Here is a 112552-nt window from a genome sequence, read left to right on the forward strand (position 1 = left end):
GGACAAAGCCAAGGGTGCCGCAGGTGCGGTGTCTGATGCTGGTCATTCCGTCGCATCGGGGGCCCGCGACTTTGCATCCTCCGCTTCCGAACGCGCAGCGCAGTTGCGCCGCCGTCTGGCCGAGGGCACCGAAGACCTGTCAGAGCAAGCCCGCGAGCGCGTCATCGCCGCCCGTGAAAGCGCCGTTCGCGCCCGTGCGAGAGCCGCCTCCTATGGCCGCGAGGGTCGGGATCGTGCCGTCGATATGTACGAAGAACAGCCCCTGATCGCCGGTGCGCTTGCGCTCGCCGTTGGGGCCGCCATCGGCGCCGCACTGCCCCGCAGCCGGACAGAGGACCGCTACATGGGTCAGCATAGCGACCAGTTGATGGCCGACGCTGAACGTATCTTCGCCGAAGAAAAGGCAAAGCTCGGCAAGGTTGCTCAGGCGGCCTCTGACGAGGCGAAGAAGGTGTTGCGCGAAACCAAAGAGGACGCGGACGCCGCGGCCCCGGGTGATACAGCGGCAGACGCGATTGTCGAGAAGGCCAAAGCCTCCGGCCAACGTGTTGTCGACGCTGCCGAAGCCGAGGCTGATAAACAGGGTGTCGGAGACGTCAAGAAGTCCTGAGTATCTGCAGATGACTGACAAAAGCCCGCGCTTCATCGCGCGGGCTTTTTTTGTGCCTTGTTGCTGGCGAACGGGGCGGAGGTTACCACGACCGCCCCACGGATCGGGATTGGTCGATGCGCTACCTGCGTGCCGGATATCTTGCCGAGAAATGGCCAAACACAGACAAAAGCCCACAAAAAAAACCGGCGCAAGCTTTCGCCGCGCCGGATGCTTTGTTTGCGGATGCAGCCGGTTACATCTCTGGCAGGCCCGACAGGATCTTGTCCATCGTCGCGGGCAGGTCACGCACCCGCACACCGCAGGCGTCGTAGATCGCATTGATGATGGATGCGCCTGCGCCGCAGATGCCCAGCTCTCCGATGCCTTTGGCCTGCATGGGGTTCGCCCAAGGGTCACGTTCCTGCACGAAGTTCACGGTCAGCTGTGGCACATCAAGGTTTACCGGCACGTGGTATTCAGCCAGATCGTTGTTCACCAGATGGCCGTCGCGTTTGTCGAACATCAGTTCTTCGGTCAGCGCCATGCCGATGCCAAAGGTCATGCCGCCCAGACATTGCGAGCGCGCTGTCTTGGCGTTCAGGATGCGACCGGCGGCGAAGCTGCCGTGCATCCGGCGCACGCGCGTCTCGCCGGTCACGCTGTTCACGCCAACCTCGGCAAAGAAAGCACCGAAAGTGGCTTGGCGACGGTCGGTCTGGGTGTCACCCTTCTTGATCGTGCCCTTGACCGTGAGCGGGCCATCTTTGGTGAATTCCGGCAGATCGGCGCGACGATTGTTGGCGGTGGCGACACCATCTTGCAGGGTCAGGTCGCGTTCCTCTACGCCCATAGCTTCGGCGATCTTTTTGCGCAGGGCTTCGCAGGCGACAAAGACCGACCCGCCCGAGGATGCGGCCCCCCAGCTGCCACCGGATCCGGCGGCTTTGGGCAGGCTGCTGTCGCCCAAACGCACTGTCACACGGTCCGAAGGCACGCCGAGCATTTCGCCCGCAATCTGGGTGAGGATCGCATAGGTGCCCGTGCCGATGTCGGTCATATCGGTCTCAACGAGCAGGCTACCGTCCTGGTTCAGGGTCACGCGGGCGTGGCTTTCGCCCAGCATATTGACGCGGGTGGCAGAAGCCATGCCGTAGCCGATCAGCCATTCACCGTCTGTCTTGCCAACCTCGCGGCTGTCCCAGCCAAAGGTCTTGGCCCCATCATCCAAGGCCTCGGCCAGTTTGTGGGACGAGAATGCGCGCCCGTCTGACGGGTCGACATCCGGAATGTTGCGTTTGCGCAATTCGACAGGGTCGATGCCACTTGCGACCGCCAGTTCGTCCATCGCGATTTCAAGCGCGGTGATCCCGACCGCTTCCCCCGGCGCGCGGACGGAGCCTGCACACATGCGGTTGATCCGCTTGATGTGCATCCCGATCTCGCGGTTCTCTCCGCGGTACAGGAATGGCGTGGCCTGGGCTACCGGCTCTGCAAAGCTTTCGTCCATCAGTTGCGACACGGTGGAATCGTGGCCGATACCGGTCATGCGCCCGTCGGCATCCGCGGCGAGCTTGATGTGCTGCACGGTCTCGGACCGACGCATTGTCGCCTCTAGCACCTGCTGGCGCGTCAATACGACAGCCACCGGTGCCCCCAGCTCGCGCGCGGCAAGCGCCGCGGCCACGGCCTCGTGGCTGATCCCCAGTTTGGAACCGAAGCCACCCCCCACGAACGGGGCCAGAAGATGCACATTCTCTGGGTCGATCCCAAGAGCGTCGGCCAGTTCGTTCACATTGTATTTGAGCATCTGGTACGACCCGCGCAGGGTCAGCTTGTCGCCGTCCCATTGCGCGATCGCGGCGTGGGGTTCCATTGCCGACGAGCTATGCCCGCCGGTGCTATAGGTTTCGTCCACGGTGTAGGCGGCTTGCGATAGGGCGGCGTCCAGATCACCTTGGGAGGATTGTTTTTCCTTCGGTGTCTCGATCTCTGCCGTTTCCAGGTCGGTGACCGCATCGTCGGGCGTGATCTGAAGCTCGACCATATGGGCCGCATGGCGGGCCTGCTCGAACGTATCGGCGACGACCAAACCCACGGGCTGACCGACATAGGAGATCTTGCCGTCCGGCTGCACCGGTGCTTCGTTCGCGGTGCCTTGTGCGGGATTACGCAGGAAGGTCTTACCGTGGAACACACCGCGCACCCCATCCAGCTTGCGGATCGCCTCGGCGTTCAGGCCGGTGACCTGACCGCCCGCGACAGTGGCACGCACCAAGACGCCGGTCATCATGCCCGCGGGCTGATCCTCATGCGCATAGGTGGCGCGGCCTGATACTTTCAGCGGGCCGTCAGGGCGGTCCATGCCAGTGTGGATCAACCCCTGAACCGTGGCATCCAGCCGGTTGCGGTCATCGGGTTCATCCATCGTCAGTTCGGCGGTCGAAATATTGCTACCGTCGGTCATTGCTGTACCCCCGTGAGTTCCTTGAGTGTGGCGATGAGCGTGCGCCGTGCCAGCGGCACCTTGAATGCGTTGCCTTCTTTCGGTGCGGCCTCCGCGACCAGAATATCGGCAGCTTTGCCAAACACCTCACGCGCGGGTTCTTGCCCGATCAACGCGTCCTCGACCGCCGGATCGCGCCAAGGCATTGAACCGATACCGCCGCAGGCAATCGCGGCTTGGGTGATCTTGCCATCCGTCACCTTGATCCGCGCCGCGACCGATACCATCGCAAAGGCGTAGGACGCGCGGTCGCGTACCTTGCGGTAGGTCTGGCGACCCTCGGCGGGGGCGGGGAGGATCACGGCGGTGATCAACTCGCCGGGTTGCAAGACGGTTTCGACGGCGGGGTCGGTGGGGATCAGATAGAAGTCGGACAGCGGCACAGTGCGGGTCACACCATCGGTGGTCTCGATCTCGACCTCGGCCCCTAACATCTGCATGGCCACCGCCATATCGCTGGGGTGGCTGGCGATACATTCGTCGGTCACACCAAGGATCGCGTGCAGACGGTTCGCCCCCTCCATCGCACTACAGCCGGAGCCGGGGTCGCGTTTGTTACAGGGCTGATCGGTGTCGTAGAAATAGTAGCAGCGGGTACGTTGCAGCAGGTTGCCACCCGTGGTCGCCTTGTTGCGCAACTGGCCGGACGCGCCCGCCAGCAGGGCGGAGGAGAGTGCGGCATAATCCGACCGTACCGTCATATCCGCCGCCAGATCAGAATTGGTGACCAAAGCACCGATGCGCAGCCCGCCGTCGCGGGTTGGGGTGATTTGTTTGAGGTCCAATCGCGAGATGTCGACCAGCCGGTCCGGGGTCATCACCTCCAGCTTCATAAGGTCCAGTAGATTGGTGCCCCCGGCGATGATCGTGGCATCTGGGGTGCCGGTGACATCGCTATTGGCACCGGCGCGGATGTAATCGAACTGTTTCATGACTGCCCCTTCGCCGTTTCGCGGATCGCATCGACAATGTTGGGATAGGCGGCGCAGCGACAGATATTGCCGGACATCCGCTCTGATATCTCGTCGTCGGTCAGCTCGGGCGAGGCTGTCAGACTGCCGGATACGTTAGAGGGCCAGCCGGCTTTGAACTCTTCGAGCATGGCGGTGGCTGAGCAGATCTGACCCGGTGTGCAATAGCCGCACTGGAAACCGTCGTGTTTGACAAAGTTCTGCTGCATGTCGGACAGGTTGCGTTCGTCGCCCAGACCCTCGATCGTGGTGATCTCGTCGCCGTCGTGCATACAGGCGAGCGTCAGGCAGGAATTGATGCGGCGGCCGTTGACCATGACGGTGCAGGCGCCGCATTGGCCGTGGTCGCAGCCCTTTTTGGTGCCGGTGAGGTTCAGGTGATTGCGCAGCGCATCCAGCAGCGACGTGCGGGTGTCGGCGTCAAGACTATGGTCTTCGCCGTTAACGGTCAGTGTCGTCTTCATGAGGAGGGGGCCCTTTGTCTTGTGACATCTATGAAGAAGAACCCCCGCCAGCGGGTCAGGGTTCCGCTATGGGAAGGTTGCTTTCGTCGTTTGGCGTTAGGGCGGCCTCTGCCACGTCGTCGCGGGCGCGGCCCAGTAGCCAGTCGCGGACATGGGCGGCACCGCTTGGGGAGCCTTGCCGTGGGGACAAAAGGTAAAACCCGCTACCACCGCTCAATGCGCCTTCGATCGGTTGCACCAGCCGTTTCGCACGCAGATCACGCTGGACAAGAAACCGGTTGGCAAGGGCGATCCCCTGGCCAGCAAGCGCCGCATCAAGGCTAAGCGTCGTCTGGTTGAACCGCAGACCGCGCGCCGTCGGGACATCGCGCCCAAAGACCGTTTTGATGAACTGCGGCCAAAGATCGTGCGTGTCATGCAGCAGTGTCGCCTCTGCGATACCTGCCGCGTCCATCGGCGTGTTCAGCGCTTCTGCCAAATGGGGGGCGCAGACGGCGACGATCTGCTGCTCGAACAACAGATCAGCGCGCAGGCTCGCCCCGAACGGCGGATTGCCCTGCCGCACGGCAAGGTCGATTCCATCCGCGTGAAAGCTGGACACTCTTTCGGTCGCGGTGATGCGCAGATCGATGCCGGGGTGAGCTTGGGTAAAGGCTGCCAGTCGCGGGATCAGCCATTTCGACGCAAAGGTGGGGGTGACACTGATCGTGACGTGGGACGGCGCGGTGCGCAGCGCATCTGTTGCATCGGCCATTTGGTCGAAGGCGCGGGCAATCGCGATGTGATAGGCGCGACCTTCTTCGGTAAAGGCCAACCCGCGCGGCTCTCTGAGGAAGAGACGCAGGTTCAGATGGTCTTCTAGCCCGCGCACCTGTTGGGCCACGGCACCTTGGGTCACGCCCAATTCATCAGCTGCGGCGCGAAAGGTAAGATGGTGGCCCGCAGCTGCAAAGGCGCGCAGCCCGTTCAGAGGGGGGAGGTCGTTCGAGGTCGGCACAGTAGAAATCCTATCGTCATGCAGCAGTATGTCTGGCTGGTCGAAGCGTTGCAAAGGGCTTACCTGCGTTGAAGCAGACGCGATAGCGCTGTTTAACACATAAAGGAGGCAAACGTCATGAGTGTAGAAAAAGTAGCGTTAATCACAGCGGGCGGTAGCGGCATGGGGGCAGGGGCTGCCAAAAAGCTTGCCGCCGATGGGTTCAAGGTCGCGATCCTGTCGTCCTCTGGCAAAGGCGAAGCACTGGCCAAAGAGCTTGGCGGCTTCGGTGTCACCGGCACCAACCAGTCGGTTGATGATCTGGCGCAATTGGTCGATGGCGCTATGGAACGATGGGGGCGCGTGGATGTGCTGGTGAACTCGGCCGGTCACGGACCCAAGGGCGACATCTTGGAGATGACGGATGACGACTGGCATCAGGGCATGGACGTGTACCTGATGAACGTGATCCGCCCCACGCGACTGGTGACCCCGATCATGGCAGCACAGGGCGGCGGCGCGATCATCAACATCTCTACCTTCGCGGCGTTCGAGCCCGACCCTCTGTTCCCCACATCGGGCATTTTCCGCGCGGGGCTTGCAGGGTTCGCCAAGCTTTACGCCGATCAATACGCAGGCAAGAACATCCGCATGAACAACGTCTTGCCGGGGTTCATCGACAGCCTGCCCGAAACAGACGACCGCCGCGCGCGCATCCCCATGGGCCGGTATGGCACCGAGGCAGAGGTCTCCTCCCTCATCGGGTGGTTGGCGTCCGACCAAGGCGGCTATGTCACCGGTCAGAACTGGCGCATCGACGGAGGGCTGACCCGTGCCGTCTGATCTGATTGCCTTGCGCAGCAGCACCCGACTTGCGTTCTGGATCAAATGGGCCGCATCGATCGTGCAGATCCTCGGCTACGCCGCAACGGGATTCGGCTGGACGCCGTGGAACCTCTATCTGTTCATCGTCGGCGTCATCGGTTGGTTCATCGTAGGCACCCTGTGGAATGACAGGGCGATCATGCTGATCCACCTTGTCGCACTGGGGTCGATGATGGTTGGCATGGCCAGCCAATAGCGCGTTTGGCATCGCCCCTGCTGGCCGCATCGCCACCTGAGTATGTGAAGCCGTTTGGGACATGCCTGCTACACAGACTTCAGAACCCACCCCAAGGGTTCTTTATGCTGCCGCTCGGCCACCTTGGGTGGCTGGGCACGGCAGGGACCTCGAGGGGGGCGGGTGCCCCTGATCTCTCTCGCGTGCCTTATCGCGACCAATGCCTATCCCCGGCAGCTCTCATCATCTCTGTCTCCGGTCGAGAACCAAGATTAACCTGCTTGAGTATCGATCACGCTGGGGCGGAAACGGGGGCAATAATACCGCCACCGGATGGGCCGGGTGCTTATGCTATTCATCTAAAGTGAAGTGGCTGGGATGGTAGGATTTTCTGCCATAATATCAGTATCTTGATAACATTTTGCGGTTTGTCTGGATTGTTGTTGTGAGAATAGGTTTGAGTCGAATGTGTGTCACAGTCAAGCATGTTGGCCGTCATCCGCTATCACTCTCGTTGTAGACGGGGTGTTAGATATGCGGTGACGGCTGAACGCTCGAGGTCAGCGTTAGCGAAACCAATCCTCTCAGGGGGAAAAAGTTTAACAATCTCGGGTAGCGGTTCTCATGGGAAACGCAATTCTGCCAAACACGATACGCTAAAGTGGGCTTGCCGTATCGCTCAGGGAACCAAGTCAGATATCGCATCATAACAGTAGTCTGAAATAGCACCGCTTGTCGTCAGCCATATCTGGTCTTGGTACGAAGCGATATGAGACAGTGCCCGGCGTAAGTGTCTAAGCCTATAGGGCTGTCCGACCAAATAGGGATGCAAAGCGATGCCCATGACAAGTGGTTGCCGCGAAGACTGTTCAAGCATTTCGTCGAAGTTATCGATGATCATATTCGCGAATTCGGCCGCACTATCCTTGCGTGCGACTATAGAGGGAATGTCGTTGACCTCTTGCGGATAGGGGATCGACAAGAGACGACCGTGGCGTGTTTCCATCCAAACAGGTTGATCGTCCATGCACCAGTTTAGCGTGTATTTGTACCCGGTCTCTGAAAGTAGATCTGGCGTATTCAAGCTTTCCGAGATCCATGGAGATAGCCAGCCCATTGGCTGTTTACCTTCGGCATCGTGGAGGACTTTCGTAGCTTCGGAGATCAGCTCGGCTTCCCTCTCCGTCGTCAGGTCGCTTTGACGTTCGGAATTCGTTCGCCCGTGTCCAACGATCTCGTCACCGCGCGCGCTGAAAGAGGCCATGAGGTCTGGTGCGTATTCATACATTTCACTGTTGGCGAGCACACTGGCAGGCAGCCCTAATGCATCAAACAACTCTAACAGCCGCCATGCACCAACGCGGTTGCCATAGTCGCGCCAAGCGTAGTTTAGGACATCTGGTTGCGGGCCCCCAGGTGCCAGTTCGGCACCAAGTCCAGAGCCAAAGGAAAAATGTTCGAGATTGAGTCCTATGTAGACTGCAAGCCGTTTGCCTTCAGGCCAGCTGTAGTCGGCGCGTTTAGAGATTGGAGAGTAGTCGTATCTACCATGATGAGGGAGCATAATTCAGAGTTCCGCTTCCGCTAAGCCAGCCTTGTGCAATATTATTTCGGCACTGTCGTTCCAGACGTCGGTGCTGACAACCTTGCCGTGGCGAACAACGAACTTATCCAAATACCGGTTCGTTTCGAATGTGGTCCCGTCCTTCCACGCCCCGTAAAGATAGCCGGTGTTGTAGACATGAACGTCCCCTGTCGCCTCGTCGAGCGCGGCATCGGTGCGTAAGAATTTCTTCTTGACCCAGTCATATCGTTTTGCGTTGAAGGCGGCGCTCTCTGCGGGGCTGGCGAAGATGCGTCCCCCGGTAAACACCAATTTGAAATCGTCACTGACATAGGCTGCGGCCCCTTCAGGATCTGGCACCATCGACCGTTCAAGATAGCTTTCTACAATTGCTTTTGCTACGGCTACAGGGTCTGTTTGCTGGGTCATGGCGGTAACTTTCATCTTAATTGGGGTAGGGGTGCGCGCAGGTCGCGCGGCAGAAGCTTTGCACGACAGCGGATGCTGCTGCGTTCATTAAACGTGTTTGAGCGTTTGTCTCATTCAGCCGTGTAGCGGCATCCGCGGCGCGTTTAGCAAGGCTTGGCTCGTCGAGGGTCAGCACGCGGTCATTGGCGAATACATACTCACCCGCAATCATCACTTCGCGCAAGCCAGCACCGTTTTCTGCAAACACAATCTGGTCGAGCGGGGTACGCAGTGGCGTATAGTGGCAATAGCCCGCATCCAAGAACAGCATGTCCGCGGCCCATCCTTCGGCGATCATACCAACATTCTTGAGCCCCATAATCCGCGCGCTGCCTGTCGTTGCCATGGCAAAAGCATCACGGGTGGATATCCATTCTTCGCTGTTGCTTGTCTGTGACCGACTTAGCGTCGCCGCAAGACGCATGGCTTCGAACATACATTGGCCGTCACTGGTATTTGAAGCATCCGTTCCGACCCCCAGAGACACACCGCTGTCCATAAGTATTCTTACGGGTGCAATACCAGAACCAAGCCGAAGGTTACTAAGGGGGTTGTGGCAGATACAGGCGTCGTGGGCCGCAAGGAGGTCGGCCTCTGATTGCGATAGCCACACACCATGCGCGCCGCTGAATCGCGGGCTTAGCACCTGTAGATGATCCAGACGTGCGGTAAGGCTGGTGCCATATTTCTGATGTGCGATGACCTGTTGCAGTCGCGTTTCAGCCAAATGGGTTTGCAGCGGTATTTCATGCTGTGCGGCAACGTCTGCGCACGAGGTAAGAAAAGCATCTGAACAGTGCAGCGGGATCGTTGGTCCTATCCCGGGTCGGACACGTCCATCTGGTATGGGCCAAGTCGCGAAAGCCTCACTGCATACTGCGATAATGTCTTGCCAGTCCGGCATCGACAAGGCGACAACGATGTCACGCAGGGGCTGGTCAAATTGCTCCAGCAGCCCGGGCAAGGCCTGATAGATGGTCTTGTCTGCGATCATAGGGGCAACGACTGCGCGTAAGCCTGCACCTTGATACGCCTCGGCAACCGCATGGATACCTTCAACTGTCGGGCCTGGTAGTTCTATGAACAGGTCAAAGCAACTTGTGCAGCCTTTGCGGATCAACTCAGCTGCCGAAAGTTCTGCTGCGAGGCGCAGATCATCGGTACTTCGTGACGCATTCAGCCAAGCTGATCCCGCAAGGAACGGTTCAAGCGTCATGTCACCAGCGACGCCACCACGCCCAAGCGCACCGTGTGAGTGGGTGTGGCCGTTCACGAGACCGGGAATAATAAGGCGGTCGCTGACATCAATGCGCTTCGCATCTTCCGGGCCGTCGCCGTCTGCGAGTAGGGCCGTAATTATGCCATCCGTCACAAGGATCGAAACGCGCTCGAAGGTTTCATTCTTAACAAGAACGAGCCCACCACTGAGCAATAACCGATGCTTGGACATATAGAGTTCCGCGAACAAGTTGGTGGGAGAAATTTTCAGGATACCTCACTGCGGCAGGCGATCACCTGCCGCAGTGAGGCGAAGCGTTAGTTAATCGTTGTCTCAAAGCGGCGCTCATCAACCGAAGGAAGGAAGGACCGGTCAAAAATCTCTGAAGCTTCAGGCAGACGCTCCAGATCATAGCCCTTCGCGACGATCTCGATCGAGCGGGTCAGACGCTCGTCTACAAGATCACCCATGCCGATGTCCGTGACTTCAGGGGCGTTCATCAGATTAGTCAGCGCAAATTCCAACCGCGCGCGTTCCAGGTCGGCATCCACCAGATTGTCATATGCCATGATCGCCTCGACCGAACTGTCTTGATTGGCGGACACCTCCATCGTAGCTTTGTTCACCGCGCGCACCAGCCCTGCAACGGCTTCGGGGTTTTCGGCCAGAAGTTCACGCGACACCATCATGCCGTTGGAATACAGATCCATGCCGTAGTCTTCGAAGTTGAACCAGTTGTAGTCATTTGCCGGGTCTTGGCGGTTTGCAATCAGGTTGAACCAGCTTGTCGAAGTGAACACGAACGCGCCATCGATATCCCCGCGGATCATCATCGGTTCCTGCAGGTTAGGTGCCATGTTTTCTTGGGCGACTTTATCAAGGTCAATGCCGTTGATTTCGGCGAAAACAGGGAAGAGCCGTGTCGTCGGCGTGCCCTGAGCGCCCCCAAGTGTCTTGCCTTCGAAATCTTCAGGATTTTCGATGCCTGCCGTCTTAGGTGTCACAATCGCGAAAGGGGGACGATTCCACAGTTGATAGACCATGACAGGTGCCTCACCCGGGCGTGCCGCAGCATTCTGAATGATTGCGTTGATGTCGCCAAAACCTGCGTCATAGGCACCACCCATGATCCGCGTCACGGTCGCAGCCGAGCCTTCGCCCTGGTCAATGGACACATTCAGCCCTTCGTCTTCAAAGTAACCCTTGTCCAGCGCCAGAAGGAAAGGCGCATCAGAGCCCTGCGTTTTCCAGCCCAGGGTGAACCGGATGTCGGTCATTTCGGCAAACACTGGGGCTGCGCCAGCCATTAGCGCGAAGGTGGCACCCACGAGAACATTCTTCATTTTCAGCTTTCCTTATTTCGATGAGGGGAGGGTTGATTAGGGCATTGCGATGTCATTGCCGCGGGTTGCCCATCCTGTGACGCGCCTTTCGAGAAGCGAAAACAGGGAGTAGAGGGCCACACCAAGCAGAGCGAGAATGATCAGCCCTGCGAAAACAAGCGACACTTGGAAGTTCGATGAGGCGGTCATCATCACGTTCCCGATCCCGCGGTTGGAGGCCACGGTTTCGGACAGTACGGCACCAACAAAGGACAGCGTGATCGCAACCTTCAGCGCCGCAAAGAAGTAGGGCATGGTGCGCGGCAGCCCGACATTCCACAGAATTTCTCGCTTTGACGCGCCAAGCGTTTTCAGCACGTCTTCAAGGTCGGGTTCTGTTGTCGCAAGTCCAGTGGCGATATTGACCACAATCGGGAAGACGCAAATGACCATTGCGGTTAGTACCGCTGGTGTCGTGCCCGATCCGAACCAGAGCACAAAAATCGGGACTACTGCGACCTTAGGAATGGATGAAAAACCAACCAGCAGTGGCGAAGCGACGGCGTAGGCGACTTTGGATGTACCCACCATGACACCTAAGGCTGTTCCAATCGCGACACCAAGAACAAAACCGGTGAGCGTTGAATACAACGTCTGGAGGATGTGGGGCACCAAAATCGGGAACTTGATCCACAGCGTCACGAGGATCTCGGACGGGCGCGGCAGAACAAGGTCAGAGACATCCAGCAATACGCAAAGAACCTCCCATATCAGAAAGAAGCCGAAGATCAGGGAAAAGGACAGCATTCTGATGCGATTTTTCTCGGTCATAGCACTTATCCTATTTACGGACCTGTGCGATCAGCTCGCGCAGGCCTTGGGTCATTTCGACAAATTCGGGGCTGTAAATCATGCCAATGTCCCGGGGCTGCGGGATGTTGACGGGTTCGTCTGATATGACCCTGCCGGGTCGTGCACTCATCACGCAGATACGTTTTGCCAGAAAGCCGGCTTCGCGAAGATCATGTGTGACCAGTAACACCGTCGGTTTGCGGTCCAGATACAAGTCTTGAAGGATTTGCCAAAGTTCTTCGCGCGTGAACTGGTCCAGCGCTCCGAAGGGTTCATCAAGCAGCAACAGATCGGGTTCGTGGATGAGGGCGCGACAGAGGTTTGATCGTTGCAACATTCCGCCGGACAACTGCCATGGATAGTGATTAGCAAAATCCTGAAGGCCGACCTGTTTTAGCAAACGATGTACGCGGTCTCGGTAAGCCCCTTTACGATCCTTGTGGAATGTCGCCTTGAATGGAGCCACGATCTTGAGCGGCAGCATCACGTTCTGCTCGATCGTTAGCCACGGCAGCATAGTGGGGTTCTGGAACGCCATACCGATGCGCAGTTGTTTGGCTGAAGCTTCTCGCCCGCCAACAAGGACTACACCAGACGACGGCTGTATCAGATCGCTGACCAAGCGTAGGATAGTAGACTTGCCGCAACCAGACGGGCCGACAAGCGCCACGAAATCACCTGCATCCATTTTCAGAGAGGTCGGTGACAGTGCTGTAACAGCAGCATCTCCCTTGCCGAAAACAACAGACGCCGTCTGTAGTTCCACTGCGTAGCGATATGGCACCGACCCTGCTTGAAGGGGGGTGCCGGTGCTTTGTTCATGATGATTTAATATGTTCATGCAGTCATCAAACTGCAGAGCCATGAGCCTATAAATAAAATTAAGTAAAAAATTTTAGAATTAAATTACTCCGCTCAAGAAAGAGGCGCGGTTTTGGTCGCTGGCGCGAAAAGACAGCACTCAATGTTCCCTTAATGGGGGAATTTAGGTTTCACTCTCGTTTGATTAACGCCACGCGCCGTTTTTACAGGACAACAGCGCTAATGATTCTGGATGCCAAGGTAGCTCAGAATGACGTCCTTTGCGTGTTGCCGACGCTCTTCTTGCCACGCATCGTCGTGCAGGTTCTGACCAACAACAATGCCAAGCGTGGCAGCGTTGTTCAGGTGGTGGGCTGAAAGGGCGACAATACTAAGATAAAGCTGGGCGGGATCAGGCTTTCGACTGAACACTCCGCTTGAATATCCACGCTCTACGAGATTCCGAATTGCTACGATGAGAGGCTCCGACATGTCACGCATCACCGCTGAACGCGCGATGTACATCCCGTTCAAGGCGTTTTCATTGCGCGTCATTTTGCGGAAATCGGCGTTATTTTTAAAGTAGTCGAAGGTGAATTCTACCAATTCTTTCAACTTCGTCACAGGATCCCCTACGCTAAAATTTAGCTGCGCTTCTTGGTCTCGGATCTGTTGAAAAATGTCTTCAAGAGCCGCGATATAAAGCTGCTCTTTCCCACCGAAATAATGGTAGATCATACGCGAGTTGCACTTGGCAGCCTTTGTGATGCGATCAATCCGTGCGCCGTGGAAACCGTGTTCGGCAAATTCGTCTATAGCGACAGCCAATATTTCGGCTTGTGTCCGCGTCGCATCGCGACTTCTGAATTTAGGGGATTTTGTTGGGGCGTTAGGACTACCACCACATTTTGCCGCCATAATTTCCCCGTATCGACCGTTGTTCTTATCTACCACATCTTCTCAGGCCATCTAATCGGTTCGAAACCGGATGGTAAAGCTGGCGTGAAAGTCCCTTAAGCTGACGGTGAGCCCAATGAGAGGCGGTAAATTGAAGAGATAATTTGGGGTTCAGATACCGCAAGCTGCCGATATTTTTGCATGCTGAACCCCCGTAGATCGCAAGAAATTATTAAAATCCCAAAGCCATTCCGTCTTTTCTTGAGTCACTACCACCTGTCAGCAAGCCTGTATCTGGGTCGATATAGATTGCCTGGCTCCCACCTATCGGGGATTCTTGCAAGGCCAGCACGTGCCCGCGCGCCGTCAAATCTTCGCGCACCTCCAAGGCAACACTCGGTTCAATATCCAGCACACCATCATGGGCAAAGCTGCGCGGTGCATCCATTGCTTCTTGTATGTCCATTCCCAAGTCCAGCACGCCAGACAGAAAGGCAGCGTGGCCAGCCGCTTGATAGTGCCCGCCCATGACGCCGAAGGGCATCACGGCGACACCATCTTTGCAAAGCATGCCAGGGATGATCGTGTGCATGGGGCGTTTGCGTGGCGCAATGGCATTGGGATGGCCTTCATTAAGCCGGAACGACGCACCCCGAGAGTGAAAAAGAACACCTGTGGTTGGATCTAAGCGCGTCGAGCCAAAACCGTGGAAGATTGAATTGATGAAAGACAGCGCATTTCCCTGTGCGTCAACGACGCTGAGATAGATCGTATCTTTATGCTCTGGCTCATTCCAAAGCGTAGGGGGCATAGCGCGACGCATGTCGATCCGCGCGGCCAGTGCGTCTACGATCTCGTCAGACAAGAGTGTTTCGACAACATCTGGGCAGTCTGCAGGATCTGCGATCAAAGCATCGCGGTGATGGTATCCCAGCTTAGTTGCCTCAGCGTGAAGATGGATGCGGTCAGCGTCGGAAAGTCCCTTACCCATGTCAAAGCGCGACAGGATGCGTAAAATGAGAAGGGCCGCCAAGCCTTGGCCGTTCGGTGGACATTCAAAGACGTCATGATCTCCGTAACGCGATGAAATCGGTTCAACCCAGTGCGCTTGATCCCGACCTTCGTGGAAATCCGCTTCGGTGTGCAGCCCACCAAGAGATTGCAGATGTGCCGCCATTTTCGCTGCAACGTCACCTTCATAGAAACCTGCAGCGCCTTTTTTTGCTATGATCCGCAGACTTTGGGCGAGCAAGGGTTGTGCGTGCATGTCGCCCGCTTTCGGCGCTTTACCGTCGGGCAGAAACAGCTTTGCTGCGTGTTCGTCGCCTGCAACTAAATCTGCGTTCGCAGCCCAATCCATCGCGACGCGCGGTGTTACAGGGTAGCCGTTTTCGGCGTATTTTATCGCGCGTGCGAATAACTGGTCCATTGGCAAAGAGCCATGATCCTTGTGTAATAGGCACCACCCCGAAATGGCACCTGGGATCGTGACCGAATGTGGACTTGTTTGGGGGATCTCATCCGTGAGACCTGCATTTCTTAGAGCTTCGACCGTTGCAGCAGCTGGCGCGCGTCCCGACCCATTCAGGGCCTTCACCTTACCGCCTATTGGCGCATAAAGCGCAAAGCAGTCTCCACCTATACCCGTCATCAAAGGGTCGACGACACACTGCACAGCCACTGCCGCAATCGCCGCATCTACTGCATTGCCCCCTTTGGTCAGGATCTCATGGCCGGCTGAGGTTGATAACGGATGAGAGGTTGCGATCATCGCTGAAGACGCGAGCGTACTGGGGCGGCGAGCAGAGAAGAAGTCAAACATTTCGGGTTTCCTGTAGTTAGCACCACTTGCCATGGGCTCGCGATGATCTTGTGTTAGCTGAAGAGGAACGACTATTTTGAGACCAGTGGATGCAGACACGCGACTGCGCGTTGAGTGCTGAGCTTTCCCAACTGCGGATCCTTCAGTCGGCAATCGTTCTGCGCGCTTGGGCAACGTGTCGAAAAACGGCACCCTTCTGGCAAGTTGAGAGGGCTTGGGATCTCCCCGGGCAATGGTTCTGAAAGCGGCTCAAAAAATTTGGGTGCAGCGGCACGAAGAGCCGCAGAGTAGGGATGAGATGGCGCATTAAGAACAGCGTCGGTCGGGCCAGTTTCGACGATACGGCCAAGATACATGATCGCGATTTCTTCGCAAAGGAAGCTCGCGACTCCAAGGTCGTGCGTAATGAAGATGAGCGTCAGGCCCATGTCTCGCTGTAACGACTGCAGTAGAATTAATAGCTGTGCTTGCGTCGACACGTCGAGCCCTGAAACAGCTTCGTCTGCAACCAGCACTGTAGGCTCCGATGCCAATGCGCGTGCGATAGCCACGCGTCGCACCTGTCCTCCTGACAACCCCGATGGATAGCGCTCAGCAGCGTCTGCAGGCAATCCGACCCTATCAAGCAGTTGCGCAACACGTGAGGCTTCGTCTTCGCGCGATACGATATTGAAGTGCCGAAGCGGTTCTGCAATCAGCGCGCCAATCGTCATACGAGGGTCGAGTGACCCACGCGCATCTTGATAGACCATCGCAACATCGCGTGCAAAGTCGATACCAGTCGCGCGTCCTTCCAGAATGGGTTTGCTGTTATAAAGCGCACGCCCCCCGCTTGGTCGGTCCAGCCCCAGCAGGACCCGAAGCAGGGTAGACTTACCCGAACCGCTTTCTCCGACGACTGCAAGGGACGTGCCTTTGCGAATATTAAGCCTAACCCCATCCAAAGCACGAAGACCTACCGTTTCGCGGCTAAAGATGGAGCGCCCTGGTTTGGGGACTTCGAACACCTGCTCAACTTCGATCAGCTCGAAGATGGGTTGCTCGGGGACAGTCGTATTGGTTTCGGCTAAGGTTTGCACAGTCATTCGGGGTTCCAACACGCAATATGGTGATCAAGCGAGCCTGTCGCGGTCTGCTGGGCTGGCACAAGAGGGGGTGCTTCGTCCGCGCATCGCGTCACTGCGCGTGGACAGCGCGTGCAAAACCGGCAGCCGTTAGGCATTTGCCCGTGAGACGGCACAGTTCCTTCGGGAACAGGTAAGTCTCTGGTACCGATTTCGAGCACACAGGATTTTAGTTGCTTAGTGTAGGGATGGCGATGTCGTTCAAGTACATCGCGTGCTGGGCCGCTTTCGACGACTTGTCCCGCATAGAGCACCGCGATCCTATCACAAGCCTGACTGGCAAGGGCCAGATCGTGCAGCACAAACACACAACTTGCGCCACGTTCACGGGTCAGTTGCAGGATCAGTCGGACAATTTGTGCTTGAATCGTGACATCCAGAGCCGAAGTCGGCTCGTCAGCCAAAAGCAAATCCGGACTACCTGCCAATGCGATAGCAACCATGACCCGTTGCTGCATGCCTCCAGATAATTGGTGCGGGAAGGCAGACATTCTACCTTCGGGATCATTGATGCCAACAGAGGCAAATAGCGCAACCGCTTGTTCTCGGGCGTCAGCCTTCGACAGCCCGTGGATGCGTTGCAAGGTCGTGCTCAGCTGACGTCCGACTGTGTATGACGGGTTCAACGCAGTACCTGCATCTTGGAAGATCATAGACAAACGTCGGCCGCGAAGCTTCACCATCTTTCGCTCAGATAGCGTGAGAAGGTCACCTTCGCCAATCAAGGTAGCGCTTCCGCTGACCCTCGCATTTTCAAGCAAGCGCATGATCGCAGTGGCGATAGTCGATTTTCCAGCACCGCTTTCGCCGACCAAAGCCATTGTCTCTCCCTGTCCAAGGGCAAGCGTGACACGATCCAAGATTTTAGCGGCACCTCGAAAGACGGTGAGGTCCTTGATCGACAAGACATGATTCACGGTCATATCGCTCATGACTCTCTCCGTAGTTTTGGATCGAATTCTTCGCGCACTCCGTCGCCGACTATCGACAGGGCGATCAGCAAAAGAGCCAGAGCAAAACCTGGCATCGCAGACATCCAAGGTGCAAAGCTGACAAAATCGCGTCCTTCAGCGATCATGAGGCCCCAATCAGGTGTCGGGGGCGTGACGCCGATGCCCAAAAACGAAAGGGATGAAGAAACCAGAATGGCCTCTGAGACGCGTATTGTGACCTGAACGGCGAGCGGGAAAATTACATTTGGTAAAACATGACGTAAAATCACACGCAGGTATGAAATGGACATCAGTTGCGCAGCTTCGATGAAAAGCTGGACGCGTACCTGCATCACATCACTGCGCACCGTTCGCGCAAAGGGCCCTATCATGGAAAGGCCAACTGCGATGACGACCTTGTCTACACCTTGCCCCAGGATCGCGATGAATGCGACGGCGAGGATCAGCGACGGCAATGCAAGGATGGCGTCGATCAACCGCATTAGGCCCCATTCTGCCCATCCACCCGAAAGACCTGCGGCGAGCCCAATGATCAGCCCGCCAACGGCACCAATCATGACAGAGAAAATGCCGATAATAAGCGCATATCGTGCGCCGTATATGACCCGCGAAAAGATATCTTGGCCGTAGCTATCTGTGCCCATCCAATGCACCACAGTGGGTGCTTTCATCATGACGTTAAAGTCCTGCTTAACGGGATCGAACGGGGCGACATAGGGCGCGAAAATCGCGGCCAGCACATAAGCCGCTGCAACAAGCAAAGCTGCGGTGAAGAAAGGCCGCCGTATGAAAACAGATCGACGGGATTTCGCAGCGGGTGAAGGGGTGTCCACAATCGGAACCGCGGCGACGCCCTTGGTCATTTGAACGCTCATTTGCTGGTCCTCAGTCGTGGATCAAGGAAGGGGTAAGACAGATCGACCAGCAGGTTCACGCCGATGAACAAAACTGCCGTCATCATAACGCCGGCCTGAACGACGAGGTACTCACGCCCCAAAACAGCAGAGGTTAGCATTTGGCCAACGCCAGGTAGGTTGAAAACTGTTTCTGTAAGGACAGTCCCTTGCAGCAGCACACCCAGTTGCAAACCAAGAATTGTAACAAGCGGCATGGCGATGTTGCGTACACCATGCACCCAGACGACGCGCCAATTGGGTTCACCGCGTGCGCGAGCAGCTGCAATATAAGGTTGCTCCAGCACTTCAATCAGTGTCGCGCGGGTAAGGCGGGTAATCATCGCAATGAAATAGGTCGAAAGCGTAAGACCAGGCAGGATCATGTGGTAAATGCCCTGCCAGAAGTTCTCCCACGGGGAGACGTAGCCCATGACGGGAAAAAGTTGGAGCTTCACCGCGAAGAACCAGATCAGCAAGATGCCCAGAAGAAACGAAGGAAACGCCGTGCCTGTCAGGGCCAGTACAGCCGACCCGGCGTCAAATATCGTGTCCTTCTTTATGGCTGACAATACGCCTAAAGGAACACCAACAAGAATTGCGAAAAGAAGAGAGAAGGAGGCGAGGGTCAGCGTGACAGGCAACGCCTCCTTAAAGGTATAGGTGAAAATCTCTGCGCGCGCGACATAGGATGTTCCCCAATCGCCCTGCACAAACTGGATCGCCCAATTCGCGTATTGGACAAGGAATGGTTGATCCAACCCCAGTTCGGCTCTTAGTGAATCGTAGCTCGCTTGAGAGAACTCTGACCCGAGCATGATCTGAATTGGATCGCCCGGTGCCAGCTTCAAAAGTCCGAAGCTGGCGACCGACACGACGAATAGGACAACGAATGTCTGCGCGATTTTCCCCAGTGCCTTAACGAGCATTAGCCAATACTCACAGTGTGTAGGTTCACAAGGTCAGCTGGGATATATTGGAACCCCTTAACTTTGGTAGAGAAGACTTTGTAAATCGGCATGTGGGCCATGACAGCGATGCCGGCTTCGTCCATCAGCAAGTCTTCTGCCTTGTTGTACAAAGCGCGTCGTGCTGCTGGATCCAACTCGACCTGAGCTTGTGCGCAAAGGTCGTCAAAGTCGGTGTTCACCCAACCGCCAAAGTTCCATGCCCCGTCCGATTTAAATTCGGGATAAAGCGTTTCATCGGGGTCAAGATCAGCAACCCATTCAAAGTCATAGAGGTCAAAATCGGAGGCGTTGCGGCGCTTCACCCAAGTTGCAAACTCCACAAGTTCCAGCTTTGCTTTAATGCCGATTTCGGCCAGCATCGGGGCGACAGTTTGAGCCACTCGTGTCCCAACAGGACCGCGTTCTGCCATCATATAGACGGCTTCCACCTCACCTTGGTTAGCCGCCTTGGCGCGGAAGGACTTGGCCTTTTCCAGATCATACCACTGACCGCGGCCGCTGGACGCAATGTCAGGATCAAAGAAGTCGGTCATCGGAGGCGAAATAGGGGTATACGCTTTCTGCGCACGACCAAAGTACGCCTGTTTCACGAGGGTATCTCGATCCAGAGCCCAAGCAACAGCGCGACGCAGGTTAACGTCGTCAAATGGACCGCGTTTGCAGTTCATCCCGACAAAGGTGTAGTTACCCTCGATCTCTCCGTACAGGTTCGCATTCGGAAAAGCTTCGACCTGATCGACAAGCTGCATCGGGCAATCGGTCATGCCGTCGATTTGGCCGGACATTAACGCCGCAAGCGCAGTCGAGGCCTCGTTCATCAGAACAAATGTCGCACGCTCAAGCTTTGGCAATCCCGGTTCGAAATAATCGGGGTTTGCTTCCAGTTCGATTGCGTCGTTTTCTTTCCAGGAAACAAACTTGAACGGGCCTGTTCCAACAGGATTCCGCCCATAGTCGGCACCATACTTCTGCACTGCGGCAGGGCTAACGATCGTGCCCGCACGTCCGGTCGAACCGTTCAGCGCTACGGGCAAAAAAGCGTATGGTTGCGAGAATGTTAGCTTCACGGTCAGCGGGTCGACGACCTCAATATTGTCCAGCAGAGCTAATTTCCACGCGTGTGGAGACTTGGGTTCCCCTTCTTTGACACGCAGTAGCGAGAATTTGACGGCTTCGGCATCACAGGGTGTCCCATCGTGGAACTTGACGCCGTCACGCAGCTTGAAGACGTGAACTTTGTCATCCTCGATGTCCCAGCTCTCTGCCAAGTCGGGTTCGAACGTGACGTTCTTGCCATCATAGGCGATTTTGAGAAGACCGTTGTGGATATTATTGATGATCTGAATGGACGACAGAAACCCAGTGAAGTGGGGATCCAAGGTATCAATGACCTTGATGGACGCGATTTTGATGTGACCGCTTTGTTGTGCACGTACAAGAGACGGTGCGCCGGCGGTTGCAGCTGTTAGCATGCCTGCGCCAAGGCCCTTAAGTACTGTTCTACGTCCGAAACGTGCGGACAGACGTTCGGCAAGAACTTTTTTGTGATCGATCGGTTTCATATTTTGTTTTCCCTGTTGGCATTGTCTCCTCCCTTGATCGTTTTGACCGACAAGTATTTGCGCTGGGTTTGTCCCAGTTCGCCGGCCTCGCGTCGGTTTTGAGGCATTCTGCTACCGAACTCTCCGGGTTGTTCGGCATCATGTAATTAAAGCTTGCAAGCACATGTATACAAATGGAAGCTAAAAGAGCACAAAACGACGGGATTGGATGGCTGATGATTATTCGTGCAGCAGATTGCATCTTTGAAAGCCTGATAGAGACTATCATGGTCGGCGAATTGGCCGCGGGCGAACCACTTGTCGAAAAGTCACTGGCCGAAAAATTCGGTGTATCGCGTACTCCGGTAAGGGAAGCCTTGCATCGGCTGGCCCAAGCAGGCCTCGCCGAGCGTGGGTCCCGGCGCGCCTACTTTGTACGCGAGATGGCACCCGAAGACCTTTCTGAACTATTCGAAGCCACTGGAGAGATAGAGAGCGCTCTTGCCGCTCTCGCAGCCAAACGTATGAGTGAAATCGAGCGCCGTCATCTTATGTTGATTGTTGACAGTGGCGATGCCTGCGACGACCCGACCGCATACAGCGATATCAACAGGCAATTTCACGAGGCTATAAAGTCGGGTGCTCGGAACTCAACACTCGCCTCTACCTTGGACGAGCTCAGCATGCGAACCTTTGCATGGCGAGCTGCCAATTTCCGAGAAGACAGTACGCGACTGGCGTCTTCTCGAAGCGAGCATCGTCAGATCGCTGACGCGATACTTAACTTAGATGTAGAAATGACGCGCAGACTGGTTTGCAGTCACGTCGCGTCATCATATCTTGTGTCGTCCGACATCCTTGCGCGCCGCAAGATGGAGTTACCGGTTAAACCGAACGCGTAGAGCCAAGTTTGTCCGGCGCGCAATTCTTTATAGTTGAGTAGCTTTGCGCTTCGTTGAATAACATCAGTCAGCCGTCACCTGCTAAGATAGTGAATAAGCTGATGACGGCAGTTTTATGTGTCTTAGGAGCGGTAATCCCCCCTAAAATTAGCGGTGTTCAAAAGTAGAATTTTCTCGGCAAGATATCTGAGGAGATTTACGATGAAGAACGGGCGATTTAGCGACGCGCAAATTATGGCAGTGTTGAAGCAGGCGGAGGGCGGTGTGCCGGTTTCTGAGCTGTGCCGCGAACACGGAATGAGCAGCGCCAGTTTCTACAAGTGGCGCGCTAAGTTTGGGGGCATGGATGCGTCTTTGATGTCTGAGATGAAGGATATGGCCGAGGAAAACCGTCGTCTGAAGCGCATGTATGCCGAGATGAGCATGCAAAACGACCTGCTGAAGGAAGCGCTTGGAAAAAAGCGCTAAGGCCGTCTCAACGACGAGAGATGGCCATGAAGGTGGTCGCGGTGCATGGGGTCAGCGTGGCGCTGGCTTGCCGCACGTTCCAGATCAGCGAGACCTGCTATCAATACAGCCCCACGCTGAACGACGAGAATGAGGAGATCGCCGATTGACTGGAGCGTCTTACCACGAACAAGCGCACCTGGGGCTTTGGTCTGTGCTTTCTGTATCTGCGCAATGTGCAGGGCTATAGCTGGAACCACAAACGCGTCTACCGGATTTACTGCGAGCTTGCGCTGAACCTGCGGATCAAACCCAAGAAACGGCTGAAGCGCGATAAGCCTGAACCGTTGGCGGTGCCTGATAGGCCCGATGAGACCTGGTCGATGGATTTCATGGCGGACCAACTCGCGGATGGCAGGTCGACCCGGACATTGAACGTGCTGGACGACTTCAATCGCGAGGGGTTGTGCATAGAAGTGGACTTCTCGCTGCCTGCAGAGCGGGTCGTGCGCAGTTTGAACCAGATCATTGAATGGCGCGGTCAACCTCAGGCAATTCGCGTCGACAACGGACCCGAATATGTCAGTGGAAAGCTAATGGAGTGGGCCGAGAAACGCAACGTTCGGCTGGAATACATCCAACCCGGCAAGCCACAGCAGAACGCTTACATCGAGCGCTACAACCGCACCGTTCGTCGCGAATGGCTGGGGCAATACATCTTTGAAACCATCGAGGAGGCACAGGACCAGGCAACCGAATGGCTCTGGGCTTACAACAACGAGCGACCCAACATGGGCATCGGCGGCATGACACCCGCCATGAAACTGAAAACGGCTGCGTAAATCCTACGGCTGGACCCCATTAAAAATGGGGGGATTACCTGATGTAGCGCGAAGAAAATGTTGGCAGAAAAACGAAGCTTATTTGTCAGCAACTTTCCTCTAATACTATTTGACGCTGGGCAACTTCTAGCTTGTAGCAGTCCGACGCTCCCGGAACGACGGCATGACTGGCGGGGTTCCTGAAAGTTCATCATCTTAGCCCTAGATCCGATTTCCACGGATCGGCAGCATCTTCTGACAGGGTGTGATCTCAGCTAATTTCCGACAGACACATGACGCAGAAGATCAAGGCTGCACAACCGTTCGGTCCAGTGAACACTCCAAATCATCGTTCTATACCGCCCACTTGAAGAATAGAAGAGAAGTAGAGTGGCGGATAACTTCGATGACACAGCGGGTTAAGCTTCGTCAATCACTCCATCTTGATCGATTTCACTGATAAATTCGGACCGCCAGACTCTGCCAATAAGAGTATCTTCATTTTTTTCGTTACGTAGGCGACCAGAATACACACCCAGAAATCTAGTCGCTATGTTAGATCGCCCACTATTAAAGTTTATCTGTCGACCGGGTACTCCGCTTATCGGGATCACTTCAGAGCATCGGGCGATCACCGGAGAGCCTGACATACCGGTCTGGGTGCTCGCATCTAAGAGATAGTAGTCGAGCAAACCCTCCTCTGTAACTCTTGGCTCCGCAGCAAGTGTCCCACGTTTCCATATCGTAACAGGCAAAATCTGTAATTTAAGAGGGAATCCCAATATAAATGCTTCGTCGGTCACTCCCAACTGAAAATCTGTGAGCGGCAGATGGTTCGCAGCGTTAATCACCACATCAGATGGCATACGAACAGGAAATAGCGCCACATCGATCCGCCTATCCTTGTCTCGATGAACCCACCACGTTGGTCGATCATCACTAGTCCAGATATCAAATAACAAAGTAAAAACTGTTTTGTCGGCTCTCCCACATAAAACGGCCACCTTATTTGGTATTCCTAGATTAGTATGCAGAGCTTTGCCTGTCTCGTTGTCGCGACCCGTAAAGTTGTGCCTGTTAGTTACCAAGAATGTGCCCGTAGTTCCCTCCCAAAAAAATCCAGTACCTCTACTGAGCAAGGTCTCATTGAAAAAGAACTCTAGATAAACTGGCACTTGCGTCCAAGGGTTCAAAATACTCTCCTGCAAAATGAAGCGGCTCAGGTTCCCATACAGCAAATAATAGATGAAAACTTAACGAGAAAGACCAGCAGCGCTACCGGATATCCCTAGATATCAGAGATCTGAACCAATCCTATCTGATCCGTCACTGTCACTTCAATCTTCATTTGATCTTCAAAAGCAGCACCGAGGCTAGTCTGGTGGGAGATCAATCGGCAAGGGTTCGTCCCCCGATGTCGGTTTTACTCTATTGGCAGTAAGTGTGGATCAAGTAATAGAACACGGCGTCCGCTATATAGGCATAGCCAACAGCTGCTGGATGGACGTAATCCGAAACACCCGTCAGCGTATTTGCCGATCGCGCCGAAACTGCCCTAGAGGTAGTCGAATAAGCCGTCTCGGCATCGAAAACATGGCTGATCTGTAAAAACTCAGTGTTCGTTTTTGACGCACACACATCCTTATATGCCTGACCAAACTGCTTCACGACGGTCTCGAACACTTGCCGTTCCGACACAAACCGATCCCCGGTGAAGGATTTGAAGTTGGTCTGCGGCGCAGGGTTCAGACCCAAAACGATAATATCTGTATCCGGATGTGTCGCATGGATTGCGTCGATCAGATCGGACAAGTCGATTGCTGATTGCTCCGCACCGTCGCCATAGACATCGTTCCAGCCAAGCAAGATGATCATAGTCAGGTTAGAACCTGTCGCGTTCACCCCGTTTGTCGGATCGCCTGTAAGATCAGAGCCACTCTCAGCCAGATAGTATGCAAGATCAAAACCACCTGTGCCACCGTTCGCGGCGGGGTTCCAGAAGGCATTGGTAACCCCACCGACTCCGGCGCTGTTCAGATAACGATTTGCATCCCAGCCGCCGCGACCTTCATGCAAGACAGCCTGATCCCCGCGCGTTCCGCGAAAGATCATGTTCGACAAGTCAAGGGCGGCTGGAGACTGGGCACCGCTCAACAACGCCGTTCCGGTCCCATTAAGTCGGCGCGACAGCTCATTGACATAAGCGCCCTCGATCCCCGCTTGCGAGACGCCTTCTGTTAGACTGTCACCAAAACAGATGACGTTGCGCGCCGCTGACGGGTTCAAAGGTGTGTCAGCGACTTTGATAAGGAATTGTGCCGCTGTCTGTTTTCGATTGTCAGGTCCGATAACCTCAAGCTTGACCGGAATATCAGCCGTGGTTGTCGGCAAAACCTTGCAAATTCGCTCATTTGCTTCTGAAATATTCCATGCCAAATCATATGCGCGATCAGCGACAATCCCTCGCGCATTCAGATAAATGGCCTCGTCCTTCAAGGCATAAGCCTCGCTAGGTGAGAAGGAAGACACATCTGCCGGTTTGGCGAAGATCGACCCAAACAAGCTATAGTCGCCTGTGGTCGCCGCAGAGGCCCGGATGAAAGCAACATCACTGTCGAAGATGGTATACGTGGCATCGGTGATCAGAGCCGACGCCGCCAAGGCACCAAGGTAGTTTCCGTCGATGTCGAATTTTGAAACTGACGCGACCAGGGCCGCGGAACCAACGCCAGTGTAAGTGAACTTCTGCCCTTGGATCACGGGAATTAGGCCAGTCGTTCGCCAGTTTGACGATACCGTCAAGACGCCTGTATCCTTGTGAATATAGCCTTCCTCGACGCCATCTTGAAAGTAATCGATGCTGGTGACTTTCGCCAAAACTTCCGCCAGCCCCTCGATGGCACCGTAGACAACCTGACTTTCAACAAAGAGCGTAAACACTTCTGTCGTTGGACCGGCAGCACGGATAAATTGGGCCGTCGGATAGGTTTCAGCGATCAAAACGACCTGTTCGAACGAGACAACATTGGCAAACCCCAAATAGACCTTTGCAGCGTCGTAAAATGCAAGATTGCACCCCGCGCTGGTGGCATTTGCGAGCGGTGAAGCGTCTGTACGGATGAAGTCCGTTGGCTTTACCGGAATAAAGCCCGTGCGCCGCCATCCAGTGCTGGCCGCCTCAGTGCCGTCCGCCTTAGCAATATACCCGTTCTCAACGATTGCTGCCTTGTTCGCCGGGTTCCCGATAAAGTAATTTACCTCAACCGGCGTTGCTGTCGCCGCCGCGAGGACGCTGTCTAATGCGTCTGCCGTCGGGATGTGACTGATCTGAGTAGCAACTGGCCCTGTCTCAATGAGGTAAAGCCCTACATAGTCAACGTCCGACGCGGATGCAGCAAATGTGTCGCCGACAGCAAGGGCCGCAACGCCCTCCGCTTTGGCGGCGTCAATTGTCGCATCGAAATACGCCCCCTTCACCGCGGCGATCAACGTCGTTGCATCCTTCGCGGCTTCTGCAGCGGCCCTATCAATTCCTGTTTGGATCACGTCCGCCCCGGTCGCCAGACGGTCCAAAGCCGTTTGTTCCTTTGCTAAACTGATGGCCTGAGCCAGTGGTCCAGACCCGAGCATCTGCTGTGAGAGCGCTTCGACAGTTGCAGAAACCGTTGATTTGTTTCGATTGCCAAGCACTTCATCAAGCACCGGTGCATTGAGCAAGTTGGTCGTGTTTACGCCGTTCTCTGCCATTTTCTATCTCCTAGAAAATCACGACAACAAACGGCCCCGAAGTCGGGCCCGCTATGTTCTCGCTGTTTTGAGGTTCAAAATAGTAGTCCCACGAACCGGCATCGACACAGGTTTCAGTTTCGCGGAAAACTACTAGTTCATCGACTTTGCCGTCGAACGCGGAGGTCGCGTCGAGAGCAAATTCAGTATTCCCAGTGACCGCTGCAAATCGGTCCAAAGCCAACCCATCAGCTGTGACAGCCGAACCACTGACGGTGGTTCCACCAATGAGGCTTGCTGTGACGCTGCCAGCCACATAGTCCGACAACGTGAACGCTACGCGATAGGTCGTGCCTGCCTCCAGAATGAGAGCCTGAGACAAGAGGCCAGTGTCGCCTGGCGTATGTTCTGCGCGTCCACCTGCGATGGCCCAGCCATCACCTTCCGTCCAATCCGTGATGTTCGCAAAGGTACCATTTGAAATCAGATTGAACCGGGTACCGTCGCCATCGGTATAGGAGACGGTAGAGCCCGCAGCAACAAGGAGTGGCAACCCAATCGCATGTGTGTCGCGGTCAAGGGGGTTGCCCGCCGGGACACGGTAGATCTGGATCTGAGAGGGCGCGTCGGCTGCAGGAACAGCGATTGTGATCGCTGCATAGCCCAGCAAGCCCATCACCATGACGGCGTCACTTCCCAAAGCTTCTGGAATAGCGGGGTCTTCTGCCCCGACGGTGATCGATGCGACGTCGGTGTAATCTCCCGGCGTGGTCGAGGCCAAGGCCCGCGCTCGAAGCTCAACCTGATCGGTGGCTGAATAGACGTCCAAGGATGCGCCCGCAGCAGCGGCAGGGATTGTCACCGTCACCCAAGTCGATGCTCCCTGAAGGCGATGATCAAGCTCAAATTCCGTGACGCCTGCCGTAGAGCCGGTTCCGGGACGCAGGATAACTTCGAGGCCATCCGGATCCCCCGTCCCAGCAACGCCACTGGAGATCGAGACAAATACCGGGACCGCCGGAACCGCAGCTGCCAAATCAACCTCAGCGCCCACACGGCCATCCCATGTGGGTGGCTCTTCCGCATCTGTCAGAGTATCAATTTCTGGCGCTGCGGCGACCATCAGGACGCGCGCCTGGAAGTCTTCTGCGGCCTCTATGCCTCTCACCCGCAACGCGAGACTTTCCGTCGAAATCGGGCCAATGTGGATGGCCTCACCAACACTTGGCAGTGGTCCGGTACCTGTCAGCAACAAAGCACGGGAAAGCTCGGATGAACTAGTGATCGACCTTACGACCGAGGCCCCGATGACGTCTTCCGGATCAGCAAACGTCCAGAACCGAACCCCAAAGCTTTCTCCTGCAACGACCTCCTCATCGATCTCTACCAGATTGCCGGAGACTGAGGTGACACGCGCCGCCACCAGTGTCCGACTGAGCACGTCGAAGCTGCCCATTACCAGATCTCCGCGCGTAACGACGCGGGCACGGCCGGACTGCATCGCAGAGAAACTGTCTGCGCGATACTGCAGCTCGTACATCCGGCGGCGCGCTTCAATCCAGATTTCATCCGGATCCGTCTTGCCGGGCAGCTCAATCGCTTCTGTCAGATTGACCGGGCCTTCGTGACCAGGCCAAGGCACAATCCGCTCGGCTTGCACATAGTCGTTTGTCTCATCTAAGAACGTGATCCGCATGCCATCGGGTGCATCGAAGTAGGATCGGGACCATTCGAACTGGTCGCTATTGCGCGGGTTGATGTGGTCGATGACCAATGTCTCTGGCCGGTCGATCACGACACCCCATTTGATGCCATCATGGCGGGGCGTCGCGCGGCCAGCAGCACAGATCGCATTGAGCATCTCGCCCAAGGCTTCCTGCGTGTCATGAACACGATCGTATTTCAGTCCCTTTGAGACACACCAGTCGTGCCAATCGGCTATCTGATCCATATCGATTTCAGTGGTCGATGCCGGATATGGGTTCTGTGGGCCCGTGAGCGCAACCAGATAGGCTGTCGCCGGTGTTCTTCCGTACCCCAGTTCCCACTCACCATCGATACGAACCTGGGCTTCCCGTTCGATCAGCGCGTTGAACGCATTGAGAGGTCCGCTCAGCTGATAGGTTGCGCGCACGCGGATCGCAGCGAAGGCAACCGGCTTATCAAGGTTGATCGGATATTCGGGTCGGACCGACTGGACGGCAGACAGCACGACCTTGTCAGATACCTGCGTGCTGAGGTTGTCCTCAGAAAGACGGGTCACTTCAATCTGCCAGCGACCACGTGTCGGCAAAGTCCAGCTGTGCTGGCGCAGAAAGCTCTCCTGCTTTGCCGCGTTCACGTTCAGTGTCACGACATCCGTCCAGACACCGATACCGTTCAGCCGCGCCCTGATCCGAACCGAGACGTTGTAGCCGTTCAAACGCCCTTTATCGTCGATTGAAAAAAGCCCGCCTGGGAAGCCGAGAATGACCGAGGCCCGCGCGGCATTGGTCGAGGTGAAGCGAATGACCGGGGTCTCTATGCTGGGGCCTGGCACGACTGCACCATCCACACCGCGAGGCAAGGGCCTGACAAGCTCGGCCCCGTCGTTTTCCTGAAGGACCTGCTCCGGATAAAGTGTCAGCGGGCCGTCGCCTTCGCGGCCTTCCCGGATCTCGACATCGATGTCCTCAAAATCTTCGATCGACGTGTCGCCGATCCGCAGGTCGGAGATCCGCAACGGACCATATCCAAAGCAGAACAGCGCGCGGACGTACTGATCATCCCCAACCACTTCGGTGTAGGTCTGAGCCGCAAACGGCGGCGCATAGCGATGCTTGCCCACAGCGAAGGGAATGGGGGAACCAGGGCGCAGCTCGTTGCGCCATCCTTCAATCCGGTAGACATTTCGTTTCTCGAGTGCATCCGGCGTTTGGACCGGAATGAGGGCGTTGACCAGCAGCTGCCCCACGATACTTAGACCGGCACCGACAAGTGCAATCCCGATCTTGCTTGTGACACCAAGAAAGCCTGCAATAGCGGGGGCAAAGGCCAGAGCAGCAACCGAGACGACCGCCAAAAGGACAGATCGCAGAGCGTTCTTGCCTGGAATGGCACGGATCACCACATGCGTGCCCGCCGTTGGCCTCATCTGCGACCAGTATTTCTCCTCCGCAACGGATGCCCCGCGATCGTTGACCAGGATGACGCGCAACAATCCGGATGCCGGACGAGCATGCGGCAAAGCCCGCGTGACAATCTCGTGGATGGTCAGACCAGGTGGCACGTCGAACGATACCCGCGCAATACCGGGATCGAAGAGCGGAGCTGCCATCACAGAGACGTTTGAACCGCTCATGAAGCCTCCTTCAAACCGGCTGCAAACCGGAATATTCCTGCGAGACGACGGTGCCAGCGGGGCGAGAGGTAGTCCTCATGCTTGGCCTGATCTTCGGTTGCCATGTGAAGCATCACACCGGGCCGCACGTAGATCCCCACGTGGCTTTCAAGTCGGCCGTGCCGGAACAGCAGAATGTCGAACGCCACCGGCTCTTCAACGAGTGACCAGATCGAGGTTGCGGTCTCTTTGCCGATCAGCGAAGCGACCTCGGCCTGCTCCTCGGCGCTGACGTATCCATCCCGATAGTCGGGCAGAGTCAGACCAAGTTCCGCCTGATAGACGACCTTGGCCAGCCCCCAGCAATCGCATCCGGTGACAGACCGGCCGAGGTCTTGGTAGGGAATGCCGACATATGTGTTTGACCAGCTCATCGAAACAGTCCCGGAAAGCGGTCTTTGGTGAAGCGATCCATGGGAACGCTTTCTTCCTCGACCGGCGCACGGCTCACCTGAAGGCTGACCGAACCCGCGTTGCCATCAGCCGAGACCATCACCATCCCGCGAAACTCCACCTCAACGAGATCCGGAGACCCTGCCAGGACAACGGCCATATGGACGGTCGGACGGTCCGTAAAAGAACGAAGCAGCGCTGCGATGTCGCTGTCCACATTCTCAACCACAATGTTGGCGGCCGCCGGTGCGTCTTCGAGGTCGCTTGGAATATCCGTCGACGCGAGAATGAACAGAAAGGGCTCATTGGCTGGGTCACTGTCCATCCAGGTGGAGCGCGTCCCATACATCAACGGCTCGACCGACAGCCGCTCGCTTGGATCCGTCGAAAGGCGGACAGGTGCGTCAAGCTCGGGATGCTCGATCATGATCAGCGCAATCTCGATCTCGGCCGTGGAGGGAGCATCAAAGGCCGTGCGCGCGTTCAGGGACACCCGTCTCATGGCATCACCGTCACGGAAAAAGCTATGACGAACCGGATGCCCCGGATGCTTTGCACCGGCGTCTCTTCTCCGAAGAGGCAGAGCCATTGGGCCGACAGCAGGATTGGGGAGCCGTCGTCGGTCAGCAAAGGGCTGCCAGACGCGTCAAGCAATGGCCAGCCATCGGTCATGGGATCGGGCATCCAGAAGGGCAAGCTGCCGAACTTCGTCTCGTACTCATAGAACCCGTCGAAGACGGCTTTGAGGCTGCGCGGCACGTCGATCGACAACGTGACTGTGCGCGCGACACTGGACCAGCGCCGACGATAGCCTGGGGGACCTGTCTCGGTCGGCTTGCGCAGACGGGGATCGTTGATCTGGACCTGAAGGTCTTCCCGCTGGGGTCTGGGCAGGTCGATTGGCCATGTCGGAACGCTCATCTCAGCGCCCCTTTTTGCCGCAGACCGAACCGGTTGCTCAGCACCCGCTTGGCACCGCCGCCGGACTGGGTCATTGCGTCACCGACTGCGTCTGCCAGGACAAGCTTGGTGCTGCGTCGCCCTTGACTGTCTACACTCTCCTGACGGGTTTGCGTGATCGGGGCGCTTGAGTGGTTCTCGATGGTGATCTGCGGGCGCATGTCGATGCCACCGAACCCACCGGATGTGCCGCCAATCTGCCCGCCGTTTGCAAATCCGGGAATGTCAGCCCCGGCATTGATCAACTCCAACAGTGTCCGGTTTTTCGCCGTCGCTTTGGCATTGACCATGTATTCGCCGGGGGACCCCCAGAGCGGCACCTGATCCGACTTTCCGCCGCCGCGACCATAGACCATACCGCCGACGGCAAGCTTTTGACCTGCTGGCTTTTGACTGGGGAAAATGGCACCGAGGGCCAGATCAATCAGGCCGCCCCCGCCTGACGTCCCGAAGAGTTGAGCCAACGGGCCTTCTCCCAACAAGAGCGCCTGAAACGCCATGTCCTGGATCTTGCCCGATAGCGTGTCCAGTACGCCGCCAAGATCGCCACCGCTGCGACGCAGATCCTCAAAGGTGCCATAGGCGACGTCGCGATAGCTGTCCCACGCTGCCTTCTGCTCATCGACGGCGGTCTTTTCGCGGTTGCGGGTCGCGATCAGTTCGCTGATCTTGGCACGCTCGGCTTCAGTTGCCCCAGCAAGCTTTTCTCGGTGGCGCAGCATCTCTTGCTGAACCGGGTCGGTCTCGCGCAAAATCGCCAGCTCGTCTTCCAGACCGCTGATCAGATCCGTGACGGCTTCGCGCTCTTTCTTGAGAGCATTGGCTGCACTGCCGCCACCGCCTCCGGAGCGCGTCTTATTGACAATGGGGTTGTTGTTCGCGTCCAGGCGGGGACCGGTATAAACGAAGCGGCCGTCGGTCTTGTCGGTCTCACCTCGGCGGGCGCGTACCTCAGCCATCCCGTCGCCGCGCCCACTGTAGACAACACCGGCCTGCATGTTTTGCAGCGACAGCGCCTCGTTCAACGCAATGCCGAGGTTTTGGGCAAGGGCTGCAGCCTGTGCCACCGCCGGGGAAATGCCTGCGGCGATATCGACAAGCGAGAGAGCGTGGGCCGCATCCCAGGCAGCCATGATCTCATCTTTCAGGGACTGGGACATATCCGCAGTCAGCCGTGTCCGTTCAAACACCTCTCGCTCTGCAGCGATCCGTGCCTCGGCCACCTGACGGCTGTTCTGTCCATGGCGGGCCACCAGAGCTTGCATTTCGGCTTGCTGTGTCAGCTGATCAAGAAGCACCTTACCTTGTGAGGCGGCAGTATCGGAAGCCTGTCGGGAGTTGGCATACGCGCCATAAATTCTGCCTTGAAGCTCCAGTTCGTCTCTCTTCTGCTGAAGAATTTTTTCGTTCCAAGCGATCTGGCGTTCAAACGCTGGTTCAATCGCGCGCCGACCTGATTGCAGTTGGTCCTCAACGGCGACGAGTTTGCCGCTTTCTTCCACCAAGGCTCTTACCTGGTCGGCAATCGCCAAGAACTGTGCGGGGATGTCGTCTGCATTGCCATATAGCTCGAATAGCAAGCTGCTTAGCGCAGTTGCCGCGTTGATCGCATCCTGTGGACCGCTCGCGTTTCCGAGTTTGGAGACGGCGTCATCAAGCGCAAATGCTTCCTCTTTTGTCAGCTGGTACTCCGAGCGAAGGCGCTCGATTTCAGGGAATTGATTACCAAAGAGATCGCTGTTGAGGTTGGCTTTCTGCCTCTCAGTCAGAATTTGCATTTCGCCAGCTAAGGCGACCACGCTGCCGCGAAGATTATCAAGGGCGTTCGCCCGGTCGATCTTTTGCTGGTTTTCAAAGTAGGATTGAGCGGCTGCCGAAGCGCTCCCAAACCCTTCAGCCATCTCGCCCGTCGAATTGTGTGCAAGTTCTGCCGAGCTCGCGTAGCGATCGACGGAGTTAGCCAGCTTGTCGACGCGATCTTCCAGCTTTTCAGCTTCAGGGCCTGCATCAGTCAGCCATCCGACCATGGCCGCACCCGCGGCAATCGACCCGATCGTGATCAAGCTGACCGGGTTAAGCATCCCCAAAAACGCACCGCCAAGTGCCTTCACCGCACCCGCCGCGCCCATAGGGCCGATGACCTGGCTGATCTGAGTACCTTGCTGAAGCGCGAGGGTCAGCGGGTTCTGCCCGGCAGCCATCATCACGCCAATGTCGTTGAACTGCGCGACCAGGTTGCCCATCTGGCCAGCAGCCGCATTGTTTGACTGTCCCATGATCTGGGCGCTTTGACCGGTTGCCAAATACTGGGCTTCAGCCAGCGCGAGGACACGGTTCGCTTCGGCTTGTGTTGCAGCGCCGGCCGCGACTGAGCGACGGGTTTCATCGACGACGGCTTCGTACTGCATGGAAGCGCGATAGACCGGATCGATCGACATGCGCATCGCATCGAAGCTGGCTTTGTTCTGATCGAGCGTGCCGCCAAATGCTGCCGCACTTTGGCGCGCACTGTTGTTCGCGGCACCGTAGCCGGTCAGGCGCTCGATGCGTTGCTGGACGGCGGTGTTGGATCTCGTGACGGCCTGCTGAACCGCTTTCTCGCCGGTCGCAAAGTTGCTGTTTTCGTTCGCCGCGGATCTGGTCGATTGATCCAGCGCGGCGGTGCTTTTGTTCAGACTGTCTGTAGCCTTCTGGGTCCCGCCCAATGCGGAGGTGGTCTCGGCCAGGGCTTTCTTCGCCCCGGTCGCATCCCCTCCGACATAAAGACTGGTCTTGAAGCCGCTCACATCATTCTCCGAATTTCAGCCAAAGCACCTTGCTCGATGGTTCTGATGTCGCCCCACATGTCCGCGTCGACGGTGAGGCCTGCCAGCTGCAGCCCGGACTGGGCTGCCGTGTAGTCGAGACCGACGGGCATGATACGGGCACCGACGGCAACCACCCGCCATTGCGAGCAGATGGTGAAGAACGCTTCGAGTGCCTCAAGATGCCAAGGCCACAGCTCAAGCTCTTCGGTTCCGGTGTTGTCCTGGTACTGCCCCAGATCGATCCCGAGCAGTACGGCATCCGAATTCGCATCATCTTGCCGCGGGGTCTCATTGGGCGATCCTTTTGCCCATGCAGCCCCCGCGGCCTTCAGTTTCCCAACGTGCCCTTGTGCAGCCCCTTGAAATATCCGCTGACCAGACCGAGGCGGACATAGGCCTTGTCCAGTTCCTGACTGATCTGTTCCGGTGTCGACGGGACATGATTGTCGTCGTCATCGACCAGATTGTCGAAGCTCACGACGACGGCCTTCAGAAAACCGAGCGTGCCGGTACCTGTGCTGAGGTCGAACCCGTCTGCTTCGGAAATCGGCATGGCGCGGAAGGTGGTTTTCAGCTCCGCTTCGGTAAAGCCTTCACCATCGGGGATCTGGATCGACACATCGCGGGTGAATGTCGGGGATTGATTGATCTTGAACATTGCAGCGTTCCTTTCGAATTACGTGAGGGTGAGGGACCACTGGTCGTTGCCAACCGTTGGGATCGGCACCAGGCGGAGCGGCCACTCCACGATGTTCTGGGCATTCTCGAGGCCCTGAGGGCGCTGCATCTGCGCTTTCGTGATCGCGAGGGTTGCGATGTTCCCAGGGGTCAGTCCGTGCACAAGGTTGATTGCTACGTCTGTCTGATTGGCCGCCATCGTGAACGGGTTGAGCGTACCGAGCGGCACCGCTTCCACCTTCGTCTCGACGCTCTCTTCCTTGTCGGTGATCAGAATACCTTCCGACCCGACCAGAAACCGTGGCTCAACCGCATTTCCGAGATTGAGCATCAAGGACCGCATCACGAGCGACACACCGGCCAGCGTGAATGTTGGCGTGTTGGCCTTGGTCACAGCAAGCGGCTTTTTGAACGCCGTCAGCGTGGGGTTCACCCGTGTCTCTTCGGTCGGTTGGTTGAACAGCCCCCAGTACTCGAACTTGAGATATGGAATGGCCGAGGTCGTGAAGTCGATCGTGCAGTTACCGCGCGCGCCGGTCAGCACGAACTGGGTGCCCTCGATCAGAAAATAGACCGACAGGCTTTCGTGATCATCACTGACAGGGTTGTAGGTGACAGACGTGTCGGCCGTGATCGTCTCGGCCACGGCACAGCCGCGCATCAACGGTCCCCAAGCGGGTGGGGTACCGGCGACACCTGATCCGGCGAGTTCCACGTTGAAGGTCAGTTTGGCATGAACATCGATCGGTACTGAACCCTGACCACCCAATGTGGGGATTTCGAGATTGCGGCTTACGTCGCTGCCTTCCATTGGCGTCAGCGTGATATCAGTGGCAAGGATGCCGTCGGCAGCTGCTGTCGGCTCCGCGTCGATGTTGTAGGTGGTTTCCAGCTTCGCCAGAAGGATTTTGGATTTCCATTTAAGGGCCATTTAAGCCTCCTTTTCCGATGTTTCTTCAGCAGGCGCTGCGGCCTCTTCGAGAGGCTCTTGAGCCACCGGACCCTCCTTGCGGATGAGCTTGCCATTCTTGCTGCGGGTGTAGCTGCCGCCACGGGACGGAAGGGTTGGATTTTTCATCAGAGGATCCTCAGCTGGTCTGTGATGGCAAAGTCGATCTGGTAGACGACGGTGCCCTTGGAGGCGTTCAGAATGGAACCACGGGTCAGGCGAAACACGCCGATCTCATCAGACGGGGCCCAACCGGCGATCGCGTTGACGATCGCGAAGATCACATCGCGCAATTCCGCCAAGGCCTTTTGGCCCGCCGGCGTGTGATTGCGGATGGTCAGGATAACCGCGATGGCCTCTTCGATCCCTTGGGTGAAGGCACCGGCGCCAGCGTCTGCCTGACGGCCGATCAATCCCAGAGGCAGCACATGCGCTGCCGGAGTGTGCTGGGGCAACGCATTGCGTTGCATCAGATCGGCGAAATTGCCAGCGCCTTCGACCCGATGCTCGAGGATGGCGACCTCCGATGAGAGACGCGAGATGATGCTCTCGATCATCAGATGAAGCCCTTCATGCTGGCTTGCGTAAGGGGACGCTCTCGATCAGTCAGCCGCGCGCCGGAGCTTCCCGTACCAGGCGCATCGGCCCCGGCGATTGGCAAGCGGACGCCACCGCCCGAAATATCCCGCAAGGTGCGCAAGGCGGCCTTGTAGTCTTCTTCGATCTTGGGATCGGGGCTGGCGACATGGAGGTTGTAGATCGTGATCGCGAGCGCAAGGCTTCCGATCAGGGGCGGCGTGGTTTCCATAGGCAGCGCGTAGCGGACACCGACGTAGCCATCGATCATTGCGTCCGCATCGGCCAGCGCCTGGTCAATCACATCCGTATCGATAGCGTCAGTCGCAACATCGCCACGGTCTGTCAGGGAGATCAGCATATGTTCGCCAAACTTCGCAGTCAGTTTTGCAAGGGATGTATAGGGCACGGGGAAGCCATCCGAATTGAATGTGAGAAGACCGGCGGCGACAAACCCGCCGCCGGTCAAAGGTTGAGCTGTTGCCGCCTTACTCGACGGCGTCAGCTTTCATCAGACTGATCGCGAGCTTTGGCTCGTTGCGCAGCATCGCAGCCTCTTCAACGCTGAGCTCGGACGCCAGGATGCGTGTCGGTTCGGGTGTAAAGTGCCGACCCGCCCGCCAGAAACCACCTTTGGGGCCGATGACGACCACGATCAGATCTTCCTCATCCCGTGGCTGCAACGCTGCCGCCAAAGATCCCACCGCCTCAGCACGGGTCTCCGCCGCAGGGGGAGCTTTTGTGTCAGAGGTCAGGGCTGCCGAAAGCCCTTCAAGATCAGTGGCAGGCACAGACGACTTGGCCTGATCATGGGTTTTTGACACCTCGGTCATCTGAGCGACTTCAGACGCTTGATCCGCCGCAAGGGATAGAGGCTTGGCAGCTTCAGTCGACTTGGTCTCGCCCGCGCCGTTTTCAGGCGTGGGCTGCGAGGCTTCAGAGGCGTTTTCGACTACCGGAGCCGCTGATTTTGCGGCTTCGGCTTCTTTGGTCTCGCTGGCCTTGCTGGTGGGTGTTTTTTTCGAACGTGTCATTCGATCAGCCCCTTATGCCAGCCACGGAACGATGAGCAGCTCCGCAGTGCCTTTCCAGACGTTGGTGGCACCGGCAGCGTCGCGTTCGGCATTCAGCAGCTCGAGCGCTGCCTGCTCCATCGAAGGCGGTACAACCAGCAGGTTTGGCTTGATGCCCAAGGGACGCCCATGGTCGCCCTTCATGCCCTGCAAAGCGGAGCGAGCGGCGGCGTAGCGTGTGGCGTTCAGGGTCTGCTTTGACCCCCATGCCATCTGCCAGAAACCATACCCCACGTTGTAACGGGCATCGGTGCCGTACACGAATTCCTTGTTCATGAAGACGTTGTGGTCTTTGGGATTGTCCTTGGCCACGAACATGGGTTTTTCACGATCCTGGAAGATCATCGGCTTCAGCGACCGGTTGGTCGAGAGCAGGAACCACGGCGCGCCGGAACCGCCATCAGTATTTGCGACCGTGCCCATCGAGCCGTCTTCGTTGATCACGGGGTGGTCCGTGTCGAAGAAATACTGGCCGTCATAGCATTCGGTTGCAAAGCCGCCTGCCAACGCACCAAAGGTCAGCAGATCAGGGTGAGCAGCTGTGCTTTCGCCCATCTCGACGAACATGGGCTCATAGATCCCGAGGTTGTCGTCCTTGATGTCGTTGCGATCGACGCCGATAGTCAGTTCGAAATCCTTGTTCTTGATCGCGTAGTCATGCTCGGAGAGACCTTGGATCAAACGGGGACCAAGCCATTCGCGCATGTTGGGCATCTTGCCGAGCCAGCCGTAGCGGCTTTCACGCGTCGAGGAGGGGACCACAGTGGCGATCCGCGTGTACTGCGTCTCAGCCTGTCCGAGACCCCGCTTATAAGCGGTATTGAAGCCGACGCGGATGGCCTCAAGATTTGGAGTGTTGATGAGCATTGAATGGTCTCCTTACGCCGTAGCGATTTTGGTGAGGACTTCGTCAAAGCGCACCCAGACGCCCAGGGCATCGACATTGTCGACGAACCCGGCCGGAGAGCGCGATGCCGTTGCATCGGTTTTGGCGACGGTCTGATCATCAACCGCGAAGACCACATCACCGATTTCGGCGACGGTGATCTCGTCAGCGCCAGCGGAGTTCGCAAAGCGGAAGACGCCGGGACGGTAAAGAACGGCTGCGTCACCATTGCTGCCTGCGGAATTGTCGCCAGCGTCTTCTGCGCGGCCAATGCCCACAAGGCCTGTGGCGGTCGCACCTTTGACCACAAATCCAGCAGCGTTGCGCATCAGAAGCGATCCTGCAAAAACCGACGCAGAAGCGGCTAGAAGACCATTGCGGATATCACCGGCGATCTGGGGCGTATTGCGCCCTGCAGTCAGTGCGGTCATCAGTTGTCCTCCAGTTGGGCCTGCTCTTCAGCGAGCGTGGCGGCATAGTCTTTGGGATCCTGCCCCAGCATCTTGGCGATGCTCAGCTGCTCGGAGTTCAGCGAGAGCTCGCCGTCCTTGCCGGCAGGTGCGATGATCGAGGTGCCAGAGCCGCTGAGCACGGGCATCGCGCCGATCAGCTCTTCGGTCCCCGAAGCATCCTTCATGTGCATGGAAATGTAGCGATCGCGCATTGGCTTGACGCCCACGCGGCCTGCCTTGATTGCACCATCGACAAAGGCCGTGGCGGCGGTTTTGGCACCGGTGTCGCGCAACTCATTCAGCGAGGTTGCCAAGGTGGTGATTTCGGCCTGCAGCGCGACGATGGTCTCGTCCGCGGTCTGGTCAGTCACGGCGCTCTGAGCTGCCACCAGAATATCGGCGGGGGCACTGTCCGCACCGAGGCCGAGCGCTATGCCGATCTCCGACAATTGGGATTGTAGCGCAGGCTTTTCATCGCCACCGGACATCTTGCCTTTCAGCGCCTTCTTGATTTCCTCGTCGGTTGCCATCTCCGGCAGGCCGAGCATGTCGGCCAGAAATTTCGTCCAATCCATTGGGGGAGTGTCCTGTTGTTGATGAAGCGCAGTCAGCCCGCGCAGGTTGGGTTTGTTGACCAGGCTGACGCATTCGATCGAGGTGACCGTCTTGTCTGCCGTGTGACGAATAACGGGACTGATGCCCCGGTATGCCCGTGACGTGACCAGCTCCGCGCCAGCTGTTGTCCACTCTGCCTTGCCCCAAAGTCCGTCTTCACGGGCCTGCATCGCCACAATCCAGCCGAACGCCGGGGCTTCTTCCCCCTTGGGCGCGCGCAGGTGGATTGAGTGATTGATGTCGATCGGCAGTTTTGGGGTGTGGAGGAAGCTCTCGGAAATGATCTGCTCGAAGTTCGCAGCGAGATAGGGACCGCGCTTGTCGCCAGTCTGGATCAAGCCTGCCGGCAGCAGGTGGATCCATTCGGGCGCACCGCCAAGAACTGCAACATCGGGCAGAGCCTGGCCACTCATAAGCGCTGTGAATTGAGGGGCTACGTTCATGCAGCGATAATTGCCGCAGGAGGACGCGGCAAAACATCCGCAAGCGCTTGCGGGTTGGTCAAGGTGATGTTGGGATTGAGGTCAGACTAGGCGCGTGGGGCGGCTCCGGTCAATCCTCTACGATGCCCTCGAGCCATTCCTCGACGGTCGCGTCTATGTTGAGACGGTCCTGATCTGAGATGCCAAGAAAAGGACGCGCAGGGATATTTCCCCAGGGAATGGACCCGCCACGCGCGTTTGTTCCGAACGCACCCTTGGCAGCGCCGAACTGCATGACGGCCGAGTAGATCTTGTTGGTGCCTACTTCGACAAAGTCGGGACCATAGTCGCGAAAGAAGCTTGAGCGCAAAGGTTGCCCATCGACATTGGGACCAAACAGCGGCCGCACGTCGACGGTCTGGCCGCGTCGTTCATAGGCCGCGATCGTGATCGGGGATTTTGGGGCCCATGGCGTGCCGTCCGGAGCGGCACCTTCTTCGAAACGCTTTACTGTTTCGAACTCGAGCTGCTCACCGATTTCATTCATGACCTCGGACATGTCAGAGAGGCTCGCGGAAAGTCTGGCGAGGATGCGCTCGACGTCTGCGTCTTCCAGCTCGACCGTGATCATCTCATCACTCCCGCTGATTGAGCAACGGCGCGAGACGCCGGTTTGCTTTGACCTGATCTTCGGTGAGGCGGCGGAAGCTGGTCAGGTACAGCTCTCCGTTTCGAACTGTGGCCGTTAGAACCAGAACATATCCGGGTTGGTTTGTATCGGGTTGCAGGAAGATCAGCGTATTGCCACGCACCGCAACATTCTGGCTCGCTCTGTCAATAACGGTCTGCGCCAGTTGATAATCGCGTGGTGTGATGTCTGGGTAGCGACGGCCCTGTCGCGCAATAGTTTCCGCCGACACCCACGCGACCGGATTGACCAGGTTCAACTGCTCTGCATTTTTGACCGGCAATCTGGCTAGCGGCCAGAAGTCGATCGGATCTTTAATCCAGCTTTCAAAGCCCCGCCCTGAGAGCCAATCTTGGATGAGGTTGATTGAGGGCTGGCGTGGGAGATCGGACAGCTTTGGTTTGAGGGCAGTCACAATATGGCTGACCGATGCGCCCGGCGCATAATCCCATCCCTTGCCAACTCCGCTCGGAGTGCCCGTGCGCGGATCGATTGTCTGCCAGTCATCCGGGAGGGTTTTCGACGGATCACCACCGACACGGATCGCACCGGCCAAAGTGCGGGCCCCACGAACGCGGCAACCGCAACCCCAGCCATTGGGGGGATAGTGAGTTGCCCAGAACGGATGGTCAGCGGGCAGGATAAGTCCATTCCACGACAGGTGATCCAAACGCGGATGTGCCGCGCCACTGTGCTCATAGACCCAGAACTTGAAATCGCCGTCGATGAGCTGCGCATGGCGGCCGGCTGCCATCGTCGTCAGCATGTTGGTTTGATAGATGACCTTCGTGCGCCAAGCTTCGCCTTTCGCAGTGCCTTCACCCGTCCACCCATGCCATCCGTTGCGCTCCACGATCTGGCGAAAGTCGCGGCGGAACTCTTCCAATCCGGTCCCCTGCGAGATCGCCTTGTCCACGGCAGCCCCAAGATCTGCCAGAAGATCGGCTTTCACAGCACCTGCGACCATGAAGGCCCGATCATGCTGAGCCTTGGAGATATCATCCCATCTGGATGTCGGAACGAGATCCCCGAGCCTTAACCGGAACGCGGCGACCTGTTCCTTGAACGGTTGGCGAAAGGTGGCGCGGACCTCATCAGCCACTTGTGGTCTCCGCGAGCGCCCGCCCACCTGCATCTGCTGCCACCATTGCATCGGCAATTGCATTGCCAAGAGCGCTGGCGTCCAGATTGGGATACGCCGCGAAGAACATCTCGCGCAGTTCCTCGATCGATCCCGCACTCTCGAGCATGATTTCGACCTGTGCAATCATCTCTGCCATGGCGGGCTGCGCGGCCTCCTGAAGCCGGGCTGTCAGCGCGTCTACCGGTTCAGCGCCAGAAATCGCCTCTGAGGGCGATTGCTCCGCCTGAGGGGCAAGGACGCCGGATTTGGGCGGAAGGGTATTCAAACGGTATTCAAATTCGCTCTGAGGGGCGGTTTCGGTCGCAGCGGTCCCAACCGTTGCGGCTGGTAGGGTGACATCAGGCTTGGGCGCCATCAGGATCCGGTCGCCGGGCTTCGGGTCCGCAAATCCGAACTTGGCGCGGATCTCGCTTTCGCTGACCTGCAACCCGATTGGAACGAGCACGCCGAGCGCATCGGCAATCTGTTTCAGGTCTTCTGGTTCCGGCCGTCCGATTTTCAGCCGCGGGTACCGCTTCTGTGGGCCGTGCTCGAGCTGGATCCATGGCCGGATCAGATCCCGGTTGAGGATCGCTGCCAATGCATTGGCATCTGCGCGCTCGATATCCTCCTGGACCTGACGATGCTCCTTGCCTGAGCCAAGGCCACCCGTGACGGCATCAGTGGTTGCCGTTTGACCCAGCACCGCTTTCGAGATCTGCTTGTCCAGCCAGTCGGCGCGTTTTTCGTAAAGATCAGCCGAGGCTCCGACATTGCTGGTTTCCACAAAGTCGATCGACATACTCTCGGGAATAATCGCCGCGCAGTCCCCTGCGATATTGGCGACGGCATCAAAAAGCGTGTTCTTGTCCGCTTCGCTGGCACCGGCCCCCCATTTGCCCAGGCGCAGCGGCTGACCATAGGTCTGGCTGAAGATGGCCCAATCACGCTGCGTGAAGGCCTTGAACATCCAGCCCCACATGGCGACCCGCGCAAGACCAGACCGCAAAGCAAGTCCGGACTTGGCCTTCACGTTGGCATAAATGAACTTGAACGCCTCGAGCGGAACCTCTTGGCCGTGGTCATCAAGCTTCATCGGGGTGGCCAGATTGACGCGGTCAAACCGGAACCAGCGCGGGTCGCGCCACTCCAGGCGCGAAGGCTGCCACTGGCCCTCCGATGTGTCCCAGATGATTTCTGTGAACGAGTAGCCCTTACCGATGCTGTCCAGAATATCGAAGAGCTCATCACTCAGCTCGTCACGATCCAGCCATTCGCGCACCATGTTGGCCAACTCGACATCGAAGGTTTCGTCCGAGGCTGCTTCGACCGTGATCTCGATCTGACTGACCGACCTGCGGCGTGTGCCAAGCACACCAAGATAATGGGGGTCGCGCTCTTCGATCACCTCTGCCAGCTCCAGATAGCGCACTGGGTCGCCCTGGTCCGCTTCGCGCAGGATGTTCGCCAGGCGAATAGGGTTCAAGCCGTCGCCTGGATGACCGGACAGCGGTGACCGCACGCCACCGAGTGTGGCCGCGGCAACTTCTTCGGTCAGGGCGGCGCGCTTGACGGGCTGGCCCCAGCGGTCGAGTAAAACAGGCTTATTTGCCATTTGAAGGCTCCTTGAAATAACCGGGGCTATGCGGAGCCCCGGTGTTCTGTTTTTGGGCACTTTACCCGCCAAGACCTGCAACCAGACTGCAGCGGCAACATGTGCGGCTCCCAAACCTGTCTGTCTCCGCATAGCGCACCGGTCGAACAGGCAAACCGTATGCTGAAGAACTCAATGGAGGCGGCCGAGCCTTGTGGATTAATCTGATCAGTATCCATATGGCGGCGATGAACCGCAGCATCAGACACTCCCCCTTAGTCTTGCCCCAAGTGGACCATCAAAGGCGTTCCTGCGACCCAACCCGTCATCGTTGCTGGGCGTATCACGCATGCGGCCTTCAGCGCGTTGGTGCCGCAAGCCCGAACTGGCGGCGCGGTAGCCGTATTCAACCCACCGCATGCGCGCCGCAAAGTGCGCCAAGGCAAGACCGATGGCATAGTCGCCGTGCCGTTTCTTGCCCTTCTTGTCCTTCGCCTCGCCCTTTTCGTTGGTCCGGATAGCAGGGACGCGGGGAATGCCACGGACGAGCTTGACCGAGCGCAAATCGCTCAGATGGTCCTCGTCGGCACCGATGGCGATCATGTCGTCTTCAAAGGCCGTTTTGAGGGGCGGCATGTTGATCCGGTACCAGTCCTCTGTGAACTTGATCGCCCAGATGAGACCTGAGCCGTCCTCTGCCTCACGCAGGCCGAACTTACGCCCCATGTCTTCAGCCACGGTCCAACCCATGCCAGTGGCGTCGAAGGCAGCGCCCAGCAACCGTTCACGGAGCTTTTCCAGCACCATGCCCACGATCAGCTTTTGCTCGTCTCCGGGGACGTTGCGCATCTCGATCGAGAACACTTCACGCCGCTTCAGATTCTGCTCGATCGCCAGCACGGGCATGACGCTGAGATCCGCAACCCGCGCAAAGTCGAACCCGGCCGCGTAACGCAGATCCATGTCGATCTGCCCCAGCACCTCCTCGAGTTCTTCGAGGAATGGGGCCATAAGCGCCTTTTGCTGCAGGTCGCTCATGTGCAGATAGTCACTGGGCAGCTCCAGGGGCAGAACCGGAGCCGTGGCGGTCATGCGCGCCTCAATCAGCGGGGCGGGCAACCAGGCACCAGAGCTGAGGGACGGAATGCAGAACAGTTCTTCATCGGCACCATCGCCGTAGAAGTCGATCAGATCCTGGCGCCATTGCGCTTCGCCCTCTGGCGACCAGGCGTTGCCGCCCACAAGGCAGATCCGCTCATAGAGGCCATCGGTGAGCGCATCATCCAGATCGATGCGCAGGTGCTCATAGGGCAGACGGCCGCCAAGAATGTCCTGGACGTTTTCGTTGAAAGGATTGTCAGCGCCATCATGTGTCGAGCACACGATGACCTGACCACCCCAGATCAGGAAAGCCATTGCGGCCTTGATCAGTTCGCCCAGGCTATCGACGAATGCGGCCTCATCGATGATGATGACGCCCTCTTTGCCGCGCAAGCCACGCGGTGCCGAGCTGAGTGCCTTGATCTGGTAGCCGGAGGCAAAGCGAATGCGGAAGGTCTGGATGGATTTGTCGCCGTCGTCGTCGCCTTCTTCGAACAATCCGTCCTCGATGGCGGAAGCCGCGATGTTGAACGCGCGGGCCCACATTGCGCAGGCATCCACGAATTCGCGGGTCATTTCTTGGGAATAGGAGATATACATCGCGTCCATGCCGCGCGCTGACTTCGCCCTTGCCGCTCTCAGCACAGCATAGGCTGCCAGCGCCCATGTCAGCCCGATCCGGCGCGACTTCTCGACGAACAGCACCTTCGTCGACACCGTGTCGAGCAGGCCGACTGTCCTGGCCTGATAGGGCAGGAGAACCTTTGGCAGGCCAACGCTGCCCACCAGCTGAGGCATAACATCGGTCGCCTCGCGCCGCTGGCGTTCCCAGTCAGTTTTGGAGATAGGCGCGGTCATTTGAAGGCCTCCGCGCGCAGCTGCTGCAAAATCTGCAGGGCTCGATCAAAATTCGGTGCTGCCGCTACCCTGCCAGCACGGTAACGATAGATCAGATCAATCAGCCGTCGATGCAATCCGTAGTAGGTGCGCCCATCTACGTGCTGCCCAGCAAGAAACATCCGTATGACCCGCGCGGCATCGTTGCAGGCCTCAAAGGTCTTGCGGTCACGTTTTTGCCAGTAGTCAGCATGTGCCGCCATGTCGTTGGCAATCTCAGCCGGAGTAGCCATCAGCGGCGCGCCTCCGCCCAGGCAACAGCATGTCGCGCCTGAATTCCGTCCTGACCATCATCATTGCCCAACAGGTCCGGACAGAAATCATGTTTCCCAAGCCGCCAGAGGTGGCGCATGTTGCGCGAATTTACGACATCGGCTTGCGCCGGGTAGATCTCAATTGCCCGGATCTGCTCGCCCCAGACCATGTTCTTGATGTGTTGCAGATCGTCCCAAGTGATCGCACCGGTGTGATCGACGCTGAGAAGACCAAGCATGTCATCGACGTGAACCTTGAAACCTCGGATTTCATCGCTCTTGAAGCGTGGCAACGTCATACTGACCTCCAATAGCCATCGGTCAACCAGCCATGCCAGTGCCCCTTGTGATGGACCGAAGGCGTCAGCGTCGGTTCAGTCGTCGAGACGTTCCAATTCCAGCTAGGGCTTTGTGGTGGCTTGAAGTTTGCGCCGACCGTGATGGGTGCGATCACGCCGCAGCCACAGGGGCAGCAATAGCAGAAGAACCATTCTCCACGCGCGTCTCCGGGAACAACATGGTAGCTTCCGGGATGCCGGTGCTTCTTGAACGCATCAAAATCCACTATGTTGATTGCGCGCAGTGAACCGCTGGCTTTTGCCGCAGCCGCCTTCAGATCACCCATTTGAAACCCCCAGGATATCGGCTTTGATCTTCTCGGCCGTCTCTGAGGACATGCCCGCCTGCCGCGCAGCCTTGACTGCGGTCTCTGCCGCATTGGCGCGTTCTTCCTTTGCAATGCGCAGACGCTCATCAGCCGTCAGTTTTTCGCGAATGCCGGAGCTGCTCATCACGTCCTTGAGCATCTTGCCCAGGAAGTGCAGCTCCTTCGGATCGATATCATCGCCCTCCTTCAGCATCGCCGACTTCATGACCTTGAATGCAAGCGTGGTGATCATCTGAAACAGCACATTGTGGCGCTTGGCCTCTTCCTCGAGACCATTTCCCTCCATCCAGCTCACGGCCCAAGCGGATGCTTCTTCCTGCGCGCGCGCCATCTGCTCGTATTCCTGGCCAAAGGAATGGACCGCCGATTTGCCCACGCGCATTTCAAGACCGGCATCTTCCAGCCAGAAGTTCAGATCTTCGGTTACCGCGACATAGTCAGAGAAGCCGCGCTCCTTCAGCAGGTCCTGAAGGCGCAGTCTGATCTCCTGCGGGATGAGGTCGATCTTGCGGGGCGGCGGCATGTCAGCGCCGTGCCGTTGGACGTTTGACGCCAGGATGCTGGACAAGGCCGCGCGCAACTTCCGCGCCACGCACGGTTGCGGTCGCAATGACGACGTGGCCGTGATCGGTCATCTCGATCAACTCCTGTTCATCCAGCCAAGCCAGCGCCCCCCGGATCTGCGCGTCCGAAGATGCGATGCCGACGCCGCGCACGACATCGATCAGGATTGACGCATTGGATGTGAACTCGGACGATCGCTCAAGATGCTTGAGGATCGAGAGGCGACGATGTTCGGTCTCGGTGCTGTCTGCCATGGGTCAGGCTCCAAAGAAGGTTATGGGTCGGGACGGATTACGCCGGGCATGCTGGTCGCGCCGGTCGCGACCTCACGGCCCTTGTTTGTAAGGCGTGCGATGGGCTCGCCTTGATAGTCGCGGGTCGTGACCAGCTCCATTTCGTCAAGCCACGCGATTGCCGCGACTGCTTGATCGGCATTGGTCGGCACACCGATGCGGCCGCAGTGCAGACGCATGACCGAGGCGGCGGCCTCATAGCCGGGTATCCCCGCCAGATATTGAAGCATCTTCAGGCGCCGGAATTCGGTCTCGACGGTTTCGATTGGCCAGGCTTTGAACATCACTTGTCTCCGCCTTTGCCTGCGCGCTGGGCGGCCTCATAGAGCATGCGCACCATGTTGCCCTGGGCTTCCTGGCTGGCACCTATACGCGCCACCAGAATGGCGAGATCATGCTGCTCTCTTGCGGTGGCAAGCAAATCGATCCGGGCCTCGATTGTCGACATGCGAACACGAACCCGGCCAAGATCGTCGTTGACCTTCCCCAGACTGCCTTCGACCGCGACCAAACGCTTTTCGATGCTCTGATGACCCACCTGCAGACCCGACATGCCATCATTGACGCGTGTCGAGACACGGCCCCAGAACCAGCGCCCCAAGGCCGCCAGAGAGGTGACGACCAGCACGACAAAGCCGAGGAGCTTTTGGCCCTCCGAGAGCCACGACAACCAGTCCATTACCAAAGCCCCCAGGAGAGGAGCGTAAAGAAAGCCAGCATCGTAGCTGATTGAAGTATCAGTGCACGCTGCGCCCCAAGTCCGCCGATTTCGCCCATCGTTCGGATTGAGATCGCCAGCCAGAACATGCTTGCCGCCAGCATGAACGCAAGGACTGCCGGTGCCGGATGCGCCTCCCACAGGTTCAGGTCTGTTTTTACGAACAGTCTGGCGCAGACGTAGTAGCTGCGCTCCACCATCAGAGCGGCGGCAATCGCGAAGATTGGGCTTTCCAGACGTTCAAACACACGGAGTGAAGGCTGCGCGACCCAGAACCTGCGGACCGTGATCGCGTTCAGAAAGGCGAACACGGTCGCAAGGACAAGGCTCGCGTGGCTTGCGAGCGTAACAGCGGACCATTCCAGGCTCATGGAGAATTAACCCAGCAGCGAGACGCGTTTGGTCGCACGGATCCGGCCAATCACGGCGATCAGACCCGCAGCGGATGTGATCAGACCTGTCACGGCCGTGCTAAGATCAGCGGCGTCAGCGGGTGTGACCGCGTAGCCTGCGATCTGGGCAAGACCGGTGATGATGGCACCGCCGCCGCCGAGGACGCCCAGAGACAGGAAGGGGGATTTCGTTTCTTTAAACATGTTGAGTTCCTCAGAGTTTCAGTTGGATTGGGTGATCGGGTCGGCGTGAGATCTGACGATCCAGCCCTCAAGTCCGCCATGCCGCACCTTCAGCCAGGCACGACCGTCGAAAATGCCTTCACGAATGACGGGTACAATCACACCGTCGCCGATGGTCGAGATCACGTTGGGATTGAACGATGGCCAGCGGCGCATGTTCAGCGTGCTCCCGGGCACGTTGATCGCGACCATTTCATCTTCCTGGTGTGCTGGCGCGGACGCCTCATCCGCCTCCGCCGATTGAACATCGTCACGCCCCAAGACCCGCGCACGCATCTGCGCCAAGGGAAACAGCGGATTGGTGTCGACCTTGCGACCTGGGGAGATGTACCAGTGGCTGGTGATGTCGGTCAGGGTGGGAATGTAATCGAAGAGGCCATTCAAAAGCGCTTCGCCTGCCTCAATTTGCGCCTCGGTATAATCCATCCAAAGCCCGCTGCCATGCTCAGGAGTGGTGACAGCCTGGATGCCGAACTCAGAGATGTCGAATTCCTGCTTGTACCACGCACGGGCTTTCCCGTTGCCCGCATCCGTCATCCGACCAGGATTGACGATCTCGATACCGATAGAGAAATCGTTGACACCATCTCGCCCGTGGTAATGCGATGTCCCGGCGTGCCCGGCACGGCGGTTGGTGGGCACCTGCTGAGAGATTGAGCCATCACGCTCGAGAATGAAGTGAACCGACACGCCACGCGGGGCGGTCCGCAGGTAATTGGCAGAGTTGCCATGTTCCAAGCGCCCAGCAGTGTCATGCAAAACCACGATAGTTGGTTTGATCACGCCGCCAATGTTCTGTGCGCGATCAAACGGGATGCCCTGGGCAATGTGATTTTTGAATTTCATTGTGGACCCCAATCGCGAAGCACGGGCGGCGCGCTACCTTGTGGGGTCTAAAATGACGTTTGATGCCTGTTCAAAACATCCGCAAGCGCTTGCGGGGTGGCGTCAGAACAGCTTCATTTGTTTGGAAAAGGTCTCTTCGGATGTGAACTCGTCCGCAAGATACTTTCGCACGGTCACATCGGTCATGTGCAATTTGCGTGCAATTTCTGCAACGGGCAAGCCTTTTGATTTGAGGACCTGAGCGATCCACCTTTTCGCGGTCGGAATGCGGGCCTTCATGGCGTGCGATGCATCGGCCAATGCGCGGGCCTTTTCGATCCCGACCAGCTGAGCAACCTTCGATCCACCCTTTGGATCGGTGGGCATGTAGAGCTCCGCGCCGCCAAAGGTCAGGAGGAACTCGACTGCGCCATCCGTGCCGAGAATGTCTTCGTAGACCTGGATGTTTGCAGGGGTCTTGGGGGCCTTTGTCATTTGTGGCGCGCCCTCCACCGCTGACCGCGTCTTGAGACGGTGTCATTGCAGCCATAAAGAGTGGTGACTTTGCCACTCTTGCTCAAAACATAATGGACGCCGCCGCTGTTGACCGCATTCGCGCCCTGGTCGCGGCCTTCTCGCGTCACCAGCTCGATCCGGCGCTTCAGGGACTTCACGTCCACGCCGTATACCCGCTCAAGATAACGGACCACCGCGTGATCAGTGACGATGTCAGAGCGGCGGCTCATTTCCGTCCACTCCAGTTAAAATCGATGCCGGCGCGTTTGCCCCAGTCCTTCAAAGCCGAGATCACTGAATCGATCTGCGAATGATCCCGCAACATATCAACGTCGGCAGGCACCATTTCCCATGTTTCCCCGAAACGTGCCCGGATAAAGGCGTTCAGACCATCGCGGCCGGGCCTGTCCAGAACGCCTGCAGCTCCAAGCTTTCCCCAGAGCACATGGATCAGTCGCAGATCCGCCCGGGACGCCGCAGGGCGCTTTTTCGGGCCGGTTGAAGCACCCTTGAACCCGTCGTTCTTGAGGCGCTCGAGAACCTTTTTCAGATCGGCGGCGGTCATGTCCGACATGGATGTTTTACCGCATACCTCAAGCTGAAGTGCGCGCCGGTCATCGCTCTCGATACCGAGTTCCCCGCAAGCGACATGGATGGTTCTCTGCAGCGCCCGGCTCATTCTGTGGTGCCTATTCTGGACCGAAACACAGGCTCTGACTTGGCTCGCCGGGTCTGAAACGGCGCAGCACGCACAAACGTAAGTGAGTGTGGTGATCCTTGCTCCAGTGCAAAGCGGATATGGTTTTTTGCGACCTGCATTTCCAACGGCAATTTGCGCTTCAGACCTGCAATGATTGTCGTGTGATCGCGATTGGCCATGTACCTGCCGATCCGTGCCAGACTGGCATCCGACATTTCGCGGCAAAGCTGATAGCAGATCGCCCTGCGGTTGACGAATTCGCTCTGACGCGATCGTGCCAGCAGCTCTTCCTCGGTCACTCCAAAATGACTGGCCACGTGAGAGCGAATGTCCTGTACCTGGACGTCTCGAGGAGGTGATGATCGCTCGTGAAACATCGCCTCAAGCCTTGGCCAAGTCGATCGTGATTGCCTGCCACGGCGCGTCGTGGCTGTCACGCTTTGAGCAGCGCACATAGGTTTTTGATCCTACGACGCGAATGGCATCCTTGATGGCGCGCATCGCTTCCTGCCAGCGGGCATCCGTGATTTCGAGACGCAGCAGCATGAAGATCTCGGCGCGATTGATCTGACCCGCCTTGTCCGTGTTGAACGCACGGGTCACGATTGAGCGGATCTCCGGACGGCTCTCGGCAGACCATTCATTGAGGCACTCATCGACCAGCTGCTTGGCAATCTGCAGCTCAGGCCCGAAGTTGATCTGATCTGCAATCCGGACCTCAACCTTGTAGAGTTGATCCACAGTCATCAGTGTCTTGTTGCCCTTCTTGCCGCCGAAGGTCGCTCCGTATTCTTGTGCCAGGATTGCCTCGAAAGCACCGATGTCATCAAAGGTGTGCTCCTTGAACCGCGCCACCTGGTCAGACAGCGGAATGGCGTGGCCGATGATTTTGCGTGTGGTTTCATCCTGAAGCAGATCACGCGCGGCGATATTCTCAATCGGCTGCAGGCCGCCCTTGCCGTCACGCATGAAGACGTTGCCGTCGATCTCCTTGCGGCCGTCGGTAAGTGCTGCCGGTTCAAAATTCGTCATGGAAGTTCTCCTGTTTGGATTTTGCGTTGAGGGCGTCTGCGATCGTCGCGGCCACAATCTCTGGAAAAGGGACGTTGGGGTGGGCAGTGCAGATCTCGAATACGACCCCGTTCTCGGCCAGAAACTTCACGTGCCGCCCTTCGGCGAAATGCATTGGGTCGATCATCGGATGCTCCCTTCGACTTCGACAAAGTAGGGTTGGCGTGCCGGATCGGCCGGATGCCCTGGCAAAACGCCTGCTGCCACGATCATGGCAGCCATCGCCTCGATTTCATCCATTGTGCAGAGGGTCGTTCCGCGCGGGCCCAGAAGATCCACCTTGGCAACGCCGCTGGCCGCAAGCCGGACCATCTCGACTTCTGAAAACCGTTTGACATGATCCGTCATGCCTTCACCGTACCCAGAAGGGCTTTCTCCAGCAGCCGCTGTGCCGCTTCTGTTGGGGTGAGGCCGCGCCGGTCTGCTTCGGTCGTCAGCAACGAATACAAGCGTACCGACACCACGATTTGCTTGGTTGATGGCGACGCCTCGGTCTTCTCTGACCTTTCCACATGTTCAGATCCGCCAGCAGCCCCCTTTGAAGTGGCCTTGAACGTGGGAATAACCTCCCCGGCTTGACGCGCTTCCCTGATCCGCTGGTAGACAGTGTTGGGATGCACGCAGAGGCGCTGCGCAATGACCATTGGCGGTACGCGCTGCAATGCCAGCGAAACGATTTCAGCGGCTAGATTGGTCATGACTGCTCCTCTCCGATGTAGCGGGGACACTTTCTGCAGGCGCGAAACATCCGCACCCGGTGTGTGTTATGGGTTTGCAAGCGATTGGCCCGCTGTCGCCACATCTGGCAAACATCCGTCGGCAGATCGCCAAGGACCGGGCATGAGATGACGGCCGACATGAAGACGCCGCGCACCCGCTCTTCGATGGCCTCCATGTTGCCTGGATATTTCTTGCGCAGCACCGTGCTGACCAAGGAAGCTGATCTCCCGAGATCCTCGGCTACGCGGTTCTGGCTGGTAAGAGCGCACGCCTGGGCCAAAGCGAGCACCCAGTCCGGCAGGTCATCGCCCCAGGCGTCTCTTGCGATATCGACGGGTCCGTTCACGATTGCCCTCCCACCGGATAGGCTTTCCGCGTGTTTGGATCGAACACCTGCTGGGTCCGCTGGATCATCGGTGGCTGTGGACCTGTATTCCGGATCAGGCGATACACTGCCTGTTTCGCTGGGGGTTGGGCCTTGCTGACAACCTTCAAGAAGCCCGCCTTCAGCAGCTTGGTGCAATAGGCCTTCGCCGTGTTGTCCGTAACGCTCACGATGTCGGTCGTGGCATGTGCTGCGATATCACGGGGTGTGAACTGTCCGATCATGCGCATTGTCCGCCACATGTTTTCGACGCCACCGCCCTGCGAGACCGGCTTGCCGTCCCGGTTCAGGCGTGGAGCGTGATACGGAACAGGATCCGCGATGATCCGGAACTTGATCGCGGCGTCCTCGCGGATAGCGCCTTCTTCAGGTTCGATGCGCTCGACATAGTTCGCCAGCGTCAGAGACTTGAGATAGCTGCGGATCGTGTGGCGGTTGATGTATGTCTGATCGAAGATATCGGTGATCGTGAACGGTTCACCGTTGAACTTCACCATCTCATCCCAGAGCGGCTGACGGCCTTGTGGCTCACGGGACGTGGCCGCTTCGGTTGCTGAAATCCTGCTCATTTCGGAGCCCTCCGCGGCGTGGGTGCTTCGCCAGTGAAGAAGGGACGATTGTCCCAATCCTTCCGGCCGACGGTCTTGAGGTTCCGGGTCTGGGCGAATTCTTTGACCCGCTCGAGGTTGATGGAAATACGCCGGATCGACCGATGTGATTCCTCCAACACCTGAAGCTTCAGATCCTCTTCCAGCAACACACCGGGGCAATAGATCGCGGCGAGATAGCCCACATCGTCGATCTGACCTTCTTCAGCAGCGACCCAGTCAAGGATGCGACCGTGCACCCGTTCCCAAGCCATCAGCTTGCGCGGCAGCTTCTCTTCACCAATCAGGATGATCGTGGCACCGGAGCTTTCGTGAATGTCGCGTACGATCTCGATCATGTTGCGGTCGACCAAGTGATCGATTTCATCGATCAGCAGCGGACGGCTATTGCGGGCGAGCTCCTGGGCGATCTGGTCAACCATATCCGAGATGGTCTTGGCGGGCAGTACGCCCATGTCGCGCAGGATCTCGGTGCAAAGCTTCTTCTTGGTCCAGACCGATTTGACTTCGACCTGATACGCCCGAAACTTGTTCGCCGCATACACTGCCGCTGTCGTTTTGCCGTATCCGGACCATCCGTAGAAGACGCCCAGCCCTGGAAGCCCCGGACCACGCTGATTGACCCGCTCGATCAGTTCCACCAAAGCCACGACATTGCGCAGCGGTGCAACAGAGTTGTTATGCCTGAATTCTTCTGTCATTCTATCCTCACTTCGTTATCGCCCCCGGTCAGCCTGCAACGTTGCCGGGGGCACCTAAATCAGCCGAACATTGCCCAGCTGAAATCCTCAAAAATCTTCATGTGCCCGATGTACTCAGGCTGCCGCTGGTAGGCCGCGAGCGCCTTCTGCTCTTCGGGCAAGACGCGCTCGCCTGCCTTGATCCGCTGCTCCAGGACAAGGAAACGACGGAACCGTTCCTTGGGCGTCTCCGGCTTGATCACCACCTCGGCCGTGCGCTCATGCTCGGCGCGCATCGTTGCCAAACGGTCATCGGAAACACGGCTTTTGGGGGCTTCCTTAGGTGCCAAAACCGATGCGTCTCTGGCAGCTTCCAAAGCCGGTGTGGTGTAGACTTCGCGCGCCCTGGGGAAGGCGACCATCACGCCAGCCTTTTCGGCGGCATCACGGCGCATCGCATCTGCGACATCGCGCTTGCCGATCTTGCGGCTGGCGCGGCGGATATCCGTAAGCTTCTCGTCCTCATAGGCGCGCTGCATTGCTTTGGCCTTGGCGATCACTTCGGCAGGGTTCAGCCCGGCCAGATCAGCGTTCAAGGCTTCGCCCAGATAGGCCTTCTGTTTCCGGATGGAAGAGCATGACACGGCCCATATCGGCTGGGTCCATCCGAACCAGAACCTCATCGCCTGGCATCGCGGACATGGGCAGGTAATATGCACCATCGACCCGCACGCCTTGCTTGGTTACCGTCCGCATGCCGCCGTTGGACGCGATCGGCGCGAGCAGCACATCCAGCGCGGCCTCATGCTCAATTTTGCGGATCGGGCCTGCATAGGCCGCTGCAACCTCGAAGGGGGTCCGCTTCTTGAGTGCAGAATGCTGATCGCGCCCGTACATGTCTTGGGCCCAGATGTCGCTCCACTCCTGAAACTCGGCGAAATCCATATCGACATCGTAGAGCGCCTCATCCGTGGCACCGAGGCGCTTATCGAATGCCTTGCGCTGTTCAATGATCTTGCGATCAGCAACCGAGTGGCCAATGAAGCCAGGGCAGACCGCGATATCGCGCTGGTAGGTTCCAATCGTGCGCTCGACAATCCCCTTGTCGGTAGGCTCATAAGCGATGCTGAGCTCCACCTCGATTTCCAAGGCTGCAAACAGGCGCTTCGTCTGCTTTGCGACAAAATCCGACCCATTGTCAGTATGGATCTTCTCGGGCACACCCCAAGCCATGATGCACTTGCGGACCAACAGGCCAACCGCAGAGGCGCGGGGCGTCTTGCTGACCAAGACGATGGCACGGCGAGAGTAAACATCGACGGCCATATAGATCGAATGGCGTCCACCCTTGAGCATGACATCTGCAGGCGACGCATCAACCTGCCAGACCTCGTTCAGGCGCTGCGCACGCTGGCTTCCAGTCGCGGCGAAGCGGACATGGGAACGGTATCCATCCGGGTTGGTCAGGCGCATCAGCTCGTTGCGATACTCGGTCTTCCAGCGCGTGATGACGGTCTGGAACATACGGATGGTGGGCAGCGGCGCTGTCTTGATTTCACCGCTCTTGGCGCAGGTGACGTCCAGCGTCTTGCCGAACTTGTCCTTCACCAGGATCCGCAGATGCTTGGCGGAAAGGAACGGCTGCTTTGCGATTGCGGCCAGCATCATTGCGCGAACCTGCCCATCATGCGCCACGTCCAGCACGCCAGACCCTTTGGGACGCCCCCTGCGGGATGTCGCCGTGCCCTCGTGCGCCGCCTTGCGCCATCTGGCAATCGACCGCGCTGACACAGTTGGAACAGCCGCTTTAATCCACGCTGGAAGGTCGATTGAACCGCCCGTAAACATCTCTGCGAACATTGCATCCGCAGCGGTTTGAGGAAGGGCGTTGTCCGCCTGAAACTTGTGAACGAGGGTCAGTATCAGCGCGCGGGCGTCAGCTGACTGATCTACAGGGGTATCCGCAACGACAGGCCGAAGATCCCGAGCGCCCAAGGTTAGATGACTGGCCAGCCAGGCAGCGCGGGCGGGCGCTGGCAGGGCATCAACATGATACTCGAGCCCGCCACCGCCTTCCCGACCTTCACGTACCCGTGCCAGTCCGGTTTCAGCCCAGCGTTCGCGGGCGGCAAGCGCATTCACGCCCCGCTTGGACGTCGGCAGACCAGGCATAAGCCCCGCCGCCGCTGCATCCGCAATCTGCTGTGCCGAAACCCAAAGCATCAGAGGCTCCACCCCTGTGCGCGCGCATGCTCGAGGATCTCGCGCTTGTGCTCATCGATGAACGCACGGCGGCTTTTGGTGGAGAGGCGTGACCAGGTGGCCGTGACACGGTGATAGTGCTTATCGTCATTGCGGGGCAGCGCGCGGCCTTCTGCCAGCAAAAGGGCATCGGCGACACTGGTGGCTTGGGGCGGATCGGACAGCAGAGCATCGCAGGCACGCTCCTGCACTTCCGCGGCGACCTTGGCCAGAGCCTGCAATCCCGCCTGATGGTCGGCAATCCACGTTTCGCGGATACGGTCTTTGGTTTTGGGGAAAAGGCCGTTGGATATCTCGAGTGCATTGAAAAATGAACGTCTCGAAAGCCCGACTTTCTCGGCAATGTCAGAACAAAGTGCAAAAATTGCACTTTGATTTTTCTCAGCGTTTTCAGCATCTTTCACAAGGCGCACATTTGCACTGCGCCGGTCACCACCGTGACGCGCTGCCGGGTTCATGTCTTCCCATGTGGCTTTCAGCGCCGCCAGATGTTCGGCCCGCTCCAGCTTCGTCAGCTCTTCGCGGTTTATGTTCTCCATGATCTCAGCAAAGCGCAGATCGGCTGGGGGCGTGTCTTCCGGCAAGACGGTGACCGGCACTTCGGCCCAACGCAGGGCACGGATCGCTTCCAGACGCTGAAGACCAGCGATCAAACGGTACTTCTGGCCCTTGCGCACCACCAGCAAGGGATGGGTCAGGCCGTTGCAGTCGATATCCTGCTTTAGCACCTCGATCCGATGGGCACGCGCAGGGCGCAACCGCCCTTCGACTTCGATCAAAGCAACCGTGACGCTGCGCAGATCATGGGTTTGGCTTGAGACAGGGGGCGTCGGAGTATCAGTCATACGTCATCCGTGAAATCTAGGGTTTGTTCGTTCTCTGGTGCGTCATCCGGTGGGGTGAGCATCGTGTAGAAGAAGATGAACTTGCCGTTGATGTGCTGGCGCTCACAGACGATCTCGGCCCCAAGCTGGCGCAGCTCGGCCACGCAGCTGTTGATCGCGCAGACATGGGCGCGGCGCATGATCTCACGGGTGGAGTGCGGCTTGCGATCGGACAGCAGCTTGTTAACCCGGCGCAGCCGATCAGAGGACATCGTGGCCGCGTGCATCAGCTGGGCACCCCATCATAGGTCGCAGCCAATAGCGCTTCGATATCGCGCAGCGCATCCTCTTGCTGAACCAGCTCTGAAAATGCCGCCATGGCGAGATTGGCCTGATCATCCCACTTGTTGACCAGCCCCACCTCTTGGCCGAGCGTGTCATCATCCATGGCATCATTCAGCGATACCATCTGGGTCAGCGCGTCCTTGAGCGCCGCAAAGGATTGGACGGGAGAGCGGCTCATGTCAGACCTCCCCAGGCAAGAAAGTATCCGGCCACGCAGATGACAACGAATGCGACGCCTGCGATGGCATCTTCGACGATCGTCGGGGGCAGTCGGTACCGTGGACGGGCACTCTTCACTGGCTTCTCTTCGGTCACACGCATCTGCGCATCTCCTCGTTGAAGAACTGAACTCGGGTCAGATCTTGGGCCACGGTGCATGCGGTCCGCTCAAGGCGAACCAGATGGAAGGTCGACGCCGGGTCTGACGCGCCGATGGTGATTTCGATGGCCAATGCCAGGCGCTGAGCCTCGGTCAGCTGACCAAGCGCTGCGCGGGCGACTTCGACCCCGTTCAGCGAAAGTGGAGGATGATCACGCATCATGCGGCGTCCTTCTTTTTACGGGGACGGGGAATGTCAGCAGGCCATTCAAGGTCTGCTGGCCAGTTTTCGCTGAACCAAATCATCGCCCTCTGGGCGGTCTGGATCGTGCAGCCCTTACCGCCACGCAGCCTCTCAAAGAGAGTGGCGTTACCGGCTGCTTTATTTGACAAAGTTGCTTCCGACCTCCCGATGTGGGTGGCCATGGTCTCCGCCAGTTCTGTGAGTTGCTCGCTAATCATGATCACTAAAGTAATTATTTGCACTGCTAAGTCAATCATAATTTGCACTGAATTGGAAATAGTCCGTTTCCAACCACGCTCTTGTGCGGGAGCGTGGTTTTAGTGTAATTCTGCACTGTTTTGGAAACGCATGAGATATACGAGCTTATTGAAGCACGCCGAAAGGAACTCAACCTTTCGCAGTCTCAGCTTGGCATGCTCGCACTCGGGCAGGACAACAGCTCTGTCATCCAGGCAATAAAGCGAGGCTCATCCCCATCAGCCCACAAACTCGAAGCCATCTGCAACGCGCTAGGCTTGGAATTCTACGTGGGCAGAAAGCGAAGTGACGGCGAGACACAAAGTAGCAGCAACCAAGAGGGTAGTGAGGTGCCTAACGACTTCGCATTTGTTGAGCGCTTTGATGTCAGCCTCTCAGCTGGTCCAGGCACGAGCGGAGAAAACGCTAAGAAGCTTGCTCCTGTAGCATTCAGGCTGGACTGGATGCGAGAGAAGAGATTGGCCCCCGAAAAATGCGTTGTTTGCGGTGTGCGAGGCAACAGCATGGAGCCATTGTTATTTGATGGCGATTTGGTCTTGCTAGATAGACGACAAACGGATCCTCGGGATGGGCAAATCTATGGTGTCGTTGATATTGAAGGCGATACAAGGATTAAGAGGATCGAACTCATCGACAACGGGCTTTTGCTCCGATCTGAAAACCCAGAGTGCCGCACAGAGCTAAGGCACGGCGAGGATGCCAACCGCGTTCAGATAATCGGTTCTTTGGTTTGGTCTGGGCATAGCTATGATGCATCTAGTCAAACCCTCATCTCACAGAAGCCCCGTAAAAGCACAATGAATCATGAATGGATTTTACCACGATGACAAACTGTATCCAGTGCGGAAAATCACTAACCGTCTGGAACAAGGTTAGCGAAGACAAATGCTATTCTTGTGTGAGCGGCAACGAAAAGGCTGCGCGGGAAAAAGCCGCTGAAAAGACGAAGCACGGTAGTGAGGCGGAGGCTGCTCTGCGCAAAGCCCGAGATGCCTCGATCGAAGCGATCATGGTCACGACCGAAACCCACCCAAGTATCGGAATTTCTCAGCGCCTCGGCATTGTGACGGCAGAATGCGCTTATGGGATGAATGTCTTCAAGGACGTTTTTGCGGGCATACGAAACATCGTCGGTGGACGTTCAAAGGCCGTTCAACAGACAATGAGAGATGCGCGTGAGACTGTGCTCTATGAGTTGAAGCAGGAAGCTTCTCTGCTTGGAGCAGATGCAGTCGTGGCCGTTGACCTGGACTATGTGCAGATCGGCGACGGCGGATGGAGCATGGTCATGCTGGTTGCGTCTGGAACGGCCGTTAAGATCGAGCAACCAGCAGCCGCCTAAGTCTTCCCTTCAGCCCGGCGCATCCTGCGGATCGCGCGCATCATGATCGTGCGGCGTTCGGCTATATCATCGGCCAGAATGCATTTTCGGCGCTCAATCCGCGTTTCCAGGACAGTAAGCCGTTGTTCTTCAACGTAATTTGTAAATCGCTGCCATTTTGCGTGCAGTTTTCGCCGCTGTACATTGCCGTCTAACATCTCTGAAAACCCATATAATGCTGGGTTATGCATACATCATATGGCGCTGCACAGCTAATGGTTTGGCTGCTTATCCTCGCGAAGACATTGTGATCTTCGCTCTCAATCAGGCCTTAACTTTCAAGATCTGATCAGTCTGAGGCACCCTAAACGTTTTTTCATCAATTTGAACGACCTCGTGGCCATTCATAAGAAATGCATATCGCGAGCTGGAGGTGCGAACTTTGCCGCTCATCAGCGACTTGCTCTCGCTGATTATCGCATGCTTTCCCACGGTAACAGATGTCCCATTCTGATCTTGGCACTCAATTTTTTCGAACGGGTTTGGGTCAATATTCTGCATGGCGATTCCTTCAGGGGCACTTCAAGCCGGGTTCCCAGCCAATGATATCTATGCGAGAACTTTCGTAAAGGAGAACATCATGGGCGCGAATTCAAAGATCGAATGGACGACGCATACGTTCAATCCCTGGTGGGGTTGCACTAAGGTCTCCGAGGCTTGCAAGCATTGTTATGCCGAAGCATGGGCCAAGCGCGTTGGTCAGAATGTGTGGGGACCGAAGCCCGAGCGCCGTTTTCTTAGCGATAACCACTGGCGACAGCCCTTGAAATGGAACCGCGAAGCAGAAGGTGCAGCCGAGCGGCCGCGCGTCTTCTGTGCCTCCATGGCCGATGTGTTCGAGGACCGCGACGAACTGCTCGAGGCACGGGATCGACTGTTCGATCTGATCGAAGCAACACCCAATCTTGACTGGCTCCTTCTCACGAAGCGCCCACAGAATGTAGCACGCCTTGCGCGGTGGACAGATAGCTGGCCCGATAACGTCTGGCTTGGAACGACCGTGGAGTTGCAGACACGCGCTGATGAGCTGTTGCCGTACTTGGAGAGTATTCCTGCCAAGGTCCGGTTTATCTCGGCAGAGCCTTTGCTAGGACCACTTGATCTGAAGAGATGGCTTGGCTCAACAATTGACTGGGTTATCACCGGCGGCGAAAGTGGCCCGAAAGCGCGGCCGGCATCTCCACAATGGTTCACAGAGCTACACGCTCAATGCATGAGAGCTGAAACAGCATTTCACTTTAAACAGTGGGGGGATTGGGCTCCAGGTGATGGGATAAATCTTCTAGCACATAAAAAGGCTGCAAAAGCCACCGCTGCTGATGGAACTGAGATGCTCCGGGTTGGCAAGAAGATTGCGGGTCGTACTTTGGCCGGAAAAGAATGGGACCAACTGCCCACGCAAACTGTTGCCCGCATAGGCTGATAGTGCGTTACTGAACTCCCGCGATAATAGGGATTCGGTGATGACGGATTTGTACTTCGGACGAGAGCAGAGTGAAGCGAAACACCAGATATTGGCTCGTTACCTCACACCGTTTGCCAATAAAATTCTAAGCACTTGGGCAAGTATTGATTTTATCGATGGCTTTTCTGGTCCTTGGGAGCACAGGGATACGGAGCACCTAAGCGACACATCGATTGGGGTATCTCTGAAGACACTCTCTGATGTCGCGGAGGCGCTCGGACACACGCCCGAAGATAGACGGATCAGATGCATCTTCAACGAGGCGAAACCTTCCTCATATCGACTGCTGGCCGAATACGTTTCCCGAGTTCGTGAAAAATACCCCTTGCTTAAGATCGAAACTTTCCAAGGCGAGTTTGCGACTAATGCGCCCAGTATACGTGCTGCAGCGGACCACGCCTTTCAACTCCTCTTTGTTGATCCCACGGGATACACGGGGTTTCCTCCTTCAGCCCTCAAGCTTTTTAATGGGCGTTCTAGTGAGGTAATTGTCAACTTCATGCGTTCCTTTATGGAGAGGTTCGTCTCAAGCGATCACAAGGACAGGGAAAGCGCTCTCGTTGGTCTGTTGGGCGAAAAGCGAGCGAGATACCTGATAGATACCGGCGTCACGATTGAGCTTGTTGAAGCTGAGTATCTCAAGATGCTCAGAGCTGATTTGAAATATAAATACGCTGCCTTTTCGCCGATCCATAACCCTGACAAGAATATGATCCAGTTTAACTTGGCATATGCCACTTGGCATCACGAAGGTATGGAGGTCATGCGGGGAGCAGAGTTCACAGCCCTTTCGTCTCACGATCGAGCCCGGTTCAAGAAGTCTAATACTCAGCAGCATGCCAGTCTTTTCGATGCGGCAGGGATGTCAGACGATCTCGAAATTCGGGGTCCCTATCTCAAAAAACGACAAGAACACCTTGAACGGGCAGATCAGCATTTGACGTCCCTCTTGGACGAGCACCCCAATGGGATCGCCTTTGCGAAGTTTGCTGCGATCGCCCAGCAAGATCTGTTTCTCAAGCGTAGCGAACTTGGAGATGTTGTTGTTGCGATGGCCAACAGGGGAAAATTGCAGCGGACTTGGAAAACAAGAAGTGAAAAAGCAAAAAAGCCGAACCGTGATGATATGATCACTCGGGTGTAGGACACGTGATTGCGATTATCTTTGAGCCAAAATCAATTCTGAAAACGTCCCACCTTATTCTGAGATGATTGATCGCTACCAACTGTTGAAGCGATGTTTAACAGGGGTTTGAACAAGGTGGGACGTTTTCAATCGAAACGGCTAGCTCCGTCCCACCTTGTGAGATCGATTTCCTTATTTTTATGGCTCATTATTTTCTGGCCATAGACTTTTGCACAATAGGTGCGAAGCTTATTTGGCAGCGCTGTAATCACATAATTTTAGGTGATCTCGCACCAACCCTCTTATTTTTAAGGCTGTACAGTCATCCGGCTTCTTCCGGGCACATCTAGGGTCTTCCGGATTAAAAGCCCTGTTTCTGCCAGCATTTCCTTCGCTCTACACCTGAGCAGACGTTTACGGAAATAGAACATCCGGCCTCTACGCATCAGGTAGGGGCCGGCTCGATATTTAGGTTTTTGTCGGTGGTTTCGACGGGCTGAAACGCGATGCTGTTGGGCATAGCGCGCAAGGCCCTGTGTCACACTCTGTGTTACAGTCTCAGAATGCCGTGACACAGACGTCGTACCAGACTTGGTTAAGTCTTTGTTATTTCGAGTGTGAGAAAGAAAGTTGGCTGGGATGGTAGGATTCGAACCTACGGTACACTGTACCAAAAACAGTTGCCTTACCACTTGGCTACATCCCAACGTGTGGGCGTAATTAGTCCGGAGTGCGGGGGGGTGCAATACCTTTCTGGAGAAAAAGTGGGGAGAATCTCGGAATTTATTCTTGAGCCGTGTTTGGGGCAGAGCAGGCTGTGTTCTATTGGGGAGGATCAGCGGTGCCGCTCTGCCTCAGGGGGCCTATTGCCGCTGTATGTCTTGCTGCTGATATCCTGCGTCCGAGCGAACACGTGATCGCGCGAAAGGGGGGACGTGGGGGCGCACCGCGGCCGTCCCCCTCGCTTCAAGGGTGCAGTATGTGTCGCGTGCTAGGACTGTCAGCCCTCGCAGTTGATCAAGATCGCACCGGCGCGGGCACCGGCTTCGACGGCTTCATGGGCTTTGACCGTGTCTGACAGCGCGAATGTCTGCTCGACCGGGCAGTGCAGCGCCCCTTCGGCCAAGGCTTGGTGGGTTTTCTTGATCGCGAGGGCACGTTCGGCCTCGGTCAGCAGGTAGACGAGGATGATGTCGATGGTCACCGCCTTAAAGAGCAGGGGCAGGAAGGGGAGCGTCGGCTCCATCACCTTGGCAGAGCCATAGGCCGCGATGCGCCCGTTGGGTTTGATCACCTCTGCATCCAGCGCGATATTGGCCCCGAATTCGACCTCGATGATCTGGTCGACGGGGGCACCACCGTTGGCATCAAGCACCTGTTGCGCCAGATCGGAGGCGCTATAGTCCAGCACGACCTGCGCGCCTGCGGATTTTGCGCGCTCGGCCCCACTGGCTCCGGTGGTGGCGATAACGCGCGCCCCTGCCCAGGCGGCGAATTGCACGGCGAGATAGCCGACGGTGCCCGCGCCCCCCTGGATAAGCAGCGTTTGCCCCGCGACATCACCGCCGTTGAACACGGCGTGGGCCGCGGTCAGCCCGGGTATGCCAAGGCTGGCGGCAGTGTCAAAGCTCACGTCATCGGGCAGCGGGACGGCCTGCGCTTGTGGCAGGACGATATGGGTCGCGGCAGTGCCGAAGGGGCGCTGCCATTGCCCGTTCCAGATCCAGACGCGCTGGCCCACGCGGGCTTGGTCCACACCGTCGCCCACGGCCTCGATCACGCCGGCACCATCGCTATGCGGGATCACAGTCTCGAAGGGCGGATGGGTCATGCCGGGGCGCCCGCGGCGGGATTTCACATCGGACGGGTTGACGCCCGACACGGCCAGCCGCACCAGCACCTCGCCCGCAGCGGGGGCAGGGGTTGGCATCTCGGTCAGGGTCAGCACGTCGCGTGCTTCGCCAAGGGTGGAATAGGTGACTGCGCGCATGAGAGCTCCTGATCATGGGGACGGTGTTGTGTCACCTAAGCCCAAGACCGCGGCATGTGCAATTGCGCGGTCAGTCGCGTAGCTCTTTCGGGCCCACGCCCCAAAGCCGTGCTTTGGGGGCCCAGCCTTTATAGCCGCCGACCCGCAGGAAACACCATTCAAGGTCACAGGCCCCGAGCCGCGCGATCACGCCCAGTTCAAGCTCTGCCTCGACGGGGGCCTTGGGGTCGGGGCGGACAAGCAGCTGCAGACGGTCTTGTTCCACCAGAACGGTGCGCGTGCCCGACAAAAGCGAATAATGCACCCAGCCGCCCATACCGTCGCGGTCTTCGACGCGGCGCCAATGGCCATGCTCTGCCGTGATGCGCAGGGGCAGGTCGCGATGTTTGAACACCCAATCGATCCGGTGCGTCAGCGAAGGCCCGCGCCGCACGTTCCCCTCGCTCGCTTTCATGGACACGAAACGGGGCACCGGCAGGTTGGTCACCTGGCCGACCTCTTGCGCGAAAACCGGGGTGGTGCACAGGTGAACGGCTGCAAGGGCGCCCAAAAGGACGGAACGTAACATCGGTTTCATGACTGCCTGTCTGGTCTGTTGCCGTTGATTTAATGCAGTTTTGCCCTGCGAGGTTCTTGTGCCTCGTCTCTGCTTGGGACACCATGCCACCAAGCACAGTGCAAAGCCATATTTGGGAGGCCCACAATGTCAAAGCAACCGCTAAGTGTTGTAGTCACGCGACGGTTGCCGGAAGTCGTCGAAAAGCGATTGACGGAACTGTTTCATGTGACGTTGCGCGCGGATGACACGCCGATGACCCGCTCTGAACTGGGCGAGGCGATGAAAACTGCGGATATTCTGGTGCCCACCGTGACCGATGAAATCGACGCGGCACTGATCGGGCAGGCGGGGGACCGGCTGAAACTGATCGCGAACTACGGGGCGGGTGTCGATCATATTGACGTGATGACAGCGCGGCAGCGCGGGATTCTGGTGTCCAATACGCCCGGCGTGCTGACGGAAGACACCGCCGATATGACCATGGCGCTGATTCTCGCGGTCACACGGCGCATGTCCGAAGGCATGGCGCAGATGCAAAAAGGCGATTGGCAGGGCTGGGCCCCGACTGCGCTGCTTGGCGGGCGCGTCAGCGGCCGCCGTTTGGGTATTCTGGGGATGGGCCGCATTGGTCAGGCCGTCGCACGGCGCGCGGCTGCCTTTGGCATGCAGGTCCACTACCACAACCGCCGCCGTCTGCGCCCCGAGATCGAAGAGAGCCTTGGCGCGACCTATTGGGAAAGCCTTGACCAGATGGTGGCCCGCATGGACGTGATGAGCATCAACTGCCCGCACACCCCCAGCACCTTCCATCTGATGAACGCCCGCCGTCTGAAGCTGATGAAGCCCGACGCGGTGATCGTAAACACCTCCCGGGGGGAAGTGATCGACGAAAACGCGCTGACGCGGATGCTGCGCGCGGGCGAGCTGCAAGGCGCAGGGCTGGACGTGTATGAACACGGCACCGACATCAACCCGCGCTTGCGCGAGCTGACCAATGTCGTGCTCTTGCCGCATATGGGGTCTGCGACGCTCGAAGGGCGGGTGGAGATGGGCGAGAAGGTCATCATCAACATCAAGACCTTCGAAGACGGGCACCGTCCGCCGGATCAGGTCGTACCCTCAATGCTTTAGGTGCAGCGCCGGTGCGGTTCAATTTGCGCTGGCGCTAAAAACAAGTAGGTTGACCCCGAGCACCGGAACGGGGAGGGGACCATGCTTGCACATCACATCGTAAAGTACATCGGGCGGACCTGCACAGCCATCGCCATAGGTGGTTTTGTAAGCGGGGCCGCTTTCGCGCAACAGGCCGCCGATAGTGTCGCGCCCGAAGGTGCCAGCCAAGGCAGCTTTACCGGCATGTCGCCGCGGATCACCGCCGCCTTCGAGGCTAAGGATGCGGGCAAACCCGTCATCGCCCGGAACTGGATGGTCGCCGCCGCCAACCCTCATGCGGTTCAGGCAGGGGCGGATGTGCTGGCACGGGGCGGCACCGCTGCCGACGCGCTGGTCGCCGTCCAAGCGATGCTGGGGCTGGTGGAGCCGCAAAGCTCTGGCCTGGGTGGCGGGGCGTTTCTGGTCTGGTATGACGCCGCATCGGGCAGGCTGACCACGCTGGACGGGCGCGAAACCGCGCCGCTGGCGGTCACGCCGCAATTGTTTCAGGACGATCAAGGTGTGCCGCTGGGGTTCTTTGACGCCGTCGTTGGCGGGCGGTCGGTCGGTACGCCGGGCACCCCTGCGTTGATGGCCGCAGCGCATGAGAAATGGGGCAACCAGCCGTGGGCCGAGCTGCTGGCCCCCTCTGTCGCCTTGGCCGAGAAGGGCTTTGCCGTGTCCCCACGTCTTGCGGGGCTGGTGGCTGATGACGCCGAACGGCTGGCAACGTCGGAAACGACAGCATCCTATTTCATGCCGAACGGCACGCCGGTTCAGGCAGGCGATACGCTGAAAAATCCTGACTATGCCCGCACGGTTGCAGCGCTGGCTGAACGCGGGGCGAAGGCTTTCTATACCGGCGACATTGCGCGCGACATCGTGGGGGCTGTCCAAGGGGCCACCAACCCCGGTGTGCTGTCAGAGGTCGATCTTTCGATCTATCGGGTCAAGGAACGCGACGCCCTTTGCGCGCCCTATCACGGGCATGAGGTCTGTGGCATGGGGCCGCCGTCCTCCGGTGCGTTGGCCGTTGGGCAAATACTGGGGCTGCTGGAAAATGCGGACCTGAGCGCCGGACCGGCGTACGCAGATTTGTTGCGGCTGATCGGCGATGCCTCGCGGCTCGCCTTTGCGGATCGGGGGCGCTATGTAGCTGATACCGATTATGTGCCGGTGCCGGTGACCGGTATGCTCGACCCATCCTATCTGGCGGAGCGCGCCAAGCTGTTGCAGGGCGACGATGCGCTGCCCGAAGTCACCGCGGGCGCGCCCGCTTTCGACCATGCCCTGAACTTTGCCGATGATATCTCTATCGAGCTGCCGTCGACCTCGCATGTGTCGATCGTGGACAGCATGGGTAACGTCGCAAGCATGACCACCACCATCGAAAACGGCTTTGGGAGCCGCCTGATGGTGCGCGGGTTTTTGTTGAATAACGAGCTGACGGATTTCTCTTTCCGGTCGCATACCGATGGCGTGCCGATTGCCAATCGGGTCGAGCCGGGAAAACGCCCGCGCTCGTCGATGGCACCGACGATTGTGATGAAGGATGGCGCGCCGGTTCTGGCCGTGGGCAGCCCCGGTGGCAGCCGCATCATCGGCTATGTCGCGGGCGCAATCATCGCGCATCTGGATTGGGGAATGGATGTGCAACAGGCCACCGCACTGCCCCATGCGATCAACCGGTTCGGCCCCTACGACCTTGAGGAAGGCACCGACGCCGCCGCGATGGCCGATGCGCTGTCCGGCCTTGGCTACGAGGTGAACACCCGCGCGCTGACCTCGGGGTTGCATATGATTTCGATTGGCGATGACCTGCGCGGCGGGGCTGACCCGCGCCGCGAAGGCATCGCCCTTGGCGAGTGATCGCCCATTCTGAACCAAAGGAAAGACCACATGGCACAGGCCACCGACATGCCCCGCAACGAGACCGGGATCGACACCGCTTTGGGTATCCTCAAGCAGCAATTCGGCGAACGCTTCCAGACGGGGGGCGCGATCCGCGAACAGCACGGGCATACGACGACCTGGATCAGAAATCAGGCTCCCGATGCTGTGGTTTTTGCCCGCTCGACCGACGATGTCGCGGCTGTGGTCAAGGTCTGCGCCGCGCATAGGGTGCCGGTCATCGCCTTCGGCACCGGCACCTCGCTTGAAGGGCATGTGAATGCGCCCGCGGGGGGCGTGTCGATCGACGTCACGCAGATGGACGCTGTGGTCGAGGTCAACGCCGGCGATCTGGATTGCCGCGTGCAACCCGGCGTCACGCGCGAGGCGCTGAACACCCATTTGCGGGATCAGGGTCTGTTCTTTCCCATTGATCCCGGGGCCAATGCCTCGCTTGGCGGGATGACGGCGACGCGGGCCTCGGGCACCAATGCGGTGCGCTATGGCACGATGAAGGACAACGTGCTGGCGGTCGAGGCGGTGATGGCCGATGGCACGGTGATCCGCACCGGCGCACGGGCGCGCAAATCATCCGCCGGATACGATCTGACGCGTCTGATGGTGGGCTCTGAAGGGACATTGGGCGTGATCACCGAGATCACGCTTAAACTGCAAGGCATCCCCGAGGCGATCAGCTCTGCCCGCTGTTCCTTCCCCTCGGTCGAGGCGGCCTGTGAAACCGTGCAAAGCGTGATCCAATACGGGCTGCCCGTCGCACGGATAGAGCTGCTGGACGCGATGGTCGTGCGCGCGGTGAATGCCTATGCCAAACTGTCGCTGCCCGAAACGCCGATGTTGCTGCTGGAGTTTCATGGCTCTGACGCTGGTGTGGTCGAACAGACCGAGACATTCGCAGCGCTCGCCGATGAAAACGGCGGCACCGACTATCAGGCGACCACCACGATGGAGGAACGCAACAAGCTGTGGCAAGCGCGCCATGACGCCTATTGGGCGATGCTGGCCCTTCGCCCCGGCTGCAAGGCGGTGGCGACCGACGTTTGTGTCCCGATCTCAAGGCTGGCCGAAGCGGTCGGCCGCGCGAACGCCAAAGCGGCGGAGCTGGACCTGATCGCGCCCATCGTCGGCCACGCAGGCGATGGCAATTTCCACGCCTCGCTGCTGCTGGATATGGACGACGCGGATGAAGTCGCCCGCGCCGAGGCGTTCATTAGCTGGCTCAACGAGCTCGCGATCTCGATGGAGGGGACATGCACCGGAGAGCATGGCATCGGACAGGGCAAACGCCCCTATCTGGTCAAGGAACTGGGAGCGGCAGTGGGCGTCATGGGCGCGATCAAACAGGCGCTCGACCCCGATAACATTATGAACCCGGGCAAGATTCTTCCCGAATCCCTGGCGTAGTCGGGGCGGCGCGCGCGGTATATCGATCCCTGCCACCGGCAGGGATGCGATGCCTCCGGCGGGGATTTTAACCATTTGGAAGCGGCCTGCGCGCGAGTTTTTCGACGTTGGTCGCATTTGTGCTGTCTTTGGTCGGCTGGGTTCTGCGTTTTGCGCGGGGACTGCTAAATGTCGCTAAGACCTATTCTGGCGGAGCATTGGATTCATGAAAACTCAAGTCAAAGCACTGGTTGTGGGCGGCGGCGCCGTTGGCACGTCGATTGCCTATCATCTGGCCCGCGCCGGATGGGATGATGTGATGTTGCTTGAGCGGGACGAGCTGACCTCGGGGTCTACATGGCACGCGGCAGGGTTGTTGCCCTATTTCAACATGTCCTATGCGACGACCCACATCCACGACTATTCAATCAAGTTCTACAAGACGCTTGAGGAAGAGACCGGCCTGAACGCGGGCTTTGCCGTGGTGGGGAACCTGCGCATGGCGCAGACGGACGAACGCATGGACGAATACATGCTCTATGCCTCCACCGCCGAGACCTGCGGCGTGCCCTATACTTTCATGACGCCGGACGAGATCAAGGCAAAATGGCCGCTGATCAAGACCGACGATCTGAAAGGCGCGCTGTATCACCAGACGGACGGCTACATTAACCCCGCCGATGTCACCATGGCGATGGCCAAGGGCGCGCGGCAGCGGGGCGTGGCGATTGAGCGCAAGTGGCAGGCGGATGCCTTTCACTGGAATGGCGCGGCGTGGGAAGTTACCATCACGAAGATGGTCGAGAAGGGCGGGAACCTTGTCCCCTCGGACGAGCAGGTCGTGATCACCGCCGAACATGTTGTTACCGCCAGCGGCAACCACGCGCAGCGCACCGCCAAGATGCTGGGCATCAAGATGCCCGCCATTCCGGTTGAACATACGTTTATCGTGATGGATCAGGACCCCGAGCTGGTCAAATGGCGCGCCGACGGCAATCCGGAGCATCCGGTTGTGCGGGACGCCGACAATGAATCCTACGCCCGCGAAGAGCGGGGCGGCTGGATTTTGGGAATCTACGAGCGCGGCGCGCCTGCGCGGTTCGAATATGGGGTGCCGGACAGCTTCCGGGCCGATCTGTTTCCGCTGGATCTGGACCGGATCGCGGATCAGTATATGGCGATGGCCGAACGCGTTCCGTCTTGTGCGGACTCCGGCCTCAAGGACGATTTCAACGGGCCGATCTGCTATACGCCCGACGGCAACCCGCTGGTTGGTCCGGCACCCGGCCTGCGCAATATGTGGCTGGCCGAAGGGTTCTCTTTCGGGATCACGGCTGCGGGGGGCACGGGCTACTATCTGGCGCAGATGATGGTCGAGGGCGAGGCCGAGATCGACATGGCGTCGCTGGACCCCAAACGCTATGGCGACTGGATGACCACCGAATATGCCGCGCGCAAGAACGAAGAGGCCTACGAGCACGTCTATATCCTGCACCACCCGGATGAGGAGCGCCCCGCCTGTCGGCCCTTGCGCACCTCGCCCGCCTATGACCGTCAGGCCGCCCGTGGCGCACAGTTCGGCCATGTGAACGGGTGGGAACGCCCGAACTACTTTGCGCCGCTGGGGTTCAATGACCATGACAGCCGGTCCTTCCGGCGCGGCGGCTGGTGGCAGCATGCGGTCGATGAGGCCAAGGCGATCCGCGAGGGCGTGGGCCTGATCGATGCGACCGCCTTTACCAAACATCTGGTCAAGGGGCCGGGGGCCACTGCCTTTCTGGATTGGTTCACCTGCAACAAGCTGCCTTCCGTCGGGCGCATCAACCTGACCTATGCGCTGACGATCAACGGCACCACGCGCACCGAATATACCATCGTGCGGCTCGCTCAGGATGAATACTACCTTGTGTCCGCCGGGGCCTGGACGGCCTATGACAGTGATTTCCTGCGCAAGGCCATCGCCGATAAAGCGCCCGAATTCGGGTATATCGAATGTCATGACGTGACCACGCAATGGGGTGTCTTTGCCATTGCGGGCCCCAAATCGCGTGATGTCCTGAAAGAGGTCATCAAGGATGCGGACCCCGAGACGGTGCTGAGCAACAAGCGGTTCCCCTGGTTGACCATGCGCAATATCGAGCTGGGGATGGTCCCTGTCCGCGCCATCCGCGTCGCCTATACCGGAGAGCTCGGCTGGGAGCTGCACCACCCGATCGAGATGCAGAACCACCTGTTCGATCTGCTGGAGAAGGCGGGTGAGAAACACGGGATGAAACTGGTCGGCGCGCGGGCACAGAACTGGCTGCGGCAAGAGAAATCCTACCGTGCTTTCGGCAATGAACTGGGCCGCGATGCCACCCCGCTAGAGGCCGACCTGCCGCGCTTTGTCGACCTGTCCAAGGACTTCCACGGCAAGGACGCAATGCAAGCCCATGGCATTCGCAGCAAATGTGTGACCTTGCTGATCGACGGGCCCGACGACGCCGACCCTTGGGGCCGCGAAGTGCTGTATCACGGCGACACCCGCGTTGGCCGCCTGACCTCGGGCGGGTATTCGGTGGCCTTCGGGAAATCCATCGGCATGGGCTACGTCAAACCCGACATCGCGGAGGTCGGCACGAAGCTGAAGGTCAAGATGTTCGACCAGCTATGGGACGCCGAAGTGGTAGAGGACAGCCCCTACGACCCGAAAAACGCAACGATCCGCGTGGATGGGTGACGCAGACATTTACTCTGACACATACAGAGCCCCGCCAACCACATGTTTGGCGGGGCTTTTTTCCTACCGCACCTGACGCCGCGAAAGCCAGTTGTCCCAGCTGCTGGGGCTACCGGCATAGACGTTGATGTCGATGTCGCCGGCGGCTCCGGGGACGCGGCCGGTGCTGGTGTATTGCCAGAAGGTCCAGCGCTCGTCGGGGTATTTCTCGGACGGGTGGGCGGCGGTGGAGCGGAGCCAGAATTCAACACCGCGCAGACGCCCCATGTCATTCTGGGCATAGAACTCCGGCGTGGTGTAGACGACGGGCTGCTGCCCGTAATGCGCGCGCAGGATGCTTAGAAAGTTCTGCGCGTTGCGCCGGACGGTATCGGCGGGCGGGCGCAGGGTGCAGGTGGGGGAAAAGGGGTTCCACTCCAGATCCAGCACGGGGGGCAGCATGCCCGGCGCTTTGGGCACGTTTTCGATGAACCAGCGGGCCTGTTTCTCGGGCGTCGTGCAGAAATAATAGAAGTGATAGGCCCCGCGGGCGACACCGGCGCGGCCGGCACCCTCCCAGTGGTTCTGGAACATCGGGTCCAGTAGATCGCCGCCTTCGGTGGCTTTGATGAAGGCGAAGTTCACGCCGGAGACGCGGGCCTCGCCCCAGTTCAGCGATTGCTGGAAGCGCGCCACATCAATGCCGTGCACCGCATAGCGGTCGGGGCTTTGGCCGGGCCAGTCGAACGGCTTGCGGTCGCCGAAATTGGCCGCCGTCACATCTCCCACAGGGACAGAGAGTTGCGGCGCACCACAGGCCGAAAGGGCAAGGGCAGAGAGGAGGGCAAGAACGCGAAGTCGGGGCATAGGGTCACGGCTTTCGTGCGATAAAGGCCAGATTATTGGCGGGCATGTCGATCCTGTCGATCGGGCTTAGTGCAGCATCGCTGAGCCAACGCGTGATGTCGACCGTATCCTTGTACCCGATGGCGGGATCGGCGGTGCGCAGCTCGGCCTCGAATTTCGCATCTCCGTCGGAGGTGAGCACACCCTCGCGGCGGAACGGACCATAGAGGATCAACGTGCCACCGGCGGCGAGCGCAAGCGCGGCTTCGGCGATGACCTGCTGCGCGGCCTCTGTCGGGATCAGATGCAGCAGGTTGGCGAGGAAGATCAGGTCTTGCGGTGGCAGTGGCTTGTGCCAACCCGCCGCTGCTGCATCCAGCGGGGCGGCGGGGGCGACGTTGGTCAGCCCGGCTTCGGCGATATAGGCGTCGATGCTGTCGCGGCGGTCGGGGGCAGGCTCGGTCGGCTGCCAGTGCAGATCGGGCAGGGCGCGGGCGAAGGCGGCGATATGCTGCCCCGTCCCGCTGGCAACCTCGAGCGCGCGACCTGTCTGAGGTGCATGGTCACGCAGCAGGTCACACAGGGCGTCTTTGTTCCGGTCGGCGGCGGGGGCGTGCAGCATGGCACCGCGGGTGGGCAGCGCGACGCTGGCGCTTGGGGGAAGCTTGGCTGTCATGCGCGCAGCCTATCGGGGCGCAGTGCCTCGACCACGGGATCGGGCAGCGACGGCGCATTGCCAAGGGTCAGATCGGCCACCAGTTGCGAGGCGGCGGCGCTGGTCTGGAAACCGTAGCCGCCTTGTCCCGCGCTCCAGATAAAGTCGGGCTGGGCGGGATCGGGGCCCAGCACCAACGTGCGGTCCACGGCAAAGCTGCGCAGCCCCGCCCATGTTGCGATGGGTTTCGTCAGCGGCGCGGCGACCATGTTCTGATACCGCTCCAGCCCTTCGGCCAGCACCATGTCGTCGGCCCATGCGTCCTGCGGTTCGGTCGCGTCCTCATCAGCGGGCGAGATCAGCAGCGCGCCCGCATCAGGCTTGGCGTACCATGTTTCGCCCACGCCAAAGAACATCGGCCAGCGCGACAGGTCATGCCCGCCCGGTGCCGCAATGCGGGCCATGGACCGGCGGTAGGGGGTGATGCCGATGGGAGGCACACCGGCCAGAATGGCAATCTGGTCGGCCCAAGCCCCGGCGGCGTTGACCAGTTTTGCGGCGTGATAGATGTGCGGGCCTGCGGTGACCTTCCACGAATTGCCCGTGCGGGTGATGGATGTGACGGGATGCCCGGTTTCGATCCGCCCGCCATTGCCGCGCAGTTCTTTGGCGAAATCCTGCAGCAGACGGTCGGTATCAATATCATGGGCGTCAGCGTGGTAGCCAGCAAAGGCGATGCGCTCGGCGGCCAGGATCGGCACAAGGCGGAGCGCATCGTCGGGGGTGATCTGTTCGACCCCCATATGGGCGAGATCGCTGTGAAACGCCTCTTCCTCGTGGCGGTCGGCGATGATCATGAGGCCGCGCGGTGACAGGTAGCCGCCGTCGCGCAGATAGCCGACGGTGGCCTTGTTCAGCGCCTGCACGGAGGGGGCACCGTAATTCTCTTCGATCAGCGCGGCCGACCGGCCAGAGGCGTGATAGCCAAGCGCTTTTTCCCCTTCGATCACCGTGACTTTTGCATCACCAGACAGGCGCGCCGCGGCCGAGATGCCCGCGATGCCGCCGCCGATCACAAGGATATCGGATGTGTTTTCTGTCATAGCTGCCCCCTGTCCCTTGCACTGGTTTCACGCAGGCCCGTCCCGCCGGCCCCAAGCTCTTTGCTTATGGGTGACATGGGCCGGTGGGACGTGCAACCGCGCGGTTAGGCATCGGTCTTGCCGCGCGCGGTGGCGCGACCATAGGCGGGGCGCGCGTGGATCATCTCGACAAAGCCAGCGAGTGCGGGATAATCCTTGGCGCGGCCCTGCTGCATCGCGATCTCTGCCGGAAAGCTGAGCATGATATCCGCCGCCGACAGCGTATCCTGCACAAAATGCCCCGAGGCCCGCACGCGGCTGTTCATGTAGCTGTAGTGGTTGTCCAGTTCAGACGCGATGCGCGGATGCAGCGGTGCACCGGCGTCGCCCAAACGGCTGACATAGAGGTTCAGCAGGATCGGCGTCATCGCGGACCCTTCGGCGAAATGCATCAGTTCAAGGTGCTGCAGATAGGCGGCGCTGTCACGATCGGGGATCATCTGCGGCGCGAAACGGGTGCAAAGCACCTCGGTGATGGCCGCGCTCTCGGCGATCAGCGTGCCGTCGATCTCGACCATGGGGGATTTGCCCAAGGGGTGCACGAGCTTTAGCTCGGGCGGGGCGAGGTTGGTCTTGGCATCGCGGGTATAGGGAATGACATCATAAGGCGCGCCGATTTCTTCGAGCAGCCACAAAATGCGATGAGAGCGGGACCGGTTCAGGTGGTGGATTTTGATCATGACGCTGATGATAGCGTGTTGCAGGCGGATGGGTAGTGGGCATGCATCCCCCGCGCCGTATTTGACAAGCGGCGCGGGGGCTTCAGGTCAGGTCAGACGGTGGCGCAGCGCGGGTAGGCGCGACAGGATCAACACATCGACCGCCAGCACGCTCAGCAGCACGGCCCCGGCCATGGGAAAGGCCATCGACACGAACAGCCCGACCAGCACGGCACCCTGCCACAACGGCAGCTCTGACGGCATGGGCGGGGCGGACAGGCGGCCAGCGGCGGTAGGGCGACGCTTCCACCAAAGCACCAGCGCACTGACGCAGAGGAACAGCACCGACAGGCAGACCAGCGTATTGGCCAGCACGCTCAGCAGCCCCAACGTGCCCATGTGCAGCGCAATCCCCACTGCCATGGCTTTGCCCGCAAGCGAATAATCGGCATAGCGCACATCGGCGAGGATATTGCCGCTGTGCTGGTCGATATGCACGGTGCGGTCCGACATCGGGTCGGTGCTGTCGGTGTTCATGGAATCGCGGCTCAGCGTCCAGACGCCGGTATCGTTCTGCGGCAGGTTCATCTGATAGCGCGCGTCAAAGCCGATCTCGCGCGCCAATGCATCGATGCTGTCAATCGTGACGGCCCCTTCAATGCCCGCCTCCCCAGCCGCGCTACCAGAGGCAGGCATCGGCGTTTGTTCCAGCGCCCAAGGAACCTCGCGGCGGTGGTGGTTCATGCTGGCGTGGATGTCGTCCGAGAGGGGCACGGCGTCCCATTTCTCGGCGGGGAACTGGCTCCAGGCTTGCACCATCTTGCCGCCCCAGATGCCCGCCCAGGACAGGCCCGAGATCAGGAACAGCACCAGAAAGGCCGATACCCAGATGCCCACAACACCATGCAGCGATTTCCACATCGCACGGCCCTTGGTGAAACGTGGCAGCAGCGTCCCGCGCCAGCCTGCACCACGCGGCCACCACATATAAAGCCCCGTGGCAATCAGCACCAAGGCGATCGAGGCCGCGGCTTCAATCATGCGATCACCGGTCACCCCCAGCATCAGATCACTGTGGATGCCATCCGCGAAATCGTACCAGCCGGACCGACGCGGAAAGCTCTCGATCACCTTGGCCGTGTAGGGATCAACCGCAACCATCACCGCATCCCCATCGTGGTCCACGCGGAACAGGGCCGCCAGATCAGGCGCGCGGGGGGCCACATATTGCACCAGCGTGCCGCCGGGCACGGCCTCGACCGCGGCTTGCGACTGCGCCGAGACCGACAGGACGGTTTCCTGCACGGTCACCGGGGTAAATTCACCGTCGCGCCCGTCAATCCAGGCGATCCACAGCATTGCCATGCCGGTTATGGCGAGAACCGACAGAAAGGGCAGCACGAACAGCCCCGCATAGAAATGCCAGCGCCATGCAGCAAAGTAGAGTTTGTTCACGCCGCCGTCGGGTTGCGTGGTTTGGGTAGGGGTCGTCATATGAGGGCTCCAAGCCTAAGGGCCTGCATCATCGGCAGGCGGAAAGAATGAACAGATGGGATAGATGTTCAGACTTGGGGCGGGGCGCGGGTTAGCCGGCTGGGGTCAGGCTTGCGTGTGTGCAGCAGCCGTTTCGCCACAAAGCGCAGGGTTTGCGTTTTCTCAAGCACGGGAACGGGCAGGCCGGTGACCGCTTCGGGCAGCGCCATGGCACCGATCAGGCGGCAGGTCTTGCAATCGGCCATATTGCCTGAGTGCGGGCTATCACCGGTGCCGCATAGGTCCGCCAGCGCGCCGCCATTGGCAACATAGGCTTGCAGCTCGGGCGACAGGTCTACGGGCGCGAAACGATGCGCAAACCCCGATGTCGCAAGCGACAGCAGCACCAGAACGGTGGCAAGCAGTTGGCAGGGGAAGGCGGGCAGAAAGCGCATGTACCTACTGTAGGCAGCTTGGTCGCCCCACACCAGACGCGTTTTGTCGCAAGACGGGGCACCGCGCTGATTTCGCAACAAAAAAGGCCCCGCGGATGCGAGGCCTTTGATCGTGTCAGGTCAGTGTCCGGCTTAGTTCGGAATGTCGCCCTTGATGCCTTCGACATAGAAGTTCATGCCCGCCAGCGTGCCGTCATCGGCTGTTTCGCCTTCCGCCAGGAAATCGGAGCCGTCCTGCTTTTTCAGCGGGCCGGTGAACGGGTGGTAGGACCCATCCGCGATCGATGCTTTCAGCGCCAGCGCTTCTTCTTTTACGTCAGCAGACACGGCGTCCGTAATCTCGCCGATACCAACCATGCCGGCACCGATGCCGTCCCATGTGTCTTTGCTTTCCCATGTGCCATCCATGACCGCTTTGGTGCGGGCGATGTAATAGGGGGCCCAATCGTCAATGATCGACGAGACGCGCGGCTTGGGCGCGTATTGCGCCATGTCGGACGCCTGACCAAAGGTGATCACGTCGCCCGCTTCTTGCGCCGCCGCCTGAGGTGCTGTGGAATCGGTGTGTTGCAGGACAACATCCGCACCCTGTTCGATCAGAACCTTGGCCGCATCTGCTTCTTTGGCGGGGTCAAACCATGTGTAGGCCCAGACAATCTTGAACTCGACATCGGGGTTCACCTTCTTGGCGTGAATATAGGCCGAGTTGATGCCACGGATCACTTCGGGGATCGGGAAGGACCCGATATAGCCGATGATGTTCGATTTGGTCATCTTGCCCGCGATGTGACCCTGAATGGCGCGACCTTCGTAGAAACGCGCGGAATAGGTCGACACGTTGTCGGCGCGCTTGTAGCCGGTGGCGTGTTCGAATTTCACATCCGGGAATTTGCCCGCGACGTTGATGGTCGGGTCCATATATCCAAAAGACGTGGTAAAGATCAGGTCCGCGCCGTCCAGCGCCATCTGCGTCATCACACGCTCGGAATCGGGGCCCTCGGCCACGTTTTCAACAAAGACGGTTTCGACAGCGTCGCCGAATTCTTTCTCGACTGCGAGACGGCCCTGGTTGTGTTCATAGGTCCAGCCGCCATCGCCGACGGGGCCAACAAAGACAAAACCGACTTTGGTCTTGTCTTGGGCATATGCGCCGCCCGCAAGCCCAAGCGCCAGTGCCGCGCTGGCCATAAGTGTGGTGAAGTTCATAACGTAGTCCCCTGAGTAACGCGCCTTTTATCCGGCGCTTGAAGATAGGCCCCTAGTGAGAGGCGTGGAAAGTGCGGCCCAGCGATGCCGGAGCAGCGCTTTTATCCGCGGAAAGGATCACCAGCACAAGGATGGTGATGATGTAGGGCGACATTGCCAGATACTCGACCGGAATGGCAACGCCCGCGCCTTGCAGATTCAGCTGAAGCTGCGTGATACCGCCAAAAAGATAGGCACCCAGTAACAGCCGCCAGGGCTTCCAACTGGCAAAAACCACCAGCGCAAGGGCGATCCAGCCCACACCGGCGGTCATGCCTTCTGTCCATTGGGGCACACGGATCAGGCTGATGTAGGCCCCGCCCAGACCGGCACAGGCCCCGCCGAACATGATCGCCAGCGTGCGGATGCGCACCACCTTGTAGCCAAGAGCGTGGGCCGCCTCGTGGCTTTCGCCGACAGCGCGCAGGATCAGCCCCATGCGGGTGAATTTCAGCACTGCCCAAACGGCGACGACCAGCGCAAAGCCCAAGTACAGAATAATGTCATGGGAAAAGAAGATCGGCCCGATGACGGGGATGTCATGCAGCGGGCCAAAGTTCACATCCGGCAGGCGCGGTGGTTTGATCCCGACATAGCTTTGCCCCAGCAACGCCGAAAACCCCAGCCCGAACAGCGTCAGCGCCAAGCCCGATGCGACCTGATTGGCCAGCGTAATCTGCGTCAGGAAGGCGAACAGCAGGCTCAGCAACGCGCCCCCCACGGCCGCGGCGGCAAAGCCCAATAGGGGCGATCCGGTTTCAACGGCGGTCGCAAAGCCGCAGATCGCGCCGATGATCATCATCCCTTCGACCCCAAGGTTCAGCACGCCGGATTTCTCGACCACCAGCTCGCCCAAAGCGGCAAAGATCAGCGGCGTTGCCGCCACCAGAAAGCCCGCGACAAAGAGCACCGGATTGATTGCAGACAGATCCATTACGCGACCTCCGTCCGGCCAAGGCGCAGCCGGTAATGGGTGAAAAGATCAAAGGCGAGCAGGAAGAATAGCAACATCCCCTGAAACACCTGAATGGCGGCGGCAGGCAGTCCCAACTGGCTTTGCGCGATGTCGCCCCCGATATAGGTCAGCGCCATCAGAGCACCGGCCAACAGGATACCCACAGGATGCAACCGCCCCAGAAAGGCGACGATGATTGCGGTGAACCCGTAGCCCACGTTGAAATCGATGGTGATCTGCCCCGCAGGGCCCGCGACCTCGAACATCCCTGCCAGACCGGCCAGCAGACCCGACATGCCCATGCAGAACAACACCAGCCGCGTCGGGTTCACGCCGGAAAACCGCGCCGCCCGCGGTGCCTCCCCGGTCACACGGATGGCAAAGCCCAACCGGTGCCGCGCCAATAAGACATAGGCAAAGATCACCGCGATCAGCGCGGCAACCACCCCCCAATGCATCCCCGATCCCGCGATCAACTCGCCATTATGGGCCGATGCATATTGCTGCAGGTTGCGGCTGCCCGGAAAGCCGAAGCCTTCGGGGTTTTTCAGCAATCCTAGGCTGACAGAGGCGAGGAATTGTTCCGCCACATAGACCAGCATCAATGACACGAGGATCTCGTTCGTCCCGAATTTGACCTTGAGCACGGCAGGAATCATGGCCCAGACCCATCCGCCAAGCGCGCCTGCAAGCACCATCACCGGAAAGATAAAAACACTCTCTGCGGGGTAGAAGGCCAGACCTGCACCGGCACCGCAAATGGCCCCCATGATGTACTGGCCCTCGGCCCCGATGTTCCAGATCCCCGCCTTGAACCCCAGCGACAGGCCAATGGCGATCAAGACCAGGGGTGCTCCTTTCACCAGCAGTTGCGGGCGATAGTAAAAGGCGAAATCGCCGAACAGCGGCTCCCAGAAAATGGTCATGATCGACGCCACAGGGTCTTTGCCAAGCACCGCGAACAGCGCGCCGCCAAAAACCATCGTGGCAATCACCGCCAGAACCGGCGTTGCATAGGAAAACGTCCGGCTGGCCTGCGGCCGTTTCTCAAGCCGCATCATGCCGCGCCCCAGTTCTTGTCATCTGCTTCATTTTGCAAGGTAAACTCCACGGGGGTGTGGGGGTGTGAAACCCCCGCAAGCAACGCGTCAAACATGCGCCACCTCCATCCCGTGGGCCCCGCCCATCATCAATCCGATCTCGTCCACCGTCAGCCCTGCCGCGGCGCGCGGCTCCGACAGGCGGCCCTCGTTCAGCGCGGCGAAGCGGTCCGAGATTTCCATCAGCTCGTCCAGATCCTGACTGATCACGATCACGGCTGTGCCATTCTCGGCCAGATCCAGCAGCGCCTGCCGGATCGCCGCCGCGGCAGAGGCATCGACCCCCCATGTTGGCTGATTGACCACTAGCACCTGCGGATTTTGCAACACCTCGCGGCCGATGACGAATTTTTGCAGGTTCCCGCCCGACAGCGACCGCGCGGCATTGCCGGGGCCGGGGGTGCGCACGTCGAAATCCGCGATGATACGTTCGGCAAACCGTTTGGCGGCGGGCCAGTTCAACATGCCGCGCCGCTCCAGCTTTTCGCGCACGGCACCGGTCAGCATCGCATTCTCGGTCAGGGACATATCAGGGGCGGCGGCATGGCCAAGCCGTTCCTCTGGCGCGGTCAGGATACCCAGACGGCGGCGCGCGGTGGGGCCAAGCTGGCCCACGTCCTGACCCTCGAACCCGATCATGCCAGCGGCGGTCGGCAGCTCGCCCGACAGGGCCGACAGCAATTCATCCTGCCCGTTGCCCGCCACGCCACCGATGCCCAGAATCTCGCCCGCGCGGACTTGCACGGTGATGTCACGCAGCGGCATGCCAAAGGAACTGGGCGAGGGCGCGGACAGCCCCCTCAGGTCCAGCTTCACCGCGCCGGGGGTCTTGCCCGCGCGGGTCGGTGTCTTGAGCGTGCTGCCCACCATCATTTCTGCCATATCCCGTGCCGTCGTCTCTGACGGGGTGCAATGGCCTACCACCTTGCCCAATCGCAGGATCGTGGCGCTGTCACACAGGCTGCGGATCTCTTCGAGCTTGTGCGAGATATAGAGGATCGCGGTGCCCTCGGCGCTGAGCTTGCGCAGGGTTTTGAACAGGATTTCAACCTCTTGCGGGGTCAGAACGCTGGTGGGTTCATCCATGATCAACAGTTTGGGGTCTTGCAGCAGGCAGCGGATGATCTCGACCCGCTGGCGTTCACCGGCAGAAAGGTCGCCGACGATGCGGTCGGGGGCCAGCGGCAGGCCGTAGGCCTCGGACACATCGCGGATCTGCTTGCTGAGGGTGCGTAGTTTGGGCGCGTTCTCCATCCCGAGGGCGATGTTTTCGGCCACGCTGAGCGCGTCGAACAGCGAGAAATGCTGGAACACCATGCCCACACCGGCGGCGCGTGCGGCGCGGGGCTCGTGCGGGGCGAAACTGGCTCCGTGCATCTGCATCGTGCCGCTATCGGGTTTGACCAGCCCATAGATCATCTTGACCAGCGTCGACTTGCCCGCGCCGTTTTCCCCCAGCAGCGCGTGGACCTCGCCCGGCGCGATCCGCAGTGACACGTCATCATTGGCGACAACACCGGGGTAGGCTTTGGTCAGCCCGGAAAGCGCCAGAAGGGGCGTGTCGGTCATGCGCAGCGTTCCTTTTGTGTCAAACGAACCTGTTTATTCGTGCGGGCGGGTTCAAATTGCAAGAGTTGCGTGGCCACCCCAAGCGCAATCGCTTGAGGATGCTTGCCAAATTGCCGCGCGCCGATGGGGCAGGTGATGCGGGCGATCTGTTCGGGGGCATGGCCAAGGGCGGCCAGACGGCTACGAAACCGGGCCCATTTCGTGTCTGATCCGATCAACCCGCCAAAGGCGAAATCGCGTTGCAGCAAGCGGTGGCACAGGTCCAGATCGTCGTCATGGGCCGGTGTCATGATGAAATGCGCAGCGTCATCTTCGGCGCTGTCCAGCGCGGCACCCCAAGGGCCATCGGCACCGCTGACGCCCTCTGGCAGATCATCCAGATACCCGGGGCGCGGGTCGGCGAGTATGACGCGAAACTGCGGCAGCGGGGCCAGAATACGCGCCAGCGCGCTGCCAACATGGCCCGCGCCGTGAATGACCACTTGCCGCGAGGGCTGCCACAGCGGCTCTGCCAACCAGCCGCCGTGCAGGGTAATGGCCAGCGGTGTCGTGCCGCCACTGGCACGGTCGATCTTGGCGCGAAAACTGTCTGCAAGGGGCGGGGCCGCCGGATCAACAGCGCGCAGGTAGATGTCGGGGTAGGTGTCGGGCAGGGCTTCGACTGTGGCGGCGTCGAAACGCTCTGTCACCACCGTCACCGCCCCGCCGCAGCATTGGTTCATCGCGGGGCCAAGGGCGGCGCGGGTCAGCTTGCTGCGGGGGTCGCCCGCCAGCATGGCGGCGGCGTCGCGCATCGATTGCAGCTCAAGCTGGCCGCCGCCGATTGTGCCGGATGCACCGCCCGCCCAGACCAGCATCGACGTTCCCGCCGGACGCGGGGCAGAGCCTTTGACCTGCACCAGAACGATGCGCGCCACCGTGCCATGCGCGGCAACGGCCTGCGCTAGGGCTGCGCGGTCAAAGGGCATTGCGGGCCTTCCCGATGGCGGTCAGCACTGCTTCGGCCGTGGCGGGTGTTTGCAGGTCGCCAAACCCGTCGCCACAGGCGCTCACCGCATCCGACAGCGCCATGAAGGCCGAGATGCCCAGCATCAGCGGCGGCTCCCCCACCGCTTTTGACCGGTAGATCGTCTGCGCGGGGTTGGGTTCGTCCCAAAGCGCCACGTTGAACACATCGGGCCGGTCCGAGATGGCGGGGATCTTGTAGGTCGACGGCGCATGGGTTTTCAGCGTGCCTTTGGCATCCCAGACGAGTTCTTCGGTCGTGAGCCAGCCCGCGCCCTGCACATAGCCGCCTTCGATCTGGCCGATGTCCAGCGCGGGGTTCAGCGATGCGCCCGCGTCGTGCAAGATGTCCGCGCGCAAAATGCGGTTCTCGCCGGTCAGCGTGTCGATCACCACTTCGGTGACGGCTGCGCCATAGGCAAAGTAGAAGAACGGGCGGCCCTTGCCCTTGATGCGGTCCCATTCGATTTCGGGTGTCTTGTAGTAGCCGGTGGACGACAGCGACACGCGGTTTTCATAGGCAGAGGCGGCGGCCTGGGCAAAGCTGATCTCCTCCTCCCCGATATGAACCTGGCCTTGGGCAAAGCGTATCTGGTCTGCGGTGGTCTGATAACGCTCGGCCAGATGGTCGGCGATGCGGTCGCGGATCGTGTCGCAGGCCGCTTGCACCGCCATGCCGTTCAGGTCCGTCCCCGAAGACGCCGCCGTAGCCGAGGTATTGGGCACCTTGCCCGTATCCGTCGCGGTGATCTTGACGACCGAGATGTCAACGCCAAAGCGACTCGCGGCGACTTGCGCGACTTTCTGGAACAGGCCCTGACCCATTTCCGTGCCGCCGTGGTTCAGGTGGATCGACCCGTCCTGATAGACATGTACCAACGCCCCCGCCTGATTAAGGTGGGTGAGGGTGAAAGAGATGCCGAACTTGACCGGCGTCAGCGCGATGCCGCGTTTCAGGACCGGCTGCGTCGCGTTCCAGTCGGCAATGGCGGCGCGGCGTGCGGCGTAGTCTGATGTCTGGGCCAGCCGGTCGGTCAGCGCGTTGATGATACAGTCCTGCACCGGTTGGTGGTAGGGTGTGGTTTGCAGTCCCGTGGGCTGGGGTGGCGTGCTTTCCTGTGGTGCGGGCGGTGCCCCGCGAGAGGCAAGATCCGCCTCGGTATCATGGGGCAGGGCGCGGTGGTCATGGGCCTGTCCGGTTGCGTCAGGCTGCATCACATCGGCGTAGAAATTGGCCCGCCGCACAGCCAGCGGATCAAACCCGAGTGACTGCGCGATATGGTCCATGACCCGTTCGATCCCCACGATCCCCTGTGGCCCGCCAAACCCGCGAAACGCCGTGGCGCTTTGCGTGTTGGTGCGCAAGCGGTGCGAGGTGATGCGGATGTTATCGAGGTGATAGGCATTATCCGCATGCAGCATCGCACGGTCGGCAACGGGCAGGGACAGGTCCATCGCCCAGCCACAGCGGGTGTAATGGGTGAAATCCAGCGCCGAGATGCGGCCAGTGGCGTCAAACCCTACGGTATAGTCGATGCGGAAATCATGGCGTTTGCCTGTGACGACCATATCGTCATCACGGTCATAGCGCATTTTGCAGGGGCGTCCCGTGCGGGCGGCGGCGACGGCACAGGCCACGGCGAGCGCATTGCCCTGACTTTCCTTACCACCAAAACCACCGCCCATGCGCCGCGTCTCTACCCGCACGGCGTGCATCGGCGTGCCAAGCGCCTCTGCCACCTTATGCTGGATCTCGGTCGGGTGCTGGGTGGAGGTATGGACGACCATGTCGCCATTGTCTTGCGGCAGGGCGAGGGCGGCCTGACCTTCGAGGTAGAAATGCTCTTGCCCGCCGATATTGATCGTCCCGCTCAGAGTTTGGGGGGCGGTGGTCAGCGCGGCGGCAGCGTCGCCCTTCTGGTAGATGCGGGGGCCATCCTCGAACCGAGCATCGGCGGCCAGCGCCTCTTCGATGGTCAGGATCGGGGAGGTCGGGGTGATGTCCACCGCCCCAAGCCGCGCGGCGTGGCGAGCGGCAAGGTGGGTTGTCGCGATGACCATGAACACGGGCTGGCCCGCATAATGTACCGCGTCGGTGGCCAGCAGGGGTTCGTCATGGTTTGACGGAGATACGTCATTGTCAAACGGCAGATCTGCCGCCGTCAGCACCGCCACCACACCGGGGGCAGCAGCGACATCGCGCAGGTCCATGCCGTTGAGCGTGCCCGAGGCCACCGTGCTCAGTCCAAAGGCGATATGCAGCGTTGTGGCCGGTGTCGGGATGTCGTCCACGTAACGCGCAGCCCCCGTGACATGGAGCTTGGCTGCATCATGGGGGAGGGGTTTGGCAACGCTCATGCTGTCACCTCGTGCAGGTTCGTGGGCAGGCCGTTCACGTCATGCAGATAGCGCAGCAGCAGGTTCTGGGCGGTCAGCAGGCGATACTGCGCCGAGGCGCGCATGTCGGTCATCGGCTGATAATCCAGCGCCAAGGCATCCATCGCGCGGCGGATCGTCGCCTCGTCAAAAGGTTGGTTGATCAACAGGGCTTCGGTCTGGCTTGCCCGTTTCGGCGTGCCTGCCATGCCGCCAAAGGCGATGCGTGCGTCTGTGATCACATCGCCGGCGCGGGTGATGTTGATACAGCCGCACAGCGCCGAGATGTCCTGATCGAAACGTTTGCTGATCTTGTAGCAGCGCAGGGTGTCGTCGCTGCCGGTGGGGAGTTTCGGGACGGTGATCGCCTCGACAAATTCTCCGGGGGCGCGGTCCTGTTTGCCGTAGTCGATAAAGAAGTCCTCAAGCGGCTGGCTCCGGCGGGTGTCGCCGTGACGCAGGTGCAATGTTGCCCCCATCGCGATCAGCGCCGGAGGGCCGTCCCCGATGGGCGAGCCATTGGCGATGTTGCCCCCGATGGTGGCCGCATTGCGCACCTGCGCGGATCCGTACCGCCGCAGCATCGCGCCCAAGCTGGGGTAGAGCGGGGCAAAATGCGCGGTGAGCGTGGCAAGGGTGGTGGCTGCGCCGATGCGCCAGTGATCCCCGCCATCGGCGATGCCGCGCAGGTCGGGGATCTGGTTGAGAAACACGACCGGCCCCAGATCGCGGAATTGTTTGGTGACCCAGAGGCCGACATCCGTTGCCCCCGCAATCAGGGTCGCATCGGGGTGATCGGCGTACCAACGGGCCAGTTCATCCGTGGTCGTAGGGCGCGAGGTCGCAGGGGGCTGTCCGCCCCCGACCGGCTGCGCCGGCCCCCCCGAGGATTTAAGGCCATCTGGAAGTTTGAGGTTGCGCAGGTGCGCAGGCACGGGGGCGGCCTCGGCGGCTTTGGCGGCGCGGATGATGGGCGCGTAGCCGGTGCAGCGGCACAGGTTGCCGGCGAGCTGCGTGTCGTGGTCCGTGGCCCCGTTCAGATGGTCGGTGGCCATGGTGACGGCAAAGCCCGGCGTGCAAAAGCCGCATTGGCTGCCGTGATAGTCGACCATGGTCTGCTGCACGGGATGCAGGCTGCCGTCAGGTGCCGAGAGCCCTTCGACGGTGGTGACGGATTTGCCGTTGATCTGGGGCAGGAACAGGATGCAGCCGTTCAGGGCGCGGTGACCCTGATCGTCGCTGATCATAACGGAACAGGCGCCGCAATCGCCTTCGTTGCAGCCTTCCTTGGTGCCGGTCAGATGTCGGGTTTCGCGTAGCCAGTCCAGCAGCGTCATGGTGGGGGAGACGCCGGTCAGTGACACGACTTCCCCGTTGAGGAGAAAAGTGATGTCCATAGGGTTCGTTCCGCCGCGGTACCTCAGCCCCTGATCTGCGCGGCGTTCGATGCGACGTAGAACGCGGCGCGGGCAAATGTTGAACGAGGCTAGGCGGGGGCAAGGGGGCTTGGCAAGAGATTTCGTGGCGTCCTGCGCTCAAGGGCGTGTCGTGTTGCTGGAAAAACGGGCGCGGGGTGCCGGTGGGACTGGTGACTGCGGGTGGGCTTGGGTAAGTTGGCCCCATGGCACAAGCACCCCGATTCATTCACCTGCGCACGCACTCCGAATATTCGTTGTTGGAAGGGGCGTTGCGGCTGAAAAAGCTGCCTGATCTGTGCAAGGGGGCCGATATGCCGGCGCTGGCCCTGACGGATACCAACAACATGTTCGCCGCGTTGGAATTCTCGGTCGCCATGGCAGGGGCCGGTGTGCAGCCGATCATCGGCTGTCAGGTGGATCTGGCTTATGTGAAGGTGCAACCGGGGGAAAAACCGCGCGATCCGGCCCCTGTGGTTTTGCTAGCCCAATCCGAGGCCGGGTATGAAAACCTGATGAAGCTGAACTCCTGCCTTTATATCGACAAGGGCGGGGCGCTGCCGCAGGTCACCTTGGAGGAGCTGGAGGCGCTGAACGGTGGGTTGATCTGTCTGACAGGCGGAGCGGGCGGCCCCGTGGGGCAGCTGTTGCAGGGCGGTCAACGTCCCGCGGCAGAGGTATTGATGGCACGGCTGCACGGGGCTTTTGCCGACCGGCTTTATGTCGAGTTGCAGCGCCACCCCGGCGAGGATGGCCAGCCCGTAGCCGAACAGCTGACCGAGCGGGGCTTTGTCGAGATGGCCTATGACATGGGCATCCCTTTGGTCGCGACGAATGACGTCTATTTCCCCAAGGCCGATATGTACGAGGCCCATGACGCGCTGATCTGTATCGCGGATGGGGCCTATGTCGATCAGCAGCACGAACGCCGCCGGCTGACCGCGCAGCATTACTTCAAATCGCAGGCCGAGATGGTGACGCTGTTTGCCGATCTGCCCGAAGCCATCGAGAACACGGTCGAGATCGCCAAGCGCTGTGCCTTTATGGCGTATCGCCGTGATCCGATCCTGCCGAAGTTTGCGGATGACGAGATCGAAGAGCTCAAGCGGCAGGCGCATGAGGGGCTGAAAAACCGGCTGAGGGTGATCCCCCATGCCACCACCGTCGAAGAATATGAAAAGCGGCTGGATTTCGAGCTGGGCATCATCGAGGGCATGGGGTTCCCCGGGTACTTTCTGATCGTTGCCGATTTTATCAAATGGGCGAAAGACAATAATATTCCCGTCGGGCCGGGGCGGGGCTCGGGCGCGGGGAGCCTCGTGGCCTATGCGCTGACGATTACCGATCTGGACCCGCTGCGCTATCAACTGCTGTTTGAACGGTTCCTGAACCCCGAACGGGTCTCGATGCCCGACTTTGACATCGACTTTTGCATGGATCGCCGAGAAGAGGTGATCCAGTATGTGCAGCGCAAATACGGGCGCGACAAGGTGGGGCAGATCATCACCTTCGGGGCGCTTTTGTCCAAGGCGGCGGTGCGTGACATCGGACGGGTGTTGCAGATGCCTTACGGGCAGGTGGATCGCCTGTCCAAGATGATCCCCGTCGAGGGCGTGAAACCTGTCAGCATCGAAAAGGCACTGGCGGATGAACCACGCCTGCGCGAGGAGGCCAAGAACGAGGAAGTTGTCGCGCGGCTGTTGAACTATGGCCAGCAGGTCGAGGGGCTGTTGCGCAACGCATCGACCCACGCGGCGGGGGTTGTGATCGGGGATCGGCCGCTGGACGCGCTGGTGCCGCTGTATCAGGATCCACGCTCCGATATGCCCGCGACCCAGTTCAACATGAAATGGGTCGAACAGGCGGGTCTGGTCAAGTTCGACTTTCTGGGCCTCAAGACCCTGACCGTCATCCAGAACGCGGTAGATCAGATCAAATCCTCGGGCCGTCACCTGCATGTGGCCGCCGACGGGACAGAGCTGTTCGAGCCGCCCGAGGGGCTGATCGACGATATCGCCACCATCCCGCTGGACGACGAGGCCTCTTACAAGCTTTATGCCAGCGCCAAGACGGTGGCGGTGTTCCAGGTGGAATCCAGCGGCATGATGGATGCCCTCAAGCGGATGAAGCCGACCTGTATCGAAGACATCGTGGCCTTGGTCGCCCTGTACCGGCCCGGCCCGATGGAGAATATTCCGGTCTATTGCGAGGTCAAGAACGGCCAGCGCGAACGGGAATCCGTGCATCCGTCGATTGACCACATCCTCGAGGAAACGCAGGGCATCATCGTCTACCAAGAACAGGTTATGCAGATCGCGCAGGTCATGGCGGGCTATAGCCTTGGCGGCGCTGACCTGCTGCGCCGAGCGATGGGTAAAAAGATCGCCGAGGAAATGGCCAAGGAACGCCCCAAGTTCGAAAAAGGCGCGATGGCCAACGGGGTCGATAAGAAAAAGGCGTCTGAGGTTTTCGACCTTCTGGAAAAATTCGCCAACTATGGTTTCAACAAATCCCACGCCGCCGCCTATGCGGTGGTCAGCTATCAGACCGCATGGCTCAAGGCGAACCATCCGGTCGAATTCATGGCCGGCGTGATGAACTGCGATATCCATCTGACCGACAAGCTGGCGGTCTATTTCGAAGAGGTCCGCAAACGGCTGGAACTGCCCTGGGTGCCACCTTGTGTGAACCGCAGTGATGCGACGTTCAAGGTGGTCGAGGGCGCGTTGGTCTATGCTTTGGGCGCGCTGAAAAACGTCGGGGTGGAGGCGATGAAGCTGATCACCGAAGGCCGCAAGGTGGACGGTGTGGACAAGCCCTTTGCCACGCTTTTTGATCTGGCGCGGCGGGTTGATCTGAAACGGGTGGGAAAACGTCCGCTGGAAATGCTGGCCCGCTCCGGTGCGTTCGACCAGCTGGACAACAACCGCCGCCGCGTCTGGCAGTCGCTGGACGGGTTGGTCAGCTATTCCGCCGCAATCCACGAGCAGAAAGCCTCTAATCAGGTGTCGCTGTTTGGCGAGGCGGGGGATGACTTGCCAGAGCCGCGCATCGTGCCTTGCGACGATTGGGAGGCCGCCGAGCGCCTGACCGAAGAGTTCAAGGCCGTGGGCTTCTATCTGTCGGGCCACCCGCTGGACGATTACATGGGGCCGATGAAACGCAAATCCGCTACGGGCGGTGTGCCGTTCCTGACGCTGGACGAGCTGACCGAGAAAGTCTCGGTCAAAGGGGCGATGAATGCCCGTTTGGCAGGGATCGTCGCCGGACGGCAGGAACGTAAATCAGCGCGCGGCAACCGCTTTGCTTTTGCGCAACTGTCGGACCCGACGGGCGCTTACGAGGTGACGCTGTTCTCGGACACGCTGGAACTGGCGCGCGACCACCTTGAAACAGGGTCGAAGGTCGTGGTCATGGTCGAGGCGACGATGGAAAGCGACCAGTTGAAACTGCTGGGCCGGTCGGTGGTGCCGATCGACACGGTGGTCGAGGATGCGGGCAACATGGGGCTGCGGATCTTTGTGGATGATGCGGGGGCTATTCAGGCGGTCGCCGATGTGCTGGCCGGTGCCCGATCCGCGGCGCGCAGCGCGGGCAAGGGGCCGGTACAACTGTGCCTGATGGACCCGACCCTGCCCGGCGAGGTGGAGGTCGATCTTTGCGCCGAATACCCTGTCACCCCCAAGATCAAGGGCGCCATCCGGTCCCTGACTGGCGTGATGGAGGTAGAGGAAATCTGACGCGGCCCATCGGGGCGACGGCAGCTTCCTGGACGAGGCTCCGATCAATAGTGCGGCGGGCGTTCGTTGCCGATAACAACCCCTTCGGAGCCCGCTGCCTCGCGTTCGCCCTCGCGCTGCATCAGCATATGAACCCGCCGTGTCAGGGTCGCGATCTCTGTCTCCTGACGGGCGACGACATCGGACAGGTCATCCACCGTACGGATCAGATGGGCCATTTGTTCTTCGAGCTTATCCATGAGGGCACCTTGCAGCTTGCGCGTTTGCCGTCCTCCTAACAGGTTGTATGGCGTTCGATAAGGGGGGATGCGTGCCGCGGCGGGGCCGCGTCGCTTGCCCTTGGCGGGGGGTTGGGCTAGACGCGAAGCGCGATATTCAGCCCACAGGATGTGATCCAATGGCCAAGCCAAAAAAGACCCCCCGCCCCAAGGCCGAAACGCCAAAGGGGTTTCGTGACTATTTCGGTGCAGAAGTAACACAGCGTGCCGAGATGCTGCATAAGATTGCGCAGGTCTATCATCGCTATGGCTTTGACGCGCTGGAAAGCTCCGGGGTCGAGACGGTGCAGGCTTTGGGCAAGTTCCTTCCCGATGTGGATCGCCCCAATGAGGGCGTCTTCGCGTGGCAAGAGGATGCAGAGGCGGACAAGCCCGGCGACTGGCTGGCCCTGCGCTATGACCTGACCGCACCGCTGGCACGCGTCTATGCTCAACACCGCAACGATCTGCCCACGCCCTATCGGCGCTATGCGATGGGGCCGGTCTGGCGCAACGAAAAGCCGGGGCCAGGGCGTTTCCGCCAGTTCTATCAATGCGATGCCGATACGGTCGGCGCACCGTCGGTCGCGGCGGATGCAGAGATCTGCGCGATGCTGGCCGATTGTCTGGAAGAAGTCGGGATTGATCGCGGCGATTACATCGTGCGGGTGAACAACCGCAAGGTGCTTAACGGTGTGATGGAGGTCGCAGGCGTGCTTGACCCTGCCAACCCCGACAATTTCGCCCACGAGCGCGGCATCGTGCTGCGTGCGATTGACAAGCTCGACCGGCTGGGACTGGACGGGGTGCTGGATCTGCTAGGTAAAGGTCGGAAAGATGCTAGCGGAGATTTCACTGAGGGAGCAAATCTGAGTGTTTCACAACGACAGAAGGATCTTAAAGTTCCTCAGCGCAGGGAGTGATGCTCACAGGGATGAATTTGCGTTTGGTTCTGGCGGTGTGGATGAGGATCCAGAAGAATTTGAGAATTGCGTTCGGGGAATTCACCTCTTCTCTGACGGGAACTACGATGACGCAATTTCGGGGGGCAGCTATAACGAACGTGTACTCGCCACCTTGGACGCTCTTACAGAGGGTTCGAAAACAGGCGCAGAAGGTGTTGAGGAACTTCGAATGATATCTTCACTGCTCGCTGCGCAGGGGTACAACGCTGACCGTATCGTTATCGACCCCTCCGTGGTGCGCGGTCTTGGCTATTACACCGGTCCGGTGTTCGAGGCGGAACTGACCTTCGAGATCCAGGACGAAAAAGGCCGGCCCCGCAACTTTGGCTCTGTCGCAGGGGGCGGGCGGTATGACGATCTGGTCAAGCGCTTCACCGGTCAGGAAGTCCCTGCAACGGGCGTCTCTATCGGCGTCGACCGGCTGCTTGCAGCACTGCAGGCCAAGGGCCGGATGTCGGCGCAGGCCGAAGGGCCCGTGGTGGTGACCGTGATGGATAAGGCGCGCATGTCCGACTATCAGGCGATGGTCGCTGAACTGCGTCAGGCAGGCATCCGGGCCGAGGTTTATCTGGGCAACCCAAAGAACTTTGGCAACCAGCTGAAATATGCAGACCGCCGCGCCAGCCCGGTGGCGGTGATCGCGGGCGGGGATGAATTCGACAAGGGTATGATCCAGATCAAGGACCTGATCCTTGGCGCGAAAATCGCTGAAAGCGCCACGCTGGAGGAATGGAAAGACCGCCCCAGCCAATATGAAGTGGCGCGTGGGGATCTTGTCTCTAAAGTGCGCGAGATACTGGAGCTGAACCGCTGATGGCTACACGATCCGACATCCTCGCCAAGGCCGCAAGCCTGCGCGCCTTGTTCGAGGCGCAGGGGGCCGCGGTGGTGGAACCGCCGATCCTGCAACCCGCCGAGACCCTGCTGGACCTTTATGGCGAAGACATCCGCGCGCGCGCCTATGTTACCTCGGATGCGATGCGGGGCGAACAGATGCTGCGCCCCGATTATACCTTGCCCGTGGTGCAGATGCATATGGCCCATGGCGCGGACCCGGCACGCTACACCTACGCGGGCGAAGTGTTCCGCCGTCAGGAACGTGACCCCAACCGCGCCAATGAGTATATTCAGGCGGGCTACGAAGTCTTTGACCGTGGCGATCCCGCGGCAGCCGATGCCGAAGTCTTTGCCCTGATCCAGGGCGCGTTGGAGGGGCTTCCGGTCACTGCCGTGACGGGGGATATCGGTATCTTGATGGCTGCGGTTGCGGGGCTGGATACATCGGCATCGCGCAAGGCGGCATTGATGCGGCACATCTGGCGGCCCCGCCGGTTCCGTGCGCTGCTTGACCGCTATGCTGGCAAAACGCCGATGCCCGCGACGCGCGCGGCGCTCTTGGCCAGTGACGGTGCGATCACCGCACCACTGATCGGCCTGCGCAGTCTGGACGAGATTGAAACACGCATCGCCGCCTTGCGCGCCGACGCCACCGAACCGGCCCTGTCGCGGACGCAGGTGTCCTTGCTGCTGGCGCTGCTGGATGTGCGTGAAACCATGCCCAATGCGATCAGCCAGTTGCATGACCTTGCCGTCGATATGCCCGCGATCTCGGATGCGGTGGACCGTGTCGCGGCGCGGGAAAAGGCGCTTGCCGCCCGCGGTGTTGATACCGATACCCTGATGTTCGAAGCCAGCTTTGGCCGCGTGTCGATGGAATATTATGACGGGTTCGTCTTCGGCTTCCGCGCGGCGACGCGGCCCGACCTGCCCACCATCGCCACAGGCGGACGCTATGACGCGCTGACACGGCGGCTGGGGCAGGGCGGCGAAATTCCCGCGGTGGGGGGCGTCATGCGCCCCGGACTGATGCTGGAACTGGAGGCAGGCCAATGACGATCAAACTCGGTGTGCCCTCCAAAGGGCGTCTGATGGAGAAAACCTTTGAATGGTTTGCCGCGCGCGGGATCACCTTGCAGCGCACAGGCTCCGAACGTGAATACGCGGGGGCCGTCGAAGGCATTGAGGGCGTGTCGTTGATCTTGCTCTCTGCGGGCGAAATCCCCCGCGAGCTGGCCGCTGGCCGTATCCATCTGGGCGTCACCGGCACCGATCTGGTGCAAGAGAAACTGGCGCTGTGGGATCAGCTTGTCGCCCCGGTAGAAGAGCTCGCCTTCGGGCATGCCGATCTGATCATCGCGGTGCCTCAGGCCTGGATCGATGTTGATACGCTCGATGATCTGGATGCCGCCGCCTCGGCCTTCCGCGACAAGCACGGGTTCCGGCTGCGCATCGCGACGAAATACCACCGGCTGGTGCGGGAATTCCTGCGCAGCACCGGTGTCGCGGATTATGCGCTGGTCGACAGCCAGGGGGCGACCGAAGGCACGATCAAGAATGAAACCGCAGAGGCCATCGCCGACATCACCTCGAGCGGGGAGACATTGCGCGCCAATCACCTCAAGATCCTGTCCGACGGGCTGATCCTGCGGTCACAGGCGACGCTTTGGCGCAGCCGGATGGCAGAGATGGATGATGCGGATCGCGCGACGATGACGGCCCTGCTGGCGCGGCTGTCCTGACGCGCATGCGCGCGGCATCCTGCGGATGCGCCTCCGGCGGGAGTTTAAGGGCAAAATGAAGAGGCACGCGCGGCCCTGCTTCATTTTGCCAAATAAACTCAAATTCCGCGGGGGATGCGTGCGCAGGCGCTGCTGCTAGAGCACGCCGATCTCGGCCAGCGCGCGGTTCAACTCGATGGGCAGAGGCTCTTCGTGGTCGCGGCCTTCGGGCAGATCGGCAGGGGCATCCTGCGGCGCAAGGTAGCGCCACCCCTGAAACGGGCGTTTGAGGCTGCCTTGCACGCGGATGATCTTGGGGTCCAGCACGATCGCGCAGCGGCGCACGCCGTCCGCGCCCGACGTCTCGTCCAGACGCAGGATTTTCTGACGACACTGGATCACACCTTTGATAACCCAGAAGATCGACCCGCCGTTCAGAATCTCGGGTTCGCGTTTGGGCCACATGCGCGTCACGTGACGGGGAAAACCGTCCTCGGTTTGCACGCGTTTTTTTTCCTGCCATGCGGCCAGGTCATCGACGGTTTCCGTGCCGACGGACAACTTGATGAGATGTATATGATTTTTCACAAAATCCTCCTGCGTCCGCCTGCGTCGGACACGACATAATGTAGACGTAAGTGCCGCAGCTTCAACCTGTTGTGCTTGCGCTTTGATTTGGGGTATGGTGAACACCTTCCCAAACAGCCCTCAAGGAATTGAATATGTCACGATTTGCCGCCCCCATTGCCGAACAGATTTGGGACATGAAATACCGTTTTAAAGATGCCGACGGCACGCCGCGCGATGTGACGGTAGAAGACAGCTGGCGGCGAATCGCCCGTGATCTGGCGCAGGTCGAAAAAGCACCGGAAAAATGGGAAGAGGCATTTTACGAAGCGCTGGAGGATTTCAAATTCCTCCCCGCGGGCCGCATCACTGCAGGGGCAGGTACTGCGCGCCGTGTGACATTGTTCAACTGTTTCGTCATGGGCACCGTGCCTGACAGCATGGCCGGCATCTTCGACATGCTCAAAGAAGCCGCTGTGACCATGCAGCAGGGGGGCGGGATCGGCTATGACTTTTCCACCATCCGGCCCCGTGGCGCGGATGTGCTGGGGGTCTCTGCTGACGCCTCCGGCCCGCTGAGCTTTATGGATGTCTGGGATGCGATGTGTCGGACGATCATGTCCGCCGGTTCGCGCCGTGGCGCGATGATGGCCACAATGCGCTGTGACCACCCTGATGTCGAAGACTTCATCGCCGCGAAATCCGACCCCGCGCGGCTGCGGATGTTCAACATGTCCGTGTTGATCACAGACCCTTTCATGGATGCGGTCAAGGCCGATGGCAGCTGGGATCTGCAGTTCAACGGCAAGGTCTATCGCACCGTTCAGGCCCGTGACCTGTGGAACCGGATCATGAAAGCCACGTACGAGTTCGCCGAGCCCGGTGTGATCTTTATCGATCGCATCAACGAGGCCAACAACCTGAGCTATTGCGAAACCATCGCCGCCACAAACCCATGTGGGGAACAGCCGCTTCCGCCCTATGGTGCCTGTTTGCTGGGGTCGATCAATATGGCGCGGATGGTATCCGATCCGTTTGGCGACAACCCTCAGCTGGATGTCGAGGCGCTGAACAAGCTGGTCGCGACCGCTGTGCGCATGATGGACAACGTCGTTGACGTGTCGAAATTCCCGCTTGATGAACAGCAGGCAGAGGCGAAAGCCAAGCGCCGCATCGGTCTGGGTGTCACCGGTCTGGCGGATGCCTTGTTGATGGTCGGGCTGCGCTATGGCTCGGACGCGGCGGCAGAGCAGACCGAGGCATGGCTCAAGGCGATTGCACGGGCGGCCTATCTGGCCTCCGTCGATCTGGCGAAGGAAAAGGGGGCCTTCCCGTTGTTCGAGGCGGACGCCTATCTGGCTTCCGGCACCATGCAGCAGATGGATGAGGATGTGCGCGACGCCATTGCCGAAAACGGCATTCGCAACGCGCTTTTGACCTCGATTGCGCCCACAGGCACCATCAGCCTTTATGCAGGCAACGTCAGCTCGGGGATCGAGCCGGTCTTTGCCTATGCCTACACCCGCAAGGTTCTGCAAAAGGATGGCAGTCGCACCGAGGAAGAAGTCGTCGATTACGCCGTACAAATGTGGCGCGATCTGAAGGGCGATGCGCCCTTGCCGGACTATTTCGTTAATGCACAGACGCTGGCCCCTCTGGATCACGTCAAGATGCAGGCCGCGGCACAGAAATGGGTCGATAGCAGCATCTCGAAAACCATCAACTGCCCCGAAGACATCAGCTTTGACGCGTTCAAGGATGTTTATATGGCCGCTTGGGATCAAGGCTGCAAAGGCTGCACGACCTATCGTCCCAATGACGTGACCGGATCGGTTCTGTCGGTGTCGGAAAGCGCCGATACAGCCCCGGGCGAGGTTGCGGCCCAAGCCACCGCAGAGGAAGGCGGCGAGGTCGTTTATATGTCCGATCCGCTGGACCGTCCGGAAGAGCTTGAGGGCTCCACCTACAAGATCAAATGGCCCGACAGCGAGCATGCGCTGTATATCACCATCAACGATGTGGTGATCGGCGGGCATCGGCGTCCGTTCGAGGTCTTTATCAACTCCAAGAACATGGAGCATTTTGCCTGGACGGTCGCGCTTACCCGCATGATCTCTGCCGTGTTCCGTCGCGGGGGCGATGTGTCCTTTGTCGTCGAAGAGCTGAAGGCCGTCTTTGACCCGCGCGGCGGAGCCTGGATGCGCGGCAAATACATCCCGTCGATGCTGGCCGCTATCGGGGGCGTGATCGAACAACATCTGATCGCCACCGGCTTTATTGCCGGCGAAGGGCAGGGGCTGAAATCCGACCCGCAAGCCAAGGTCGTCGGCCTGGACGCCCCCCGCGGCAAAGCCTGCAGCAGCTGCGGCCAATACGACCTGCGCATGGTCGAAGGCTGCATGACCTGCGGCAGCTGCGGCCATAGTAAGTGTGGCTAATTGGAGTTGTTGGGTGAGGTTTGTCGGACCCATGAAATAATGTCCATTCTTGGGTTTTTTTGACCTCTTGACACAGATCAAATGACCACCGGAAGCGTTGCTTTCGGTGGTTTTCTTTTGCGATCAGTGACTTAGGGGGCTTAATAGGTTCTGCATCTGACCGATGTTGAGACGAGACAGACTTTCGTCACCGGCTTGATCTGCCGGGCTTTTTGTTCCCTATGTGTTTCCAAGGTTCCGGAGCTTTTCATCCCCGTCTTTCAGGCCCGGCCGGCCCGAGAGCACCGCCGCGGTCTCTGCGCCGCGCCTTGAAAGGACTCCGCCATGATACGTGCAACAGCCACGATCCCGTTCAGCAACATCAGAATTATCGACAAGATTCCGCGTCTGTCAGATCTGACCGAACGCCTCACGCACAAGCTGCGGCAGATCCGCATGGAGCTGAATAGTCGTGAACCCCACAGGATGGCCAACGGGACACCACAGAGCTCTCACGCCCTGATCACCGACGCCGATACGGCCAGGATCAGGCGGCGGGCGATGCGGTACCTCGAGCAGCTGCACAATGCGACCGGGACCCAGCATCTGCCTCAGCGTGACGAGGCCCTGCTGACGCCGTTGCAAGGTGGTCTGCCGGTTGCCCGGATTCTGACCGAGCACGAGGCGGACGAAATCGCGGCTGCGCTTCACGCAGAAAAGCCCTGGATTGCCCCGGCGACGGAAGTCGTCTGTCAGGGCCTGAGAGCTTCCGTCCGCAACGGGCTGTCCGGCCTGCGGTTCGATCCGCTGGTGCTGGTCGGCTCTCCTGGGATCAGCAAGAGCTTTTGGGCGCGCCGCCTTGCGCACCATCTTGAGGTGCCCACCACGTCCATTGATGCCACCGGTGAGCCAGCAGCCTTCTCCCTGATCGGCGCGCGACGCGGCTGGGGCAGCGCGCGCCCCGGCAAGCTGATGCAGACCGCTCTGCGCGAGTGGCATGCCGGGTCATGTGATTAAGCGGTTCAGGCACCGCATGAAGGATGGTACGTGGTTGAGCAGCCATTGTGATCTCCTATCGATCATTGTGGTTAGCGTCGGCGTTGGAGTTGCAGCTCCGGTGCCGACGTGTTTATATATGATACTAAGAAATCATGACGTCAATAGGTAATATTATGAAATCACGCGGCAGGCCCCGGGTCGACACACAGCCGATTATGGTTCGGATGCCGACTGAACTGATAGAAGCCTTGGATGAAGCGCGCCGGGGTGAAGAAGACCTCCCCAGTCGACCAGAGCTGATACGGCGTATCGTAGAGGCGTGGGCCGACGGCAGGCGCGGTCAGTAACGGTGGTCCATACCGTCAGCGCTGACATGAGCGCTCAGCTCAGCGCTGATGTTGATTGGCCTGCGGATGTGCCCGTTCATGTCATTCAATGCACCGCGCATGGGCGGTAGAGCGATTGGCGGCGCGGCGTTTGATTACGCTTGAAGCAAGCACAAGGTAAAAAGATCTGAAGGAGCTGGCAAAAATGGGCAGAGTAGAAAAACCCGAAGACAACGCCAGTGGGCGGAAACAGAGCGGGCCACCAACGGTTTTAAAGCTTCATGCCAGTCATACTGTGCTCAAAAAGATATCAACCGCGTTACGGGTCCGTATCGAGCTGAGCATGGATAAACTTGGTCCGTATGTTGTCATTGACGGCGTGACGTCAGCAGAAGTGTTGGTTATCTCGCAGATATTAGAGGCAGAGCAGGGTTAGGTTCTGGCAGTCCGGGGCGGACTGCGGACATTCGCTGCGTCAACCACCGAGGTCTGCAATGCGGACAAAGCGCCATTTTGCTGCGGCTGCGCAAATGGCTGCTTTAGGCCTGGCGCACCAATAGAACATTGCAGCAGGACACGTCGGTTAATCCGTATAGCTTCGGCAGGCATCGACCCCTACGGCTGTCGAGGCAAGTAGTTGATCTGCGTCGCGGATGAGATCAGCGATCCGCCTGTCCGCAAGGCGATACCGGACGAACCGACCTTCGTTCCTGCGACTGACCAGACCGCAATCCAAAAGGCAGCGCAGATGGTTCGAGACATTGGGCTGACCAAGCCCTGTTTGGGTAACGATTTCCTGCACGCTGCGTTCGTCCGACAGTAGCGCATCGAGGATCGCAAGACGGCTGGGGTCGCCGAGACCCCGGAAGAGCTTTGCCCGCGGCTCAAGGGTGTCAGCTGCCGAAAGATCGTCTTGAATGTTTTGCAATGTCATATCATTATCCACTGATACGTTAGCGGCGACTTCTTTCGCACGCTACCTTCAAGAGGATCGCATATGAGCCGAGCAGATAACACCACATTGCCTACAACGTCTTTGCCGATCCGGATGCGGGTGCATGGCATGGACTGCGCCAAGGATGCCGCCGAGATCGAACGGGCCGCTCGGTCTGCGGGCGTGGCTGAAGGCGATGTGAAGGTGTCTGCCGCAACCCATGTCATGACATTGCGGATCGCCGAAGACGACTTGCCGAAAGTGCGTCCAGCACTGGACGCAACCGGCTATGGCTTTGAGCTGATCAAGAGCGGGGATACAACGTCCGATCCGGCTTACAAAGACCCGAGCTATCGCCGCGCGCTCTGGATCGTGGTCCTGCTCAATCTCGGCTACGGGGTGATCGAGATGTTCGGCGGGTTCCTGTCCGGATCGCAAGCTTTGAAAGCTGTGAACGGCGGAGCAATACTCGGCCACGGTAGCGACGGCATAGTGTTGTCGCGGGCGGCGTAAAAGTCGTCCACTTTTGCCCTTTCGGATTTCGGGAGGGCTTGGGGATATACACCGTGGACTTGTATTTGAAGGTGCGTCACGCTCATTTCCAAGATGGATTGAGCGGGCGTCAGATTGCCCGGGATTTTGGGATCAGCCGGGACAGTGTTGCGAAGATGTTGGCCTATTCGGAACCGCCGGGATATCGGCGGACAGCGCCGATCAGGCGCCCGAAGCTGGATGCGTTCACCAGCCAGATGGACCAATGGCTTGCTGAAGACAGGAGCCGCCCTCGCAAGCAGCGTCACACCGCCAAGCGTATTTTCGAGCGGTTGCGGGACGAGTGCGGTTTTGATGGCAGCTACACCATCGTCAAGGATTACGTTCGAGACCGTAAGCGGACCGGCAAGGAGATGTTCGTGCCGCTGAGCCATCCGCCCGGTCATGCACAGGCCGATTTTGGTGAAGCGCTTGTCGTGATCGGCGGCGTCGAGCAGAAGGCACACTTCTTTGCCCTCGATCTGCCGCACAGCGACGCATGCTACATCCGGGCCTATCCTGCGGCCAATACCGAGGCGTGGCTTGACGGCCATGTCCATGCCTTTGCGTTCTTCGGCGCGGTTCCCCAGTCGGTTCTTTATGACAATGACCGCTGCCTGGTAGCCCGGATTCTGCCGGATGGCTCCCGGCAAAGAACCCAGCGGTTCAGCGCGATGTTGTCGCATTACGTGATCCGGGACCGCTATGGCCGTCCCGGCAAGGGCAATGACAAAGGGGCCGTGGAGGGGCTGGTCGGCTACGGACGTCGCAACTTCATGGTGCCGATCCCGTCCTTTCCGGACTGGCACGCGTTCAACGCTCACCTGGAAGAGCAGTGCCGCAAGCGCCAGGGTGATGTTCTGCGTGGCCACAAGGTCAGCATCGGGGAACGGCTGAAGGCCGATCTCGCGGCGATGCGGGATTTGCCCGGCACCCCCTTTGAGGCCTGTGAGTTGCAAAGTGGCCAGGTCACATCGACATCGGTGGTGCGTTATCGCGGCAATGATTACTCGGTGCCGGTTGCCTACGGCCACCGTGCGGTCTGGATCAAGGGCTTCGTGACCCGGGTTGTTATCGGCTGCGGCGCCGAGGTGATCGCTGAGCATTCGCGCTCCTATGACACCGGCGACATGGTGTTTGATCCACTGCATTACCTGGCGCTGATCGAACGCAAGATCATGTCCTTCGATCAGGCCGCGCCTCTGCAGGGCTGGGAGTTGCCCGAAGCGTTCAAAACCCTGCGCCGACTGCTGGAAGCCCGGCAGGGAAAGGCCGGCAAGCGCGAGTATGTGCAGGTCCTGCGCCTTCTGGAGCGCTTCGAGATTGACGTGCTGCATCTTGCCGTCAAAGATGCCCTGCGAATGGGAGCGGTCAGCTTCGATGCAATCAAGCACCTGATCTTGTGCAGGGTCGAGCAAAGGCCTCCGAGGCTGGATCTGGATGTCTATCCCTTCCTGCCCAGAACCAACATCACCACCACCTCCGCCGCATCCTACATGAGCCTGCTGGCAGGAGGTGGGGCATGACGGATGCACCCGAACTGCTGCTGGCCCACCATCTCAAAACGCTTCGGCTGCCCACGTTCTTGCGTGAACATGACAAGCAGGCCCGTATCTGCGCCGCTGAAGGCGTAGATCACGTGCGTTACCTGGCCCGGCTGACCGAGCTGGAACTGATCGACCGGGAACGGCGCATGGTGGAACGCCGGATCAAGGCCGCAAAGTTCCCGACCATCAAAAGCCTGGACAGCTTCGACTTCAAGGCGATCCCGTCGCTCAACAAGATGATGGTCCTGGAGCTGGCGCGCTGCGAATGGATCGAACGCAAGGAGAATGTGATCGCGCTCGGTCCCTCCGGCACCGGCAAGACCCATGTCGCCCTCGGGCTGGGACTGGCTGCCTGCCAGAAAGGATTGCCTGTCGCCTTCGTGACCGCCGCAGCCCTCGTGCACGAGATGATGGAGGCCCGCGACGAAAAACGCCTCCTGCAACTCCAGCGCAAACTCGCCAAGGTCAAACTGCTGATCATCGACGAGCTGGGATTCGTCCCCTTGAGCAAAACCGGCGCCGAGCTTCTGTTCGAGCTGATCTCACAGCGCTACGAGCGAGGGTCGACCCTGATCACAAGCAACCTGCCCTTCGAGGAGTGGACCGAAACCTTCGGCACCGAACGCCTGACCGGCGCGCTGCTGGACCGGCTGACACACCACGTCAACATCCTAGAGATGAACGGCGAAAGCTACCGCCTCAATCAAAGCCGCGCCCGCCTCGCCGCCGCTAACAAATGAACCTCACAGAATTGGCCTGACGGCCAATGCGCCTTGGACCGGGCTTGCTATATGAGGGCCGCACGCTCCAAGGCGCTCGCCCCAAACTGGCCGACTTTTGCTCCGCCACAATGGCCGAATTTTACTCCGCCGTTGACACCAGCAGTAGTCACAAGAAACTTCGTAAAAGCGCTTATAGCGGGGCGAAAACGTAACCCCCCGAAAAATAGAACCTAAGCTCGCCATAAGATTGCAATCATCATATTCTGAATTGCTCAGTAGAAGATTCCCGCCCCCACAGCTTCTATGTACTCGACGACTTGCTCTGCTTTGCCTGCCTGAACGAGTTGCATCGCAGTTTGGCCACCAAAGCCCGTCAGTGATTCGGACCTATACCACTGATAAGCCATGACCGGTGTAGCGAACCGGGGTCCCACTTTGTTCAGTACATCCACAAGGTTGTTTAATCGGTTCTGCGTCTCATCCGACATCATCTGCGGGCCTTGCAATTCCTCCAGGTCGACCCCGGCTGCTACGGCTAATTCAGTGACGGAGGTCCGCAGGATGAACGCGACTTTTCGTGCATCAGCTTGTCCGTGGTGGTTGAAACAATCAATTGGGTGCATCGCAATCTACCTTCCGACTAGGACGTTTCTACAGCTGCGTCCTTTCTTTCTTCGTCTTCGACTTGGGCAGCGTCCTGGTTCTCAGGCGTCTGAATTGCGGCAAGTCGTTCCAAGGGGGCCGACTCGACGAACCGCCTCACGAGGTCCATGTCCGGGCCAGTGCTTTTTGCCGAGAGGTGGTAGGCGCGCCAGGATACAAATAGAGCTGCGCCGCAGCCGATTATAGCTGTGATTGAAAAAATTGCCTGGGGGCTCAGGAAGGTGTGGGTCTGATCTGCGCTGTAAACCAGACAGTTTTCGATGTGACCTTTCAAGTATCTTCTAAGGCTAAGCATCACTGAGCCCTGCGGAAACTTGGTCTGCTTTGATGTAAGCTTGGACCTCGGACGGGGTAAGCATAAGGGCGTCTGCGAGACCAACCCTGCCATAGAGTATTGAGCCCAGTTCTTGCTGGTTTGCACGATCACCCAAACGGTACCATCGGGTCGACGTGCGGGCCCGCGCACCCTCTGTGTCCAACCTACAAAGCCGAGACGTATTAATGAATTTACCCCGCAGTGTCGGGTGTCCAACCTGCGCTCCGATTAGGATCGCGCCTCCGTATTTTGGATCAAGGATGGAAGACCATGGGGAGAGGGTTGGCGCTAGATCAAGTTCGGCAGTTGACGGCCCCAACTTGCTGAGTTCGAGGGACCGCCGCGTCATGCGTGTCATAAGCTCGACTATCAGCTTCTCCCTGCACGACATCCAATTCGCTACTGGGAAACAGGGCCTGTCGCCCACGTCAACTCTTGTCACGGTCAAGTTGAGCTGTCCGACCGCTTCATAAATCTCGGGCGGGATGGTGTCGGCTACGGCATAGGCAGCGTCATCAGTATCAGTGATTACAAGTGGGGCGCATCGCCTTATAGTCTCAAGAAACTTGAGGTCAGCCCAATTAGGATCCATCGTGGCTCACCCAAAGACCTGCTTCGAACAGATATTCACTCTCTGGCCGAGGGAACTCCCGACGATATCCCACGCTCACGTTCCGAACGTCGGTTGGTCCAACCATGGCCCGTAGCCGGCGATGTGAATGGCCAAAGAACCATGCTGATGGGGCAAACCCTTCAATTAGGTCTGTTAAATCAGAGTGGAATGCAGGTGTAAGGCCATCCACTGGCCCTGCGACCGACAGATGGGGCCCATGATGGGTCACAACAACCGTGCGACCTGCCTTCCCCCAAGGGTGGGGGGACATCAAGTTGTCCTCAAGCCATGTGCGATGGTCGCGGTGAACTGCAGGCGTGTCCGCGGGCTCAATATCGGTCGCTGAAGGTTGCCACGTGATCCTGTCTCCCTCATCTGGAATTGCAGGGGGGGCTACCCATATATGGAAGTAGTCCCGCATGACGCTTCCCGCGATGCCCATCGCTGTTTCAGCATCTCCCAACAGATCGAAATCCGTCCAGAGCGTACAACATAGGAACCGTGTGTCGCCGTGGTGCAAGTCTTCTTTCTGCACGGAATGTGCGCCGACGGAACGTGTGTATCTAGCAAGGAGATAGTCATCCGAAAGAGTACCGCCGTAATAGTCATGGTTTCCGGGCATCACGTAGATGCGTTGCGGCGCTATATGCGGCGTCAGTTGAGCGAGCCCCTGGACCCACCTCGGCGCAGGTCCATCCGTAAGGTCCCCGGCGACGATAGGCGCATCGAGTGTGTCGTTCACGACGGCATGGAGGCCCAATGACGTAATAGGATCAGTCCCCCTGTACTCGTATGTATTGGCATGCAGGTCCGAGAGGATCGCGATGCGGCCACTGTGGTATGGGATTGTCAGTGGCATGCCGGAAGCCTCTATCCTTGGGAAGCTGATTTGTCTCCCATGTGGCCGTCAGTTGATGATTCGAGTCAAGCTTTTGTTTTAAAACGATTTCTTTGATAGTCTTGCGCAGTTTTCATTATTCGCAACTCCCCAAACCGAGAATTTACCGTCCCATATGCAAATCCAGAAGGAGGTTTCTGCTGGTTTGTGCAGTTCTGGCATTCTTGAATAGCGTTGTGTGTAGTTAATTCGCAAAAAGGGTAGATACTGGTAAGCGTGGATCGAGGGGCGGACGCTCGAGCGGCTCAAGCTTTTACTTTTGGCTCCAGACGTCATCCGCAGCTTCGAACTGGACCTGTCGCGCTTTCGTGCCGACCCAAGTGCTCGTTTAAGCCATCTGCCGTTCGAATGCACGTCAGGCCAGCACAATGCAAACCTTATGCCGTGCGACCGCATTCATGTGGCCATCTCTCGCCTATGAGACGACCTTAACGCCTTTTTCCAAGCGCTTCCTTAAGCAGGCCGTATTACATGCCCATCTTGGCATACATGCGCTGAAGGTGACGATTTTCTTCCGCAATATCCTTCATCTCTGAAGTCAATGACGCATCCGTGCAGCCGAACTTCGGCCACTATTTTTTAATACTTGAGCTTCTCAATCCATGCTCCCGACAAAGCTGGGAAACCGGAACACCGCCCTCTGCCTGCTTCAACACCGCCATCAGCTACGCGTCGCTGTATCGTTTGTTCTTAATCGTAAATCTCTTCAGATATCTTGCCGAGAAATTTTGCTTTTGAACACTACTTATTTCAGGGGGGATTACCCTATCGCCCCGATTTTCAGCGTGCAGAGAACGACAAAGCGGGCTTAGGTCTAGGCGTCTGAACGTTTAGAACCAAGCCAGCTTCTCGCCCAAGAAGAATAAAAAATATGACATACATGTAAGGCGAAACTGGTTAAGCGCCGCAAATTTGCCCCATTTTTCGACAAAGATAATTCCGACTAACCGAGTAGAAGGAGATATTTATGCTTAACTACAAAGTTTTTGGCGCTACGATCGCTGCTTACCTATCAATGATGCCCAATTTAGCTTTTTCTCAAGTTATTCTGACAGTCACAAACCAGGAAGCGTCTACCAAATTTACACACGAGGAGCTGAGCTCGCTTCCTCAAGTAGTGTTGCTTACAGCAAACGATTACGTTGACCAACCGACGTCGTTCCAAGGCCCACTGTTGCGTTCAGTTTTAGAAGCATCTGGAATAGGTCGGGATGCTAAACTTAATATGATTGCTCTAAACGATTTCACATCAACGGTGCCTGCATCGGACGCCTTCGATTATGACGTTATATTGGCAATTCTACGAGAAGGCAAAACAATGCCGGTGCGTGAAAAGGGGCCAGTTTGGGTCATATATCCTATGGATGACAATCCGGAGCTTCGCAACGACCTATATAATGATCGCTTGGTTTGGCAGCTCAAAGAGATTTCCGTCGAGTGAGAAGAGCAAAATTAGTCCGATCCACTCTTCTTGCATTATTTGTTGGAGCGGTTGCTTTCGGAATTGGCGTAATTTTGAACCTTAGTGAAAGGGTTGAAAATATTCAAACTGCAGAACAAAGCGACCCCCTATGGGTAGGATCTCAACTTCAGTTTGAAATGCTTCGTCTTGAGAGAGAACTTAGCCATGCCGCGTTGGGGATAAAGCCTACGAGCGATGTCGCGTTGCGGTTCAACATCGCGTGGAGCCGGATTTATGTCCTCCAACAAGGTAAACTAGCAAAAATAGTCGAACAGTTTGATGTTGATAAAAGCGTGCTTCACGCACTTGATCGCAGGTTCCAAGAACTAGAAAGCCATATAATAGAATTTTCTACTCAATACATGACCGATGTAGTGAGAAGGAGAAAAGCCGAGATGATAGTACATCAGCTCGAAGGCTATGATTTTTCTCTTAGGAGCTTTTTACTAGACCTAGCACAAGCGAAAACCAGTTCTCTGTCAAACTTTCGAAGTGGCTTGCTCTCTCTTTCGCACACGATCGCCTACCTCGGCATGACCATTCTAGCTATTTTCGGTATCTTTATGTCTTTGTTAATGGTCGAGTTGCGGCTATCTGGGAAGAGGGAGCGCGAAATGGAAATACTTGTAGAGGAAGCGAATTCTGTATCACGCATGAAATCGAATTTCATGAGCGTAGTCAGTCACGAATTACGCACGCCACTTACGTCCATTATTGGTGGCCTAGCGCTACTCCAAGCCAAAGTCGACACTATAATTGACGACAAAACGGTTCACCAATTGCTAGATGTTGCGCGGCGAAATGGTGATCGCCTTCTCACGCTTGTAAACGATATCTTGGATGCTCAAGCGTTGAGCGAAGGAAAAGTCTCTATCAACAAAGTGACTACTGACCTTAATCAAGTTGTGAGGGACACCGTGGAAAGTTGCCAACCCTACGCTGTCTCACGGGGGGTGAGTTACGATGTGCTTATTCCGCCTGACGAAACTTTAGCAAATACGGACGGTCCGCGTGTATCTCAAGTTTTAAATAACTTTCTTTCTAACGCTGCAAAATTTACTCAGTCCGGAGATGTGGTTGAGGTGAGGCTAAGGCGACTGGGTGATAAAGCGCGTGTTGAAGTGTCAGACAATGGTATCGGAATTCCGGTGAAAGCACAGAACGATATTTTTAACGCCTTCCAGCAAGTCAATCCCGGCACTACGGGCCCAAAAAAAAGTAGCGGTCTCGGGTTGAGTATCGCAAAGCAACTGATGGAGTTACTCGATGGCAATGTCGGGTTTCGATCTATTGAAGGAGAGGGATCAACTTTCTGGTTGGAAATTGATCTTGTTTCTTAGCAAAACGATTTTCCTGCTATGTTGAAATGGTTGGGATTCTACGGTTAGGTTCTAAGCTTTACGTCGTAATGTTCAATGCAATCAAGGTTGTTCTGCAGGTCGTGCAGCTGATGTGAAAATGTCTATAAGTTTACGGGGGTGAGTTAATTGCATGAGTAGATATTGCGAGTATCCAATATATTTCCAAACTATACTTTTTCATATTTGTTTGCTTCGAGTTTCTGCCTTACAAAATTCATACCGCTAGTTTCAGAAGGAATTTAGTATGCCAACTGGCTCTGTTGCACAAATAGGGGTTTGAGCGGACTGCCCCTTTCCCCAGACGGACTTATCCTACGGGCTCTGTGATGGGTATGCCAAGGGCCGTGTAGCGATTGAGCACCGCGATCCGGACTTGGAGCTCCGCAACCTGCCGATCGAAGTCTCGCGCCATGAGACCTTGGCCGAGGAGTTTGACGCAGTTCATCTTCGTCTCTGCGCGGCTTCGGCGGTGATAGCCGGTCAATTTTCTCCATAAGGCGCGACCGAGATATTTGCAGGCCCTCACGGCTTCGTTTCGCGCGATAGCGCCCGCTGTCGTTGGCTGCCAAAGCTGCGCATTCTTGCGCGGCGGGATGACGGCGGCAGCTCCGCGAGCGGCAATCGCATTGTGGCATCTGCGCGTGTCATAGGCCCCATCGGCAGTGATCGTGGCGATCTCTTGATCCGGTGGGATTTGTTCCAGCAGGTCGGGCAGCATCGGGGCATCGCCGACATTGCTTGTGGTGACCCCGACCGCGCGGATCTCCAGTGTTTCCTCATCCATTCCGAGGTGAAGCTTGCGCCACAGGCGCTTCCTTGGACCGCCATGTTTGCGTGCGTTCCACTCTCCTTCACCCTCGGCCTTGATCCCGGTGGCATCGATCAGCAGGTGGAGAGGTCCCGATCCGCCACGGTAAGGGATGGCGACGCTCAGCGTCTTCTGACGGCGGCACAGGGTGCTGAAGTCCGGGACTTTCCAGTCCAGCCCGGCCAGACGAAGGAGGCTTTCGACGAACCCGGTGGTTTGCCGAAGGGGCATGCCAAACAGCACCTTCATTGTGAGACAAACCTGGATCGCGGCGTCGCTGAACTCGGGCTGACGCCCCCGCTTGCCTGTCGGCGGCGCATGCCACGACATCTCAGGATCAAACCAGATTGATAGCGAACCGCGCTGCTTCAGCGCCGTGTTGTACGAAGGCCAGTTCCTGGTCTTGTACTTGGTAGGGGACCAACTGCTCATGCTCGCCAGCTACCACGCTGGATTCACACAGGGAATCCCTCACCCCATTTGTGCAACAAAGCCATGCCAACTGCATCAAAGCTACCGATTAACACAAGCGCTACGGCGAATGATATGGCGGAAGCAATGTTTGGGAACGGGATTACTGTCGTTTCCGCGAGCTATACTGGTGCTGCTGGCGCATCAGGTATCTATTCAGATGGGGATTCAACCTCACCAGAGCTGACTCCTTCCGACACCGGAGTGATCTTATCTACTGGGAATGCCGTCAATGTAACTAACGCCAGCGGTGATGTTAATGTCTTACCTTGGACGTCTACTAACCACGGTACAAGTGGCGATAGTGATTTAAGTTCTGTCTCAGGACAGGCAACATTTGACGCTGCTGTTTTTGAAGCGGAGTTTGTGCCCCAAGGTAGTATTTTGACAATGCAAATTGTGTTTTCGTCAGAGGAATACTTAGAATATGTTAATTCAGGATTTAATGACGCAGTCGGTATATGGGTGAACGGTGTTCAGGCGGAATTGACGGTTGGCACTGGTGATATCTCAATTGACAATATTAACACTGGGTCGAACGAAAACCTCTATTTAGATAATGCCAGATCAGACGATACCTACAACACTGAGATGGATGGATTCACAGTAACCCTTACCCTGAAGGCCCCGGTGAATGCAGGAGCCACCAACACAATTAAAATCGGCATCGCCGATGGCGGGGACGGTGTTTACGACAGTAATTTGTTAATTGCAGGTGACTCTGTGCAAACGGCGCTTGTTGCAGGTGATGATGACATTTCAGTTCGTGTCGGCCAAGAAGTCGACGTCGACGTGCTTGCAAACGACCAAAGCGCAAGCGGTGGGCTGTTGACAATTACGCACATCAACGGGCAACCTGTTGTAGTAGGTGATACTATCACACTCCCCACGGGAGAAATGATTGAATTATCAGAGAACGGCATTGTTATTGCAACGGCGAATAACGAAGCCGCTGAGAACGTATTCACTTACACTGTGCAGGATGAGAATGGCAATTCGGACATTGGCTTTGTTACGGTTACGACTACGCCATGTTTCACTTCGGGTACGTATATTTCTACCCCTGAGGGCGACCGTCTGATTGATACATTATCCCCGAATGATTTGGTCGAAACATTGGATAACGGCCCCAAAGCACTTCTCTGGGTAGGGCGATCAGAACGCTATGTCGCAGTTAATGAGGCACCAATCAAAATCAGTAAGGGTACACTTGGCGCGAAAAAGGACACGTCTGTTTCCCCGTTGCATCGTATCCTTATCCGAGATGCCAACGCAATGTTGCTCTACGGTTCCGATGAAGTCTTTGTTGCGGCTAAGAACTTGGTGAATGGAGATACAATTTGCCGTTCCGAATCTGCTCAAAAGATAACATACTTTCATTTATTATTTGAAAACCATGAGATTATATTGGGGGATGGGGTTCTGAGTGAAAGCTTCCATCCGGGTAAGGAAACTCGAGAAAGTTTCGACCCTGCGCTGAATAGTGCGTTGGAGGATGTAGTTGAGCAATATAATTTAAAAGGAATGCGGTCGGCACGACCAACCCTAAAAGGATATGAAGCTGGGCTTTTGAAGGCGACACCGAAGGAGGATAGGTTCGTGCGAGTGTAACCGGTTTGACCTGCCTCAGAAACCTCACTCGTTGTGATGTAGAGTTTGTTTGGCCTCTCGAAAGAGCAAACAGATGCGAAAGGGTCATTTCATCGTATGATCAAGCAGAAGCAAACCAAAAATGACTACCTCGCAGGTGTGCCCCAAGCAAGGCCTGAACCGAAGACATTCTGAATTTCAAAACGAACAACGGCGATATGCGACTGTCCGACGCCTGTAATCGGTTGGCCATGAGAATGCAATGCTCTAACGCCTGCTGAATAGCGGTATCTTGGACATTGTCTTGCAAAAATAGCTTACTGGACTGACCTGATGGTTAACCATTGATGCAGCATTGGTTCGAGCGCAATGTCTGACGAATATCAGGCGAGAGGTAGTACTGATTGCAAACCGGGGTCATGACACCTCACAGCATCGAGCCTGCCGACTTGTCGATGCCGGTCTATAGACGATTATACGTAAACGTTCATCGGATAACTCAGAGACGAGCCAGGGGATGAATGCATCCACACCCGGCGTTCTTGCCCAAGTCGACGATCAGAATCGGTAAGCGCGGCCCGAAGTCTCTCGTTATGAACGTGGGAGCCCCGGGGGAGGGCAGGTCAAAGGTACTGCAAGAAATTTCGCTAATAGAGATCAATCAGTTCAAAGGTCAAATTATCGTCAACATTAAGCTATAGCATTGCTTTGAATGGAGGATGATATGCGCTTATTATTTGTTCACGAGAGCCGTCTTACAAGAGACGCAATCGCAATGATCATGGGCGTTAATGGAACAGTGGATGTCATAACGACCGGTCACCCCAATGAGGCATATAGCTTAATTCAGAAGGATAACAGTTTCGATCTCGTCTTATTGGGATGTACATCTTCAGGTTTCTCTGTGGTGAATGACTTTGCGAATTTACGGAAGATCTCTAACATGTCTGGAGGGCAACGCGTAGTAGTGTTGTTGGAGAAAAGTAGTGATGCTCTTTTGAAGCGCGTTCAAGCTCACGGAGCGATAGGATCAGTTTCATATGAGATGTCTAGTGCCATCCTTTATCGAAGCCTGATAGATATGGCATCAGAGGAACTTGAGCCTAATATACAAAAAGGAGTGAATGATACCTTTTCGCTGGTTAGAACCCGTTTGAATATGTTGACGACGCGTGAGATAGAAATGCTGGAAGGGCTTTGTCTAGGACAATCCAATAAGGTAATTGCGAGCCGGCTATCAATCAGTGTCCCTACGGTTAAGTTCCATATGAAATCTCTTTATCGGAAGCTTGAAGTTAAAAACCGTACCCAGGCAGCTTTGTACGCATTTGAAAGCTGCCTGTTTTAGCTAGGTTTGCCCGCAATCAAATTTGATTTAAAATTTAAGTTGTCAAAATATCGTTTCCGACATAGCTGCCAAATTAAAACCTACTTTTAATAGAGGGTGCGTTTGTTTCTCAGCGGGTCGTTGTCGGAGTACTCTGCTCAGCCATTTCTGACCTTAAGTATTTCAATAAATCATCGCGCAGCTCTTCACGTGCCAGCCCGAAGGACACGGTCGCCTGCAGGAAACCGGATTTGGAACCGCAGTCGAAACGCTGGCCCTTGAAGCGGTAACCATAGACATCGTTGCCTTGGGTCAGCTCTGCTGCGATGGCGTCGGTCAGCTGGATCTCCCCGCCCGAGCCGGACTTCAGCTGGTTCAGGTTCTTCAGCACGTTCGGCGACAGGATATAGCGGCCGATGACGGCAAGGTTCGACGGCGCGTCCTCGGCTTTGGGCTTTTCGACCATGCCCTTCACCTTGACCAGTTCACCATCGGTTTGGCCCTCGTCGATGTCCAGCATCCCGTAGGAGGAGGATTTTTCAGGGTTCACTTC

The 112552-nt window shown here is 58.4% G+C and carries 116 protein-coding genes, 1 tRNA gene and 3 pseudogenes (2 of these 120 only partly in view); 28 read left to right on the plus strand and 92 right to left on the minus strand.

From position 1 onward, the window contains the following. Positions 1-610 carry the end of a DUF3618 domain-containing protein gene (locus SJY36_RS03860; protein WP_386173090.1) on the plus strand. Its footprint begins 614 nt before the window's first position, so 610 of the gene's 1224 nt are visible here — the last part of the coding sequence; its start codon lies off the left edge, out of view; the stop codon is at positions 608-610. Between the two features lie 235 nt (positions 611-845). On the opposite strand, the gene SJY36_RS03865 is transcribed toward SJY36_RS03860, so the two are convergent. Genes SJY36_RS03865 through SJY36_RS03880 form a run of 4 tightly spaced genes read right to left on the minus strand, consistent with a single transcriptional unit; the run spans position 846 to position 5527 of the window. Next, positions 846-3056 carry a xanthine dehydrogenase family protein molybdopterin-binding subunit gene (locus SJY36_RS03865; RefSeq protein WP_386173092.1) on the minus strand — a complete coding sequence of 737 codons (2211 nt, stop codon included), beginning with the start codon at positions 3054-3056 and terminating at the stop codon, positions 846-848. Beyond that, positions 3053-4027, minus strand: a complete 975-nt coding sequence (locus SJY36_RS03870; RefSeq protein WP_386173094.1) for an FAD binding domain-containing protein — start codon at positions 4025-4027, stop codon at positions 3053-3055. The genes SJY36_RS03865 and SJY36_RS03870 overlap by 4 nt, the downstream gene beginning before the upstream one ends. Further along, positions 4024-4530, minus strand: coding sequence for a 2Fe-2S iron-sulfur cluster-binding protein (locus SJY36_RS03875; protein WP_005852029.1), 507 nt, complete (start codon positions 4528-4530; stop codon positions 4024-4026). The genes SJY36_RS03870 and SJY36_RS03875 overlap by 4 nt, the downstream gene beginning before the upstream one ends. 55 nt (positions 4531-4585) lie before the next feature. Further along, a complete protein-coding gene (locus SJY36_RS03880; RefSeq protein ID WP_386176436.1) occupies positions 4586-5527 on the minus strand; it encodes a LysR substrate-binding domain-containing protein in 942 nt (313 codons plus the stop codon). 117 nt (positions 5528-5644) lie between these two features. Here SJY36_RS03880 and SJY36_RS03885 point away from each other — a divergent pair, with 117 nt between their 5' ends. Further along, a complete protein-coding gene (locus tag SJY36_RS03885; protein WP_386173096.1) occupies positions 5645-6349 on the plus strand; it encodes an SDR family oxidoreductase in 705 nt (234 codons plus the stop codon). After that, positions 6339-6587 (plus strand): DUF6552 family protein, encoded by a 249-nt coding sequence (locus tag SJY36_RS03890; protein ID WP_009826291.1) that lies wholly within the window; start codon positions 6339-6341, stop codon positions 6585-6587. Before SJY36_RS03885 ends, SJY36_RS03890 begins: the two co-directional genes overlap by 11 nt. A gap of 658 nt (positions 6588-7245) precedes the next feature. On the opposite strand, the gene SJY36_RS03895 is transcribed toward SJY36_RS03890, so the two are convergent. From SJY36_RS03895 to SJY36_RS03955, 13 genes are all read right to left on the minus strand, one after another. Next, positions 7246-8130: a polysaccharide deacetylase family protein gene (locus tag SJY36_RS03895; protein ID WP_386173098.1), complete on the minus strand. Its 885-nt coding sequence runs from the start codon at positions 8128-8130 to the stop codon at positions 7246-7248. A gap of 3 nt (positions 8131-8133) precedes the next feature. Further along, positions 8134-8559, minus strand: coding sequence for a nuclear transport factor 2 family protein (locus tag SJY36_RS03900; RefSeq protein WP_386173100.1), 426 nt, complete (start codon positions 8557-8559; stop codon positions 8134-8136). A 16-nt stretch (positions 8560-8575) separates the two neighbouring features. Further along, positions 8576-10048 carry an amidohydrolase family protein gene (locus tag SJY36_RS03905; RefSeq protein WP_386173102.1) on the minus strand — a complete coding sequence of 491 codons (1473 nt, stop codon included), beginning with the start codon at positions 10046-10048 and terminating at the stop codon, positions 8576-8578. 86 nt (positions 10049-10134) lie between these two features. After that, a complete protein-coding gene (locus tag SJY36_RS03910) occupies positions 10135-11160 on the minus strand; it encodes an ABC transporter substrate-binding protein (protein ID WP_386173104.1) in 1026 nt (341 codons plus the stop codon). A 36-nt stretch (positions 11161-11196) separates the two neighbouring features. After that, positions 11197-11970 (minus strand): ABC transporter permease, encoded by a 774-nt coding sequence (locus SJY36_RS03915; RefSeq protein ID WP_386173106.1) that lies wholly within the window; start codon positions 11968-11970, stop codon positions 11197-11199. Between the two features lie 10 nt (positions 11971-11980). Continuing rightward, the gene (locus SJY36_RS03920; protein WP_386176438.1) at positions 11981-12832 is read right to left on the minus strand and encodes an ABC transporter ATP-binding protein; all 852 of its coding nucleotides are present in this window, start codon (positions 12830-12832) and stop codon (positions 11981-11983) included. Between the two features lie 200 nt (positions 12833-13032). Continuing rightward, positions 13033-13746, minus strand: coding sequence for a TetR/AcrR family transcriptional regulator (locus tag SJY36_RS03925; protein WP_254655151.1), 714 nt, complete (start codon positions 13744-13746; stop codon positions 13033-13035). A 175-nt stretch (positions 13747-13921) separates the two neighbouring features. Continuing rightward, complete coding sequence (ggt, locus tag SJY36_RS03930; protein ID WP_386173108.1) at positions 13922-15511, minus strand: gamma-glutamyltransferase; 1590 nt, start codon at positions 15509-15511, stop codon at positions 13922-13924. A 71-nt stretch (positions 15512-15582) separates the two neighbouring features. Beyond that, on the minus strand, positions 15583-16596 hold the full coding sequence (locus tag SJY36_RS03935) for an ABC transporter ATP-binding protein (RefSeq protein ID WP_278425140.1): 1014 nt from the start codon (positions 16594-16596) through the stop codon (positions 15583-15585). Next, on the minus strand, positions 16593-17567 hold the full coding sequence (locus SJY36_RS03940) for an ABC transporter ATP-binding protein (protein ID WP_386173111.1): 975 nt from the start codon (positions 17565-17567) through the stop codon (positions 16593-16595). The genes SJY36_RS03935 and SJY36_RS03940 overlap by 4 nt, the downstream gene beginning before the upstream one ends. Beyond that, positions 17564-18463, minus strand: coding sequence for an ABC transporter permease (locus SJY36_RS03945; protein WP_278425142.1), 900 nt, complete (start codon positions 18461-18463; stop codon positions 17564-17566). Before SJY36_RS03945 ends, SJY36_RS03940 begins: the two co-directional genes overlap by 4 nt. Beyond that, the gene (locus tag SJY36_RS03950) at positions 18460-19410 is read right to left on the minus strand and encodes an ABC transporter permease (RefSeq protein WP_386173113.1); all 951 of its coding nucleotides are present in this window, start codon (positions 19408-19410) and stop codon (positions 18460-18462) included. Before SJY36_RS03950 ends, SJY36_RS03945 begins: the two co-directional genes overlap by 4 nt. Further along, positions 19410-21014, minus strand: a complete 1605-nt coding sequence (locus SJY36_RS03955; RefSeq protein ID WP_386173115.1) for an ABC transporter substrate-binding protein — start codon at positions 21012-21014, stop codon at positions 19410-19412. Before SJY36_RS03955 ends, SJY36_RS03950 begins: the two co-directional genes overlap by 1 nt. Positions 21015-21229: 215 nt before the next feature. Here SJY36_RS03955 and SJY36_RS03960 point away from each other — a divergent pair, with 215 nt between their 5' ends. Continuing rightward, positions 21230-21895: a GntR family transcriptional regulator gene (locus tag SJY36_RS03960; protein ID WP_386173117.1), complete on the plus strand. Its 666-nt coding sequence runs from the start codon at positions 21230-21232 to the stop codon at positions 21893-21895. A gap of 201 nt (positions 21896-22096) precedes the next feature. Beyond that, a pseudogene (locus tag SJY36_RS03965) lies at positions 22097-23184 on the plus strand (IS3 family transposase). A gap of 398 nt (positions 23185-23582) precedes the next feature. Here SJY36_RS03965 and SJY36_RS03970 read toward each other — a convergent pair. The 49 genes from SJY36_RS03970 to SJY36_RS04210 all read right to left on the minus strand — a co-directional run bounded on the left by SJY36_RS03970 (position 23583) and on the right by SJY36_RS04210 (position 58369). Further along, entirely contained in the window at positions 23583-24356 is a 774-nt protein-coding gene (locus tag SJY36_RS03970; protein ID WP_386173119.1) for a serine protease, read from the minus strand. 235 nt (positions 24357-24591) lie between these two features. Beyond that, positions 24592-26910 (minus strand): SGNH/GDSL hydrolase family protein, encoded by a 2319-nt coding sequence (locus SJY36_RS03975; protein ID WP_386173121.1) that lies wholly within the window; start codon positions 26908-26910, stop codon positions 24592-24594. Positions 26911-26920: 10 nt separating this feature from the next. Next, complete coding sequence (locus SJY36_RS03980) at positions 26921-30229, minus strand: phage tail protein (RefSeq protein ID WP_386173123.1); 3309 nt, start codon at positions 30227-30229, stop codon at positions 26921-26923. Continuing rightward, a complete protein-coding gene (locus SJY36_RS03985) occupies positions 30226-30642 on the minus strand; it encodes a C40 family peptidase (protein WP_386173125.1) in 417 nt (138 codons plus the stop codon). The genes SJY36_RS03980 and SJY36_RS03985 overlap by 4 nt, the downstream gene beginning before the upstream one ends. After that, positions 30639-31163, minus strand: a complete 525-nt coding sequence (locus tag SJY36_RS03990; protein WP_386173127.1) for a hypothetical protein — start codon at positions 31161-31163, stop codon at positions 30639-30641. The genes SJY36_RS03985 and SJY36_RS03990 overlap by 4 nt, the downstream gene beginning before the upstream one ends. Beyond that, positions 31160-31582, minus strand: coding sequence for a hypothetical protein (locus tag SJY36_RS03995; protein WP_386173129.1), 423 nt, complete (start codon positions 31580-31582; stop codon positions 31160-31162). Before SJY36_RS03995 ends, SJY36_RS03990 begins: the two co-directional genes overlap by 4 nt. Beyond that, positions 31579-34407 (minus strand): phage tail length tape measure family protein, encoded by a 2829-nt coding sequence (locus SJY36_RS04000; RefSeq protein WP_386173131.1) that lies wholly within the window; start codon positions 34405-34407, stop codon positions 31579-31581. The genes SJY36_RS03995 and SJY36_RS04000 overlap by 4 nt, the downstream gene beginning before the upstream one ends. Next, positions 34404-34796, minus strand: coding sequence for a DUF1799 domain-containing protein (locus SJY36_RS04005; RefSeq protein WP_386176440.1), 393 nt, complete (start codon positions 34794-34796; stop codon positions 34404-34406). Before SJY36_RS04005 ends, SJY36_RS04000 begins: the two co-directional genes overlap by 4 nt. After that, complete coding sequence (locus SJY36_RS04010; protein ID WP_386173133.1) at positions 34757-35086, minus strand: hypothetical protein; 330 nt, start codon at positions 35084-35086, stop codon at positions 34757-34759. The genes SJY36_RS04005 and SJY36_RS04010 overlap by 40 nt, the downstream gene beginning before the upstream one ends. Positions 35087-35104: 18 nt before the next feature. Then, the gene (locus SJY36_RS04015; RefSeq protein ID WP_386173135.1) at positions 35105-36037 is read right to left on the minus strand and encodes a hypothetical protein; all 933 of its coding nucleotides are present in this window, start codon (positions 36035-36037) and stop codon (positions 35105-35107) included. Further along, positions 36038-36184: a hypothetical protein gene (locus SJY36_RS04020; RefSeq protein WP_386173137.1), complete on the minus strand. Its 147-nt coding sequence runs from the start codon at positions 36182-36184 to the stop codon at positions 36038-36040. Next, complete coding sequence (locus SJY36_RS04025; protein ID WP_074635326.1) at positions 36184-36612, minus strand: hypothetical protein; 429 nt, start codon at positions 36610-36612, stop codon at positions 36184-36186. Before SJY36_RS04025 ends, SJY36_RS04020 begins: the two co-directional genes overlap by 1 nt. Continuing rightward, positions 36612-37040: a gp436 family protein gene (locus tag SJY36_RS04030; protein ID WP_386173139.1), complete on the minus strand. Its 429-nt coding sequence runs from the start codon at positions 37038-37040 to the stop codon at positions 36612-36614. The genes SJY36_RS04025 and SJY36_RS04030 overlap by 1 nt, the downstream gene beginning before the upstream one ends. Before the next feature lie 79 nt (positions 37041-37119). Beyond that, complete coding sequence (locus SJY36_RS04035; protein WP_386173141.1) at positions 37120-37665, minus strand: hypothetical protein; 546 nt, start codon at positions 37663-37665, stop codon at positions 37120-37122. A gap of 12 nt (positions 37666-37677) precedes the next feature. After that, positions 37678-38571, minus strand: coding sequence for a Mu-like prophage major head subunit gpT family protein (locus SJY36_RS04040; protein WP_386173143.1), 894 nt, complete (start codon positions 38569-38571; stop codon positions 37678-37680). A 12-nt stretch (positions 38572-38583) separates the two neighbouring features. Further along, a complete protein-coding gene (locus SJY36_RS04045; RefSeq protein ID WP_386173145.1) occupies positions 38584-39021 on the minus strand; it encodes a hypothetical protein in 438 nt (145 codons plus the stop codon). After that, on the minus strand, positions 39021-40070 hold the full coding sequence (locus SJY36_RS04050) for a phage protease (RefSeq protein WP_386173147.1): 1050 nt from the start codon (positions 40068-40070) through the stop codon (positions 39021-39023). Before SJY36_RS04050 ends, SJY36_RS04045 begins: the two co-directional genes overlap by 1 nt. A 139-nt stretch (positions 40071-40209) precedes the next feature. Beyond that, positions 40210-40710, minus strand: coding sequence for a phage virion morphogenesis protein (locus SJY36_RS04055; RefSeq protein WP_386173149.1), 501 nt, complete (start codon positions 40708-40710; stop codon positions 40210-40212). Positions 40711-40714: 4 nt separating this feature from the next. Continuing rightward, positions 40715-41869 (minus strand): phage minor head protein, encoded by a 1155-nt coding sequence (locus tag SJY36_RS04060; protein WP_386173151.1) that lies wholly within the window; start codon positions 41867-41869, stop codon positions 40715-40717. Further along, a complete protein-coding gene (locus tag SJY36_RS04065; protein WP_386173153.1) occupies positions 41862-43505 on the minus strand; it encodes a DUF935 domain-containing protein in 1644 nt (547 codons plus the stop codon). The genes SJY36_RS04060 and SJY36_RS04065 overlap by 8 nt, the downstream gene beginning before the upstream one ends. A 240-nt stretch (positions 43506-43745) precedes the next feature. Further along, entirely contained in the window at positions 43746-45443 is a 1698-nt protein-coding gene (locus SJY36_RS04070; RefSeq protein ID WP_386173155.1) for a hypothetical protein, read from the minus strand. Continuing rightward, complete coding sequence (locus SJY36_RS04075; protein ID WP_386173157.1) at positions 45440-45715, minus strand: hypothetical protein; 276 nt, start codon at positions 45713-45715, stop codon at positions 45440-45442. The genes SJY36_RS04070 and SJY36_RS04075 overlap by 4 nt, the downstream gene beginning before the upstream one ends. Beyond that, on the minus strand, positions 45715-46035 hold the full coding sequence (locus SJY36_RS04080; protein WP_386173159.1) for a hypothetical protein: 321 nt from the start codon (positions 46033-46035) through the stop codon (positions 45715-45717). Before SJY36_RS04080 ends, SJY36_RS04075 begins: the two co-directional genes overlap by 1 nt. Continuing rightward, on the minus strand, positions 46032-46361 hold the full coding sequence (locus SJY36_RS04085; RefSeq protein WP_386173161.1) for a DUF6527 family protein: 330 nt from the start codon (positions 46359-46361) through the stop codon (positions 46032-46034). The genes SJY36_RS04080 and SJY36_RS04085 overlap by 4 nt, the downstream gene beginning before the upstream one ends. Then, positions 46354-46926 (minus strand): DUF3486 family protein, encoded by a 573-nt coding sequence (locus SJY36_RS04090; RefSeq protein ID WP_386173163.1) that lies wholly within the window; start codon positions 46924-46926, stop codon positions 46354-46356. The genes SJY36_RS04085 and SJY36_RS04090 overlap by 8 nt, the downstream gene beginning before the upstream one ends. A 1-nt stretch (position 46927) precedes the next feature. Then, entirely contained in the window at positions 46928-47221 is a 294-nt protein-coding gene (locus SJY36_RS04095) for a hypothetical protein (RefSeq protein WP_386173165.1), read from the minus strand. A 20-nt stretch (positions 47222-47241) separates the two neighbouring features. Continuing rightward, entirely contained in the window at positions 47242-47544 is a 303-nt protein-coding gene (locus SJY36_RS04100) for a hypothetical protein (RefSeq protein WP_237272137.1), read from the minus strand. Then, on the minus strand, positions 47544-47939 hold the full coding sequence (locus tag SJY36_RS04105; RefSeq protein ID WP_386173167.1) for a hypothetical protein: 396 nt from the start codon (positions 47937-47939) through the stop codon (positions 47544-47546). The genes SJY36_RS04100 and SJY36_RS04105 overlap by 1 nt, the downstream gene beginning before the upstream one ends. Beyond that, on the minus strand, positions 47939-48349 hold the full coding sequence (locus SJY36_RS04110) for a hypothetical protein (RefSeq protein ID WP_386173169.1): 411 nt from the start codon (positions 48347-48349) through the stop codon (positions 47939-47941). The genes SJY36_RS04105 and SJY36_RS04110 overlap by 1 nt, the downstream gene beginning before the upstream one ends. 6 nt (positions 48350-48355) lie before the next feature. Then, on the minus strand, positions 48356-48574 hold the full coding sequence (locus SJY36_RS04115; protein ID WP_074635308.1) for a hypothetical protein: 219 nt from the start codon (positions 48572-48574) through the stop codon (positions 48356-48358). Between the two features lie 18 nt (positions 48575-48592). Then, positions 48593-49459 carry an N-acetylmuramoyl-L-alanine amidase gene (locus SJY36_RS04120; protein WP_386173171.1) on the minus strand — a complete coding sequence of 289 codons (867 nt, stop codon included), beginning with the start codon at positions 49457-49459 and terminating at the stop codon, positions 48593-48595. 102 nt (positions 49460-49561) lie between these two features. Next, on the minus strand, positions 49562-49933 hold the full coding sequence (locus tag SJY36_RS04125) for a helix-turn-helix domain-containing protein (RefSeq protein WP_386173173.1): 372 nt from the start codon (positions 49931-49933) through the stop codon (positions 49562-49564). After that, positions 49930-50184 carry a hypothetical protein gene (locus SJY36_RS04130; RefSeq protein ID WP_074635305.1) on the minus strand — a complete coding sequence of 85 codons (255 nt, stop codon included), beginning with the start codon at positions 50182-50184 and terminating at the stop codon, positions 49930-49932. Before SJY36_RS04130 ends, SJY36_RS04125 begins: the two co-directional genes overlap by 4 nt. Beyond that, entirely contained in the window at positions 50181-50633 is a 453-nt protein-coding gene (locus SJY36_RS04135; RefSeq protein ID WP_386173175.1) for a gp16 family protein, read from the minus strand. Before SJY36_RS04135 ends, SJY36_RS04130 begins: the two co-directional genes overlap by 4 nt. Continuing rightward, a complete protein-coding gene (locus SJY36_RS04140) occupies positions 50630-51109 on the minus strand; it encodes a helix-turn-helix domain-containing protein (protein WP_386173177.1) in 480 nt (159 codons plus the stop codon). The genes SJY36_RS04135 and SJY36_RS04140 overlap by 4 nt, the downstream gene beginning before the upstream one ends. Further along, positions 51036-51686, minus strand: a complete 651-nt coding sequence (locus SJY36_RS04145) for a DUF3164 family protein (protein ID WP_386173179.1) — start codon at positions 51684-51686, stop codon at positions 51036-51038. Before SJY36_RS04145 ends, SJY36_RS04140 begins: the two co-directional genes overlap by 74 nt. Continuing rightward, positions 51673-51852: a hypothetical protein gene (locus tag SJY36_RS04150; protein WP_386173181.1), complete on the minus strand. Its 180-nt coding sequence runs from the start codon at positions 51850-51852 to the stop codon at positions 51673-51675. Before SJY36_RS04150 ends, SJY36_RS04145 begins: the two co-directional genes overlap by 14 nt. After that, the gene (locus SJY36_RS04155) at positions 51849-52073 is read right to left on the minus strand and encodes a hypothetical protein (RefSeq protein WP_386173183.1); all 225 of its coding nucleotides are present in this window, start codon (positions 52071-52073) and stop codon (positions 51849-51851) included. The genes SJY36_RS04150 and SJY36_RS04155 overlap by 4 nt, the downstream gene beginning before the upstream one ends. Beyond that, on the minus strand, positions 52070-52423 hold the full coding sequence (locus SJY36_RS04160; RefSeq protein WP_386173185.1) for a helix-turn-helix domain-containing protein: 354 nt from the start codon (positions 52421-52423) through the stop codon (positions 52070-52072). Before SJY36_RS04160 ends, SJY36_RS04155 begins: the two co-directional genes overlap by 4 nt. Continuing rightward, complete coding sequence (locus SJY36_RS04165; protein WP_074635298.1) at positions 52420-52791, minus strand: hypothetical protein; 372 nt, start codon at positions 52789-52791, stop codon at positions 52420-52422. The genes SJY36_RS04160 and SJY36_RS04165 overlap by 4 nt, the downstream gene beginning before the upstream one ends. Beyond that, complete coding sequence (locus SJY36_RS04170) at positions 52788-53399, minus strand: hypothetical protein (protein WP_386173188.1); 612 nt, start codon at positions 53397-53399, stop codon at positions 52788-52790. Before SJY36_RS04170 ends, SJY36_RS04165 begins: the two co-directional genes overlap by 4 nt. Beyond that, the gene (locus SJY36_RS04175) at positions 53396-54139 is read right to left on the minus strand and encodes an AAA family ATPase (RefSeq protein ID WP_386173190.1); all 744 of its coding nucleotides are present in this window, start codon (positions 54137-54139) and stop codon (positions 53396-53398) included. The genes SJY36_RS04170 and SJY36_RS04175 overlap by 4 nt, the downstream gene beginning before the upstream one ends. A 59-nt stretch (positions 54140-54198) precedes the next feature. Continuing rightward, positions 54199-54714 carry a hypothetical protein gene (locus SJY36_RS04180; RefSeq protein ID WP_386173192.1) on the minus strand — a complete coding sequence of 172 codons (516 nt, stop codon included), beginning with the start codon at positions 54712-54714 and terminating at the stop codon, positions 54199-54201. Then, on the minus strand, positions 54704-56341 hold the full coding sequence (locus SJY36_RS04185) for a transposase (RefSeq protein ID WP_386173194.1): 1638 nt from the start codon (positions 56339-56341) through the stop codon (positions 54704-54706). Before SJY36_RS04185 ends, SJY36_RS04180 begins: the two co-directional genes overlap by 11 nt. Beyond that, a complete protein-coding gene (locus tag SJY36_RS04190) occupies positions 56341-57225 on the minus strand; it encodes a ParB/RepB/Spo0J family partition protein (protein ID WP_386173196.1) in 885 nt (294 codons plus the stop codon). The genes SJY36_RS04185 and SJY36_RS04190 overlap by 1 nt, the downstream gene beginning before the upstream one ends. After that, positions 57222-57491: a hypothetical protein gene (locus SJY36_RS04195; RefSeq protein WP_386173198.1), complete on the minus strand. Its 270-nt coding sequence runs from the start codon at positions 57489-57491 to the stop codon at positions 57222-57224. The genes SJY36_RS04190 and SJY36_RS04195 overlap by 4 nt, the downstream gene beginning before the upstream one ends. After that, positions 57491-57727: a hypothetical protein gene (locus SJY36_RS04200; RefSeq protein ID WP_237272125.1), complete on the minus strand. Its 237-nt coding sequence runs from the start codon at positions 57725-57727 to the stop codon at positions 57491-57493. The genes SJY36_RS04195 and SJY36_RS04200 overlap by 1 nt, the downstream gene beginning before the upstream one ends. A 133-nt stretch (positions 57728-57860) precedes the next feature. Next, positions 57861-58088: a hypothetical protein gene (locus SJY36_RS04205; protein WP_386173200.1), complete on the minus strand. Its 228-nt coding sequence runs from the start codon at positions 58086-58088 to the stop codon at positions 57861-57863. Then, positions 58088-58369: a hypothetical protein gene (locus SJY36_RS04210; RefSeq protein ID WP_386176442.1), complete on the minus strand. Its 282-nt coding sequence runs from the start codon at positions 58367-58369 to the stop codon at positions 58088-58090. The genes SJY36_RS04205 and SJY36_RS04210 overlap by 1 nt, the downstream gene beginning before the upstream one ends. A gap of 81 nt (positions 58370-58450) precedes the next feature. On the opposite strand from SJY36_RS04210, the gene SJY36_RS04215 reads away from it, so the two are divergent. Then, complete coding sequence (locus tag SJY36_RS04215; protein ID WP_386173202.1) at positions 58451-59197, plus strand: XRE family transcriptional regulator; 747 nt, start codon at positions 58451-58453, stop codon at positions 59195-59197. Beyond that, positions 59179-59712: a YbjQ family protein gene (locus SJY36_RS04220; protein ID WP_386173204.1), complete on the plus strand. Its 534-nt coding sequence runs from the start codon at positions 59179-59181 to the stop codon at positions 59710-59712. Before SJY36_RS04215 ends, SJY36_RS04220 begins: the two co-directional genes overlap by 19 nt. Positions 59713-60015: 303 nt before the next feature. On the opposite strand, the gene SJY36_RS04225 is transcribed toward SJY36_RS04220, so the two are convergent. Next, positions 60016-60252, minus strand: coding sequence for a hypothetical protein (locus SJY36_RS04225; protein ID WP_386173206.1), 237 nt, complete (start codon positions 60250-60252; stop codon positions 60016-60018). A 79-nt stretch (positions 60253-60331) separates the two neighbouring features. On the opposite strand from SJY36_RS04225, the gene SJY36_RS04230 reads away from it, so the two are divergent. Beyond that, the gene (locus SJY36_RS04230; RefSeq protein WP_386173208.1) at positions 60332-61174 is read left to right on the plus strand and encodes a DUF5131 family protein; all 843 of its coding nucleotides are present in this window, start codon (positions 60332-60334) and stop codon (positions 61172-61174) included. Positions 61175-61214: 40 nt separating this feature from the next. After that, the gene (gene tcmP, locus SJY36_RS04235; protein ID WP_386173210.1) at positions 61215-62360 is read left to right on the plus strand and encodes a three-Cys-motif partner protein TcmP; all 1146 of its coding nucleotides are present in this window, start codon (positions 61215-61217) and stop codon (positions 62358-62360) included. 613 nt (positions 62361-62973) lie between these two features. On the opposite strand, the gene SJY36_RS04240 is transcribed toward tcmP, so the two are convergent. The 3 genes from SJY36_RS04240 to SJY36_RS04250 form a co-directional block, all read right to left on the minus strand. Further along, a tRNA-Gln gene (locus SJY36_RS04240) sits at positions 62974-63048 on the minus strand. Between the two features lie 294 nt (positions 63049-63342). Continuing rightward, positions 63343-64332, minus strand: coding sequence for an NADPH:quinone reductase (locus tag SJY36_RS04245; protein ID WP_386173212.1), 990 nt, complete (start codon positions 64330-64332; stop codon positions 63343-63345). 70 nt (positions 64333-64402) lie between these two features. Next, entirely contained in the window at positions 64403-64909 is a 507-nt protein-coding gene (locus SJY36_RS04250) for an SH3 domain-containing protein (protein ID WP_005852039.1), read from the minus strand. Between the two features lie 126 nt (positions 64910-65035). Here SJY36_RS04250 and SJY36_RS04255 point away from each other — a divergent pair, with 126 nt between their 5' ends. From SJY36_RS04255 to SJY36_RS04270, 4 genes are all read left to right on the plus strand, one after another. After that, on the plus strand, positions 65036-66022 hold the full coding sequence (locus tag SJY36_RS04255) for a D-glycerate dehydrogenase (RefSeq protein ID WP_037954222.1): 987 nt from the start codon (positions 65036-65038) through the stop codon (positions 66020-66022). 81 nt (positions 66023-66103) lie between these two features. Further along, positions 66104-67912, plus strand: a complete 1809-nt coding sequence (ggt, locus tag SJY36_RS04260) for a gamma-glutamyltransferase (protein ID WP_386173215.1) — start codon at positions 66104-66106, stop codon at positions 67910-67912. 30 nt (positions 67913-67942) lie between these two features. Continuing rightward, positions 67943-69355, plus strand: a complete 1413-nt coding sequence (locus tag SJY36_RS04265; protein ID WP_386173217.1) for an FAD-binding oxidoreductase — start codon at positions 67943-67945, stop codon at positions 69353-69355. A 205-nt stretch (positions 69356-69560) separates the two neighbouring features. Next, entirely contained in the window at positions 69561-72053 is a 2493-nt protein-coding gene (locus SJY36_RS04270) for an FAD-dependent oxidoreductase (protein ID WP_386173219.1), read from the plus strand. Positions 72054-72116: 63 nt separating this feature from the next. On the opposite strand, the gene SJY36_RS04275 is transcribed toward SJY36_RS04270, so the two are convergent. The 13 genes from SJY36_RS04275 to xdhA all read right to left on the minus strand — a co-directional run bounded on the left by SJY36_RS04275 (position 72117) and on the right by xdhA (position 86909). After that, positions 72117-72899 (minus strand): GH25 family lysozyme, encoded by a 783-nt coding sequence (locus SJY36_RS04275; RefSeq protein ID WP_386173221.1) that lies wholly within the window; start codon positions 72897-72899, stop codon positions 72117-72119. 4 nt (positions 72900-72903) lie between these two features. After that, positions 72904-73554 (minus strand): DUF938 domain-containing protein, encoded by a 651-nt coding sequence (locus SJY36_RS04280; RefSeq protein ID WP_386173223.1) that lies wholly within the window; start codon positions 73552-73554, stop codon positions 72904-72906. After that, positions 73551-74636, minus strand: a complete 1086-nt coding sequence (locus SJY36_RS04285) for an NAD(P)/FAD-dependent oxidoreductase (protein ID WP_386173225.1) — start codon at positions 74634-74636, stop codon at positions 73551-73553. The genes SJY36_RS04280 and SJY36_RS04285 overlap by 4 nt, the downstream gene beginning before the upstream one ends. A gap of 104 nt (positions 74637-74740) precedes the next feature. Further along, positions 74741-75355, minus strand: a complete 615-nt coding sequence (locus tag SJY36_RS04290; RefSeq protein WP_005852056.1) for a glutathione S-transferase family protein — start codon at positions 75353-75355, stop codon at positions 74741-74743. 87 nt (positions 75356-75442) lie between these two features. Then, positions 75443-76828, minus strand: coding sequence for a PepSY-associated TM helix domain-containing protein (locus SJY36_RS04295; RefSeq protein ID WP_386173227.1), 1386 nt, complete (start codon positions 76826-76828; stop codon positions 75443-75445). Between the two features lie 68 nt (positions 76829-76896). Then, positions 76897-77262, minus strand: coding sequence for a hypothetical protein (locus SJY36_RS04300; RefSeq protein WP_005852060.1), 366 nt, complete (start codon positions 77260-77262; stop codon positions 76897-76899). A 132-nt stretch (positions 77263-77394) separates the two neighbouring features. Further along, a complete protein-coding gene (locus SJY36_RS04305) occupies positions 77395-78468 on the minus strand; it encodes a BMP family ABC transporter substrate-binding protein (RefSeq protein ID WP_386173229.1) in 1074 nt (357 codons plus the stop codon). Positions 78469-78520: 52 nt separating this feature from the next. Next, positions 78521-79441, minus strand: coding sequence for an ABC transporter permease (locus SJY36_RS04310; RefSeq protein ID WP_074635361.1), 921 nt, complete (start codon positions 79439-79441; stop codon positions 78521-78523). After that, complete coding sequence (locus tag SJY36_RS04315; protein ID WP_386173230.1) at positions 79441-80523, minus strand: ABC transporter permease; 1083 nt, start codon at positions 80521-80523, stop codon at positions 79441-79443. Before SJY36_RS04315 ends, SJY36_RS04310 begins: the two co-directional genes overlap by 1 nt. Positions 80524-80610: 87 nt before the next feature. After that, on the minus strand, positions 80611-82131 hold the full coding sequence (locus SJY36_RS04320) for an ABC transporter ATP-binding protein (RefSeq protein ID WP_009826324.1): 1521 nt from the start codon (positions 82129-82131) through the stop codon (positions 80611-80613). Further along, a complete protein-coding gene (gene xdhC, locus SJY36_RS04325; RefSeq protein ID WP_386173232.1) occupies positions 82128-83099 on the minus strand; it encodes a xanthine dehydrogenase accessory protein XdhC in 972 nt (323 codons plus the stop codon). The genes SJY36_RS04320 and xdhC overlap by 4 nt, the downstream gene beginning before the upstream one ends. Beyond that, positions 83089-85494: a xanthine dehydrogenase molybdopterin binding subunit gene (xdhB, locus tag SJY36_RS04330; RefSeq protein ID WP_386173234.1), complete on the minus strand. Its 2406-nt coding sequence runs from the start codon at positions 85492-85494 to the stop codon at positions 83089-83091. The genes xdhC and xdhB overlap by 11 nt, the downstream gene beginning before the upstream one ends. Further along, entirely contained in the window at positions 85491-86909 is a 1419-nt protein-coding gene (xdhA, locus tag SJY36_RS04335; RefSeq protein ID WP_386173236.1) for a xanthine dehydrogenase small subunit, read from the minus strand. Before xdhA ends, xdhB begins: the two co-directional genes overlap by 4 nt. Positions 86910-87133: 224 nt before the next feature. Between xdhA and dnaE the strand changes: the two genes are divergently transcribed. Continuing rightward, positions 87134-90667: a DNA polymerase III subunit alpha gene (gene dnaE, locus SJY36_RS04340; RefSeq protein ID WP_386173238.1), complete on the plus strand. Its 3534-nt coding sequence runs from the start codon at positions 87134-87136 to the stop codon at positions 90665-90667. A gap of 44 nt (positions 90668-90711) precedes the next feature. Here dnaE and SJY36_RS04345 read toward each other — a convergent pair whose 3' ends face one another. Further along, positions 90712-90906, minus strand: coding sequence for a SlyX family protein (locus SJY36_RS04345; RefSeq protein ID WP_005852080.1), 195 nt, complete (start codon positions 90904-90906; stop codon positions 90712-90714). Between the two features lie 158 nt (positions 90907-91064). Here SJY36_RS04345 and hisS point away from each other — a divergent pair. From hisS to hisG, 3 genes and pseudogenes are all read left to right on the plus strand, one after another. After that, positions 91065-92703, plus strand: a pseudogene (gene hisS, locus SJY36_RS04350) (histidine--tRNA ligase). Then, positions 92703-93782: an ATP phosphoribosyltransferase regulatory subunit gene (locus SJY36_RS04355; protein ID WP_341205370.1), complete on the plus strand. Its 1080-nt coding sequence runs from the start codon at positions 92703-92705 to the stop codon at positions 93780-93782. The pseudogene hisS and the gene SJY36_RS04355 overlap by 1 nt, the downstream one beginning before the upstream one ends. Beyond that, positions 93779-94468 (plus strand): ATP phosphoribosyltransferase, encoded by a 690-nt coding sequence (gene hisG, locus SJY36_RS04360; RefSeq protein WP_037963380.1) that lies wholly within the window; start codon positions 93779-93781, stop codon positions 94466-94468. Before SJY36_RS04355 ends, hisG begins: the two co-directional genes overlap by 4 nt. A gap of 135 nt (positions 94469-94603) precedes the next feature. Here hisG and SJY36_RS04365 read toward each other — a convergent pair whose 3' ends face one another. Then, on the minus strand, positions 94604-95035 hold the full coding sequence (locus SJY36_RS04365; protein WP_005852088.1) for a DUF1489 family protein: 432 nt from the start codon (positions 95033-95035) through the stop codon (positions 94604-94606). A gap of 134 nt (positions 95036-95169) precedes the next feature. On the opposite strand from SJY36_RS04365, the gene SJY36_RS04370 reads away from it, so the two are divergent. From SJY36_RS04370 to SJY36_RS04385, 4 genes are all read left to right on the plus strand, one after another. Further along, positions 95170-97452 carry an adenosylcobalamin-dependent ribonucleoside-diphosphate reductase gene (locus tag SJY36_RS04370; RefSeq protein ID WP_278375551.1) on the plus strand — a complete coding sequence of 761 codons (2283 nt, stop codon included), beginning with the start codon at positions 95170-95172 and terminating at the stop codon, positions 97450-97452. A gap of 324 nt (positions 97453-97776) precedes the next feature. Further along, positions 97777-98448 carry a hypothetical protein gene (locus SJY36_RS04375; RefSeq protein WP_386173242.1) on the plus strand — a complete coding sequence of 224 codons (672 nt, stop codon included), beginning with the start codon at positions 97777-97779 and terminating at the stop codon, positions 98446-98448. A 206-nt stretch (positions 98449-98654) separates the two neighbouring features. Further along, positions 98655-98777 (plus strand): ribbon-helix-helix protein, CopG family, encoded by a 123-nt coding sequence (locus SJY36_RS04380; RefSeq protein ID WP_237272925.1) that lies wholly within the window; start codon positions 98655-98657, stop codon positions 98775-98777. A gap of 184 nt (positions 98778-98961) precedes the next feature. Further along, complete coding sequence (locus tag SJY36_RS04385) at positions 98962-99192, plus strand: hypothetical protein (RefSeq protein WP_386173244.1); 231 nt, start codon at positions 98962-98964, stop codon at positions 99190-99192. 147 nt (positions 99193-99339) lie between these two features. Here the strand turns inward: SJY36_RS04385 and SJY36_RS04390 are convergent, their stop codons facing one another. Beyond that, positions 99340-99690, minus strand: coding sequence for a helix-turn-helix transcriptional regulator (locus SJY36_RS04390; RefSeq protein WP_014132722.1), 351 nt, complete (start codon positions 99688-99690; stop codon positions 99340-99342). Between the two features lie 63 nt (positions 99691-99753). On the opposite strand from SJY36_RS04390, the gene SJY36_RS04395 reads away from it, so the two are divergent. Genes SJY36_RS04395 through istB form a run of 3 tightly spaced genes read left to right on the plus strand, consistent with a single transcriptional unit; the run spans position 99754 to position 102508 of the window. Continuing rightward, complete coding sequence (locus SJY36_RS04395; protein WP_386173246.1) at positions 99754-100203, plus strand: hypothetical protein; 450 nt, start codon at positions 99754-99756, stop codon at positions 100201-100203. Positions 100204-100247: 44 nt separating this feature from the next. Then, positions 100248-101747, plus strand: coding sequence for an IS21 family transposase (gene istA / locus SJY36_RS04400; protein WP_139246466.1), 1500 nt, complete (start codon positions 100248-100250; stop codon positions 101745-101747). Further along, positions 101744-102508 (plus strand): IS21-like element helper ATPase IstB, encoded by a 765-nt coding sequence (istB, locus tag SJY36_RS04405; RefSeq protein ID WP_058317429.1) that lies wholly within the window; start codon positions 101744-101746, stop codon positions 102506-102508. Before istA ends, istB begins: the two co-directional genes overlap by 4 nt. Positions 102509-102762: 254 nt before the next feature. Here istB and SJY36_RS04410 read toward each other — a convergent pair whose 3' ends face one another. The 4 genes and pseudogenes from SJY36_RS04410 to SJY36_RS04425 form a co-directional block, all read right to left on the minus strand. Continuing rightward, the gene (locus tag SJY36_RS04410; RefSeq protein ID WP_386173247.1) at positions 102763-103113 is read right to left on the minus strand and encodes a hypothetical protein; all 351 of its coding nucleotides are present in this window, start codon (positions 103111-103113) and stop codon (positions 102763-102765) included. Between the two features lie 327 nt (positions 103114-103440). Then, complete coding sequence (locus SJY36_RS04415; protein WP_386173249.1) at positions 103441-104061, minus strand: DUF6634 family protein; 621 nt, start codon at positions 104059-104061, stop codon at positions 103441-103443. Beyond that, positions 104051-104941 carry a metallophosphoesterase gene (locus tag SJY36_RS04420; protein ID WP_386173251.1) on the minus strand — a complete coding sequence of 297 codons (891 nt, stop codon included), beginning with the start codon at positions 104939-104941 and terminating at the stop codon, positions 104051-104053. The genes SJY36_RS04415 and SJY36_RS04420 overlap by 11 nt, the downstream gene beginning before the upstream one ends. A gap of 397 nt (positions 104942-105338) precedes the next feature. After that, positions 105339-105642: pseudogene (locus SJY36_RS04425) on the minus strand (transposase); the annotation flags it as partial. Positions 105643-105947: 305 nt separating this feature from the next. Here SJY36_RS04425 and SJY36_RS04430 point away from each other — a divergent pair. Next, positions 105948-106421 carry a hypothetical protein gene (locus SJY36_RS04430; RefSeq protein ID WP_386173253.1) on the plus strand — a complete coding sequence of 158 codons (474 nt, stop codon included), beginning with the start codon at positions 105948-105950 and terminating at the stop codon, positions 106419-106421. Further along, positions 106391-107782: a sensor histidine kinase gene (locus tag SJY36_RS04435; RefSeq protein WP_386173255.1), complete on the plus strand. Its 1392-nt coding sequence runs from the start codon at positions 106391-106393 to the stop codon at positions 107780-107782. Before SJY36_RS04430 ends, SJY36_RS04435 begins: the two co-directional genes overlap by 31 nt. A 328-nt stretch (positions 107783-108110) precedes the next feature. Here the strand turns inward: SJY36_RS04435 and SJY36_RS04440 are convergent, their stop codons facing one another. Then, positions 108111-109043, minus strand: a complete 933-nt coding sequence (locus SJY36_RS04440) for an IS5 family transposase (protein ID WP_386172423.1) — start codon at positions 109041-109043, stop codon at positions 108111-108113. Between the two features lie 114 nt (positions 109044-109157). Here SJY36_RS04440 and SJY36_RS04445 point away from each other — a divergent pair, with 114 nt between their 5' ends. Together SJY36_RS04445 and SJY36_RS04450 are read left to right on the plus strand one after the other, a co-directional pair. After that, positions 109158-110693 carry a choice-of-anchor L domain-containing protein gene (locus tag SJY36_RS04445; RefSeq protein ID WP_386173257.1) on the plus strand — a complete coding sequence of 512 codons (1536 nt, stop codon included), beginning with the start codon at positions 109158-109160 and terminating at the stop codon, positions 110691-110693. A gap of 691 nt (positions 110694-111384) precedes the next feature. Continuing rightward, the gene (locus SJY36_RS04450; RefSeq protein ID WP_386173259.1) at positions 111385-112020 is read left to right on the plus strand and encodes a response regulator transcription factor; all 636 of its coding nucleotides are present in this window, start codon (positions 111385-111387) and stop codon (positions 112018-112020) included. Positions 112021-112129: 109 nt separating this feature from the next. Here the strand turns inward: SJY36_RS04450 and galU are convergent, their stop codons facing one another. Further along, on the minus strand, positions 112130-112552 hold the end of the coding sequence (galU, locus tag SJY36_RS04455; protein ID WP_386173261.1) for a UTP--glucose-1-phosphate uridylyltransferase GalU. It continues 486 nt past the right edge of the window; only the last 423 of its 909 coding nucleotides appear in the window; the start codon falls outside the window, past its right edge; the stop codon is at positions 112130-112132.

It is taken from the genome of Sulfitobacter sp. R86518 (genome assembly GCF_042466275.1).
GTDB lineage: Bacteria > Pseudomonadota > Alphaproteobacteria > Rhodobacterales > Rhodobacteraceae > Sulfitobacter > Sulfitobacter pontiacus.

Excerpts from the sequence above, each read along its gene's own strand:
- SJY36_RS03865 (WP_386173092.1), bottom strand. The coding sequence starts at position 3,056 with ATGACCGACGGTAGCAATATTTCGACCGCCGAACTGACGATGGATGAA.
- SJY36_RS03870 (WP_386173094.1), bottom strand. The coding sequence starts at position 4,027 with ATGAAACAGTTCGATTACATCCGCGCCGGTGCCAATAGCGATGTCACC.
- SJY36_RS03875 (WP_005852029.1), bottom strand. The coding sequence starts at position 4,530 with ATGAAGACGACACTGACCGTTAACGGCGAAGACCATAGTCTTGACGCC.
- SJY36_RS03885 (WP_386173096.1), top strand. The coding sequence starts at position 5,645 with ATGAGTGTAGAAAAAGTAGCGTTAATCACAGCGGGCGGTAGCGGCATG.
- SJY36_RS03895 (WP_386173098.1), bottom strand. The coding sequence starts at position 8,130 with ATGCTCCCTCATCATGGTAGATACGACTACTCTCCAATCTCTAAACGC.
- SJY36_RS03900 (WP_386173100.1), bottom strand. The coding sequence starts at position 8,559 with ATGACCCAGCAAACAGACCCTGTAGCCGTAGCAAAAGCAATTGTAGAA.
- SJY36_RS03905 (WP_386173102.1), bottom strand. The coding sequence starts at position 10,048 with ATGTCCAAGCATCGGTTATTGCTCAGTGGTGGGCTCGTTCTTGTTAAG.
- SJY36_RS03910 (WP_386173104.1), bottom strand. The coding sequence starts at position 11,160 with ATGAAGAATGTTCTCGTGGGTGCCACCTTCGCGCTAATGGCTGGCGCA.
- SJY36_RS03915 (WP_386173106.1), bottom strand. The coding sequence starts at position 11,970 with ATGACCGAGAAAAATCGCATCAGAATGCTGTCCTTTTCCCTGATCTTC.
- SJY36_RS03920 (WP_386176438.1), bottom strand. The coding sequence starts at position 12,832 with ATGAACATATTAAATCATCATGAACAAAGCACCGGCACCCCCCTTCAA.
- ggt (WP_386173108.1), bottom strand. The coding sequence starts at position 15,511 with ATGTTTGACTTCTTCTCTGCTCGCCGCCCCAGTACGCTCGCGTCTTCA.
- SJY36_RS03935 (WP_278425140.1), bottom strand. The coding sequence starts at position 16,596 with ATGACTGTGCAAACCTTAGCCGAAACCAATACGACTGTCCCCGAGCAA.
- SJY36_RS03940 (WP_386173111.1), bottom strand. The coding sequence starts at position 17,567 with ATGAGCGATATGACCGTGAATCATGTCTTGTCGATCAAGGACCTCACC.
- SJY36_RS03945 (WP_278425142.1), bottom strand. The coding sequence starts at position 18,463 with ATGAGCGTTCAAATGACCAAGGGCGTCGCCGCGGTTCCGATTGTGGAC.
- SJY36_RS03950 (WP_386173113.1), bottom strand. The coding sequence starts at position 19,410 with ATGCTCGTTAAGGCACTGGGGAAAATCGCGCAGACATTCGTTGTCCTA.
- SJY36_RS03955 (WP_386173115.1), bottom strand. The coding sequence starts at position 21,014 with ATGAAACCGATCGATCACAAAAAAGTTCTTGCCGAACGTCTGTCCGCA.
- SJY36_RS03960 (WP_386173117.1), top strand. The coding sequence starts at position 21,230 with ATGATTATTCGTGCAGCAGATTGCATCTTTGAAAGCCTGATAGAGACT.
- SJY36_RS03975 (WP_386173121.1), bottom strand. The coding sequence starts at position 26,910 with ATGGCAGAGAACGGCGTAAACACGACCAACTTGCTCAATGCACCGGTG.
- SJY36_RS03980 (WP_386173123.1), bottom strand. The coding sequence starts at position 30,229 with ATGAGCGGTTCAAACGTCTCTGTGATGGCAGCTCCGCTCTTCGATCCC.
- SJY36_RS03985 (WP_386173125.1), bottom strand. The coding sequence starts at position 30,642 with ATGAGCTGGTCAAACACATATGTCGGCATTCCCTACCAAGACCTCGGC.
- SJY36_RS03990 (WP_386173127.1), bottom strand. The coding sequence starts at position 31,163 with ATGAGACGGGTGTCCCTGAACGCGCGCACGGCCTTTGATGCTCCCTCC.
- SJY36_RS03995 (WP_386173129.1), bottom strand. The coding sequence starts at position 31,582 with ATGAGCGTTCCGACATGGCCAATCGACCTGCCCAGACCCCAGCGGGAA.
- SJY36_RS04010 (WP_386173133.1), bottom strand. The coding sequence starts at position 35,086 with ATGTTCAAGATCAATCAATCCCCGACATTCACCCGCGATGTGTCGATC.
- SJY36_RS04015 (WP_386173135.1), bottom strand. The coding sequence starts at position 36,037 with ATGGCCCTTAAATGGAAATCCAAAATCCTTCTGGCGAAGCTGGAAACC.
- SJY36_RS04020 (WP_386173137.1), bottom strand. The coding sequence starts at position 36,184 with ATGAAAAATCCAACCCTTCCGTCCCGTGGCGGCAGCTACACCCGCAGC.
- SJY36_RS04025 (WP_074635326.1), bottom strand. The coding sequence starts at position 36,612 with ATGATCGAGAGCATCATCTCGCGTCTCTCATCGGAGGTCGCCATCCTC.
- SJY36_RS04035 (WP_386173141.1), bottom strand. The coding sequence starts at position 37,665 with ATGACACGTTCGAAAAAAACACCCACCAGCAAGGCCAGCGAGACCAAA.
- SJY36_RS04040 (WP_386173143.1), bottom strand. The coding sequence starts at position 38,571 with ATGCTCATCAACACTCCAAATCTTGAGGCCATCCGCGTCGGCTTCAAT.
- SJY36_RS04045 (WP_386173145.1), bottom strand. The coding sequence starts at position 39,021 with ATGACCGCACTGACTGCAGGGCGCAATACGCCCCAGATCGCCGGTGAT.
- SJY36_RS04050 (WP_386173147.1), bottom strand. The coding sequence starts at position 40,070 with ATGAGTGGCCAGGCTCTGCCCGATGTTGCAGTTCTTGGCGGTGCGCCC.
- SJY36_RS04055 (WP_386173149.1), bottom strand. The coding sequence starts at position 40,710 with ATGATCACGGTCGAGCTGGAAGACGCAGACGTCGAGCGCATCCTCGCC.
- SJY36_RS04065 (WP_386173153.1), bottom strand. The coding sequence starts at position 43,505 with ATGGCAAATAAGCCTGTTTTACTCGACCGCTGGGGCCAGCCCGTCAAG.
- SJY36_RS04070 (WP_386173155.1), bottom strand. The coding sequence starts at position 45,443 with ATGACCGCGCCTATCTCCAAAACTGACTGGGAACGCCAGCGGCGCGAG.
- SJY36_RS04075 (WP_386173157.1), bottom strand. The coding sequence starts at position 45,715 with ATGGCTACTCCGGCTGAGATTGCCAACGACATGGCGGCACATGCTGAC.
- SJY36_RS04080 (WP_386173159.1), bottom strand. The coding sequence starts at position 46,035 with ATGACGTTGCCACGCTTCAAGAGCGATGAAATCCGAGGTTTCAAGGTT.
- SJY36_RS04085 (WP_386173161.1), bottom strand. The coding sequence starts at position 46,361 with ATGGGTGATCTGAAGGCGGCTGCGGCAAAAGCCAGCGGTTCACTGCGC.
- SJY36_RS04090 (WP_386173163.1), bottom strand. The coding sequence starts at position 46,926 with ATGCCGCCGCCCCGCAAGATCGACCTCATCCCGCAGGAGATCAGACTG.
- SJY36_RS04095 (WP_386173165.1), bottom strand. The coding sequence starts at position 47,221 with ATGGCAGACAGCACCGAGACCGAACATCGTCGCCTCTCGATCCTCAAG.
- SJY36_RS04100 (WP_237272137.1), bottom strand. The coding sequence starts at position 47,544 with ATGTTCAAAGCCTGGCCAATCGAAACCGTCGAGACCGAATTCCGGCGC.
- SJY36_RS04105 (WP_386173167.1), bottom strand. The coding sequence starts at position 47,939 with ATGGACTGGTTGTCGTGGCTCTCGGAGGGCCAAAAGCTCCTCGGCTTT.
- SJY36_RS04110 (WP_386173169.1), bottom strand. The coding sequence starts at position 48,349 with ATGAGCCTGGAATGGTCCGCTGTTACGCTCGCAAGCCACGCGAGCCTT.
- SJY36_RS04115 (WP_074635308.1), bottom strand. The coding sequence starts at position 48,574 with ATGTTTAAAGAAACGAAATCCCCCTTCCTGTCTCTGGGCGTCCTCGGC.
- SJY36_RS04120 (WP_386173171.1), bottom strand. The coding sequence starts at position 49,459 with ATGAAATTCAAAAATCACATTGCCCAGGGCATCCCGTTTGATCGCGCA.
- SJY36_RS04125 (WP_386173173.1), bottom strand. The coding sequence starts at position 49,933 with ATGACAAAGGCCCCCAAGACCCCTGCAAACATCCAGGTCTACGAAGAC.
- SJY36_RS04130 (WP_074635305.1), bottom strand. The coding sequence starts at position 50,184 with ATGAGCCGCCGCTCTGACATCGTCACTGATCACGCGGTGGTCCGTTAT.
- SJY36_RS04135 (WP_386173175.1), bottom strand. The coding sequence starts at position 50,633 with ATGAGCCGGGCGCTGCAGAGAACCATCCATGTCGCTTGCGGGGAACTC.
- SJY36_RS04140 (WP_386173177.1), bottom strand. The coding sequence starts at position 51,109 with ATGTGCGCTGCTCAAAGCGTGACAGCCACGACGCGCCGTGGCAGGCAA.
- SJY36_RS04145 (WP_386173179.1), bottom strand. The coding sequence starts at position 51,686 with ATGACGAATTTTGAACCGGCAGCACTTACCGACGGCCGCAAGGAGATC.
- SJY36_RS04150 (WP_386173181.1), bottom strand. The coding sequence starts at position 51,852 with ATGATCGACCCAATGCATTTCGCCGAAGGGCGGCACGTGAAGTTTCTG.
- SJY36_RS04155 (WP_386173183.1), bottom strand. The coding sequence starts at position 52,073 with ATGACGGATCATGTCAAACGGTTTTCAGAAGTCGAGATGGTCCGGCTT.
- SJY36_RS04160 (WP_386173185.1), bottom strand. The coding sequence starts at position 52,423 with ATGACCAATCTAGCCGCTGAAATCGTTTCGCTGGCATTGCAGCGCGTA.
- SJY36_RS04170 (WP_386173188.1), bottom strand. The coding sequence starts at position 53,399 with ATGAGCAGGATTTCAGCAACCGAAGCGGCCACGTCCCGTGAGCCACAA.
- SJY36_RS04175 (WP_386173190.1), bottom strand. The coding sequence starts at position 54,139 with ATGACAGAAGAATTCAGGCATAACAACTCTGTTGCACCGCTGCGCAAT.
- SJY36_RS04185 (WP_386173194.1), bottom strand. The coding sequence starts at position 56,341 with ATGCTTTGGGTTTCGGCACAGCAGATTGCGGATGCAGCGGCGGCGGGG.
- SJY36_RS04190 (WP_386173196.1), bottom strand. The coding sequence starts at position 57,225 with ATGACTGATACTCCGACGCCCCCTGTCTCAAGCCAAACCCATGATCTG.
- SJY36_RS04195 (WP_386173198.1), bottom strand. The coding sequence starts at position 57,491 with ATGCACGCGGCCACGATGTCCTCTGATCGGCTGCGCCGGGTTAACAAG.
- SJY36_RS04200 (WP_237272125.1), bottom strand. The coding sequence starts at position 57,727 with ATGAGCCGCTCTCCCGTCCAATCCTTTGCGGCGCTCAAGGACGCGCTG.
- SJY36_RS04205 (WP_386173200.1), bottom strand. The coding sequence starts at position 58,088 with ATGCGTGATCATCCTCCACTTTCGCTGAACGGGGTCGAAGTCGCCCGC.
- SJY36_RS04210 (WP_386176442.1), bottom strand. The coding sequence starts at position 58,369 with ATGATTGACTTAGCAGTGCAAATAATTACTTTAGTGATCATGATTAGC.
- SJY36_RS04220 (WP_386173204.1), top strand. The coding sequence starts at position 59,179 with ATGGATTTTACCACGATGACAAACTGTATCCAGTGCGGAAAATCACTA.
- SJY36_RS04225 (WP_386173206.1), bottom strand. The coding sequence starts at position 60,252 with ATGCAGAATATTGACCCAAACCCGTTCGAAAAAATTGAGTGCCAAGAT.
- SJY36_RS04230 (WP_386173208.1), top strand. The coding sequence starts at position 60,332 with ATGGGCGCGAATTCAAAGATCGAATGGACGACGCATACGTTCAATCCC.
- tcmP (WP_386173210.1), top strand. The coding sequence starts at position 61,215 with ATGACGGATTTGTACTTCGGACGAGAGCAGAGTGAAGCGAAACACCAG.
- SJY36_RS04245 (WP_386173212.1), bottom strand. The coding sequence starts at position 64,332 with ATGCGCGCAGTCACCTATTCCACCCTTGGCGAAGCACGCGACGTGCTG.
- SJY36_RS04250 (WP_005852039.1), bottom strand. The coding sequence starts at position 64,909 with ATGAAACCGATGTTACGTTCCGTCCTTTTGGGCGCCCTTGCAGCCGTT.
- SJY36_RS04255 (WP_037954222.1), top strand. The coding sequence starts at position 65,036 with ATGTCAAAGCAACCGCTAAGTGTTGTAGTCACGCGACGGTTGCCGGAA.
- ggt (WP_386173215.1), top strand. The coding sequence starts at position 66,104 with ATGCTTGCACATCACATCGTAAAGTACATCGGGCGGACCTGCACAGCC.
- SJY36_RS04265 (WP_386173217.1), top strand. The coding sequence starts at position 67,943 with ATGGCACAGGCCACCGACATGCCCCGCAACGAGACCGGGATCGACACC.
- SJY36_RS04270 (WP_386173219.1), top strand. The coding sequence starts at position 69,561 with ATGAAAACTCAAGTCAAAGCACTGGTTGTGGGCGGCGGCGCCGTTGGC.
- SJY36_RS04275 (WP_386173221.1), bottom strand. The coding sequence starts at position 72,899 with ATGCCCCGACTTCGCGTTCTTGCCCTCCTCTCTGCCCTTGCCCTTTCG.
- SJY36_RS04280 (WP_386173223.1), bottom strand. The coding sequence starts at position 73,554 with ATGACAGCCAAGCTTCCCCCAAGCGCCAGCGTCGCGCTGCCCACCCGC.
- SJY36_RS04285 (WP_386173225.1), bottom strand. The coding sequence starts at position 74,636 with ATGACAGAAAACACATCCGATATCCTTGTGATCGGCGGCGGCATCGCG.
- SJY36_RS04290 (WP_005852056.1), bottom strand. The coding sequence starts at position 75,355 with ATGATCAAAATCCACCACCTGAACCGGTCCCGCTCTCATCGCATTTTG.
- SJY36_RS04295 (WP_386173227.1), bottom strand. The coding sequence starts at position 76,828 with ATGACGACCCCTACCCAAACCACGCAACCCGACGGCGGCGTGAACAAA.
- SJY36_RS04300 (WP_005852060.1), bottom strand. The coding sequence starts at position 77,262 with ATGCGCTTTCTGCCCGCCTTCCCCTGCCAACTGCTTGCCACCGTTCTG.
- SJY36_RS04305 (WP_386173229.1), bottom strand. The coding sequence starts at position 78,468 with ATGAACTTCACCACACTTATGGCCAGCGCGGCACTGGCGCTTGGGCTT.
- SJY36_RS04310 (WP_074635361.1), bottom strand. The coding sequence starts at position 79,441 with ATGGATCTGTCTGCAATCAATCCGGTGCTCTTTGTCGCGGGCTTTCTG.
- SJY36_RS04315 (WP_386173230.1), bottom strand. The coding sequence starts at position 80,523 with ATGATGCGGCTTGAGAAACGGCCGCAGGCCAGCCGGACGTTTTCCTAT.
- SJY36_RS04320 (WP_009826324.1), bottom strand. The coding sequence starts at position 82,131 with ATGACCGACACGCCCCTTCTGGCGCTTTCCGGGCTGACCAAAGCCTAC.
- xdhC (WP_386173232.1), bottom strand. The coding sequence starts at position 83,099 with ATGCCCTTTGACCGCGCAGCCCTAGCGCAGGCCGTTGCCGCGCATGGC.
- xdhB (WP_386173234.1), bottom strand. The coding sequence starts at position 85,494 with ATGAGCGTTGCCAAACCCCTCCCCCATGATGCAGCCAAGCTCCATGTC.
- xdhA (WP_386173236.1), bottom strand. The coding sequence starts at position 86,909 with ATGGACATCACTTTTCTCCTCAACGGGGAAGTCGTGTCACTGACCGGC.
- dnaE (WP_386173238.1), top strand. The coding sequence starts at position 87,134 with ATGGCACAAGCACCCCGATTCATTCACCTGCGCACGCACTCCGAATAT.
- SJY36_RS04345 (WP_005852080.1), bottom strand. The coding sequence starts at position 90,906 with ATGGATAAGCTCGAAGAACAAATGGCCCATCTGATCCGTACGGTGGAT.
- SJY36_RS04355 (WP_341205370.1), top strand. The coding sequence starts at position 92,703 with ATGGCTACACGATCCGACATCCTCGCCAAGGCCGCAAGCCTGCGCGCC.
- hisG (WP_037963380.1), top strand. The coding sequence starts at position 93,779 with ATGACGATCAAACTCGGTGTGCCCTCCAAAGGGCGTCTGATGGAGAAA.
- SJY36_RS04370 (WP_278375551.1), top strand. The coding sequence starts at position 95,170 with ATGTCACGATTTGCCGCCCCCATTGCCGAACAGATTTGGGACATGAAA.
- SJY36_RS04375 (WP_386173242.1), top strand. The coding sequence starts at position 97,777 with ATGATACGTGCAACAGCCACGATCCCGTTCAGCAACATCAGAATTATC.
- SJY36_RS04380 (WP_237272925.1), top strand. The coding sequence starts at position 98,655 with ATGCCGACTGAACTGATAGAAGCCTTGGATGAAGCGCGCCGGGGTGAA.
- SJY36_RS04385 (WP_386173244.1), top strand. The coding sequence starts at position 98,962 with ATGGGCAGAGTAGAAAAACCCGAAGACAACGCCAGTGGGCGGAAACAG.
- SJY36_RS04390 (WP_014132722.1), bottom strand. The coding sequence starts at position 99,690 with ATGACATTGCAAAACATTCAAGACGATCTTTCGGCAGCTGACACCCTT.
- SJY36_RS04395 (WP_386173246.1), top strand. The coding sequence starts at position 99,754 with ATGAGCCGAGCAGATAACACCACATTGCCTACAACGTCTTTGCCGATC.
- istB (WP_058317429.1), top strand. The coding sequence starts at position 101,744 with ATGACGGATGCACCCGAACTGCTGCTGGCCCACCATCTCAAAACGCTT.
- SJY36_RS04410 (WP_386173247.1), bottom strand. The coding sequence starts at position 103,113 with ATGCACCCAATTGATTGTTTCAACCACCACGGACAAGCTGATGCACGA.
- SJY36_RS04415 (WP_386173249.1), bottom strand. The coding sequence starts at position 104,061 with ATGGATCCTAATTGGGCTGACCTCAAGTTTCTTGAGACTATAAGGCGA.
- SJY36_RS04420 (WP_386173251.1), bottom strand. The coding sequence starts at position 104,941 with ATGCCACTGACAATCCCATACCACAGTGGCCGCATCGCGATCCTCTCG.
- SJY36_RS04430 (WP_386173253.1), top strand. The coding sequence starts at position 105,948 with ATGCTTAACTACAAAGTTTTTGGCGCTACGATCGCTGCTTACCTATCA.
- SJY36_RS04440 (WP_386172423.1), bottom strand. The coding sequence starts at position 109,043 with ATGAGCAGTTGGTCCCCTACCAAGTACAAGACCAGGAACTGGCCTTCG.
- SJY36_RS04445 (WP_386173257.1), top strand. The coding sequence starts at position 109,158 with ATGGCGGAAGCAATGTTTGGGAACGGGATTACTGTCGTTTCCGCGAGC.
- SJY36_RS04450 (WP_386173259.1), top strand. The coding sequence starts at position 111,385 with ATGGAGGATGATATGCGCTTATTATTTGTTCACGAGAGCCGTCTTACA.